The 115,343-nt window shown below is 49.4% G+C and carries 109 protein-coding genes (1 of these 109 running past the window's edge); 58 read left to right on the forward strand and 51 right to left on the reverse strand.

Features of this window, described 5'->3' with window-relative positions; genetic code table 11:
- Positions 1-287, forward strand: a 287-nt coding sequence (locus ACQ5ES_RS09420; protein WP_445016186.1) for a diguanylate cyclase domain-containing protein, incomplete at its 5' end; no start/stop codon positions are given.
- 275 nt (positions 288-562) lie between these two features.
- Here ACQ5ES_RS09420 and ACQ5ES_RS09425 read toward each other — a convergent pair.
- Both ACQ5ES_RS09425 and ACQ5ES_RS09430 read right to left on the reverse strand, forming a co-directional pair.
- Complete coding sequence (locus tag ACQ5ES_RS09425) at positions 563-1,648, reverse strand: DUF2891 domain-containing protein (protein ID WP_445016188.1); 1,086 nt, start codon at positions 1,646-1,648, stop codon at positions 563-565.
- A 125-nt stretch (positions 1,649-1,773) separates the two neighbouring features.
- Positions 1,774-1,986, reverse strand: coding sequence for a hypothetical protein (locus tag ACQ5ES_RS09430; RefSeq protein ID WP_445016190.1), 213 nt, complete (start codon positions 1,984-1,986; stop codon positions 1,774-1,776).
- 292 nt (positions 1,987-2,278) lie between these two features.
- On the opposite strand from ACQ5ES_RS09430, the gene ACQ5ES_RS09435 reads away from it, so the two are divergent.
- The 5 genes from ACQ5ES_RS09435 (at position 2,279) to ACQ5ES_RS09455 (ending at position 6,318) form a co-directional block, all read left to right on the forward strand.
- Entirely contained in the window at positions 2,279-4,024 is a 1,746-nt protein-coding gene (locus ACQ5ES_RS09435) for a copper resistance system multicopper oxidase (RefSeq protein ID WP_445016192.1), read from the forward strand.
- An 11-nt stretch (positions 4,025-4,035) separates the two neighbouring features.
- A complete protein-coding gene (locus ACQ5ES_RS09440) occupies positions 4,036-4,779 on the forward strand; it encodes a copper resistance protein B (protein ID WP_445016194.1) in 744 nt (247 codons plus the stop codon).
- A gap of 16 nt (positions 4,780-4,795) precedes the next feature.
- A complete protein-coding gene (locus ACQ5ES_RS09445; protein WP_445016196.1) occupies positions 4,796-5,149 on the forward strand; it encodes a copper resistance CopC family protein in 354 nt (117 codons plus the stop codon).
- Positions 5,146-5,994: a CopD family protein gene (locus tag ACQ5ES_RS09450; protein WP_445016198.1), complete on the forward strand. Its 849-nt coding sequence runs from the start codon at positions 5,146-5,148 to the stop codon at positions 5,992-5,994. The genes ACQ5ES_RS09445 and ACQ5ES_RS09450 overlap by 4 nt, the downstream gene beginning before the upstream one ends.
- Positions 5,995-6,096: 102 nt before the next feature.
- Positions 6,097-6,318 (forward strand): hypothetical protein, encoded by a 222-nt coding sequence (locus tag ACQ5ES_RS09455; RefSeq protein ID WP_445016200.1) that lies wholly within the window; start codon positions 6,097-6,099, stop codon positions 6,316-6,318.
- On the opposite strand, the gene ACQ5ES_RS09460 is transcribed toward ACQ5ES_RS09455, so the two are convergent.
- Together ACQ5ES_RS09460 and rluF are read right to left on the reverse strand one after the other, a co-directional pair.
- On the reverse strand, positions 6,315-7,907 hold the full coding sequence (locus tag ACQ5ES_RS09460; protein WP_445016202.1) for an ABC-F family ATPase: 1,593 nt from the start codon (positions 7,905-7,907) through the stop codon (positions 6,315-6,317). The genes ACQ5ES_RS09455 and ACQ5ES_RS09460 overlap by 4 nt on opposite strands.
- A gap of 98 nt (positions 7,908-8,005) precedes the next feature.
- Entirely contained in the window at positions 8,006-8,809 is an 804-nt protein-coding gene (gene rluF / locus ACQ5ES_RS09465) for a 23S rRNA pseudouridine(2604) synthase RluF (protein WP_445016204.1), read from the reverse strand.
- Positions 8,810-9,055: 246 nt separating this feature from the next.
- Between rluF and ACQ5ES_RS09470 the strand changes: the two genes are divergently transcribed.
- Positions 9,056-9,391 (forward strand): zinc ribbon domain-containing protein, encoded by a 336-nt coding sequence (locus tag ACQ5ES_RS09470; protein ID WP_445016206.1) that lies wholly within the window; start codon positions 9,056-9,058, stop codon positions 9,389-9,391.
- Between the two features lie 133 nt (positions 9,392-9,524).
- Here ACQ5ES_RS09470 and ACQ5ES_RS09475 read toward each other — a convergent pair whose 3' ends face one another.
- From ACQ5ES_RS09475 to ACQ5ES_RS09485, 3 genes are all read right to left on the reverse strand, one after another.
- Complete coding sequence (locus ACQ5ES_RS09475; protein ID WP_445016208.1) at positions 9,525-11,759, reverse strand: glycosyltransferase; 2,235 nt, start codon at positions 11,757-11,759, stop codon at positions 9,525-9,527.
- Positions 11,756-12,844 carry a lysylphosphatidylglycerol synthase transmembrane domain-containing protein gene (locus ACQ5ES_RS09480; protein WP_445016210.1) on the reverse strand — a complete coding sequence of 363 codons (1,089 nt, stop codon included), beginning with the start codon at positions 12,842-12,844 and terminating at the stop codon, positions 11,756-11,758. The genes ACQ5ES_RS09475 and ACQ5ES_RS09480 overlap by 4 nt, the downstream gene beginning before the upstream one ends.
- A 93-nt stretch (positions 12,845-12,937) precedes the next feature.
- On the reverse strand, positions 12,938-13,867 hold the full coding sequence (locus tag ACQ5ES_RS09485; protein WP_445016212.1) for a sodium-dependent bicarbonate transport family permease: 930 nt from the start codon (positions 13,865-13,867) through the stop codon (positions 12,938-12,940).
- A 120-nt stretch (positions 13,868-13,987) separates the two neighbouring features.
- Here ACQ5ES_RS09485 and ACQ5ES_RS09490 point away from each other — a divergent pair, with 120 nt between their 5' ends.
- Positions 13,988-14,887 (forward strand): LysR family transcriptional regulator, encoded by a 900-nt coding sequence (locus ACQ5ES_RS09490; protein ID WP_445016214.1) that lies wholly within the window; start codon positions 13,988-13,990, stop codon positions 14,885-14,887.
- Positions 14,888-15,027: 140 nt separating this feature from the next.
- Positions 15,028-17,184, forward strand: coding sequence for a catalase/peroxidase HPI (gene katG, locus ACQ5ES_RS09495; RefSeq protein ID WP_445016216.1), 2,157 nt, complete (start codon positions 15,028-15,030; stop codon positions 17,182-17,184).
- Between the two features lie 55 nt (positions 17,185-17,239).
- On the opposite strand, the gene ACQ5ES_RS09500 is transcribed toward katG, so the two are convergent.
- Positions 17,240-18,172 carry a threonine aldolase family protein gene (locus ACQ5ES_RS09500; RefSeq protein ID WP_445016545.1) on the reverse strand — a complete coding sequence of 311 codons (933 nt, stop codon included), beginning with the start codon at positions 18,170-18,172 and terminating at the stop codon, positions 17,240-17,242.
- 41 nt (positions 18,173-18,213) lie between these two features.
- Between ACQ5ES_RS09500 and ACQ5ES_RS09505 the strand changes: the two genes are divergently transcribed.
- Both ACQ5ES_RS09505 and ACQ5ES_RS09510 read left to right on the forward strand, forming a co-directional pair.
- Entirely contained in the window at positions 18,214-19,548 is a 1,335-nt protein-coding gene (locus ACQ5ES_RS09505; protein ID WP_445016218.1) for a mechanosensitive ion channel domain-containing protein, read from the forward strand.
- Between the two features lie 178 nt (positions 19,549-19,726).
- Complete coding sequence (locus tag ACQ5ES_RS09510) at positions 19,727-20,722, forward strand: branched-chain amino acid aminotransferase (protein ID WP_445016220.1); 996 nt, start codon at positions 19,727-19,729, stop codon at positions 20,720-20,722.
- A gap of 18 nt (positions 20,723-20,740) precedes the next feature.
- On the opposite strand, the gene ACQ5ES_RS09515 is transcribed toward ACQ5ES_RS09510, so the two are convergent.
- The 3 genes from ACQ5ES_RS09515 to ACQ5ES_RS09525 form a co-directional block, all read right to left on the reverse strand.
- A complete protein-coding gene (locus tag ACQ5ES_RS09515) occupies positions 20,741-21,925 on the reverse strand; it encodes an alginate export family protein (protein WP_445016222.1) in 1,185 nt (394 codons plus the stop codon).
- Between the two features lie 122 nt (positions 21,926-22,047).
- A complete protein-coding gene (locus ACQ5ES_RS09520) occupies positions 22,048-23,412 on the reverse strand; it encodes a permease prefix domain 1-containing protein (protein WP_445016224.1) in 1,365 nt (454 codons plus the stop codon).
- On the reverse strand, positions 23,393-23,770 hold the full coding sequence (locus tag ACQ5ES_RS09525) for a PadR family transcriptional regulator (protein WP_445016226.1): 378 nt from the start codon (positions 23,768-23,770) through the stop codon (positions 23,393-23,395). The genes ACQ5ES_RS09520 and ACQ5ES_RS09525 overlap by 20 nt, the downstream gene beginning before the upstream one ends.
- A 167-nt stretch (positions 23,771-23,937) precedes the next feature.
- On the opposite strand from ACQ5ES_RS09525, the gene ACQ5ES_RS09530 reads away from it, so the two are divergent.
- From ACQ5ES_RS09530 to ACQ5ES_RS09630, 21 genes are all read left to right on the forward strand, one after another.
- The gene (locus tag ACQ5ES_RS09530) at positions 23,938-24,591 is read left to right on the forward strand and encodes an START domain-containing protein (protein ID WP_445016228.1); all 654 of its coding nucleotides are present in this window, start codon (positions 23,938-23,940) and stop codon (positions 24,589-24,591) included.
- 103 nt (positions 24,592-24,694) lie between these two features.
- Complete coding sequence (locus ACQ5ES_RS09535) at positions 24,695-25,378, forward strand: beta-ketoacyl synthase chain length factor (protein WP_445016230.1); 684 nt, start codon at positions 24,695-24,697, stop codon at positions 25,376-25,378.
- Positions 25,371-26,177 (forward strand): lysophospholipid acyltransferase family protein, encoded by an 807-nt coding sequence (locus ACQ5ES_RS09540; protein ID WP_445016232.1) that lies wholly within the window; start codon positions 25,371-25,373, stop codon positions 26,175-26,177. Before ACQ5ES_RS09535 ends, ACQ5ES_RS09540 begins: the two co-directional genes overlap by 8 nt.
- Entirely contained in the window at positions 26,152-26,418 is a 267-nt protein-coding gene (locus tag ACQ5ES_RS09545; protein ID WP_445016234.1) for a phosphopantetheine-binding protein, read from the forward strand. The genes ACQ5ES_RS09540 and ACQ5ES_RS09545 overlap by 26 nt, the downstream gene beginning before the upstream one ends.
- 12 nt (positions 26,419-26,430) lie before the next feature.
- The gene (locus ACQ5ES_RS09550) at positions 26,431-26,679 is read left to right on the forward strand and encodes an acyl carrier protein (protein ID WP_445016236.1); all 249 of its coding nucleotides are present in this window, start codon (positions 26,431-26,433) and stop codon (positions 26,677-26,679) included.
- Between the two features lie 3 nt (positions 26,680-26,682).
- Positions 26,683-27,231 (forward strand): COG4648 family protein, encoded by a 549-nt coding sequence (locus ACQ5ES_RS09555; RefSeq protein ID WP_445016238.1) that lies wholly within the window; start codon positions 26,683-26,685, stop codon positions 27,229-27,231.
- Positions 27,209-28,552 carry an AMP-binding protein gene (locus ACQ5ES_RS09560; RefSeq protein WP_445016240.1) on the forward strand — a complete coding sequence of 448 codons (1,344 nt, stop codon included), beginning with the start codon at positions 27,209-27,211 and terminating at the stop codon, positions 28,550-28,552. The genes ACQ5ES_RS09555 and ACQ5ES_RS09560 overlap by 23 nt, the downstream gene beginning before the upstream one ends.
- On the forward strand, positions 28,549-28,935 hold the full coding sequence (locus tag ACQ5ES_RS09565; protein WP_445016242.1) for an ApeI family dehydratase: 387 nt from the start codon (positions 28,549-28,551) through the stop codon (positions 28,933-28,935). Before ACQ5ES_RS09560 ends, ACQ5ES_RS09565 begins: the two co-directional genes overlap by 4 nt.
- A complete protein-coding gene (locus tag ACQ5ES_RS09570; RefSeq protein ID WP_445016244.1) occupies positions 28,929-29,678 on the forward strand; it encodes a glycosyltransferase family 2 protein in 750 nt (249 codons plus the stop codon). Before ACQ5ES_RS09565 ends, ACQ5ES_RS09570 begins: the two co-directional genes overlap by 7 nt.
- The gene (locus ACQ5ES_RS09575) at positions 29,678-30,619 is read left to right on the forward strand and encodes a lysophospholipid acyltransferase family protein (protein WP_445016246.1); all 942 of its coding nucleotides are present in this window, start codon (positions 29,678-29,680) and stop codon (positions 30,617-30,619) included. Before ACQ5ES_RS09570 ends, ACQ5ES_RS09575 begins: the two co-directional genes overlap by 1 nt.
- A 3-nt stretch (positions 30,620-30,622) precedes the next feature.
- A complete protein-coding gene (locus tag ACQ5ES_RS09580) occupies positions 30,623-32,176 on the forward strand; it encodes an HAL/PAL/TAL family ammonia-lyase (protein ID WP_445016248.1) in 1,554 nt (517 codons plus the stop codon).
- A 1-nt stretch (position 32,177) separates the two neighbouring features.
- Positions 32,178-32,591, forward strand: a complete 414-nt coding sequence (locus tag ACQ5ES_RS09585) for an acyl-CoA thioesterase (RefSeq protein WP_445016250.1) — start codon at positions 32,178-32,180, stop codon at positions 32,589-32,591.
- Complete coding sequence (locus ACQ5ES_RS09590) at positions 32,588-33,142, forward strand: outer membrane lipoprotein carrier protein LolA (protein ID WP_445016252.1); 555 nt, start codon at positions 32,588-32,590, stop codon at positions 33,140-33,142. The genes ACQ5ES_RS09585 and ACQ5ES_RS09590 overlap by 4 nt, the downstream gene beginning before the upstream one ends.
- 1 nt (position 33,143) lies before the next feature.
- A complete protein-coding gene (locus ACQ5ES_RS09595) occupies positions 33,144-35,423 on the forward strand; it encodes an MMPL family transporter (protein ID WP_445016254.1) in 2,280 nt (759 codons plus the stop codon).
- A gap of 9 nt (positions 35,424-35,432) precedes the next feature.
- On the forward strand, positions 35,433-36,680 hold the full coding sequence (locus ACQ5ES_RS09600; RefSeq protein ID WP_445016256.1) for an NAD(P)/FAD-dependent oxidoreductase: 1,248 nt from the start codon (positions 35,433-35,435) through the stop codon (positions 36,678-36,680).
- Entirely contained in the window at positions 36,665-37,246 is a 582-nt protein-coding gene (locus tag ACQ5ES_RS09605; protein ID WP_445016258.1) for a DUF3261 domain-containing protein, read from the forward strand. The genes ACQ5ES_RS09600 and ACQ5ES_RS09605 overlap by 16 nt, the downstream gene beginning before the upstream one ends.
- Positions 37,233-38,438 (forward strand): beta-ketoacyl-ACP synthase, encoded by a 1,206-nt coding sequence (locus tag ACQ5ES_RS09610; protein WP_445016260.1) that lies wholly within the window; start codon positions 37,233-37,235, stop codon positions 38,436-38,438. Before ACQ5ES_RS09605 ends, ACQ5ES_RS09610 begins: the two co-directional genes overlap by 14 nt.
- Positions 38,439-38,444: 6 nt before the next feature.
- Complete coding sequence (locus tag ACQ5ES_RS09615) at positions 38,445-38,897, forward strand: hotdog family protein (protein ID WP_445016262.1); 453 nt, start codon at positions 38,445-38,447, stop codon at positions 38,895-38,897.
- Positions 38,890-39,618 carry a 3-ketoacyl-ACP reductase FabG2 gene (locus ACQ5ES_RS09620; RefSeq protein WP_445016264.1) on the forward strand — a complete coding sequence of 243 codons (729 nt, stop codon included), beginning with the start codon at positions 38,890-38,892 and terminating at the stop codon, positions 39,616-39,618. Before ACQ5ES_RS09615 ends, ACQ5ES_RS09620 begins: the two co-directional genes overlap by 8 nt.
- On the forward strand, positions 39,618-40,856 hold the full coding sequence (locus tag ACQ5ES_RS09625) for a beta-ketoacyl-ACP synthase (RefSeq protein WP_445016266.1): 1,239 nt from the start codon (positions 39,618-39,620) through the stop codon (positions 40,854-40,856). The genes ACQ5ES_RS09620 and ACQ5ES_RS09625 overlap by 1 nt, the downstream gene beginning before the upstream one ends.
- Before the next feature lie 10 nt (positions 40,857-40,866).
- Entirely contained in the window at positions 40,867-41,304 is a 438-nt protein-coding gene (locus tag ACQ5ES_RS09630) for an excinuclease ABC subunit A (RefSeq protein ID WP_445016268.1), read from the forward strand.
- Here the strand turns inward: ACQ5ES_RS09630 and ACQ5ES_RS09635 are convergent.
- From ACQ5ES_RS09635 to ACQ5ES_RS09645, 3 genes are all read right to left on the reverse strand, one after another.
- Complete coding sequence (locus ACQ5ES_RS09635) at positions 41,284-41,895, reverse strand: 4'-phosphopantetheinyl transferase family protein (RefSeq protein ID WP_445016270.1); 612 nt, start codon at positions 41,893-41,895, stop codon at positions 41,284-41,286. The genes ACQ5ES_RS09630 and ACQ5ES_RS09635 overlap by 21 nt on opposite strands.
- A gap of 17 nt (positions 41,896-41,912) precedes the next feature.
- Positions 41,913-43,274, reverse strand: coding sequence for a M23 family metallopeptidase (locus ACQ5ES_RS09640; RefSeq protein WP_445016272.1), 1,362 nt, complete (start codon positions 43,272-43,274; stop codon positions 41,913-41,915).
- Between the two features lie 160 nt (positions 43,275-43,434).
- Positions 43,435-44,166 carry an SGNH/GDSL hydrolase family protein gene (locus ACQ5ES_RS09645; RefSeq protein WP_445016274.1) on the reverse strand — a complete coding sequence of 244 codons (732 nt, stop codon included), beginning with the start codon at positions 44,164-44,166 and terminating at the stop codon, positions 43,435-43,437.
- Positions 44,167-44,250: 84 nt separating this feature from the next.
- Between ACQ5ES_RS09645 and ACQ5ES_RS09650 the strand changes: the two genes are divergently transcribed.
- Both ACQ5ES_RS09650 and ACQ5ES_RS09655 read left to right on the forward strand, forming a co-directional pair.
- Positions 44,251-44,694: a YaiI/YqxD family protein gene (locus tag ACQ5ES_RS09650; protein ID WP_445016276.1), complete on the forward strand. Its 444-nt coding sequence runs from the start codon at positions 44,251-44,253 to the stop codon at positions 44,692-44,694.
- 35 nt (positions 44,695-44,729) lie between these two features.
- The gene (locus tag ACQ5ES_RS09655; RefSeq protein WP_445016278.1) at positions 44,730-45,377 is read left to right on the forward strand and encodes a DUF3047 domain-containing protein; all 648 of its coding nucleotides are present in this window, start codon (positions 44,730-44,732) and stop codon (positions 45,375-45,377) included.
- Positions 45,378-45,419: 42 nt separating this feature from the next.
- Here ACQ5ES_RS09655 and ACQ5ES_RS09660 read toward each other — a convergent pair whose 3' ends face one another.
- Entirely contained in the window at positions 45,420-47,849 is a 2,430-nt protein-coding gene (locus ACQ5ES_RS09660; protein WP_445016280.1) for a S9 family peptidase, read from the reverse strand.
- Positions 47,850-48,023: 174 nt separating this feature from the next.
- Between ACQ5ES_RS09660 and ACQ5ES_RS09665 the strand changes: the two genes are divergently transcribed.
- The 3 genes from ACQ5ES_RS09665 to ACQ5ES_RS09675 are packed head-to-tail and all read left to right on the forward strand — an operon-like array spanning position 48,024 to position 50,875.
- Entirely contained in the window at positions 48,024-49,469 is a 1,446-nt protein-coding gene (locus tag ACQ5ES_RS09665; protein WP_445016282.1) for an amidase, read from the forward strand.
- Positions 49,469-50,185, forward strand: a complete 717-nt coding sequence (locus tag ACQ5ES_RS09670; RefSeq protein ID WP_445016284.1) for a thioredoxin family protein — start codon at positions 49,469-49,471, stop codon at positions 50,183-50,185. Before ACQ5ES_RS09665 ends, ACQ5ES_RS09670 begins: the two co-directional genes overlap by 1 nt.
- A 3-nt stretch (positions 50,186-50,188) precedes the next feature.
- Positions 50,189-50,875 carry an SDR family oxidoreductase gene (locus ACQ5ES_RS09675; protein ID WP_445016286.1) on the forward strand — a complete coding sequence of 229 codons (687 nt, stop codon included), beginning with the start codon at positions 50,189-50,191 and terminating at the stop codon, positions 50,873-50,875.
- Here the strand turns inward: ACQ5ES_RS09675 and ACQ5ES_RS09680 are convergent.
- The 3 genes from ACQ5ES_RS09680 to ACQ5ES_RS09690 form a co-directional block, all read right to left on the reverse strand.
- Entirely contained in the window at positions 50,872-51,552 is a 681-nt protein-coding gene (locus tag ACQ5ES_RS09680) for a dUTP diphosphatase (RefSeq protein ID WP_445016288.1), read from the reverse strand. The genes ACQ5ES_RS09675 and ACQ5ES_RS09680 overlap by 4 nt on opposite strands.
- A 69-nt stretch (positions 51,553-51,621) precedes the next feature.
- Positions 51,622-52,284: a cupin domain-containing protein gene (locus tag ACQ5ES_RS09685; RefSeq protein ID WP_445016290.1), complete on the reverse strand. Its 663-nt coding sequence runs from the start codon at positions 52,282-52,284 to the stop codon at positions 51,622-51,624.
- Between the two features lie 118 nt (positions 52,285-52,402).
- A complete protein-coding gene (locus tag ACQ5ES_RS09690) occupies positions 52,403-53,134 on the reverse strand; it encodes a thioredoxin domain-containing protein (protein WP_445016292.1) in 732 nt (243 codons plus the stop codon).
- A 140-nt stretch (positions 53,135-53,274) separates the two neighbouring features.
- Here ACQ5ES_RS09690 and ACQ5ES_RS09695 point away from each other — a divergent pair, with 140 nt between their 5' ends.
- Both ACQ5ES_RS09695 and ACQ5ES_RS09700 read left to right on the forward strand, forming a co-directional pair.
- The gene (locus ACQ5ES_RS09695; protein WP_445016294.1) at positions 53,275-54,225 is read left to right on the forward strand and encodes an META domain-containing protein; all 951 of its coding nucleotides are present in this window, start codon (positions 53,275-53,277) and stop codon (positions 54,223-54,225) included.
- Positions 54,226-54,234: 9 nt separating this feature from the next.
- Positions 54,235-54,852: a glutathione S-transferase family protein gene (locus ACQ5ES_RS09700; RefSeq protein WP_445016296.1), complete on the forward strand. Its 618-nt coding sequence runs from the start codon at positions 54,235-54,237 to the stop codon at positions 54,850-54,852.
- On the opposite strand, the gene ACQ5ES_RS09705 is transcribed toward ACQ5ES_RS09700, so the two are convergent.
- The 6 genes from ACQ5ES_RS09705 to ACQ5ES_RS09730 form a co-directional block, all read right to left on the reverse strand.
- Positions 54,849-55,721, reverse strand: coding sequence for a DUF4434 domain-containing protein (locus tag ACQ5ES_RS09705; protein WP_445016298.1), 873 nt, complete (start codon positions 55,719-55,721; stop codon positions 54,849-54,851). The two genes, ACQ5ES_RS09700 and ACQ5ES_RS09705, sit on opposite strands and share 4 nt — an antisense overlap.
- Positions 55,722-55,744: 23 nt before the next feature.
- The gene (locus tag ACQ5ES_RS09710; protein WP_445016300.1) at positions 55,745-58,765 is read right to left on the reverse strand and encodes an NfrA family protein; all 3,021 of its coding nucleotides are present in this window, start codon (positions 58,763-58,765) and stop codon (positions 55,745-55,747) included.
- A complete protein-coding gene (locus tag ACQ5ES_RS09715; protein WP_445016302.1) occupies positions 58,753-60,966 on the reverse strand; it encodes a glycosyl transferase family protein in 2,214 nt (737 codons plus the stop codon). The genes ACQ5ES_RS09710 and ACQ5ES_RS09715 overlap by 13 nt, the downstream gene beginning before the upstream one ends.
- A gap of 303 nt (positions 60,967-61,269) precedes the next feature.
- The gene (locus ACQ5ES_RS09720) at positions 61,270-62,025 is read right to left on the reverse strand and encodes an EAL domain-containing protein (protein ID WP_445016304.1); all 756 of its coding nucleotides are present in this window, start codon (positions 62,023-62,025) and stop codon (positions 61,270-61,272) included.
- Between the two features lie 17 nt (positions 62,026-62,042).
- Complete coding sequence (locus ACQ5ES_RS09725; protein ID WP_445016306.1) at positions 62,043-62,975, reverse strand: YeiH family protein; 933 nt, start codon at positions 62,973-62,975, stop codon at positions 62,043-62,045.
- Positions 62,976-62,983: 8 nt separating this feature from the next.
- Positions 62,984-63,859: an MBL fold metallo-hydrolase gene (locus ACQ5ES_RS09730; protein WP_445016308.1), complete on the reverse strand. Its 876-nt coding sequence runs from the start codon at positions 63,857-63,859 to the stop codon at positions 62,984-62,986.
- A gap of 127 nt (positions 63,860-63,986) precedes the next feature.
- On the opposite strand from ACQ5ES_RS09730, the gene ACQ5ES_RS09735 reads away from it, so the two are divergent.
- A complete protein-coding gene (locus ACQ5ES_RS09735; protein WP_445016310.1) occupies positions 63,987-64,703 on the forward strand; it encodes a YebC/PmpR family DNA-binding transcriptional regulator in 717 nt (238 codons plus the stop codon).
- Positions 64,704-64,724: 21 nt separating this feature from the next.
- On the opposite strand, the gene ACQ5ES_RS09740 is transcribed toward ACQ5ES_RS09735, so the two are convergent.
- On the reverse strand, positions 64,725-66,872 hold the full coding sequence (locus tag ACQ5ES_RS09740; protein WP_445016312.1) for a S9 family peptidase: 2,148 nt from the start codon (positions 66,870-66,872) through the stop codon (positions 64,725-64,727).
- Between the two features lie 197 nt (positions 66,873-67,069).
- Between ACQ5ES_RS09740 and ACQ5ES_RS09745 the strand changes: the two genes are divergently transcribed.
- Complete coding sequence (locus ACQ5ES_RS09745) at positions 67,070-69,151, forward strand: tetratricopeptide repeat-containing diguanylate cyclase (protein ID WP_445016314.1); 2,082 nt, start codon at positions 67,070-67,072, stop codon at positions 69,149-69,151.
- Positions 69,152-69,223: 72 nt separating this feature from the next.
- On the opposite strand, the gene ACQ5ES_RS09750 is transcribed toward ACQ5ES_RS09745, so the two are convergent.
- Together ACQ5ES_RS09750 and ACQ5ES_RS09755 are read right to left on the reverse strand one after the other, a co-directional pair.
- Positions 69,224-71,389 carry a prolyl oligopeptidase family serine peptidase gene (locus ACQ5ES_RS09750; RefSeq protein ID WP_445016316.1) on the reverse strand — a complete coding sequence of 722 codons (2,166 nt, stop codon included), beginning with the start codon at positions 71,387-71,389 and terminating at the stop codon, positions 69,224-69,226.
- Between the two features lie 24 nt (positions 71,390-71,413).
- A complete protein-coding gene (locus ACQ5ES_RS09755) occupies positions 71,414-71,974 on the reverse strand; it encodes a glutathione S-transferase (protein WP_445016318.1) in 561 nt (186 codons plus the stop codon).
- A 52-nt stretch (positions 71,975-72,026) separates the two neighbouring features.
- Between ACQ5ES_RS09755 and ACQ5ES_RS09760 the strand changes: the two genes are divergently transcribed.
- On the forward strand, positions 72,027-72,635 hold the full coding sequence (locus ACQ5ES_RS09760) for a DUF502 domain-containing protein (RefSeq protein WP_445016320.1): 609 nt from the start codon (positions 72,027-72,029) through the stop codon (positions 72,633-72,635).
- Entirely contained in the window at positions 72,636-73,295 is a 660-nt protein-coding gene (locus ACQ5ES_RS09765; RefSeq protein ID WP_445016322.1) for an alpha/beta hydrolase, read from the forward strand.
- Positions 73,296-73,298: 3 nt separating this feature from the next.
- Here ACQ5ES_RS09765 and ACQ5ES_RS09770 read toward each other — a convergent pair whose 3' ends face one another.
- The 4 genes from ACQ5ES_RS09770 to ACQ5ES_RS09785 are packed head-to-tail and all read right to left on the reverse strand — an operon-like array spanning position 73,299 to position 77,051.
- A complete protein-coding gene (locus ACQ5ES_RS09770; RefSeq protein ID WP_445016324.1) occupies positions 73,299-74,384 on the reverse strand; it encodes an ATP-grasp domain-containing protein in 1,086 nt (361 codons plus the stop codon).
- Positions 74,381-74,875, reverse strand: coding sequence for a 5-(carboxyamino)imidazole ribonucleotide mutase (gene purE, locus ACQ5ES_RS09775; RefSeq protein ID WP_445016326.1), 495 nt, complete (start codon positions 74,873-74,875; stop codon positions 74,381-74,383). Before purE ends, ACQ5ES_RS09770 begins: the two co-directional genes overlap by 4 nt.
- Positions 74,876-74,932: 57 nt before the next feature.
- Complete coding sequence (locus ACQ5ES_RS09780; RefSeq protein WP_445016328.1) at positions 74,933-75,946, reverse strand: GGDEF domain-containing protein; 1,014 nt, start codon at positions 75,944-75,946, stop codon at positions 74,933-74,935.
- A gap of 58 nt (positions 75,947-76,004) precedes the next feature.
- The gene (locus ACQ5ES_RS09785; protein WP_445016330.1) at positions 76,005-77,051 is read right to left on the reverse strand and encodes a GGDEF domain-containing protein; all 1,047 of its coding nucleotides are present in this window, start codon (positions 77,049-77,051) and stop codon (positions 76,005-76,007) included.
- A gap of 114 nt (positions 77,052-77,165) precedes the next feature.
- Between ACQ5ES_RS09785 and ACQ5ES_RS09790 the strand changes: the two genes are divergently transcribed.
- A complete protein-coding gene (locus tag ACQ5ES_RS09790) occupies positions 77,166-77,714 on the forward strand; it encodes a hydrolase (protein ID WP_445016332.1) in 549 nt (182 codons plus the stop codon).
- Positions 77,715-77,911: 197 nt separating this feature from the next.
- Positions 77,912-78,118, forward strand: coding sequence for a cold-shock protein (locus tag ACQ5ES_RS09795; RefSeq protein ID WP_034733468.1), 207 nt, complete (start codon positions 77,912-77,914; stop codon positions 78,116-78,118).
- Between the two features lie 216 nt (positions 78,119-78,334).
- Here ACQ5ES_RS09795 and cysE read toward each other — a convergent pair whose 3' ends face one another.
- A complete protein-coding gene (gene cysE, locus ACQ5ES_RS09800) occupies positions 78,335-79,156 on the reverse strand; it encodes a serine O-acetyltransferase (RefSeq protein ID WP_445016334.1) in 822 nt (273 codons plus the stop codon).
- Positions 79,157-79,332: 176 nt separating this feature from the next.
- On the opposite strand from cysE, the gene ACQ5ES_RS09805 reads away from it, so the two are divergent.
- Positions 79,333-80,631, forward strand: a complete 1,299-nt coding sequence (locus ACQ5ES_RS09805) for a metal-dependent hydrolase family protein (RefSeq protein ID WP_445016547.1) — start codon at positions 79,333-79,335, stop codon at positions 80,629-80,631.
- Here the strand turns inward: ACQ5ES_RS09805 and ACQ5ES_RS09810 are convergent.
- The 3 genes from ACQ5ES_RS09810 to ACQ5ES_RS09820 form a co-directional block, all read right to left on the reverse strand.
- A complete protein-coding gene (locus ACQ5ES_RS09810) occupies positions 80,624-81,082 on the reverse strand; it encodes a DUF2489 domain-containing protein (protein ID WP_445016336.1) in 459 nt (152 codons plus the stop codon). The genes ACQ5ES_RS09805 and ACQ5ES_RS09810 overlap by 8 nt on opposite strands.
- Positions 81,075-81,548 (reverse strand): Der GTPase-activating protein YihI, encoded by a 474-nt coding sequence (yihI, locus tag ACQ5ES_RS09815; protein WP_445016338.1) that lies wholly within the window; start codon positions 81,546-81,548, stop codon positions 81,075-81,077. Before yihI ends, ACQ5ES_RS09810 begins: the two co-directional genes overlap by 8 nt.
- A gap of 526 nt (positions 81,549-82,074) precedes the next feature.
- The gene (locus ACQ5ES_RS09820) at positions 82,075-82,701 is read right to left on the reverse strand and encodes a c-type cytochrome (RefSeq protein WP_445016340.1); all 627 of its coding nucleotides are present in this window, start codon (positions 82,699-82,701) and stop codon (positions 82,075-82,077) included.
- 113 nt (positions 82,702-82,814) lie between these two features.
- On the opposite strand from ACQ5ES_RS09820, the gene yihA reads away from it, so the two are divergent.
- Together yihA and ACQ5ES_RS09830 are read left to right on the forward strand one after the other, a co-directional pair.
- Entirely contained in the window at positions 82,815-83,429 is a 615-nt protein-coding gene (yihA, locus tag ACQ5ES_RS09825; protein WP_445016342.1) for a ribosome biogenesis GTP-binding protein YihA/YsxC, read from the forward strand.
- Complete coding sequence (locus ACQ5ES_RS09830) at positions 83,419-84,321, forward strand: DMT family transporter (RefSeq protein WP_445016344.1); 903 nt, start codon at positions 83,419-83,421, stop codon at positions 84,319-84,321. Before yihA ends, ACQ5ES_RS09830 begins: the two co-directional genes overlap by 11 nt.
- A gap of 194 nt (positions 84,322-84,515) precedes the next feature.
- Here the strand turns inward: ACQ5ES_RS09830 and polA are convergent, their stop codons facing one another.
- A complete protein-coding gene (polA, locus tag ACQ5ES_RS09835) occupies positions 84,516-87,296 on the reverse strand; it encodes a DNA polymerase I (protein WP_445016346.1) in 2,781 nt (926 codons plus the stop codon).
- Positions 87,297-87,836: 540 nt separating this feature from the next.
- Here polA and ACQ5ES_RS09840 point away from each other — a divergent pair.
- Positions 87,837-88,118 (forward strand): hypothetical protein, encoded by a 282-nt coding sequence (locus ACQ5ES_RS09840; RefSeq protein WP_445016348.1) that lies wholly within the window; start codon positions 87,837-87,839, stop codon positions 88,116-88,118.
- Positions 88,119-88,126: 8 nt separating this feature from the next.
- On the opposite strand, the gene aroE is transcribed toward ACQ5ES_RS09840, so the two are convergent.
- From aroE to ACQ5ES_RS09875, 7 genes are all read right to left on the reverse strand, one after another.
- Entirely contained in the window at positions 88,127-88,963 is an 837-nt protein-coding gene (gene aroE, locus ACQ5ES_RS09845; protein ID WP_445016350.1) for a shikimate dehydrogenase, read from the reverse strand.
- Between the two features lie 110 nt (positions 88,964-89,073).
- A complete protein-coding gene (gene hemF / locus ACQ5ES_RS09850) occupies positions 89,074-89,991 on the reverse strand; it encodes an oxygen-dependent coproporphyrinogen oxidase (RefSeq protein WP_445016352.1) in 918 nt (305 codons plus the stop codon).
- 1 nt (position 89,992) lies between these two features.
- On the reverse strand, positions 89,993-90,544 hold the full coding sequence (gene tsaC, locus ACQ5ES_RS09855) for an L-threonylcarbamoyladenylate synthase type 1 TsaC (protein WP_445016354.1): 552 nt from the start codon (positions 90,542-90,544) through the stop codon (positions 89,993-89,995).
- 18 nt (positions 90,545-90,562) lie between these two features.
- A complete protein-coding gene (locus ACQ5ES_RS09860; RefSeq protein ID WP_445016356.1) occupies positions 90,563-90,958 on the reverse strand; it encodes a DNA topoisomerase family protein in 396 nt (131 codons plus the stop codon).
- Positions 90,959-91,432 (reverse strand): DUF494 family protein, encoded by a 474-nt coding sequence (locus ACQ5ES_RS09865; RefSeq protein WP_445016358.1) that lies wholly within the window; start codon positions 91,430-91,432, stop codon positions 90,959-90,961.
- A gap of 2 nt (positions 91,433-91,434) precedes the next feature.
- Entirely contained in the window at positions 91,435-92,472 is a 1,038-nt protein-coding gene (gene dprA, locus ACQ5ES_RS09870) for a DNA-processing protein DprA (RefSeq protein ID WP_445016360.1), read from the reverse strand.
- A gap of 40 nt (positions 92,473-92,512) precedes the next feature.
- Positions 92,513-93,622 carry a LysM peptidoglycan-binding domain-containing protein gene (locus ACQ5ES_RS09875; RefSeq protein WP_445016362.1) on the reverse strand — a complete coding sequence of 370 codons (1,110 nt, stop codon included), beginning with the start codon at positions 93,620-93,622 and terminating at the stop codon, positions 92,513-92,515.
- Between the two features lie 81 nt (positions 93,623-93,703).
- Here ACQ5ES_RS09875 and def point away from each other — a divergent pair, with 81 nt between their 5' ends.
- From def to trkA, 4 genes are read left to right on the forward strand one after another with little or no spacing between them, the layout of a single operon-like run.
- Positions 93,704-94,210: a peptide deformylase gene (gene def, locus ACQ5ES_RS09880; RefSeq protein WP_445016364.1), complete on the forward strand. Its 507-nt coding sequence runs from the start codon at positions 93,704-93,706 to the stop codon at positions 94,208-94,210.
- Between the two features lie 3 nt (positions 94,211-94,213).
- Positions 94,214-95,167, forward strand: a complete 954-nt coding sequence (gene fmt, locus ACQ5ES_RS09885) for a methionyl-tRNA formyltransferase (RefSeq protein WP_445016366.1) — start codon at positions 94,214-94,216, stop codon at positions 95,165-95,167.
- Entirely contained in the window at positions 95,160-96,464 is a 1,305-nt protein-coding gene (gene rsmB / locus ACQ5ES_RS09890; protein WP_445016368.1) for a 16S rRNA (cytosine(967)-C(5))-methyltransferase RsmB, read from the forward strand. The genes fmt and rsmB overlap by 8 nt, the downstream gene beginning before the upstream one ends.
- Complete coding sequence (trkA, locus tag ACQ5ES_RS09895; protein WP_445016370.1) at positions 96,461-97,837, forward strand: Trk system potassium transporter TrkA; 1,377 nt, start codon at positions 96,461-96,463, stop codon at positions 97,835-97,837. Before rsmB ends, trkA begins: the two co-directional genes overlap by 4 nt.
- On the opposite strand, the gene ACQ5ES_RS09900 is transcribed toward trkA, so the two are convergent.
- Complete coding sequence (locus ACQ5ES_RS09900) at positions 97,834-99,285, reverse strand: TrkH family potassium uptake protein (RefSeq protein WP_445016372.1); 1,452 nt, start codon at positions 99,283-99,285, stop codon at positions 97,834-97,836. The two genes, trkA and ACQ5ES_RS09900, sit on opposite strands and share 4 nt — an antisense overlap.
- Before the next feature lie 226 nt (positions 99,286-99,511).
- Positions 99,512-101,512, reverse strand: coding sequence for a transglycosylase SLT domain-containing protein (locus ACQ5ES_RS09905; protein WP_445016374.1), 2,001 nt, complete (start codon positions 101,510-101,512; stop codon positions 99,512-99,514).
- A 138-nt stretch (positions 101,513-101,650) separates the two neighbouring features.
- Between ACQ5ES_RS09905 and fadB the strand changes: the two genes are divergently transcribed.
- The 3 genes from fadB (at position 101,651) to tusA (ending at position 105,323) form a co-directional block, all read left to right on the forward strand.
- Positions 101,651-103,801, forward strand: a complete 2,151-nt coding sequence (gene fadB / locus ACQ5ES_RS09910) for a fatty acid oxidation complex subunit alpha FadB (protein WP_445016376.1) — start codon at positions 101,651-101,653, stop codon at positions 103,799-103,801.
- Positions 103,802-103,812: 11 nt separating this feature from the next.
- Positions 103,813-104,979 carry an acetyl-CoA C-acyltransferase FadA gene (fadA, locus tag ACQ5ES_RS09915; protein WP_445016378.1) on the forward strand — a complete coding sequence of 389 codons (1,167 nt, stop codon included), beginning with the start codon at positions 103,813-103,815 and terminating at the stop codon, positions 104,977-104,979.
- Positions 104,980-105,086: 107 nt separating this feature from the next.
- Positions 105,087-105,323, forward strand: coding sequence for a sulfurtransferase TusA (tusA, locus tag ACQ5ES_RS09920; protein WP_445016380.1), 237 nt, complete (start codon positions 105,087-105,089; stop codon positions 105,321-105,323).
- 145 nt (positions 105,324-105,468) lie between these two features.
- On the opposite strand, the gene ACQ5ES_RS09925 is transcribed toward tusA, so the two are convergent.
- Positions 105,469-105,948, reverse strand: a complete 480-nt coding sequence (locus tag ACQ5ES_RS09925) for a GNAT family N-acetyltransferase (protein WP_445016382.1) — start codon at positions 105,946-105,948, stop codon at positions 105,469-105,471.
- Positions 105,949-105,955: 7 nt separating this feature from the next.
- Complete coding sequence (locus tag ACQ5ES_RS09930) at positions 105,956-106,555, reverse strand: DNA-3-methyladenine glycosylase I (protein ID WP_445016384.1); 600 nt, start codon at positions 106,553-106,555, stop codon at positions 105,956-105,958.
- A gap of 84 nt (positions 106,556-106,639) precedes the next feature.
- On the opposite strand from ACQ5ES_RS09930, the gene glyQ reads away from it, so the two are divergent.
- Together glyQ and glyS are read left to right on the forward strand one after the other, a co-directional pair.
- Positions 106,640-107,545 (forward strand): glycine--tRNA ligase subunit alpha, encoded by a 906-nt coding sequence (gene glyQ / locus ACQ5ES_RS09935; RefSeq protein WP_445016386.1) that lies wholly within the window; start codon positions 106,640-106,642, stop codon positions 107,543-107,545.
- Between the two features lie 3 nt (positions 107,546-107,548).
- The gene (gene glyS, locus ACQ5ES_RS09940) at positions 107,549-109,615 is read left to right on the forward strand and encodes a glycine--tRNA ligase subunit beta (RefSeq protein WP_445016388.1); all 2,067 of its coding nucleotides are present in this window, start codon (positions 107,549-107,551) and stop codon (positions 109,613-109,615) included.
- Positions 109,616-109,704: 89 nt separating this feature from the next.
- Here glyS and gyrB read toward each other — a convergent pair whose 3' ends face one another.
- The 4 genes in view from gyrB to dnaA are tightly spaced (at most 59 nt apart) and all read right to left on the reverse strand, a layout consistent with a single transcriptional unit that may run on beyond the window.
- Positions 109,705-112,125: a DNA topoisomerase (ATP-hydrolyzing) subunit B gene (gyrB, locus tag ACQ5ES_RS09945; RefSeq protein ID WP_445016390.1), complete on the reverse strand. Its 2,421-nt coding sequence runs from the start codon at positions 112,123-112,125 to the stop codon at positions 109,705-109,707.
- An 11-nt stretch (positions 112,126-112,136) separates the two neighbouring features.
- Entirely contained in the window at positions 112,137-113,219 is a 1,083-nt protein-coding gene (gene recF / locus ACQ5ES_RS09950; RefSeq protein ID WP_445016392.1) for a DNA replication/repair protein RecF, read from the reverse strand.
- 22 nt (positions 113,220-113,241) lie between these two features.
- Complete coding sequence (dnaN, locus tag ACQ5ES_RS09955) at positions 113,242-114,342, reverse strand: DNA polymerase III subunit beta (RefSeq protein WP_445016394.1); 1,101 nt, start codon at positions 114,340-114,342, stop codon at positions 113,242-113,244.
- 59 nt (positions 114,343-114,401) lie between these two features.
- Positions 114,402-115,343 carry the 3' portion of a chromosomal replication initiator protein DnaA gene (gene dnaA / locus ACQ5ES_RS09960; protein WP_445016396.1) on the reverse strand. It continues 447 nt past the right edge of the window, so the window shows 942 of its 1,389 coding nt (coding positions 448-1,389); the start codon falls outside the window, past its right edge; its stop codon occupies positions 114,402-114,404.

Consider the following 115,343-nt stretch of genomic DNA (forward strand, 5'->3'; position numbering starts at 1 on the left):
GGGCAGCTGATACTGTTGCTCGCTTGTCTGGGGACGAGTTTGTAATTGTTGCAGAGCAACTTAAAGACGCTAAAGCGGATTGTAAAATTATTACCAACACTGTGCTGAAAGACATTACAGCTCCTCTTGCTATTGCCGATGGCTTAGTGCTAACAACCAGTATTGGTGTGGCGTTACATCGCGGGAACTGTAATGCCAACAAGCTGTTAAAGCTTGCTGATGCGGCGATGTATAAAGCTAAAAAGGATAGTGTCAGCAAAGTTTGTGTAGATGACTCTTGTCTATGATGCCAACTCCAGTCCCTGTTCAATAAATCCGGTATATATTTTACTCTCTTAGCTCTCAACTGCCTGAGTTACTTACCACCCTATCCACAATTCTATACTGTTGATCCCTTTGCAGGTTGTGGACTTATTCAGTCACTTTACCGCTGTTGGCGTGCTATTCAGTTTGCTGTTGTAAGATAGGTTGACTGTCGTCAGAAAAGGACGAAGCCGTGTGTTCTCTAACCCCTGACCTTTACCTCCAAAATAAACTATAATCACCACATAACATACCTAGATTAATGCTTCGCTTGATTCAACGCCTGAATCGCAAAACTGCCCAGCCAGTGTCCGCCCTCGTAGCTGTCACCCACCAAATTAGGGTAGGAATAGGCAATATGCTTATCCGCTATAGCTCGCAAGTGAGCATACTGCGGGTATTCATTCGTCAGCGCATAAAGATTCCACGCGCGGCTGAAATTCAAGCCATCCAGGTGAACTAGCTTACCGTCGCTACGATCGCTTACCCGCCCTACTTCTAGGCTGTAGTTTTTATCCGCCAGCTGCGGCATGAACTCCACTAACCACGGTAAAAACTCGTCTTTTGGCAGTACCCGTTGCATTAAACCGATTTCTTCCAGACATGGCGAAATAAAGTCGTAGCCACTCGGCTCCCAGCTTATCGGGCAGTTGGTATCGTCGAGGAAGTAATCTTTGGCGCGCTCAGTGATCAGTTGCTGTAGCTCGGGCCGCTGGTGGTTCACCGCATAGTCGTAGGCAAAACTTAAGCCAAAGGCGGTATTGGTGTGCTCGCCCACCCGCACTGGATAAAGTAATTGCGGAAGAAAGTTAACATAGCGCTCAATGATTAAATCGGCCAGCGGTTGCAAGTTCGTCGCCAGCTCCTGACCCAAAGGTTCTTGCCAGGCATGTAGCTCATCCGACAGTTTTAATAACCAGGCCCAACCGTAGGTGCGCTCGAACGACTTATTGATATCTTTACTGAAGAACTCTACTTCGCGCGCCACGTTTTCGGCAGTTAAGTTGCGCTGCAAAATTTCCCGGGCTTGGTCAGCGTGTTCCATCTCCGGAAACTGCTGCAGCAAGGTCACCAACGACCAGTAGCCGTGCACTGCACTATGCCAATCGAAACAGCCGTAAAACACCGGATGATGCTCCGACGGCTCTTTCAGATCCGCAGCACTACCGAGCACAATACCTGTTTTGTAGGGGTAGGGTGTTTCGACACAATGCAGTGGCAGCGCCACCAGTTTATCGGCTTCTTCCAGAGTTAAGCTGTGCGCTGTGTCGCTGGCTGCCTGTGCTTGGCTAAACAGCCCGAAAGATAGAAATACTACACTGCTGATAATGGCGCGTTTGTTCATAAGGTTGCCTTTGCTGCTGAGAGTTCATATGTACACAATGACTACAGCTTAAAACAATTCACACCCAAACGCCTACCCTTGTTGCGCCCTGCTACCAGGGCTGCGTCTCAAGTTTATCTGTCGTGTTATTCCCGATTCTGTTCAGTCTTGGTTTTCCATGGAGCAAATGCGATGAAGTACAATAAGACAATGTTGGCAATAGGTACCAAAATTAATAGTCCTAAAGGTCCTGCATAACCGATGCGCTGACATAGTCTCCAAGTTGGTGCCACCAAAATAATACCAATCACCAGCATCCAGACGAAACCCATACCCGTAAACATTTCGTGACCCATCATACTTTCTCCTTGTTTGACATCTACTTGATCAAAGTTAGACTCTAATTTAGCAACTTGCAAACAATCAAAAGCTGTCGGTGCGTATTCGCGTTCTGTTGTTAATCCTAATCATATTGGTGTCACTGCTCCATACTAGATACGCAACACATCTTTTCCGACCCCCAATAGCTGCCGCTTAACAACGAATTCACCTGAGCCGCGATCGCATGCCGCGGTTTCAATGGTTCAGTTGGTGCTTACCAGCAAGTATTTAGCCAGAAGCCGCAACTACAGTGAAATGAGGAGAGCAGTAATGAATACCAAGTTTAACCCGGGGCGGCGAAAATTCGTAAAATCAGCCCTTACCGTCGCGTCAGCTTTGGCTATAGCAAAAGTAGCTCCAACATGGGCAAGTCCTCAGGGCCGCACCTTCAAAGACCAACTATTAAGCAGTGATGAAATTGATCTGACGATAGCGCGATCGCCCTTGTTGATTGGCAAAAAACTGGGCAACCCCATTACCATAAACGGTCAAATGCCCGGTCCACTGATTCGCTTAAAAGAGGGCCAACGAGCAAAACTCAACGTTACCAACAAACTAGGTGAGGACACGTCAATCCATTGGCACGGCATCATTTTGCCGGAAAATATGGATGGCGTACCTGGCGTATCATTCGAAGGTATAAAGCCAGGTCGTACATTCAACTACCGTTATGATGTTGAGCAAAATGGTACCTACTGGTATCACAGCCACTCAGGACTGCAGGAACAGCTGGGCCATTTGGGGCCATTAGTCATTGATCCCAAAGATGGCGACATCGGTGCGGACCGCGAGCATACAATCATTCTAAGCGACTGGACGTTCGAAGATCCGGACGAGGTATTTCGTAATCTCAAGGTTGCAGAGGGTTACTATAACTATCAGAAACGAACGATATTTGAGACCTTTAAAGACATACGGCAGCAGGGACTCGAAAAAACCTGGAACGAGCGTAAAATGTGGGGGCAAATGCGCATGAGCCCTCGTGATATTGCAGATGTAACAGGAACCACTTATACCTATTTAATGAACGGTCGCGATTCAGCGATGAATTGGTCTGCGTTGTTTAAGCCAGGAGAAAAAGTGCGACTTCGCATCATTAATGGCTCTGCAATGACCTTTTTTGATGTGCGCATTCCGGGGCTGGAAATGACCGTCGTCGCTGCAGATGGTCAACCTGTCAAACCCGTACCTGTGGATGAGTTTCGAATTGGTGTGGCCGAAACTTATGATGTAGTTGTGCAACCCAAACACGACAAGGCTTACACCATATTTGCTGAAAGCTTCGACCGTAGCGGCTATGTCAGAGGAACACTCACTCCCGAAATAGGACGTCAAGCAGCGGTTCCCGAGCTACGACCTGCTTCGGAACGCGGTATGGCCGCCATGGGTATGGCAGGCATGGGCATGGAAGGCATGAGCATGATGGACATGAGCAGCAAAGATGGTCAAATGGATCACGCGATGGCTCATAAAACGAAATTGCCAGTTGATAATATTAAGATCCAGCACAACGAAGGTGGCCATGGAGCCGGCGCGGCGATGATCGCAACTAACCCGACGAGTCGTCTGGATGAGCCGGGCATTGGATTAGAAAATGTTGACCACAGAGTGCTTGTTTATGCCGACCTGGTTGGTGCAAAGGAATGGCCTGACAAGCGAGAACCAGAACGCCAGATTGAGCTGCACTTAACTGGTAATATGGAACGTTACATGTGGTCTTTCGACGGTGAAACATTTACCGAAGTGGATGGCCCAGTTCAGTTTCACCATGGCGAGCGCCTAAGACTCGTAATGGTCAACGATACCATGATGGACCACCCAATCCATTTGCATGGCATGTGGATGGAGCTGGAAAACGGCCAGTACCCTAGACCTCGCAAGCACACCATCAGCCTAAAACCGAGTGAGAAAGTTTCTCTACTCATCTCCGCTGATGCGCTTGGCAGCTGGGCATTTCATTGCCACCTTTTATACCACATGAAAGCGGGAATGTTCCGCGTGGTCAATGTAGCGTAAGGAGGCAAACTATGTACGGTAAATCATTGTTACTGAGTGTTGTGTTACTACCTGGAATCGCATTGGCGGGCCATGCTGAAGACGACTGGCCTGAACCCGTCAAAGAGTATTATACCGGACAAGTGCTGTTTGACCGCTTGGAATTAACCCGAACCAGCGATGAGGAAAACCTAGCCGTTTGGGATATGATGGCATGGTATGGCGGCAATTATCACCGAGTCGTGTTTAAAAGTGAGGGTCAAAATATTCAGGATGACGGAGCCCCTACGGATCTCGAAAGCGCTGAACTTTTATATAGCTATCTGGTTTCTCCATTCTGGTCCTTTCAGGCAGGTGTAGGAACCCGAGGCGAGCTATCCTCAGACAGTTCCATGGAAAATTATGCCGTAGTTAGCATGATGGGGTTAGCCCCCTATTGGTTCGAAATGGATAATTCGTTAATGATAAACGAGGAAGGTGATATCCAGTTTGTGAGTGAAACTGAGTACGAGTGGCAGTTGACTCAGACATCATATTTACAACCTAGAGTTGAATTAACTGCAAACCTTACTGACTCTGATGAATATCAGCGACAAAGTGGACTCAGTAATATTCGCGTCGGTTTGCGTTATCGCCACGAGATAAGTCGAGAATTTGCACCTTATGTCGGCGTCTATTGGAGTTCCGCGCTAGGCAATACAGCAGATCACATAAAAAGTATCGGCCAGGACACGACTGAAACAGGATTTGTTCTAGGTGCCAGGATTTGGTTTTAATTGTTGAGGATAATCCATGAAAAATGTATTCAAAGTACTCTTAGTAATTTCTTTTTTTTATAGTGCGTGCGTTCAGGCGCATGTCGATTTGGTCTCCAGTATTCCAATGGAAGGAAGTGCGTTAACGAAAGCTCCTTCCCAAATCACGCTGAACTTCTCAGGAGAAGTTCGTTTAGCAAAAGTCATGCTGCATATGGACAACGGTAAAATGATTTCACTGGATTTTGCTATGAGTATGAAACCTGATGACAACTATACAATTGCCATTAAAGATGAGTTAGGCGCGGGTGACTATACTGTCAACTGGGTGGCGATGGGAGGCGATTCCCATAAAATTTCGGGAGACTTCAGTTTTAAGGTGAAGCAATGACAGTTTGGACTGTAGCCAGTACTTTGGTGCTGGCTACCATTTTTTATCTAAATGCGTTAATCACGGCGACGCCTTATATTCAGTACTTATCTGGGGTAGAAAAACCAGCCATTCGCAAAACAGATACGATCACTGCACTGTTACTCCTTCTCGCTGCCATTGCATATTTTTGTTTGAGGGTCGGAAGCTTTGCCGGTGAGGGAATTTCCGGAATGGCCGATTTAGACTTCATGAAGTTTATCTGGGTTAGTCCTGCCGGTGAGTTCGTTAAGCTGCAAATCTTAGCTTCTGCTCTTTGGCTTGTTTACTCCATGTTTTCATCGCTACACATAAAGCGGATTATCTATGTGCTCGTCGTTGTGGCGATTAGCTGGAGCTTTTTAAGTATGGGCCATGGCAAAGACGCCGTTTGGTGGGGAAAGATCGCTCTTCTGACACATCTATTAGTGGCATGGGTGTGGTTTGGAAGTCTCAACTCGCTGCGTAAGCTTGCAACTTCTGTTCCTGTGACCAAAGCGCAAGCCATAATGATGCGTTTCGGTGTGCATATGTTGATGGCCGTACCACTGTTGCTTATTGCCGGGGGAATTATGTACCGAAGTGCTACCGGGCAGTGGATACCGAAGTCTCCTCTGACGACTTATGACTTTGTGTTATTTACAAAATTAGGCTTCGTAATACTTATTCTTTTTATGGCCGCTCTCCACAAATTTAAGTTTGTACCTAAGCTGAATAATAAAAATTCTGCTAAGCGACTTAAAAAGTCGATAGCGATAGAGATGATCTTGGCTATCGTTATTTTAGTTTTGGCACTAGCATTAAGTAGCTCGTTTTCTCCTAACTAACTTAAGGAGTAATAGTGAGATCATTTATCTGATTAATGAAATTGGTTGGGAGGCTGTTCAAATTCGCTGGTCGAATTAAAACATAAAAACTGGGAGCCGATAATGACCGGGCAAGCTGCTCGTCCCGTTTATGGAAATACTGGCTTATGGATTACCGTCGCCTTCGCTATTGTTGCTCCCGCCTCTGGTCTCATCGTATTGGCAGCTTTCCTGTGGATGAAGTGGAATAGTGACCCACTGGTTATTTGGGCCTCACTCATTGGCATAACATTTATTTCGATCGGAGACGTCGTGTTTTTGCGCCGGAAGCGCATGATGCACTAAGACTCTGCCTGCTGCCGCAAGTAGTCGTCATAGGTTCCCGAGAAGTCACGCATACCTTTATCGGTTAATTCGATAATGCGCGACGCCAGCGACGACACAAACTCGCGGTCATGACTAACAAACAACAAGGTACCGTCGTAGTGCTCAAGCGCCAGGTTTAAAGCTTCGATGGATTCCATATCCAAGTGGTTGGTTGGTTCATCCATGATCAATACGTTTGGTCGCTGCATAATCAATTTGCCAAAGATCATGCGGCCTTTTTCGCCACCTGACAGAATTGAGACCGGCTTTTTAATGTCATCCTGGGAGAACAGCATACGTCCGAGTACGCCACGGATGGCTTGTTCGTCGTGGTGCGGCTGTTTCCATTGACTCATCCAGTCAAACACATTTATTTTGCCTTTAAACCAATCGGCATGATCCTGCGCGTAATAACCAATCGAGACGTTTTCTGACCACTTGATCAGGCCGTCATCCAGGTTGTGCTCGCCGACTAAGGATTTCAATAACGTGGTTTTACCAATACCGTTAGCGCCCAGAATCGCTACTTTTTCACCGACTTCGATCATAGCGTTGAGGTCTTTTAACACCTTCACGTCGTCAAAAGATTTCGTGACACCCTGCATTTCTAACGCCAGCCGATACAGCTTTTTCTCTTGCTCAAAGCGAATAAAAGGGCTTACCCGACTTGAAGCTTTCACCTCGGACAATTGAATTTTTTCAATTTGACGAGCGCGTGAGGTAGCCTGTTTTGCTTTTGATGCATTGGCAGAAAAGCGGCTGACAAACTGCTGCAGTTCAGCAATCTTTTCTTTCTTCTTCGTGTTTTCGTTCAGCAACTGCTCACGCGCCTGAGTTGCCGCAAACATATAGTTATCGTAATTGCCCGGATACACCCGCAATTCGCCGTAATCAATATCAGCCATGTGAGTACAGACGCTATTCAAGAAGTGGCGATCGTGCGAAATAATAATCATCGTCGCCTGACGCTCGTTAAGTACCGTCTCTAACCAGCGAATGGTGTTGATATCAAGGTTGTTGGTCGGCTCATCTAACAACATGATGTCAGGCTCAGAAAACAGCGCCTGCGCCAACAGCACACGCAACTTTAAACCTGGTGCAATATCACTCATCAAACCGTAGTGATTCTCGAGCGGAATGCCTACGCCCTGTAGCAACTCACCGGCCCGTGATTCCGCGGTGTACCCATCAAGCTCCGCAAACTCCACTTCCAGGTCAGCAACCCGCATACCATCTTCTTCACTCATCTCGGCCATACTGTAAATACGATCACGCTCAGCTTTCACCTGCCACAGTTCTTCGTGGCCCATGATCACCGTATCAATCACGCTGTATTGCTCGTAGGCAAACTGATCCTGGCGTAGTTTACCCACACGCATATTAGGCTCAATCGAGACATTCCCAGCCGATGGCTCTAGCTCACCGCTCAGAATTCGCATGAAAGTGGATTTGCCGCAGCCATTGGCGCCAATCAAACCGTACCGATTGCCGTCGCCGAATTTAACAGAGATATTTTCAAAAAGAGGTTTTGCACCAAATTGCATGGTGATATTTGCAGCAGAAATCACGTTTGAACACCCGAACAAAAAATAGGCGCGTAATCTACGTGTTTTAGCGGCAAATTACAAAGGAAGTTTGCGCTAATATCGCAAGCTCGACCGCTATTCTAGTTTTTTGTCCGCCGTTGTGCTCGCTGCCCTGCAACTTTCGGCTTAGGTCGGCGGCTGCGATGCCCTTCCGGTGCGAGTCCACTTGAGCCCTCGATAGATTTCATCAATTCCGCCAGCTCGACCTCGGTCAAGTTGCGCCACTGCCCAACTTGTAATCTCCCTAAGCGGATATTCATAATGCGAGTACGCTCAAGCTTACGTACTTCATAGCCAAAATATTCACACATGCGGCGGATTTGGCGGTTCATACCTTCAATTAGGGTAATGCGGAAGACAAAATTCGACACCTGCACCACTTTGCACTTTTTCGTGCGGGTACCGAGAATTGGCACGCCACTCGCCATGCGGGCGATAAAATCCGCAGTAATCGGTTTTTGCACCGTCACCACATACTCTTTTTCGTGTTTGTTACCTGCTCGAAGAATTTTATTAACCAAATCGCCATTACTGGTCAGAAAAATAAGTCCTTGCGAGTCTTTATCGAGTCGCCCGATCGGAAAAATACGGCTCTTGTGACCGACAAAGTTGGTAATATTGTTGCGTTCCGCTGAATCGGTGGTAGACACCACTCCAACGGGCTTGTTAAGTGCAATAAATACAAAAGGTTGCTTATCTTCAGCACGAATTGGCCGACCATTAACCTGCACCTGATCACCGTCCGCCACTTTGTCACCGACCACTGCCTTACGGCCATTGAGCGTAACTTTGCCTTGCTCAATAAATTTGTCGGCCTCACGGCGTGAACAAATTCCGCTTTCACTAATAAACTTATTTAAACGGACGGTCTCACGTTCTTGCATAAAGCCTCTTTATCGATGGATAAGTTTTGGGATTAGTCTGTATCTGAACCGATTAGGTTAAGGGGTTTTACCATATTAAAATATAAAAATAACCCATAAAAAATGGCGCCCAAGACTTAAATTAGCGCCAGCGCCCCCATCGTGAACCCATTGGTTGACGCTCTTCAGGGCTCTTACCTGTATAAAAGCTGAGCCTTCTTCTATACTTAATGGTGAACACTCATCAACAAGCAGACAGGTATTTTGATGGCTATTGAAAAATGTCCAAAATGTGAAGACCAAGTGTTGGATAACAGCTACAGTTGCCCTGCCTGCGGCTACCTGAAGCGTGATGAACCGGAACAACAGCAGCCCCCAGAGGAAAGCAAAATTACCACCGAGAACACCTCAAAAAGCCTACAAATACAAGGCGTGGTGTCGCTGATTCTTTTTATCGTCGGCATACTTTGGTTTTTCCTTACCGCTGACGGAGACCAGCAGCGCAGCCAACTAAGCGTTATCCCACTGATAATGTTCATTATTGGCTTCATCTGGTACATAACGACGCGCTTTCGCATCTGGCGGGCACATCGCTCCCGTTAAAGCGACGATGCAGTCGTTATCGACTGCGTTAAAATCTGCCCGCCAAGAGTTCAAATAATCACTAGGTTCGGTGTGCATGACCGTACGCACTCGGGCTATTTTAAAAGCCTTAGAAACCGGCTGGATATGAGCCTCAGCCCTTTCGCTTACGCCGTTTCTGGGCAAACCGCGCTAAGGTTTCAGCATAAATATAGCGAACTTCCTTGGTAAAGTTCTCGACCGAATGTGACGCCGCACAATCAATCGCTTGCTCAGCCATTTGCTGGCGTTTTTCAGGGTTTTCCAATAGCAAGCTAACTTTCTCCAGCCACAATGACTGCTGCGCCGGTGTTTTAAAGCCATTCACGTTGTCCTGAACGACATCGTCAATGCCGCTCGCACGCACCGCCACCACAGGTAAACCCGCCGCCATCGCTTCTAAAATGACCATTCCCTGGGTTTCCGATTGTGACGCAAACAGGAATACATCGCCAAGCTGATACCAATTTGCCATTGCTTCTGGCGGTACCGAGCCTACCAAAGTAATCTCATAACTTAAGCCTAAGCTATTAATTTTGTCCTGCAAACGCTGCCGTTCTGGGCCATCGCCAATCATCAGGAAACGAAAAGGTTGAGCTGACTTTTGTTTGAGCTCTGCCAACGCATCAATAATAAAATCGATGTTCTTTTCGTTCGATAGCCGCGCGACACTCACGAACACGATCTCGTCGGTGATCTGCTGTTGTTCTTTTAAGCTCGCAACAGCCTGTTCATCGACAGTCTGAAACCGTTCAAACTCGATGCCAGTGGGCTGAACATAAATACTTCTGCGCACACCAATCATACGCAAATACTCTTCCGTCGAGTGGGTCGGTACGATTATGCTGTCGCATTTATTGGCAAACCGACGCACCAGCACATGCACAATGATATTGTTGAATAAGTTGCCCGGAATAATCACGTTGTGCGCGTAATGCTCAAGCCGTGTGTGGTAAGTATAGACCACCGGCACCTTTAACCGGCGCGCCAGATACACGCCTAAAGAACCAATCCAAAACGGATGATGCGAATGAATAATATCTGGCTTAAATTCTTTAACCTTCTTACGCACGTACCCGGAAAAAATATTAGCGAAGCGAAATTCACTTTTCGCGCCAAACGAAAATAATGACGGTGTGCGTACAATATTCTCTTCATGCTTAGCTTTTTTTCGATACCGCGGAGCGACGATTAATACGGTATTTTTAAGCCCAGTCAACCCGCGGCGCAGGCGCTCAATAGAAATGGGTACACCACCAATAAAGGGCAAATAATTATTGGTAAACATTGCAACTTTTAAAGGCTTCTCAAGCCATGGCGTGGCGTCGATATCATAGTTCGGATAATAGGATCTACCGACAAATACCGCATTGTATAGTTTAATACTTATCGCTAAGAACAAGCTAACTAACAAAATAAAGTTTATGTAGCCAACATAAAACAGTGAGTGAATGAAAAACCAAAAACTTTCCAACTGTTTCAAAATAGGATGCTGACCAACCGGCATTTCAACAACCCGATGTTCAACACCATTATCTGCACTTACCGTAACTTCCACGTAGTGATAAAAACTTTCATCCTGATTCAATACCAGTCCGCCTGCTCCTCCAGTTGTGATAAATGGAGTGCCAGCATGCTCCTGCTCAAAATACATGGCGACATTCGCAGAAAACACCCGGTCAACTGGATGCTGTTTGAAGGTTGAAAGCAACGCCTGGCGGAATGCTTCAGGCTGCAAATAATCTTCAGACTCTGCTAACAAGAATTCTTCTTTAGGTTGAAATAGCGGATGTCCAATAAAAACAAATCGGTAAGTGGACTGATCAGCCTGTAATAAATCATTTAGCCAACGTAGTTGCCAGCGCCAAGGTGTTTTCCCAGTACTATCGAGGAAAATAAAGCGGCTTTCACCAGCACTGAAGGTGAAGAAATGAGGCCCGTAATGGTCATAAAAACGGAAACTTCCAAACTCGTCGTATTCATTCGGCCCAAAGGTTAACAGGTAAGGTTTTTGCAAATGCGACAAGGTACCGTTAAGTGCCCGGTATTTATCTTCACCCCCGCTGCTGACCGCATTTCCTGCGGAAATAACAAAGTCGATGGTACTTGCGTTTAAGCGCGGAATAATACGTCGTTCAAATATGCCAACAGAATTGTTGATATTACCTACCACGGCAAAACTGTAGACCTGTTGCGACGCGACCTGTTTGCTGATTGATGTCAACTGCGCATTGTGAACCGCGAAAAACTCAGGTGTTACCAGGTTCAGATAAACTTTATACGACACCAATGCCGTGACGATAACCACGTTCAGATAGAACAGGATTTTTAACCAACGTTTTTTATTCACGAAGCAACCTTTTCTGTTCGTTGACTTCGCGCTATAAGGTAACGCTGTAATATTAAAAGCCCCAAAATCATACCGAGGTAAATGGTTAACAAGCGCCAGCTAAACGTCACCAGCAATAAATGTTTATGCGCCAATATATCGTTAAAAAAGCTACCAAACACACTTTCTGAGATTCCAGATGCCCCGGGCGTCGGTGAAAAATACATTATAAAGGTCGTAACGACCAATAAACCTAGTGAGGTTAAATAAGGTACATCATAGCCAAGCCCCCACATTAACAACGCCGGAAAGCTAAATAAGCTCAGTAAAAAAATCATGGTGAAAAAGACCGACAAGCCGATCGCCAGTTTCGGTCCCTGGAGATAAATTGAAAAGCTTCGTGAGAATCTCAGCATTTCTCGCATCACTTTAAAATACCAACGTTTGGCTTTTATCTCAGAGATTAAACCCCAGCGCTGAAGCCGCCTAATGACCAACGTGATTGGTGTTATTAACCAATGTGAGCGCAGCAAAACCACTGCAAAAAAAGCTAAATACAGCACCACGACCAGCACTAATGCAGCACCAATATCGCCACCCATCGATGAGTCTTTAAGAGCTGGTAAAGCGAGCAGCAACACCGGCGTTAACACGAAGATAAATAAAATCGCCAACATCGTGCGGATCATAGTTGCAGCGGTGGCTTTGCCTACGGAAATACCATGGTCATGCAAAAACCATACTTGGGCAAAGCCACCACCGGTGGCCATTGGCGTGATGTTGGAGAAGAAAATATTGATAAATACTAACTTCGACATTGCTTTAACCGACAAACGAGCACCCAGAGCAACTAAGGTGTAATAAAGCCGTAAGCCATCAGCGGCGAAATAAACCAGCAACAGCACCAAACTCGCCAAGATAACTTTCGGTTGCAACAACTTGGCGTCGAAACTAAAACTTCGCTCAGAAAACTGATCGAATACCGCATAAAAACCAGCAAAGGTAAACGCGGTAAAAAGCGCTGCAAAAATCGCAAGTCGCTGCCATGAGAACCTGGGTTTGTGGTGATCTTGTTGGTGCTGTTCTGGTTCGCGATCTTGTTTCATTAGTCCTCATAGCAGACTTTTATCACTGGCCGAACCTGAGATTATGTGGTGGCGGCGACTGGATGTCAAAAGCCGCCACCACTCTTAAATGCCTTACAGCTGCCCTGCCAAAAACGGTATGTAGATAATGACATTCAGCGGAAACGTCACACCCAATGATGACAGCATGGCTTTACTGATATTGGCATCGGGGATTGCCGCCCGAATAGCTGCAGGTGCCGCAATGTAAGATGCACTTGCGGTGAGCGCGCCTAAGATCAATACACTTCCCGCCTGTAACTCAAGGTAGTTGCCCAAGAGCAAACCCGGCCAAACCAAAATTAGTGGTGCTATTGCCGCGAACAACACAAGCCGCCAATGAGCCAGCGGTAGGGGTCGACAAATGCGCGCCGTGGTCAGGCCCATTTCAAGTAAGAACAAGGCCAACAGAACCTTAAATCCATCCACTACCAAGCCAGAAATTGAAGTCAGTCCCGCAGGCCCGTACAGCCAACCGATCGCGACGCCGCCCATTAGCAAAATAACGCCGCGACTGGTAAAAGCTTCATGCCAAATAGCGGCCATGTTCGTTTGCTCGCCCTTTTCCCCCAGTTTCCAGTGGTAAACCGCCAGCATGAGTATGATGGCGGGTAATTCCAAGATAACGAGATATAAGGTTGCGTCCGCGGAAATGGGTAAGTTGAAACTTTCGGCCAAGGCCCATGCAACAGCGAAGGTACCGGCACTTACCGAGCCGTAGTGCGCAGCGATACTAATGGCATCAGCAGGCGCTAACCGCACCCACTTTCTTAATACCGGCAACAGAACTATAGGAATCACTATGCCTAACATCATAATCGCGATTAAATGCGTCCACACCACAGCCTGATGATCGCTGTGTAACGCCAAACCACCCTTGATACCGATACTAAGCATCAGCAGTATCGAAAGAATCTCGTAGATCTGACCTGGCATTTTTAAGTCAGACTTCACCACTCCTGCGATAATTCCTAAGATAAAAAACGCAATCACTATATCTGGCATAACACTCCCTTTCGCTGTAATTTTCGCTGCAATTTTGCGCGCTAGTATGCGTAATTCTGTGCATTATTAAAAACAAATAACTACACTGTTACCTATAGGGAATTATCTATAGGACATCCCATGGACTTACGCCACATTAATTTTCGTTTACTTGAAGTGTTTAGTCAGGTGGTCGAGCAGCAAAGTATTTCTGCCGCCGCTCGGCAACTGTATCTAACCCAACCTACGGTATCGGCGCAAATTCGTCGACTAGAGGAAATTTTTGCCAGCAAGCTGTTACAACAACAGGGACGGCGAATGTTTCCCACCGTCGCCGGCGAACAGCTTTACAAAGCTGCCGGCGATGCCATTCGGCGAATGCAAGACTGTAAGGAGAAACTCTCTGCGATTAACGCTGGCATTGCTGGCGAGCTCAAAATTGCCTTGGTCAATACCGCACAGTATGTTCTGCCACAGTTAGTAGCACAGTTTAATCAACACTACCCAGATATTCAGATTGAGCTAAGTATCGGTAATCGAGAATCCACCCTGCAGCGCTACTTTCAAAATAAAGACGACATCTATTTATTCAGTCACCCTCCAACGGACCCAAATGCTGACGCGCAGGCCTTTATGAAAAACCAGCTTGTTCTTATCGCTCCACCTGACCATTGGGCGGTAGATGAGCAACATATCGACTTTCATAAACTCAAAAATGAACGTTTCTTGATCCGCGAAAACGGTTCAGCAACGCGTATGGTGTTTGATTCCTGGCTGGCAGGTCACGGGATTCAGCTGAGTCACCGCACGCAGATTGAGAGTAATGAAGCGATTCGTCTGAGCGTAGCCTCGGGTAGCGGCTTAGCGGTACTTTCTCAACATATTGTTGCGCATGGCAGCGACCCCGTCGCTACGCTTAATGTCACCGGGTTTCCACTGCCTGGACAATGGTACATTGTGAGTCGCCGCGACAGTATGCAGCAGCAAATTATCACTCGATTTCGGGATATCGCCCAAGTACGTCCTCTGCCAGCCATGTAAGCGAAAACGACGCCGACCTCAGTCAGCCTCTGTATCGGAAAAAGCTATTGCAGCAGTCGTTTTTATCAGCTTTCATTAGGCGGGGTTATACCTGTAGAGTTGAGCTATAATTCGATAGAAATAACTTGAAGGAGCTTTTAATGAGCAATAGCAAAGGTAAATGTCCAGTTCTACATGGTGGTCATACCGCCACGGGGAAATCGAATATGGACTGGTGGCCAAATGCATTGAACCTCGATATTTTGCATCAGCACGATACCAAAACCAATCCTCTTGATCCTGATTTTAACTATGCCGAGGCCTTAAAAGATCTCGACGTAGAAGCCTTAAAAAATGATGTCAAAGCGCTAATGACCGACAGTCAGGAATGGTGGCCTGCGGACTGGGGCCATTACGGTGGCTTAATGATTCGTATGGCTTGGCACGCAGCCGGCTCCTATCGTATTGCTGATGGTCGCGGTGGTGGCGGTACAGGTAATCAACGTTTCGCACCGTTAAATTCCTGGCCCGATAACGTCAACTTGGACAAAGCGCGCCGTTTATTATGGCCGATCAAGAAAAAATACGGCAGCAAGATCAGCTGGGCGGATTTAATTATCCTCGCCGGTACCATGGCTTATGAGTCGATGGGACTACCCGCTTATGGCTTCGCCTTTGGCCGTGAAGATATCTGGCACCCAGAGAAAGATATTTATTGGGGTGCAGAAACCGAATGGCTCGGCAAAAAACGCTACGACGGCGAAGGTAGCGACAAGCTTGAGAATCCGCTAGCGGCAGTACAAATGGGCCTGATTTACGTTAACCCAGAAGGCGTCGACGGCAATCCAGATCCACTGCGGACCGCGCAAGATGTGCGTGAAACCTTTGCCCGCATGGCAATGGACGATGAAGAAACTGCAGCACTAACTGCTGGCGGCCACACCGTGGGTAAATGTCATGGTAACGGTAAAGAAGCGAACTTAGGTCCAGAACCAGAAGCAGCTGACGTGCACGAACAGGGTACAGGCTGGAACAACACCACTTCACGCGGTATTGGCCGGGACACCATGAGCAGTGGTATTGAAGGTGCCTGGACCACGAATCCGACCCAGTGGGATAATGGCTACTTCTATTTGTTGTTCACTTACGAGTGGGAATCGAAAAAGAGCCCTGCTGGTGCCTGGCAATGGGAACCTATTGACATAAAAGAAGAAGATAAACCGGTTGATGTTGAAGACCCATCGATCCGCCGTAACCCCATCATGACCGATGCGGATATGGCGATGAAAATGGACCCCGAGTACCGCAAAATTTGCGAGCGTTTTTATAGTGACCCCGAGTACTTCTCAGAAGTGTTCGCCCGCGCCTGGTACAAATTGACGCACCGCGATATGGGTCCGATTCAACGCTATTTAGGTCCCGATGTACCGGACGAAGAGTTGATTTGGCAAGATCCGATTCCAGCAGGTAACCGCGATTATGATGCGACTGCCGTTAAAGCGAAAATCGCTACTGCAGATTTATCTATTGCTGAGTTAGCTGCGACAGCCTGGGACAGTGCCCGAACCTTCCGCGGTTCAGATTTACGTGGCGGTGCCAACGGTGCGCGAATTCGCTTAGCGCCCCAAAAAGATTGGCAAGGTAACGAGCCGGAACGCCTGGCAAAAGTACTTGCGGCATTAGAGCCAATTGCTCAGGAAACCGGTGCGAGTCTTGCTGATGTAATCGTACTGGGCGGTAATTATGCCGTTGAACAAGCAGCAAAGAATGCCGGCGTTAACGTCGAGGTTCCGTTCACCCCAGGTCGTGGCGATGCCACCGAAGAGCAAACCGATGTGGAAGCTTTTGAACCGCTTGAGCCGATTCACGATGGTTTTCGCAACTGGTTGAAGAAAGACTATAACGTTGCCGCCGAAGAGCTGTTGCTCGACCGCGCACAGTTGTTAGGCTTAACCGCTCCGCAAATGACCGTTCTTATTGGCGGTATGCGGGTCTTAGGCACGAACTACGGTGACAGCAAACATGGCGTGTTTACCGACCATGTGGGCAGCTTGACCAACGACTTCTTTGTCACCTTGACCGACATGAAGTACAGCTGGAAGCCCACCGACGGTAACTCGTATGCAATTGTTGACCGCAACACTGGCGAAGCTAAATATACCGCATCGCGGGTAGACTTAGTGTTCGGCTCAAATTCGATACTGCGCTCCTATGCCGAGCTTTATGCCCAGGACGACTCACAAGAGAAGTTTGTGAACGATTTCGTCAAAGCATGGAGCAAGGTAATGAACGCTGATCGTTTCGATAAAGCGAGTTAACTAAACAACAGCAGTGTAAGACAGCGCCCACTCGTTATGAGTGCGGCGCTTTTTTTTATGCCCGGCGCGAGCAGTTATCTAAGCAAGTCCGCAAGTGCTCCAGCCAAAACTCCACGGAGTGTTCCATGGTGCTGCGGCCCACGCTGATTTCGCAGATACTCTTTCCGTGCTCGTCAATAGCACGTGGTTTTGACAATACCACGACCTCATGCTGCTCAGCATAAGCATCAATGGTCTCATTTAAGGCTTGTCTCTCAGCGTCAATGTGCAAGTGAAACAGCGCCGCCTGAGGCGTGGCAGGATTCACTGTAACCCCCGGAATACTGGCCAACAACGGACCGAGCTTTTGTGCATAAGTGACGGCCTCGGTAATGCTCTCCAGGTTGTCTTCTAGGCCTTGTTCTGCGGCCAGAATATAGGGATAAAATGAAATCAGATTGCCGCCAGCGCGACGACTCCAGATCTTTGCCTCAGCAATAAAATCTGCTTCGCCCGCCAACACTGCTCCGGCAATGCCGCCAATATCTTTGTACAAACTGACATAAACCGAATCGGCTAGCGCGCTTATCTCAGCCAGACTGCGCTGATAATAAGCCGGACAATGCCAAAGTCGCGCACCATCAATGTGCACAGCTATAGTGTGCTGCCGCGCCCAGTTTACTTGTGCCTCTAGGTCATCCCACGCCGGTAGTTGGCCGCCGATTTCACGCATGGGTAACTCCAGCACCAACGCCGCCAGATGGTCAGGATCCTGAACTTTAAGATCAGCGAAACTTAATACCTTTTGAGTATCGCCGAGTAACCGCGTGTTCAAGCCCCACAGTTTTTGGTAACCGCCCTGCTCATGCAGCACCAGATGCGAGGTCGGATGCAGACCAATGCTAGTGCGATTACGCTGATCGCAATGAATCTTCAGTGCTAGCGGCTGCGCCAAGGTGCCACTGGGTAAAAACAGTGCCGCTGGTTTACCCGCAACATGAAAAACCAGCTACACTGGTCATAACTTTAACCAATACAGAGGCTTCTGCTATGAAGAAATTGCTCTTCGGCCTTTTTGTCGTCATGGCTTTTTTCAGTATGCTCCCGCCAACGAGCGCCGCTCAAGAAACAGAAGTTGCCGAGTCTGCAATTAAGGTCGTTAATGCGCCACAGGATGAAGCAATTAAGACCCGCCTGAGCGAAATAATGCAGGCCATAGGTGGCCTTGAGGCGGTCACTATTACCGTCAATTCAGGCGTTGTGTCATTCAGTGGTGAGGTCGAAAGCACTACTGCAGCACGCTCGCTGGTTGCTATTGCCGAACGTACCGAAGGCGTGGTGTACGTTGAGAGTCAGCTGATGGAAAGTGTGCAAGTGAGTGCCCGTCTGCAACCTCTGGTCATGAAATTGGAAGAGCTGGGTACTACCACGTTACAGCTACTGCCAATACTCCTCATCTCCTTAGTGGTCGTGGTGTTGTTTTGGTTCATTGGCGGCTGGGTGAGTCATCGCAGTAACTGGTTAAAACGAGTAGGTATGTCAGAGCTGGGCGCGTTACTTGGTAAACGCGTGATTCGTCTGGTGATCACCGTTATCGGCTTAATCATTGCTTTGGAAATCCTCAACGCCACCGCCTTATTTAGCGCTGTTTTAGGAATTGCAGGGGTATTTGGTATCGCGGTCGGCTTTGCCTTTCGCAACATCGTCGAAAATTATCTGGCCGGTATTTTGCTCAGCGCCCGTAATCCGTTTCGTATTGGTGATCTTATTCAAATCAACGAATTCACTGGCAATGTCATGCGCCTTACCTCACGTGATACCGTACTAATGACCCTTGATGGCAATCATTTGCGAATTCCCAATAGCGTAATCATTACCTCGTCAATGACTAACTTTTCGCTGAATCCATTACGGCGTTTCGAATTTAACGTCGATGTTACTCCGAATGCAGAGTTGGCCGAGGTGCGTAAACTGGCCGTCACTATTTTGCAGCAGATGAAGGGAATTCTCGGCGAACCAGCGCCGCAATGCATTATTCATGAACTTGGAGCAAGCACCGTTATTTTACGGATTTTAGCTTGGGTCGACCAACGCGAAACCGACGTGTTAAAGGTGCGTAGTGAAGCGATAAGATTCGTGAAACAAGGTTTTGACGATGGCGCTATTGAAATGCCAGAACCTACGTATCGTTTGCGATTCGAATCCGACTTACCCGATTCAACACAAATTGCCGACTCGACGTCTACTCCGGCAGCGCAGCAACAAAAGCCTTCCCATCAACTAGCAGATCTTAACCAAATTGATGTTAGCGCCGACCACACCATAGATAAGCAAGTCAACGACGAGCTCCGCAATTCCGATGAGCAAAACTTGTTGAAAAACTAGTTAGTCGGTCTCCGCCAGAGCGTGACCATCCGTCGGAATGGCGAGTCATTTTTCGCTCGGGTCCGTCGCCGGGCCTTCGCTCTTTTTGCCTTGATAACGCGGTGCCATTTGCAGCGATTGGCTATGCCCAGTACACTCTGTTTCTCGTTAATTGAACTTAGACAACTTGGAAACCACCATGGCAGCTTTCGGTACTCTTTTTATGCCTGAAATGGCACTCAGCACCTTCGACGGGGAACGTTGGAGCGCGCCCAAGCAGGTCGCAGCGGACAAAATCAGCCTGCATCCCGGTGCCCACGTTCTGCATTACGCCAGTACCTGCTTCGAAGGGTTAAAAGCTTTCCGACATGAAGACGGTTCGGTGAACATTTTTCGGATGGATGCCAACATTACCCGACTCGTGCAAAGTAGTCGCTTGCTTTCCCTGCCTGAAGTAAACCCTCAGCAGCTAGAAAACATGATCATCAATAGTATCGAAAAATACCATGCTGACGTGCCAGAGCCGCCTGGTTCAATGTACATTCGCCCGACTCACATAGGCACCGAACCAAGTATCGGTAAGGCCGCGTCCCCAAGCCTCACCTCGATGTTGTACGTACTACTGTCGCCGGTTGGTGATTACTTCAGTGGCGGCATTCGACCGTTACGTTTGCTGCTCGAGGAAGAAGGCATGCGTTGCGCAGCCCACATGGGCATGGTGAAAAGTGGCGGTAACTATGCCAGCGCCCTGCAACCGATTATGCGAGCGCGTGAAACTGTGAATGCCGATCAAGTGCTATTTTGTCCGGGCGGGGACGTGCAGGAAACAGGTGCTGCTAACTTCTTGCTCATCGACGGCGACGAAATCATCACGAAAGCACTGGATACTTCGTTTCTCCACGGAATTACCCGCGATTCACTGTTAACCCTCGCCCGTGAGATGGGCATGAAAGTGAGCGAACGCGAGTTGAGCGTTGAAGAATTGCTCGAACGCGCAGCCAAACCAGACACCGAAGCGGCTTTGTCAGGAACCGCCGCCGTGCTCACGCCGGTCGGCACCCTGATCCACGAAGGCAAAGACTACCCAGTTGGCAACGGTGTCCAGGGTCCCACCACAGAGAAATTACGTACAGCGCTCAATGCTGTGCAATGGGGTAAAGCTCCTGATAAGCATGGCTGGTTAACCAAGGTCTAATTCTAAATCGATCGCCTGTTAAAGCTTGTATTGCAGCATGACCCATATTTTGGTGGTATCAACCGCATGCTGCTCGCCCTCGTAGCGAGCGGCTTTAATTAACCCTTTGATGCTTGAAGTTACTGTGTAAGTTCCTGCAATATTCCATTCATGACCGTAATCTATAGCACCTGCGTCGGACTTGAAGTCATGCCAGGTCACAGCCCATTTCCCACCAAGGACAGCCGTCGAAGCGCCAACCCAATGATCACGAAGACCGTGATTCGGCGTCGTCAAGAAAACGTCAGCAAAACCAGAAAAGGCATGAAGCGTAGCCAACGGAGTTTGAAATGCACTTACACCATCCCCAGCTAAACGTTCTTGCCCTGCGGTGAAAGTCACCATGCTTGGCGCCCAAGTCAACGCGAGGCGATGATAGTGATGGGTTTCAGTTGTCGGTGCATCATGGGCTCCGGTTTGGGTCGCAAATGCTGCATGCCAGCGCAAATTAGCTTGCTTTGCGAGCACCCCTTGGTAATCGATACCAAAGGTTTGGCTATTACGCAGTCGCCAATCGTCAAACTCGAAGTCATAGCCGAACAACCCGATCTGATGGTCAGGCTGAATTTGCCACGCCACCAACGCCGTCATAAAGCTACCTTTTTGATCGGCTGCGCTGCCAGCCGGTCCAAAAATTCGATTAACATTGTGGTAGTAACCCACGTCAAGAGAAACCGCTTTAGTCCCCTGATATTGAAGGCGATAGCCATCAAATGTTTGCTCATTTTGGCGCCAACCCACACCGCCAACAAAACGCTGATTAAGCTGGTTGACTCGCTGCCGACCAGCGGTAATTTGTGTTCCCGCTGAATTGCTGTAGCGAACCCATGCCTGATTCACATCCGTACCTGTGGGATCGGCCACCGTACTGTAATTTTCATGCCCATTTGTGGTGCTGTTGTAGGTTTGTCCTCCTAAGGCACTGACGTCATCGACTTCAACCAACGCAGTCCAACCTTGCAACGGCTTCGCCGTAATAGTGATTCGACTTCGTAGCGTCGATGCTAATCCATCCTTAAGCGCATTCTCTTGCGACACCGACTCAAGGCGATACCTTAGGTCGATGCTCGCATCAATTTCGTTAGCAGACGCAATAGCAACAGTAGTTAAATTCAAAACAGCAAGTGACATTAACGATACAAGATAACTTAGACGCGTAACCATGGCCGGCTCCAGTGTACGAAAGGACCCCGCTAGTTTACCCTCTAACACCCCAAAACATCATTACAACAGAGGGTTACCTAATAAGGGGCAGCCCTTACATTGTAAGGGCTGCCCCTTTTGGTTTAGAAGATGAGGGGGAAGGTGATGGCGACCACGATTGCCCAACCGACGTAAACGGGGATGTAGTTGGTCTGCCACCATTCGAGATTGGTGAACCCGGTAGTGCCGCTGGCAAAACGCCAGTAGTGCCAGGCATAGCCGCTCAGGCTGACCAGTAAAATAAGGTTTTCGCCGAGGGCGGCTACGCGGTTGGCGGTGAAGCCCATTTCGAAAATGCGACCCGCAATGGCAATAAGCGCCAAGACATCGACCAATAACGCAGCAACCACAAGTAATAGCTGCAGTTTATCGAACAACGAAACCGGCTTATTGGGATCGCGTGATGAGACGGCATAGAGCACCAGTCCAAGCACCACCACCAGCATTAAATCGAGGCCGATCAAGACTTCACGTTGCATATCAAACCCGCGCCCCGTCGCCAGCATGGTCACTAGAAACACACTCAGCATTAATGTGAACAAAGGGGTGAACACACGTGCCAGCACCGGTGCCATATTTTCAATAGCTCCTTGTTTGGCTTCAACCAGCCAGCCAGCAACCACCACAGCGCCCATCGCGCCGCAAGGGATGATCCAACTTTGTACGGCCCACTCAATATCAATGCCAATAAAGTTGAACATGCCTAGGGTGAAAACCGTAAGCACCCCGCCACCAATCGCCATCAGCACGTAATAGATAAGAAACTCACCAGAAAATCGAATAAAATCCATTCTTTTCGCGTGCGATCGCCACCAATCGCCGCTGTACGCGACACCGACCATGAACCATATCGCGATGGGTAAATGCATCATCGCTAACGTCATGGTGGTATCTGAGGCAAAGTTGGCGTAGCCATTGATAAACGCCGCAGCGACTGCGGTGGTGATACTAACAAACAGCAGACCGCTGGTTCCCAACTGCCGTTGCAAAACGAAATACAAAGCTAAAAATGGCAAACAGAATAACGTAATGTTCCGCGCGTAAAACCAATCGACACCTTCGGCATCGAAATGTAGACCAAACAGTGCCGGTAGTTTGATCGCTATGCCCGCACCAACCGCCAGCAACAATACGGTCACCAGATCACCACCGAAAAAATTCCCCGGAGCATTGCTAAGCACAAGGTTCTGCCACAAACGCCCAGAATGAACTTCAGCGTATTCCCGTGTTACATCATCGAGGTCACCCACCCGTTTTGCTGCGATGAGAAAAGCTTCGTCATCTTTTAGCCCTTGTTCCTGCAGAGCATCCATTTCATCACGCAGGTGCGATTCAAGTTCATCAATATCGTATTCATTCAATGCCGCATGACGGACTAAGTACGTGCGCCATTCGGCAACCTTCAGTTCAACATCAAATTCCTGTGAATTAAGCGGGTTGGCAACCATTAGTGTCACTCCGTTGTGGATTTAGCGTCATTTCATGCCAAATTCGGTTCAGGGCGTCGTTGATCACCTGCCATTGCTGCTGTTGTTCCAGTAACGTCTTCCGCCCAAGCTCAGTAATGCCGTAATATTTGCGCTTGCGCCCAGTATCGCTCGCCACCCGCCAGCGTGATTCCAATAGCCCTTGCTGCTCGAGCCGATGTAGCAATGGATAAAGCATACCGTCAGTCCAGTTCAATGCTCCTGCTGACAATTGCTCTACGCGCTTTACAATTTCATAGCCGTACGTGTCGCCCTCGGCAATGATACCCAACACCAAGGGCGTGGATGATGCCGCCATCAAGTCTTTTGAAAGGTTCATGTTACGTCTCACTCTCGGCATGTGATTTAATACCTAGAACTTCTAGGCATTAAATTTATACCTAGAACGACAATGTATGCAAGCATTTTTATCTGATCAGTGAATTGCAGCAATCTCCGACAAAGAATATAGTTAACTAGACAGTTAAATTTAACAGGACTCACGCTATGCGCGTCATAATCATCTATGCCGTGCTCGGTACGCTACTACTTTGGCCACACTCAGCAACGCCCAATGAACCTCAGGCATGGCGCAGTTACCAGAGCGCTCCCGAAACTATCCAGGTCGACTATCGCTATTTACCCGAAGGGCATATTCAAATTCGCGCGCAACGTGAAGTCGACACCGGATTAGGTGCCTTTCTTTATCTACTCGAAGATGTCGATCGTATCGGCGAATGGGTTGCTCGCGCGGAACGGGCAACGATTCTCGCCCAACCCGCCGCAAACTCTTATATTGTTCACACTAAATTTGCCGGCTCTTGGCCCATCGCTGATCGGTATATGGTGACGCGCAGTTACTGGCTGCAAGGCCCTGAGTCTCTGACACTAATACTAGATGTACAAGATGCCAGTGCCGACTATCACGTGCCTGTGGAGGGCGTTCGTATGACCAATATTCATGCTCAATGGACGCTGCAACCCATCGCTAACTGTAAGGTTGCTATAACGTACATCGGCGCGGCTCATCCGGGAGGCTATTTACCCCTATTTCTTGCTCGCACTACCACCCTTAGTTCAATCCTCGATACCTTCGCTCAGCTACCTGCTATGCTTAAAGACTACCAACGTAATTACAGCGGTGTGAAAGAGCCCTGTTAAAGCATGTGGTAGCTTGTTATATTTTTGAAAAGAAAGGATTGTTTGTGTATTATTCCGCTTCTTTTCGTGACTCTTTATTTTCGTCGACGTCGAAGCACACATCATGACCAGTTATGTTACCGCGAGCGCCCTACATCTGAGTGACTCAACGTCAGCTCCGAGCCCCGCTTTACAGTCCATTCCGGCGTCCACCAGACGGCGTTTGAGTAGCTATGCCAAACTGCTATTGAGTGCCATTTTTGAAGTTATTCAGCAGTGTCCGGAAGCGGCTCAAGTACCTGTTGTGCTGGCCAGTCGCCACGGCGACCTACAGCGCACGATTCACTTGCTCAACGAGCTGGTTGCCGGCGAACTGTTATCACCCACGCAATTTTGTCTTTCCGTGAACAATGCAGTGCTTGGACAATTCAGTCTGCTGGTCAATAACCAGCACGGAATGACCACGATCGGGGCTGGCCCAGATACCCTGCCTAGCGGTTGGCTTGAGGCGTCGTTGCAATTACAGGATCATCCTCAGGTGCTGATGGTCTATGCTGATGAGCCGCCGCCAGACCCTTACTACCAACAATGTGCAAGCCCAGCGCAAGGTATTGCGTTGGCGGTCTTACTTGGTCGGACTGCGCCTGAAACCGCAAGCAAAGTGCAATTTTCCCGCAAGTTACAGGCCCATGACAGCGAGGACGATGTTATAACGGTTGCCACACAGCTGCATCACGCGATTCAGAACCGCGGACCCAATGCTCAGCTGCGCACCAAGACTCTCCTCTGGGAGTGGTGTTTTGAATAACATTCTGCAATTCCTCAACCATACCTGGCGACGCTTAGCGACGGGTATTTGCTTCGCTATTTTTGGCTTAGGCGGTATTTTTATTTCACTCATCGTTTTGCCGCTTTCGCGGCTAACGGCGAAAGGTGACGTTGAACTTACCCAACGGAAAGCTCGCAAAGTCGTGCAACAAGCCTTTCAATTTTTTATTGGTCTTATGCGCTTTCTGGGAGTGTTCAATTTTGACTTCCCAGCAGTTGAGCAAGCGCGGAATATGCGTGGTAAAATTATCATTGCGAACCACCCCTGTTTGATCGATGTGGTCGCCCTGATGTCGTTCATACCTAATGGTGATTGTGTCGTGAAAGCTCACCTTTGGAAAAATCCATTCATGCGCGGTGTGATAAAATCGTCAGGTTATATTAGTAACGGCGACCCCGAAGAACTGATCGCCGATTGTAAGGCCTCGCTTGAACGTGGTAATAATCTTATTATCTTTCCGGAAGGAACCCGAACAACACCTGGACAGCAGCTTAGTTTCCAGCGCGGAGCAGCCAATCTGGCATTGCGTACACACACAACAATGTCCGCATTTAAGGTCACGTGCGAGCCGCCAACCCTGCTGAAAAATAAGCCTTGGTATGCTGCACCTACGCAGAAACCAACACTAAGCATCTGGTATTTAAGCGATTTTGAGATGCGCCCCTATTTGCAGTCGCAACAAAAAATTAGTATCGCAGCACGCCAGTTAACACGTGATCTGCAGAGATTTTACAACAAGGTAGTAGAGAGTCATGGAAAACCTGAAACAGGACATTAAGCAACTCATCATCGAGTCACTCGATTTGGAAGATGTCAGCCCTGCTGACATTCAAGCGGACGCACCGTTGTTCAGTGATGAAGACAACGGACTGGGTCTTGATTCCATCGATGCCTTGGAACTCGGTTTGGCTATCAAGAAGAAGTTTGATGTCAAACTTGATGCTAACTCAGCCGAAACCAAGGCTCATTTTTACAGCGTGAATAGTTTAGCTGAGTTCATTGTAAACCAACGTGGATAGGTAATTAGCGCAATGCAAACGAAAGAAGAAATTTACGCCCAGCTTGAAGAAATCCTGCAGGAGGATTTTGAAGTCGATGCTGGAGACATCAATTTAGACGCAAATCTTTATCAAGATCTTGATCTCGATAGCATCGATGCTGTTGATCTGGTTGTGAAACTTCGCGAAATCACTGGCAAAAAAATCAGTCCAGATGCCTTCAGAGCGGTACGCACCGTCAGCGATGTGGTCGACGAAGTTTATAAACTCATTCACGACTAATCTATGCCAACCTTGCTGCGTTATTCCACCACGATTTTACTTATAGGCTATCCATTTCTGGTGTGGTGGCTGGCACAGCAAGGCTACATGCGTGAGCTATTTGTTGCCTTAGCGGTCATTTTGCTGCTTCAGGCCATCAGTTTAGGTTTTAACAACCCCCGTAGTTACCTAGCGTTAGTCGCCTTAGCTATGGTATTGCTGGTTGCCTGGTTCACTGATCCCCTTACAGGCGTGCTGTATTATCCGGTATGGATGAATGCCTGCTTACTGGTGTTGTTCTGCTTCTCGCTGTTGCGCCCACCGGCCGTGATTACCCGCCTGGCAACGCTGATGGAAGGTTCATTGTCACCTGCTGCTGTACGTTATACCGAGCGTGTAACCCTGGTCTGGGCAATCTTTTTTGCGCTCAACGGCAGTATCGCCTGGTGGACCGTCTACCTTGGCGATATGCAGCTGTGGGCACTATATAATGGCCTGATCGCCTATCTGTTGATGGGTCTCTTGATGGCGGTTGAATGGAGTATTCGACGTGTGGTTAAAAAGCGACACTAAGCATTGGCAGCTTGAACTTGACGCCGCGCTTGCGCGGCGTGTCGCTGCTGCGCGGGCGATAATTGAACAGCAGTCCCAGCAGACCTGGTTATTGCATCACCACAACCGCAGCAGCTTTGTGATTTGGCTGCTGGCACTCATTACCGAAAATCGGACACCGCTGCTGCCCGGCAATGGACAACCGGAAACCTTACGCCTGGCTGGCGACGTTGCTGACACCGAATTAGTCGATACGCCAGTTCCCGATACTCCCTCATCCCAATCCAGCGGGGCCGCAAAGCACATCACCGGCAGTCTCGATGCCGAACTTGTGCTCTTTACTTCGGGGTCCAGCGGCACGCCAAAAGCCGTACACAAATCGTTACGGCAACTTTTTACCGAAGTAACCACGCTGGAAGCAACGTTCGGCGCTCAGCTCGGTGACTGCCTATTCGTTTCGGCGATTACTCATCAACATATTTATGGTTTGCTCTTTACCGTACTTTGGCCCTTGTGTACCGGTCGTACCGTTGTCGAGCAACGTATCGAATACCCTGAGCAATGGCTTGCCTTTCATCAGCAGTTGCAACAGCCTTATGTCTTGGTCAGCAGCCCAGCGCAATTAGAACGTTTCACCCAAGATCTCGATCTACGCCTATTCAGCAACAATCTTCGCGCGTTATTTTCTTCGGGTGGACCACTGCATGACGAGGTTCCCGCACGTTGCATTACTGCGCATATTGCCATTCCAATCGAAGTCTACGGTAGCACCGAAACCGGTGGTATCGCTTGGCGTCAGCGCCAGCAAGCCACTCAGCCCTTTCAACTGTTTGCCGGTATCGATGCACAAACTGACGCGCGAGGACGACTGCAACTACGTTCCCCATACATCAGTGCTACCGATGTCGACGCGAGCGGCTGGTATACGGCGGCCGATCTCGTGCACTTTACTGCGAGCGATGCCTTCACCGTCGTCGGCCGTGCCGACCGCATCATAAAACTCGCAGAAAAACGTATATCGCTAACCGAGGTTGAGCAATTCGCTAGTGAGCTTGATTGGCTGCAGCAGGCGCATTGCTGCCTGATGGATGGTGACAAACGGGTCGTTCTAGGTTTAGTTGTACTCCTTAACGACGCGGGACAACGACACCTTGCTGAGATCGGAAAATTTGGCTTACGGCAACTTCTGCGGCAACATTTAAGTCAACGATTCGAGAGCGTCGTTCTACCGCGTAAATTTCGCTACGTGACACGATTGCCGTACAATGAAGCAGGTAAACTTACGCAGACAGCACTGGTGCAACTGTTTCACTCCGACGCAACGACGGTAAGCAACTCATGAACGCTAACTTCCCAGAATTTTCCAAGCACGAATCCGCTGTCACGGCTGAGGGTCACGCCTTGCTAAAGGTCGAATTTGAACTGTCGCCTGACTGCATCTACTTGCAGGGCCATTTCCCTGAGGCACCAATTCTTCCCGGCGTTACTCAGCTTGATTGGGCCATTCAGGTGGCCGCCAAGCAGTGGGGAACCGCGCCCAGTGTGCGACAAATTGAAGTGCTCAAGTTCAACGACATGATTCTACCCAATGCTAAAGTAACCTTAACGTTGGAACGCAAACGCCAAGACTGCGTGCTGTTCCGATACAGTGCCGGCCACCGTGCTTTCTCGTCTGGCCGTTTAATTTACCCTGAAACTACGACCAAGGAAGGTATGTCATGCTGAACTGTTGTTTTTTAATCCCCATTTACAATCATCACGAAACTATTCGAGCAACCGTCGAACAACTATTGCCGTTTAATTTGCCAATTCTGATTGTTGACGATGGCTCTGATCAGGCCACCAAACAAGAACTTCGGCGCATGCTAGAACCCGATTATCTCGATCAGGTGTTAGTTGCGACACTAGTAGAAAACTGCGGCAAAGGCGCAGCAGTCATGCATGGTTTCCAGCTGGCTGCCGATGCTGGCTTGACCCATGCATTGCAAATCGATGCGGACGGTCAACACGACCCTAACGACATTCCGAAATTTCTCGCTGCAGCCAAAGCTCATCCCCAAGCACTCATCAGTGGGCTGCCTCAGTACGATGAATCGATACCGCTTTCACGTAAAATTGGGCGTCAAATCACGCATTTTTGGGTCCGCATTGAGACCTTGTCGCTGGAGGTTAAAGACACCATGTGCGGCTTCCGGGTGTACCCACTGGCGTCAACCTTAGCGACGATGAAAACTAAGCCGATTGGCGAGCGAATGGACTTCGACATAGAAATTATGGTGCGCATGTACTGGTTGGGTGTACCGGTACAGTTTATCAAAACTCCAGTAATTTACCCTGAAGGCGGGCAATCACATTTTCGTGGCTTCGCCGACAATTGGTGCATCACTAAAATGCACACCCGGCTGTTCTTCGGTATGTTGTGGCGGGCTCCTTTGCTGATCGTCCGCAAGTTTAAACGGAGGCAGTAATGCAGCACTGGGCGAAGACCGAAGAGCGCGGTAGTTACTGGGGTATTCTTTTCGTACTGCGGGCATACAAGTACGGCGGCCACGTGATCATGCGCGTGGTGCTAGCACCTGTTATTGTTTATTTTTTTATTACTGGCACCAAAGCACGTCGTGCGTCTCTGGGCTTCCTGCGTCAATTACACCGGTACGCCGGTAGCACATCGCCATTCCAGCACCAACCTAACTGGCGCCATAGTTTGCGACATTTTTGGCAGTTCGGGCTGGCGTCGTTGGCAAAAACCGATGCCTGGATTGGTAAAGTCACCAAGCGCCAGGTTAAAAATTGCGGTAATACCCACTTTCACGATCTTGAAGATCGCCCCCAAGGTGGCATTCTGATTGGTAGCCATTTAGGCAACCTCGAAGTCGCTCGTGCCGTGGCCAGTGCAACCTACAAGAAACGCATGAATGTGTTGGTGTTTACCGAACACGCGCAATCTTTTAATCGCGCACTGCGTGAACTCAATGCCAACGTTAGCGTCGACCTGATCCAAGTCACCGAAATCGACATGGCACTGGCAATAAAATTGAGCGAACGCGTCGATAACGGCGAGTTTGTAGTGATTGTCGGTGACCGTGTTTCGGTGACCCAACCCGACCATTGCGTAATGCACGATTTCCTGGGTAAACCAGCAGCGTTCGCGATCGGCCCCTGGATACTTGCCAGTATTTTGGAATGCCCGGTTTATTTTCTGTTTTGCTTGCGTAACCCTAAACAACCGAATTACCACTTGTACCTTGATTTAGTTGCGGAGCAATTAGTGTTGCCGCGCCGACAACGCCAGCAAGCGCTGCAAACAATACTTGGACAGTACGTCGCACATTTAGAAACCTTGTGCTTACGCTATCCTTACCAGTGGTTTAACTTTTTTGATTTTTGGCAACAGCACGAGGACAGCTAGTCGATGCCTACTTCTCCGATTCAATTTGGTGGCAAACCCATTGTCATCGAAGACATCATCGCTCTTACTCGCAAGGATGCCGGCAATAACGTCCGTGCCGAGTTGAGCAATGACCCCGCGCTGCGCACGAGAATCGACGCCGGTACCCGCTTTTTGGATACGCTCCTTAAAGAAGATGGGGTGATTTATGGGGTTACGACAGGTTACGGTGATAGCTGTACCGTCACGGTACCCGCCAACCTCGTGCATGAGCTCCCCATTCATCTCACCCGGTTTCACGGTTGTGGCTTAGGTGCTTATTTTGATGCTCCCGCCGCGCGGGCGATTTTAGCAACTCGCCTGTGTTCGTTAGCGCAAGGCTATTCTGGTGTGAGTTGGGAATTACTCGAACGGCTGGCGGTGATGCTTAATGAAGACCTGCTACCGATCATTCCAGAGGAAGGTAGCGTCGGTGCCAGTGGCGACTTAACACCGTTATCTTATGTGGCCGGCGCCATCATCGGCGAGCGCGATGTTTGGTTCAGGGGCGAGCAAATGAACAGTGCCGAAGCCTTTCAACAACTCGGCCTGCAACCGTTAAAACTGCGGCCCAAAGAAGGGCTTGCCATCATGAATGGGACTGCTGTCATGACCGCGCTCGCCTGTCAGGCATGGCAACGGGCGGAGTACTTAACGCGACTCTCGGCGCGGGTAACAGCCCTTGCCAGTATAGCCCTTGACGGCAACAGCAACCATTTCGACGAACTGCTGTTTGCAGTAAAACCCCACCAGGGGCAGCAGCAAATTGCCCGTTGGATCCAGCATGATATTAACCATGTTGAACATCCACGAAATTCCGATCGGCTGCAGGATCGCTACTCAATTCGTTGCGCGCCACACATCATCGGAGTGCTTCGTGACGCCCTGCCCTGGTTCCGCGAAACCATCGAAAATGAACTCAATAGCGCCAATGACAATCCAATCATTGATGGCATTGGTGAACATGTGCTGCATGGCGGTCATTTTTATGGTGGTCACATTGCCATGGTGATGGATTCGATGAAGACCGCGGTGGCCAATTTGGCCGATTTACATGACCGCCAGATGGCATTATTGATGGATACCAAGATGAATAATGGCTTGCCGGCCAACCTGTCTGCCGCATCCGCCGAACGCCGCTCAATTAACCATGGCTTTAAAGCGGTGCAGATTGGCTGTTCCGCCTGGACCGCAGAGGCACTGAAGCTCACCATGCCCGCCAGCGTGTTTTCCCGCTCGACCGAGTGTCACAATCAAGACAAGGTCAGCATGGGCACCATCGCCGCACGCGATTGTTTACGGGTACTGGAGTTGACTGAGCAAGTAGTGGTAGCAACCCTGCTCGCGACCTATCAGGGAGTGCAATTGCGGCGCCAGCAAAATCAACAACTACGGAAGCCGGCGGCGGCGTTGGAACAAATGCTAAGCGAGATCGCCGAAGAGTTCGAATTATTGATTGAAGATCGCCCGCTGGAGCATGAATTGCGCCATTGGCTTAAAAAAATCCGGCAGCAACCTTGGCCGTTGTACGAGGACTAGTATGCACCAAGCCAAACTGATGATTAATGTGCCCTTTTTTGACGTCGACGCCATGCATGTGGTGTGGCACGGGCACTATGTAAAGTACCTGGAAATGGCCCGTAGTGAACTGCTGCGCCAGTTTGATTATGACTACCCGGCCATGCAGGCCAACGGGCACATTTGGCCGATCGTTGACTTGCGGCTGAAATACGTCGCTTCAGCTCGTTATGGGCAGGATATTGAAGTCATCGCTAAGTTAGTTGAATGGGAGCATCGGCTACGCATTGACTATGTCATCCGCTGCTGCAATACCGCACAGGTACTCACTAAAGCCACCAGCATTCAGGTTGCGGTAGATACGGCGACACAAGAGATGTTGTTCGAGTCGCCCGGTATAATCTTCAAAAAACTCGGTCTGGAGCGCAGCGAATGAAGCAATGGTTAATGACAGGCGTCGTGCTGCCGGCATTACTGGCAAGTGGTTGCCTGAACGCCAAAGAAACTAAGTTGGAAGCCTTTATTACCGCACAAAAGCTCGAGCTTCCAGCACAATTCACCTTCGTTCAGGAACGTACACTGCGCGGCTTACCGCAACCATTGATCAGTTCCGGTCGGATTGAGATTTTTGCCGATCAGGTCATTTGGCACACCGAACGCCCTTTCGAGCAAAGCTTGATTATTAGTCAAGACGGTATCGTTGAACAGCTAGGCGCGACCCCATTGCGCGGTAGCGAAATGATGGCTCAGCTGCTATTGGCAGTGCTACAGGGCGATATCGAGGTTATTCGCGAGAACTTTCTTGACGCTCCGGCCGAAGCTAACTGCATCACCCTGGTACCACGCAACACCAACATCCGTGAGTTTGTCGACAGTATTGCCAGTTGTGGTTTACCAAAACTTGAGCGCATTGAACTGCAGGAAAACGCCGATAATAGCAGCATTATCCGCTTATCACCGATGACTGCAAACACAGGTCACAACTAAGATGTGGCGGCACTGGCTCACATACATGGTGATTGGCCTGGCTGCATTGCTCGGTTTATTCGCTTACCAAGTACAAACCAGTAGTTGGCAAAGCAGCTTGCTCGATACCTTGCCGGAAAGTGCCAATCCCTATCACCGTGCTTACCAAGCCAGTCAGCAGCCCAACGAACAGCAAATTTTAGTGTGGCTGCAAGTACCCGCGCATGACGCCGTGGCATTACGTAAAGCGGTCAAGTCAGGCTTACTGGAACTGGCTACTGGTCAGCCAGAAGTTACCACCAACTCGCAATTGGCGCTGGCTCCTATGCTCGATTTTTATCGTGCGCATTCAGGTAGCTTAGCCACCGCAACAGACAGGGAAAAGCTCGACGACCATCCGCAACAATTGATTACAGGCGCGCAGCTCCGGCTACAACAGCCGGCTCCTATTTTAGTCGATTTAACCACCGACCCTTTGTTGCTGACCCAGCGCTATGTTGAGCAATTACCCGATTTAATGCCAGGTTTTCGCTTTGACGAGCCATTTTACGTGCGTGAAAGCGAACACTATGAATTACTTGTGGCGTTGACCAGTGGTGCCGATGCCTTAAGTCAGAGCGAGTCACAGCAGGTAGTGCAAAAGATTGAGCAATTTACCAGTCAGCTACAACACTCCTTCGGCGCGCTTGAGCTGGCCCGCAGTGGTTTAGTTTTCCACGCCAGCGCCGCGGCCAATCAGGCTAAAGCAGAAATGACCTGGTTTGGCGGCTTGTCCTTGGTGATGGTGGTGCTGTTATTTATCTTGGTTTTCCGTTCACTGCGGCATTTGCTGTTTACCGTACTGGTTATATCGGTAGCGGGAGTGGTCGGGTTTACTGCGGTCATGCTGCTATTTGCCGAACCGCATGTGTTGATGTTGGTGTTCGCCACCACCCTCATCGGGCTTTGTATTGATTACGTTTTTCACGCCACTATTGCCGCCAGTCATGATGCCAGGAGTTGGCACGCGGTGGTACCAGCCCTATGGTTGGGTGGCCTGACGACGATCGTTGGTTACGCCTTGCTGGTCATTTTGCCGTTGCCGCTGTTACAGCAGCTTGGGGTCTTTATGGCGACCGCATTATTGTGCGTGTTAGTGATGGTTATTTATCTGACCCCGCGCTGGCGCGCCTGGAAAGCGCCAGTACCCGGCTGGCAACGCCTGCACCAGCGTACCGCACGGCTCTATAACTTCAATCAATTACCCGCTGTGCCCTGGCTGCTGGTGGTGTTCGCGGCGGTGCTGGCCAGTAGCGTGCTGTACCAGCAGCAAAGCAACGACTCAGTAAGACAACTTGCCAGCTCACCGGCAACGCTACTGGATCAGGAGCAACTGTTGCGGGAAAAGACCCAGGCGTATTTCGATGCGGATGTGCTTTTAATCAAAGCTGATAACGAAGCTGAGCTCATTGCCGCCTATGCTGAGGTGGCTGAACGCTTACCGCAATGGCAGCGGGACGGTCTGATTGGCCGCTGGCAAAGCCTGTTTGATTACGTTCTTGCACCATCCCAACAACGCGCTCTTATCACTGCTCAGCAGGCCCTTTGGCAACGTCCCGAGGGTACCGCTTATCTACAATGGTTAGGCCTCGATGCGCCAACGCCCGCCACTGCCAATTCGGCTGCACATCCACTCTACTCGCTATTTGTTTACCCCATGGCGAAACCGCAAACCGCTGCTAGCCCCGCAAGTGGTTATCTGGGTGTCGTCCGGCTGGCGGGCATCACCGACCGTGCCGCCCTAGCCAATGAATTACGCAACTATCCTGCGGTGGAACTTTATAATCCATTACTGCAAGCATCATCGGCGCTCGGCGATCACCGGCACCAGTTGCAGCTCTGGTTAATCGGTCTACTGGTGCTTGCAACCGCCCTGTTGAGCTGGCGTTTACGCCGCCGCCAACCGTGGCCGCAGCAAGTTTTCGTCAGCCTGCAGGTGATCGCTGTCATCACTATTGCGCTCAGTGCCGCCTTGTTGGTGGCCATGTTAAGTCAGGCGTTGAATGTCTTTCACTGGGTCGGCGCGATACTGGTGCTGGTGCTCGGTCTCGATTATGGTATTTTTTGTGCGAGTGACGTGCGCCGCGAACATGCGCTACAGGCAATCAGTTTATCAGCCCTGACCACTGCTATTGCGTTTGGGGCGCTAAGTTTTAGTGCAACGCCAGCGATTGCAGCCTTTGGTGGTGTGGTGCTGGTCGGCGTGCTGGTCAGCGCTTTGTTCGCACCCTGTATCAAGCAATTTCAACCACCGCCGAGCTAGGAATCTAACATGCCGTTTCAGCACGACGCTTACGACGTGATCATTATTGGCGCCGGCCCTGCTGGTGCCACCGCGGCCGCTATGCTTGCGCAAGCGGGCAAGTCTGTAGTGGTCATCGAACGTAGCTTCTTCCCGCGTTTTTCCATCGGCGAAAGCCTCTTACCACAGTGCATGACGTACCTCGCCGAAGCCGGATTACTTGATGCCGTTACAGCTCATGCGGATAAGCTGGGGTTTCAATTTAAAGATGGTGCGGCCTTTTATCGAAACGGCGAACATACCTTGTTCGACTTTCAGAACAAATCATCGGCAGGTCCTGGTACCACCTATCAGGTCAAACGCGAGCATTTCGATCAGTTGTTAGCCGAGCGCGCTGCCGCTTATGGTGCTGAAGTGCATTATGGTTATACGGTTACAGCGGTCGACTTTAATGCCGCGGAATACGTTCAGGTCACCATCGATAAAGCAGATGAACACCAGACGATAAAAGGTCGTTTTTTACTCGACGCGAGCGGTTTTGGCCGTGTTTTACCGCGGTTACTGGAACTTGAATACCCCTCTGACTTCCCCGTCCGTCAAGCGGCTTTTTGTCACCTTAAAACGACGCTTAGCGGCGGTCAGTTCGACCGTAATAAGATCCTTATCACGGTGCATCCTACCGCGCCCGAGCTATGGTTTTGGTTAATACCTTTTGCCGATGGCACCGCCAGTCTTGGTGTCGTTGGCGGCACCGAATACTTTGCCGATGTCGACACGCCGGAACAAGCATTATGGCAACGGGTGCATGAAGAGCCCTACCTGCTGGAAGTTTTGGGCGATTATCAGGTGATTCGCCCAGCCCAATTGATTACCGGCTATTCCGCCAACGTCAGCACGCTTTATGGTGACCGCTTCGCGCTGTTGGGTAATGCAGGTGAGTTTCTCGATCCGGTATTTTCCTCGGGCGTTACCATAGCATTGAAGTCCTCGTCACTGGCTGTACCCTTGGTTCTGCAACAACTTAATGGCGCTAAAGTGGACTGGGAACAGGATTACACTCTACCCTTGCGCAAAGGCATCAGTACCTTTCGAAGTTTTGTTAAAGGCTGGTACGATACGCGTTTTCAAGATGTCATTTTTTATCAACAGCAGCAGCCCGAGGTGAAAACCATGATTTGTTCCATTCTCGCTGGTTATGCGTGGGACACTGACAATCCTTATGTTCGCGAAAGTGAACGGCGCTTGCGCGTGTTGGTCGAATTATGCCAAGAGTCTTAAGCCTTATCGTCGGCGTGCTGCTACTCAGCGCATGTCAGCTACTGCCAACGGCAACTCAACAGCAGGTACAACTCGGTGCAAACGCGCGACTTTCGCTGCAGACGTCATGGCGCGGTGCCGCCACGCAAACACTACAACAGGTGATCTGGTCGCACCCGGAACATGAGCCACAGACTTTCCTGGTATCCAGTTGGCTGAGCGCCGAGCAGATCGTCATGGTGGGTTTGTCACCACTCGGTCAGGAACTATGGCGGGTTGAGCTTGGCCACCAGCAACCGTTAACCGTGACTGGCATAGCGCCCTTTGATCAACCGCAGTTGGCCCAAGCTATCGTCGCCGATATGCAACTCCAGCGCTGGCCTGTTGCCGAGCTGCAAACGCACTTGCAAGGCGCAACCCTAGAGCAAACCCCTGATGGTCGGCACGTGGTCAGCGACGCCGGCCAAGTTATTTGGTCTTCTAGCACGGCAAAGGGTACAACAACCCTACGTCACCATGTTGCAGGTTATTCATTGCAACTACGTACCCTTGACGAAACTGGAGTTCCCCCTGATGCAGCTAATTAATTTAGGTATCGTTTGCGCGCTGGGAGCCCATGCCGAGCAAGTTTGGGAGAATGCCGTGCGTGGTTCGCAAACGGGCATGCAGCCCTGTCCACTGGCGATCAATCAGGGTGAATCGCAAATCGCCGGACAGGTCCACGACGCTGACTTACCGCCGTTGAGTGATTTAGCACCAACCATGGCCACCCGTAACAATCAATTAGCGGCGGCTGCCTACGCACAAATCGCCGCTACCATCACTGAACTCAAACAGCATCATGGTGCCGAGCGAATTGCAGTTATTATCGGCTCCAGTACGTCAGGAATTCGCGAAGGTGAAGTCGCACTTACGCATTATCAAACCCACCACCAACTGCCCCAGGGGTTTATCTACGGCATGCAGGAAATGTATTCACCAGCGCAGTTTATCGCTGATTTAGCTGGCGTCTCAGGTCCGAGTTACAGCATTTCTACGGCCTGCTCGTCGAGCGCGCGGGCACTGATGAGTGCGCGTGCCCTACTCCGCGCTGACTTGGCCGACGTCGTCATCGTTGGCGGCGTGGACTCCTTGTGTCGGCTTACCCTAAATGGTTTTCGTGCGTTGGAATCCACCTCTTCAAGCTATTGCCAGCCATTTAGCCGCAATCGCGACGGCATTACTATCGGTGAAGGTGCGGCATTGTTTGTCGCAACGAAAGATTCCGCGTCAGCAACAGCTTTTAACATTGAGCTTGCCGGTGCCGGCCATAGTTCCGACGCCTACCACATGACCGCACCTGAGCCCCATGGTCGGGGCGCAATTGCCGCCATCACCGCAGCGCTAGAAGATGCCAACATCAGTGCGGCACAGCTTGGCTATATCAACTTGCACGGTACCGGCACGCGATTAAACGACGCCATGGAAAGCAATGCCATTACAACCGTCGGTGCTGCTCACGTGCCCGCTAGCTCGACCAAAGCGATGACCGGCCATACTCTGGGGGCCGCCGGTGCTATCGAAGCAGCGTTGTGTTGGCTTACATTACGTCATGACCAAGGGCAACGACCATTGCACGTTTGGGATGGCCAGGTTGACCCTGAATTAGCACCCATTTCACTGTATCATAGGCAAAATATGGCACCGACTAGCGACATTCAACATTGCTTGAGCAATTCGTTTGCCTTTGGCGGGAATAATGTTGCACTGGTGTTTAGTAAGATTCAAAACGGAGAGTAAGACGGCATGGTAGCGCTTGACGAGCTCATAAAACACCGCGCACCGATGCGCTTAATCGATACTGTTGTCACTGCCGACGACATAAGTGCCCACTGCCAGACTACCCTAAGCAAAGCTAATTTGTTTTTTCGCGAGCAGTTGAATGGCATTCCAGCACATGCGGGCATTGAATTGATGGCACAAACCGTTGCAGCTGTCGCAGGGAGTCGTCATCGGCAAGCAAACGAAGCTATCAAAATTGGTTTTTTGCTAGGTTCACGCAAGTACCACTGCCAACGGGATGCATTTCTTTGCGATGTTTGTTATGACATCTATGCGGAAGAAATTCACGCCGAATCGTCCGGCCTTAGTGTGTTTAATTGCCGTATTGAAGACCAGGGTGAAGTTATTGCTGAAGCCCGGTTAAACGTCTATCAGCCGCCCGACGAAGCAACTTTTATTAAGGAAAATTATGAGTAAGCGCGTTCTAGTTACTGGCTCTGGCAAGGGCATTGGCCGTGCTATCGCATTGACACTGGCTGCTGATGGCTTTGATATTGCCGTGCATTGCCGCAGTGATAAAGCTTCTGCCGCTACGGTGGTCGCCGAAATCGAGGCGCTTGGCCGCAACGCAAGCTTGCTCTGTTTTGATGTTAGTGACCGCGCCGCCGCAGCCACCGTCATCGAAGCCGATATCGCAGCCCATGGCCCGTATTATGGTGCGGTGTGTAATGCGGGCGTGACCCGCGACGGGGCTTTCCCTGCGCTCACAGGGGAAGACTGGGACAGTGTGATTCATACCAACCTCGATGGTTTCTACAATGTTCTGCATCCACTTATTATGCCGATGGTTCGTACCCGCAAAGGTGGTCGTATTGTCACTATTGCTTCGGTGTCTGGCATCGCTGGAAATCGCGGGCAGGTCAACTATAGTGCCTCTAAAGCCGGGGTTATTGGTGCCACCAAAGCCTTAGCGTTGGAATTAGCAAAACGTAGAATTACCGTGAACTGCGTCGCTCCTGGGTTAATTGAAACGGATATGAGCAACCAGCTTGAACACCAAGAGCATATTTTGTCGATGATCCCGATGCAGCGCGCAGGTAAACCTGAAGAAGTCGCCGGACTGGTCGGTTATTTATTCCAGGAGTCTGCGGCTTACATCACCCGACAAGTCTTTTCAGTAAACGGTGGGTTAGTGTAATGAAACGAGTTGTGGTAACCGGGGTTGGCTGTTTAACCGCATTCGGAACCCATTGGGACGAATTTAAAAAGCGCCTGGCGGCTGGGGAGAATGCTGTCACCACGATGCCTGAATGGGATCGTTTTGATGGTTTGAATACCCGTTTGGCTGCTCCTATCCTGCCCCCTTTTCAACGCCCGCAACACTATTCGCGTAAAGATGTTCGCTCGATGAGTAACGTGAGTATTATGTCAACACGCGCGACTGAGCTGGCGCTGGAACATGCGGGCTTACTGGATGACTCCAGCATTCGGGATGGTCGCTGCGGGGTGGCTTACGGATCCTCAACCGGCAGCACTGATGAAATGATAGTGTTCGGTAACATGCTTGCCAATGGCGACATGTCTGGGGTTAATGCCACCACCTACATAAAAAGCATGGGCCATACCACCGCCGTTAACGTCGGGGTGTTTTTCGGTCTTAAAGGTCGAATGCACACCACCAGCTCGGCCTGTACCTCGTCTTCGCAAGCGCTTGGTTATGCTTTTGAAGCCATAAAATACGGCAAGCAAAAAGTCATGGTCGCCGGTGGCGCCGAAGCCTTGTGCCCCTCAGAAGCCGTGGTTTTTGACACCTTGTATGCCACCAGTACGCGCAATGACAGTCCGGAAGCCACGCCACGACCCTTTGATCGCGACCGCGACGGACTGGTGATTGGCGAAGGTGCTGGTACGTTCATTTTGGAAGAACTGGAGCATGCGCAGGAGCGCGGCGCTACTATTTTGGCTGAATTGGTTGGTTTTGGTACCAATACCGACGGTGCTCACGTGACCCAGCCCACCGCGGCAACAATGGAAATAGCCATGCGGTTGGCATTAGAAGATGCGGAGCTTATTCCGGCTGACATTGGTTACGTCAACGCCCACGGTACGGCCACCGATCGCGGTGATATTGCCGAGAGTCAGGCCACCGCGGCAGTGTTTGGTCCACGTATGCCGATTAGCTCCATAAAAAGCTATTTAGGCCACACTCTCGGCGCTTGTGGTGCCATCGAAGCCTGGGTCAGCATCAACATGATGAACGATAACTGGTTTGCGCCGACAGTGAATCTGGAAAACATCGATCCTGAATGTGGGGTTCTCGATTACATTCAGGGTCAACCCAGAGAATTTGCAACTGATTATGTGATGTCTAATAATTTTGCTTTTGGTGGTATCAACACGTCGCTTATCTTTAAGCGCTGGAATGAACAACAATAAGGGAATTTATATGAACAACAAACTCTTGATTGCTACCTTGTTAGTATTGGTGTCCGCATTTACACCGGCACAGGCGCGAGAAGATATACTCACTTTGCCACTGAACGTTGTGCTGACATCAGCTGATGCTGAGGCCGAGCTGCTTGATGTACCCTATTATTTTGCCGGGCAGGATCATCCAGCGGTAGCGTCAAGCAGAGAAGTCACCACCAGCCGCAAAACCAACGCCTTTAATAAATCCGATGAGGAAGCTTGTCGCTGGGTCTTTTTATCGGCTTTGAAAGCATTGCAGGATGCCGCGCAAAAAGGCGGGTACGATGCTGTGGTTAATATAAAATCGAACTACGATCACAACGAATTCGCTAGTAGTGAAGAGTATCAATGCGGCGCTGGAACTTTCATTGCTGGAGTCGCATTTAAAGCTGATTTAATCCGTTTTGACGACTAACTCTGCCCCCGTAAGCAGTAACTGATGAATGTTGCTACGCGCATCTGGCGTGTAGCAACACAGCATATAATCGGCCGTTTGCCGGAAACACGCGTGCGCTTCATACGCGCACGGACTCCGCTTGAGTACGTCCAGTAGTAAGCCTTGCTCAGCTTTGGTCACCGCTTCGGCAAGCGTCCAACGCTGGTAGAACTGAACCAATTCTGCAGTTTCCACACCTGCCATAAAGCCGCTCTGTAGCAATCGCGCCAATTGCTTGCGCGGTTTTACACGCTCCACGTCAACACCAACCATCTGATCAGGGCTTAATGCCACCATCACGATGTCGTGACTGTGACTAATCGAACAGCACCATGGTTCACCGTTGACCTGCAGTTGGGGCGCTCCGTTTGGCTGGCGTTTGATTACGCTAGCAGCTGCTGGATAGTTCCAACAACTTTGCAAAAGCCAGCGCACCACACCGCGGGCCGCGAGAAATTGCAGCTGCCGGAGGGGTCGACGATACTGTTCAGCTTGTCGCTGTTCATCGTCACTAAGCCAGGGTGACAGATGTGAAACCAGCGCCGCAAGATCAGTTGCGAAAACGCTCACGGGTGTTTCCAGGGTTTTCATTTAGCTTCCGCGGTTAGGCCTTCGGCGTAGGTCGAGCTGTCACCACCGGCCAAATTAGCCAAGCGCGTGGTGCGTTCTTGTAAACTTGCCACATGCGCAATAAAATTTGCCAACGACTCACCCTGAAGGCGTTCACTTGAGAGTTTCTTTAAATTCAGCGGGTTCACGGTTCGCCCGTGTCGGTAAACTTCGTAATGCAGATGTCGTGCTTGCGACAACCCGGTGTTGCCCAAGTAGCCGATGACTTCGCCTTGCTTAACTTTACCACCCTTAGCTAGGGTCTCGGCGAAACCATTTAGATGCGCATACAGCGTCTCGTAGCCATCGGCATGCTCGATGATGACCGCGTTCCCGTAAGATCCATACCAGTCGGCACGTTTAATAGTACCGCGGCCGGCTGCCATAATCGGCGTACCCTCTGGGGCACCAAAGTCGATACCTTTATGCATGCGAGTGTAGCCAAGCACGGGATGTTTACGTTGGCCGTAATGAGACGATAGCCGCGCACCGTTCAAAGGTGTTTTGAGCAGGAAACTTTCGGCTAAGCGACCATCTTCAAGGTAAAACGACTCGTCGTAGCGGTACAAACGCAAATCGTCTTCTTCATTTTTAAAACGCAGGTAGGTCGGTTGCAAGGGGGTTTGTTGATGCGCAAACAGTTCTTCATCTTGGGTCACTAGCGTGCGCTCAAACACAACTTCAAAGCGATTGCCCTGATAAACCTGACGCTGGAAGTCAATAAAGTGCGAGAGAGCCAATAAAGCCGCGTTGATCACATCGCCCGGCACATCCGCCTCAGCGGCGTTGCCATATAAACTATGGTTGATCTGAACCGCGTGCTCGGAAACTTCAATACGCGTCGGAACACGATTCTTACTCACCTGCCAGACGCCATTTTCATAAAATGCATCGATACGTTCGGCATACTCTCCTGCCAGACTTATTTGTGCTGACCGGGGCTGTTTGTTCACCGCGATAGCCGCACCCGCTTGCAGTTTGTCTAAATTAATAAAGCCATCCAACGCTTCCGCTAACAGGTAAACTTCACGCGCTTTAAAACCAAATTTATTGAGCAGGCCAGTGACTGTTTGTCCGCGCTTTAGCACCACGTACTTAACGTCCGACAACGGCGACGCAAAGTCAGAATTGGTTAACTCCACCGGGCTACGCTTCAGTGGTTTTACAGCATCTGCCAGCGCAACAGAAACCGCCTTTTTACCACTTTCAAGATAAAGGGGTTGCAACTGGAGCGGTTGCGCAGGTATCTGTTCAGTAACTTGTTTTTGTTCCGTCTCTGAGCAGGCAGCAAGCAATGCAGTTAACGCTAACGCGTTGATTTTTAGAACTATCAATTTCACTAATGCACGTTCCTAACTTTGTGGTTCAAGGCCATTCTACCGCAATATCTTACGCAAACTAGCGGTTTTACCTAAAACTAGCCCACAGTCAAGGTGCGTATAGACCTAATGGCGTCGTTGCGTCGGCCTTAAAAGCATGCACTTCACCGTTTTTTATCACTCAGCTGTGCTTCTCAAGACCTACTTTCGCTGCTGTCTGCCCCCACAACTCAGCGGCATGAGCTGAAGGGTGGTAACCATCGGCGGCGATGAACTTACTTTCATAGGGTACCTCAAAAGCAAGGTAATAGGTGTTGCGCTGCTGCCGACAATGCAATTTAAGTAAAGTATTGAGTTGTTCCGCTTGCGCTCCAACCATCCAGCGCAAGGGCTGAGGTAGTACCGGAAACTTGTGCATTGGCGGAAGTGCAGTATACAAAATTCGTTTGGCGTGGAGCTGACGCGTTAAATAATCGGTCATTTCCGCCAGGTCAGCTTGCCATTTCTTGGCCGCAGTGCGCCGGGTTACGTCGTTAACCCCCACTGATACCAACACCAGATCAAATTCAGTTGTGATAAGATCGCTATCCCGCAATAAAGCCAACACCTGAGCACAAGTAAGACTGGACTTTGCAACCAACTGCCACTCAACCCGCGCGTACTCGCTCAAAGCCGCTACCCATTGCCCCATGACCGCCTGTTGCTGGGTAGTACAGCCAACTCCAGCCGCCGCCGAATCGCCCAGTACCAGCACCCGTAACAGGGGCAGCCCCTGTTTCTCAGGAGGGGCTGCCCCTGCTGTCGAGCCTGACCGTGCACCCTCAGCCTCAGGCAGGCGTGGGGTGCGCGCCCTGACGCGCTTGCTCTGAAGCAGCAACAGCGGCGCGAGAATTGCGAACAAAAGTTTATGCAATGTGACTATGCTCCTGTAAGACCCGTGTTAAGCTTACCACTGCTTAGTTGAACTAATGAATGTAACAGAAAATAGACACTACCCATGAAAATCTATGTCGATGCAGACGCTTGTCCTGCTGTAATAAAAGATATTCTGTTTCGCGCCGCCGAGCGTAAACAGCTGCAGCTGATTCTGATTGCTAATCAGCCACTGCGTGTACCTGCATCACGCTTTATTTCTGCACGCACTGTCGCAAGTGGCTTCGATGTCGCAGACGATGAAATTGTGCGGCTTTGCGAGTCTGGCGATTTGGTCATCACTGCTGACATCCCACTTGCCGCCGAGATCATCGAAAAAGGTGGCCAGGTGTTAAGCCCGCGGGGCGAACTTTTTACCCAGGAAAATATTCGCAGTCGGTTAAATATTCGCGATTTCATGGACACCATGCGCGCCAGCGGCGTACAAAGTGGTGGTCCACCGCCATTGAATCAACGCGACCGCATGGCATTTGCCAATCACCTGGATCGAATTCTCGCTCGCGCTTAACCGCCATAACTCTTATCCAGTGGCTCGGAGGTTTCATGATCAAACGTTTTATCAACAAGCAGTGCGCAGTAGCACTCGGCGTCATCGCCAGTGCCACAGTTTCGTCAACGCTTTTTGCTCAGGAGCTCAATTTCACTCCCGTCACCATTGTTGACTGGCCAGTACGTGAATTTGAACACCCCTCCAACTATCAACTACAGGATGGCGTGCTTAACGCTACCTGTACCGCGGGCCAAGCCTCAGCGTTGTACTTAGAACAAGAAGTAGCATTGTCGCAGCAGCCTTATTTGAATTGGCGCTGGCGCGTCATACGCTCACCCCTGGCGTTAACTAATGAACGTGTCAAAGGCGGTGATGATTTCTCTGCCCGCATTTATGCGGTAGCTGAACGCGGATTATTCGGCCTGACCTCAAAAGCCGTGAATTTTGTTTGGACCCACGACCAACCCGTTGGTGCGAGTTGGCCAAATCCCTTCACTGAGCAAGCGATGATGGTGGCCATGCGCAACCAATCAAGTCCAACCCATGAATGGGTGACCGAGAGAGTTCATTTGCCTAAGCAGTTTCAACGTCACTTCGGCCTGCAACTCGACGCCATTGATGCCCTCGCCCTGATGGTCGATTGCGATAATGCCGGTGGCAAACGCCATTTCCAGCTCGAGCGTATTTGGTTTAGCAATTAACTGCCAAAAAAAGCCCGCGTTACGCGGGCTCCCCTCATTTACCTAGTCCTGATCCTTCAGGTAAACATCTAGCCAACGAGTTTGTTCCCAAAGCATGTGTAATACCGATTCCCGGGCGCGGTAGCCATGGGATTCGTGTGGCAACATGACCAATCGCGCAGTACCACCGAGACCTTTAATTGCCTGATAAAGGCGTTCAGACTGCATCGGGAAGGTTCCTGAATTGTTGTCATTAGCGCCATGAATCATTAGCAACGGTTCGTTGATTTTATCGGCATGGAAAAACGGTGACATACCGATGTACAGATCGGTATCATCCCAAACCGTGCGCTCTTCCCGCTGAAAGCCAAATGGCGTCAAGCTGCGGTTATAGGCACCACTGCGGGCAATCCCCGTCTTGAACAAATCACTATGCGCCAGCATATTGGCGGTCATAAATGCACCGTACGAGTGGCCACCCAGTGCCACCCGCTCTGGATCCGTCACACCCAGATCAGTGCCGGCTTTAATTGCCGCTTTGCCATTCATCACCAACTGTTCAATAAACGAATCGTTAGGTCGGGCATCGCCTTCACCAACAATCGGCATGGTTGCGCTGTCGAGTACCGCATAACCTTGTGTGGCTAGGTACTGCGGAGCCCAATAACTGATCCGCACAAACTCATAGGGAGAACCTGAAATTTGTGCTGCCGCAGCAGAGCTCTTGTACTCGCGTGGATAAGCCCAAACAATAGTCGGTAACGGACCATCTATTGCTTTATCATACCCCGCTGGCAAATAGAGTTCGGCTGACATAGCTAAGCCATCTTCACGCGTGTAGGTAATGAGTTCACGACTAATTCCCACAGTGTGAGGCATTGGGTGTGGCGTTTCGGTCAACGCAGTAAGCTCGTTATCGTCAAGGTCGCGGACAAAGAAATCCGCCGGATCGCTCACCCCTTCACGTTGGGTCAGGAAGGTAAGTTCGGTGGCATCAATTAGACCTCGCGGACGCTCAAAATACGGCGCTTCGCTGCGCCACAGGCGCTCACTCTCTTTACTACTGAGGTCAAAACGGTCAATAAAAGGCCGGTCGCCTTCAGCTGAAGCGCCAGTACCTGTCAGTAAGATCTTGCCATCGTTTAGATATAACAGATCACGGCCATTTTTCTTTACCGTGAAAGGCTGGCCTGGGTCATTGTAGCGGTCTTCCCACGAACGTTCCCACACCAACTCAGGCTCGCGCTCGCCCGTGGCATCCACCAACCAAAGTTTCTCGTCACGATCAGCCCACCAACGCTCCCAAATCAAAACATGCTGAGCATCAGCTGCTAACACACGACCAAAGCGCTTGCTTAAATCGACCAACTTTTGTGGTGCATCTTTAAACGGCGCAGCTTGCTGAAACACCTGATCGCGAACTATTGCATCGACCGCCGGATCGCCCTGATCCGTTGCGGCAGCCCAAACCAAGGTCGCATCAGCGTCGTTGCGCCAGCTAATTGACCGCCGTCCTTGCACCACCGCATCAAAAGCAATCGGCAAGTTATCCGCCAGAGGTTGCTCAACTACCGTATAAACATTTTCACCCGCGGTGTTCCACACCCTGGTGGTTTCCGGGAAACGGTAATACGGCACTGCGTACGAATAGGGCCGTTGAATTTCGCTCACCAGCAGGTAGCTGTCATCAGGTGACGTAGTTAAGCCGCTATAAATTGCCTGAGGCCCAAGCTCTTGCTCACCACCATCAACGCCAAAAAAAGTAATTTGGCTAGTAAAGTAATAATCAAACAAGGCTTCGTCTTGTTTGTTCTGCAATAAGTCCTGATAGGTACGCCCCGGAGCTGTACGCCCCGCACTTTCAGTTATAACCGGGCCGGTTGGCACAGTGTGCAAAGCAGGCTTAATTAGACCCTCGGCAACCGTATAGGAGTACAAGCCACTACTGTCATGACGCCATTCTAAACGTGGTCCCCACACAGCATTCAAGGGCATACTCGACCAGACTTTTGCTTCGGCTTTAGCGATATCAACCAACCATAATTGCACTTCCGTTGGCGTTTGCTGCGCCAGCGCTATGTAGTCGCCGTTGGGTGCCCAGCTGGCGCCCAAGGCTTTTAGGTCGCTCGGTAACCCTTCTATCTTCAGTTTTTCGCCAGTGGTGACATCAACCAGCTCAATAGCACTGATGTAGCGGGCTTGGCTAACCGTATAATTTGCTGGGTTGATGCGCCGTCCTGCTAGCTTCAACTGCTCGGCAGAAACATCAGTAATGTCCGGCAGCGCCGGATAATTGGTGATTAGCAACACGTCACCATCCGGACTTAAACTGCCACCTGGCGACGAGGCAGCATCGACGATATCGATAATCTCTTGCGCCGGCTGTTGATAATTGACTTTCACCGGATTGGCCTGAACTGCGATGCCACTTGTTAATGCCGCACTCGCGGTGAGCGCCAACGCAACCGTACTGAGCTTTAAACTCTTAATCATGGTTGTTTACCTTTATTGTTTCGAGTAATTTGCTACTTTAATGCTAAGTTAAACGAGTTCTAAACTAACACAGATGGGCGCAAAATCAGTTAATTGTTAACCGGTGTAGGTCGCATCAGTGTGGGGATTCAACGCAAGCTGTCTAACTTTTCTGCGGATCATTTGGAAACAAAAATGAAGTATTTACCGGCGACGGAAATTGCGCGGCAAATTAACTCTGGTCAGCTTAGCTCAGCTGTCATAACTGAGCATTACCTGAGCCGGATTGAGCAGTACAACCCACAACTCAATGCCTTTGTTGACGTTTACGCCGACACCGCCCGAGCAGCAGCAACGCAGCGCGACCAGCAACCACGAGACCAGTTTGGCCCGCTGCACGGGGTGCCAATCTCCGTCAAAGAGTGTTACCAAGTGAAGGACACCCGAACGACGCTCAATTACCCGCCGCTGCGCAATTTTGTTGCCGACTCAACCTCGTTTCTGGTGCAACGCCTGGTTGATGCCGGGGCTATTTTGCTGGGCAAAACCAATGTACCAACGTTACTTGCGGATGCGCAAACCTTTGGCCCATTGTATCCGACCTGCAATAATCCCCACGACCTCAACCGCACACCAGGGGGCAGCACAGGTGGTGGAGCAGCCGCATTAGCAGCTGATATGTGCGCTCTTGAGTTAGGCAGCGATATCGGTGGGTCAATTCGTAACCCCTCGCATTTCTGTGGCTTGTACGGACTCAAACCCACTGAAAACGGACATCCGAACGATGGCCACACACCTCCATTTCCGAGCCAACAGCTGGGTTTTTCGATCATGAATTCTACGGGCCCGTTGGCGCGTTCAGCAGCAGATCTGAAACTTGCTTATGACGTGCTCTATGCCCCCGACTGGCAACAACGCCTCTATTTACCACTCGAGGGTACGCAAGCTATCAAATCCAATCTTGCGGAATACCGCTTTGGCTATCTCAATAACCTTATGGGACTGCAAGGGGGACAAGCCGTATCAAAGGCCATGCAAGCAACCAAAAACAAGCTCGAATTGGCTGGGGCTGAGGTTCGCGCGGTGGCCATCGACCACAAACTGGCCCGCGAACTACTCACCTTGTGGGTAGAGCTATTTGGCTTTTCTGTGGGTCAAACTCTCAGCTGGCCCATTCGGAAACTGTTTTATTGGCAATTCCGAGGCTTGTTAAAAAACTCAAGCTTACCTGCTACTACAGCATTGAAAACCGGTCTTAGCCTAGACTTCAAAGCTTACAGTCGAGCCCTGAAACGGCGCCAGGAACTCGTCACCGAAGTACAACGCTGTTATTCAGGCGTCGATGTCGTCATAAGCCCCACTTGTTTAGGCCCAGCGTTTCCGCATAACCCAAAACATAAGGCCATAGCATTAGACGGCGACCAGATACCCTATGTCGATTATTGCTTCCCTTATGTCGCACTCAACAATTTGACCGGTCAACCCGTGTTAACAGTGCCGACAGGTGCTGGCACGCAAGATCTGCCGATTGGATTATCGTTTGCTGCGGCACACCATCAGGATCAAACCTTACTGCATCTGGCAAAACTTCTCGAACATCACGGTTTTGTTTTTCATGCACCTAACTTTGGAAATGACTAATGTATCGGTATATTCTTTTTCTCCTGCTCAGCCTAAGTTTCTCTAGCATCAATGCCGCTGAAAACTCTGACTCCTTTTTTGGCGGTCTGTCACTCTCAGATGCGCAATTAGAACAACAACAACAGCTGGCAGCACAGCAGAACAAGCTTTTCATGCTCGTATTAGGGGCCGATTGGTGCCACGACAGTCGCGCCCTCGCCAAACAATTCCAACAACCAGAGTTTGGCCAAAAATTAGCGCAGCGCTTTGTCGTAAGTTATGTCGATGTTGGCTACCTGCAGCACGGCTTCAGCGTTACCAATTATTACGGTGAACCGACCTATTACGGCACCCCCACAGTAATGATCATTGAGCCTTCTAGTGGTCGGGTTTTAAACAAATCTGACTGGCAACACTGGACCAACGCAGCCTCGTACAACGAACAAGCTTTTCGCAGTTACTTTCTTGAAAAAGAATTTCAGCCGCTGGCGTTTTCGGCCGCAAATAGAGCCTTTGAGGACTATTATGCCGAACGCGTTCGCGTTGGTTTTGCGGTCGCTGGTGCATTACTTGAGGCGTATATGGAATCAAGTGCTAAGCAACCATCCGCTGAGTTTTCTGAGCTCTGGGCTGAGCTAGGGCGCTTCCGTAATCAGGTATTCAATGATGTGATAGACTATCACGACAGACGCGATGAATTCCCTAACTACCCACTGCAATCGTGGGAACAGGAGTAAAACATGGCAAAAGTTCTATTGATTACAGGCGCCTCCAGCGGCATTGGTAAAACGACTGCGCTAACTGCCGCGAAAGCTGGTTACAAGGTTATTTTAACCGCTCGACGCCAACAATTGCTCGATGAATTAGTTACCGAAATCGGCAACACGCAAGCCATTGGTGTTGCCGCTGATGCGAGTGATTATGACGCTTTGCAAGAAGTGGTTGAGAAAGGTGTTGAGAAGTTCGGACAGTTAGATGCGGTATTTGCTAACGCAGGTACCGGTGTCAGCACTGCCGGCACTGAAACTGGCGATCCGCAAGAGTGGAAGACAATGATAGATGTCAACATCAATGCGCTGCTCTACACGGCAAAATTGACGCTTCCCCATCTACACAAAAGTACAGGTCACTTCCTGATGACCGGTTCAGCTGCTGGGCGAAATACCATCAAAGGTTCCGTTTACGGTGCAACCAAGTGGTTTGTGCACGGCTTCGCCCAAAACTTAGCTGAAGAGATGAAAGAGTGGAATGGCCGCTGTACCACCATCGCCCCAGGTATTGTGAATACGCCGTTTTTTGATGAGCCCAAACCCGACAAGCTTGATCCGCAAGATGTTGCCGACGCGGTACTCTTCGCTATTGAAGCACACCCGCGCAACTGTGTCCGGGAAATTTATCTCATGCCTGGTTATAAAAACCTGGCTTAGGCTACTTGCTTGTCGTAATGGTCGAGCAGTAACGTTTGCGCTTGTAGCAGCGGTTGCTCGGCCGTAATAATGCTCTGTTGATGCTCTCCGAGTAAACGCATCATGACTTCGTTGTCCTCTTCACCGTTCCACATTTTGATATAGGTGCCTTGCTTGTAGCCACGTTGCTGGCGTAAGTTATTAAGTGCATTTTTACCGATATAAGTTAAATACACCGTATCGGCATCACCATAAGCCTCTACTAGCATAGTCAATAGTTTATCAAAAAATTGTTCACCGCAAACCAGCGGGCAATCTTTTGACCCGTCTGCGGCGAGCGCTGCGACAAGCTCTTTACCATCTTGCACACCGGCATTATTGGCGAAGCTCTTAAGCATTAACTGCGCCACATACTCTAACGCTGCCTCAGTAGTTTTACCCTTACGACAAGCATGTTCTACCGCATCAGAAATGGCAAAATGCAAAATGTCGATAAGCTCCATGTTTGCCTGGGCCCAGTCAGCGCTTTGCTTCTTCCACCACTTGTAGGCAGTATGCTCAAAGTACTCACCGAGCTCGACCAGAATGGCTTTTACATCATCGCGCTTAACCTTTGGAGCTTCTGGATAGTCAGCATCGATCACTTGATTGAAAGCAATTTGCATGGCCACCAATTGGCGGGCTTGAGCTGGCGTCATCTTGGATCCTTACTAAGGTTTGTGGTTGTTCACTAGTGTACTTGAACTGATAACGGCAAACTACCACAACTAGACGGGATTCAGCACCGGTAGATGTCCAGTTTTCACGTAAATAATAGTTTCTTGTTCGACGTAGGGACTATGTTTGCTGGCATGAGGGCTGCGCAACCAGGTTCCGGTAGGGTAGCGACCATATTCATCAATAAACTCACCGCTAAGTACCAGAATTTCTTCCCCAGCATAGTGTTTGTGCGGCTTAAAAACTTCACCTGCAGGCCATTTGACCAGTGCAGTATGTTCAGTCTCAAAACTATGGAGGGGCATCACTTGCAAGCCGCCCTGCCCCTGCAGCCACCGTGTGGTGGTTGTATCTAGTCGTACAACCTCTTGATCGGCTGGGGAAAATTGATGTAACTTGACGAACAAAGTGCAACCTTGCTTGCTAAACGGTGCATGGTTCGAACCGGGAGGATTACGCAAGTACGTTCCTGCCGGGTAATCCCCCGACTCATCAGAAAACACCCCATCGAGAACGACTATTTCTTCGCCTAACGGGTGTTGATGAGTAGCAAACTCCGAATTCGGCGCATAGCGCACAATACTAGTTGCGCGACCGCGTTCGGCCTCTTCCCGCTCCAGCAGCTTACGTTCTATACCTGCTGCTGGGCTGGGTTGCCAAGTTTCTTGAGCGGTGTGAACCACCGCTCGCTGCGAAAAATCCATATTTAACATGGAACAACTTTCTCCTTAATTAACTTAACTTGATGATTTCTGAATTTGAAGAGCACCTTAGCTATTGCCACCGCACCCAAAATCCATCACTAATTTTCAGCAATGGTTATCCCTGCAATTAGTATGAACTTTCAGCCATATTAAGCTTCAGTAGATGATCCAGCAGCGCAAAATAACGCTTCGACTCGCCCGGTGAGTGCGGTGCTGGTGCAGTCACTACGTATTTGCCGTTAACCACCAACGTCGGCACACTTGAGATATCAGCTTCCATCATATCTTGCAGTACGACGCGCAGCTTGTCCGTGATGCCACTGTCATCATAGGCTTGCTGGAAAGCCGCTAAGTCGACAGCATGCTCGGTTAAAAAGGCATTAATGTCTTCTTGTGTCGGCAAGCGATTGTGGTTTTCCCGTACCGTTTCATAGTAGCCAATAAGTTCATCATCGAGACGATGACCCATACCACGTAACGCATAAAATACACGCGCATCAAGTGCCCAACGCTCATTCGCCGGCGCAGCACGCTTGATTACTGTTACCGCTGAGTTTTCGAGTTCATAAGCAACAATCGTTGGGTTGAAGTGTTGGCAGTGCGGGCACCCCGGCCATAGAAATTCGATAATGAATCCGCCTACCGCCGGTACGGGTTCAAACGCCGCAACTTCAATTGCCTGGTCCAGCACACGGTAGTCTTTGCCTTCCACAAAAGTCGTTGGCGTATCTTGAGTTGGCGTGTTGCCGGCAAGTTCTGCCGCAACATCATTGCTTGCTTCAGTTGGCTGTGGCTCTTCGCTTGCCGGTTGGCAACCAACAATGAGCAACAACAGAAAAGTTAGAGCTAAATGGCGCATGAGGATTCCTTGTGATTGATCAGTCTGATTATTGTTAACTGAGTCCATTTCACCGCAGAATTAGACAAAAGTCACGCGACGCTGTAAATGCGATTCTAAACAAGCAATAATGGCGAACATTAACGAGCAAGGAGACCGGCATGTTTGCTTTATTTCTGCGCCGTGCGTTACTGCCCGGTTTCACCATCATCCTGCTCGCGGCCTGCGCGCCGCAAGAGCCAACCGAGACAACTGGACAAACGACACTGTATAACTGCGGGGCACTGCGTGTGACCACCGTACTTGATAGTAACACGCTCCAACTCAGCTTTGGCGACCAGAGTTTTAAACTAGAACCCATCAATAGTGCCTCTGGTGCGCGTTATGTAAGTGCTGACCATGGCGCAGAATTCTGGAGCAAAGGCAACGAAGCACAATTTTCTACAGATAAGCTGGCCTTGCCATTGTGCGTGCAGCAAGGCACCTTACCGCAACAATTTAGTGCGCGCGGTAACGAGCCTTTTTGGCTGCTTAACATTGACCCACAAACGGCTCGCTTACGAACTCCAGGTGACCAGAAACGTTTTACCAATGTAAGTCGTGCGACATTAAATGACGCACCACCCTACAGGTTTAAGCTCACGCTCGGCGCGGCACGTCACTTGCGCCTTGATGAAGACGTTTGCTATGACACCATGAGCGGGCAGAGCTTCCCTTATCAAGCTACCTTCTCTCAGCAAGAAGAAATATGGTCTGGCTGTGCTGGCGACCCGCAACGTTTGCTTACCGGAGTAAGCTGGAAAGATAGCCGTGCGACGGATTATGTCGCAACCCTGACGTTTTCACCAGATTCCAGAGTCAGTGGCTACGCCGGCTGTAACTTTTTCACCGGTAGTTATACCATCACCGGAGAAGGTATTAAATTCTCGCCGTTGGCCGTAACCAAGCGCATGTGCCAAGCGGACGCTATGGTCTACCAGAAACAATTGTTGCAACGCTTGACGCAAGTTTCTAACTTTAGAGTATTTGCCGATGGCACCTTGCACTTACAGTTGACCCATGGTGACTACTTACAGTTTTCAAACTATCCATTAGATTTACCAGCTAATTGAGGTTACCGAATGAAACTTTATGAAACTAAGACAGCGCCCAATCCACGTCGCGTACGCATGTTTCTCGCCGAGAAAGACCTGCTTGATCAGGTTGAGTACGTGGAGATTGACCTGCAGAAGGGCGAAAACCTAACCCCTGAATTCACAGCCAAGAATCCGATGAAAAAAGTGCCTGTGTTAGAGCTTGATGACGGCACCTGCATTGCCGAAACCATGGCGATTTGTCGCTATTTCGAACTTGCCCATCCAGATTCAGCGAAGTTGCTAGGTGATTCTCCATTAGAACAGGCTGAAATTGAACAATGGCTGCGCTGGCTCGATTACTACTTTTTCATTCCCTGTGGAATGGGCTTTCAACATACTAGTGGCTACTTCAAAGACCGTATGACGCCGGTTCCAGAATGGGGTGAACTCTGCATAACAGACGTGAAAAAATTTATGGCATTCCTAAATGACCATTTAGTGGGTAAAAGCTATATCTGCTGCGACCGGTTTACCGCAGCAGATATCACCGCTTTTGCCGTAGCTGCCTTCGCTCGGGTGGTAAAAATTCGCGTCGACGAAAGCTTGCCCCATTTATTCTCCTGGTATCAGCGCATTAGTGAACGGCCCTCAGCGGCAGTTTAATCGCTGCGGGTTGGCGCAGCATTAATATCCGTCAGGTACAGCAATCCGGCAGTTTCCGGAAGGTAGCGCAACGAAAATAAGATCCTTTGATGACAGGCTGGCTGGCGTGCAGCAACACGCGCCAGCTCGTCAGCACGGGCCGAGCGGGCGGCAAAGGGTTGTTTCGATGTCTGCACGAAAACTTCATTAATCAACACTACTTGGCAATTAATTCGCGCAAAGTAGGTCTCGCGTTGCTTATCGCTCAAAGCTTGTGTGCCCACACCATCTTGCAACCAGACCTGATAACCTAGCTGTTGCAGTTCGTTCAGCCAGACACCAAATTCATCGGCTGGCATGGTCGCGCTCATGAAAACACTAATCGCTAACGGCGTGCTACCCAGGCGCTGTTTCAGTTGGTGCAAGAACTCATGCAACTGTTGTCGTTCACTTGCTGCAGTAAAATAAGCATCACTTAACTCTAATGGCACATACCAGCCAAGGAAATTGTTCTGGTGCTGCGTGATCCAAGTCTGCCAAGGTGCTACGGCGCCATTGAGGGTGCGTAAGTAGGCGTCAAAGAATTGTTGCTGCGCCGCTTCGCCCGCCGCCATAGCGTTAAAGTAGTCCGGTTCAGTATGCAGGCCCAGCCATAACGGCATGTGCCGCTGCCAAATGGTGAGCGTCTCCGACAGCCAGGGGGTAGGTTGATTAAAGCGTTCATTGCCGTATTGCAGCCATTGCACCACACCAAACTCGATGTCGGTACGAGTAAGTTGCTGAAATAGATAGTTCCAGCCATAACCGCCTAGCTCAGCATCACGATTAAGTGGCTGATACATAACGCCGAGCGCAGGAGCGTTTTTATTTTCCTGCGCTTGCACGGTCATAAAACATGCGGTTAAGCATGCACCTAGAAGTAAAGTTCGAAGCGAACCAGTAGCGCGTTGTCGCCATCCTCGGCGTAATCGCTGGATACGACATGTTGCCATTCAACTCCAAGCTCCATTCGTAGATTGTAACTGTTGTAATCTGAACTCAGCCATTCCGACATCCACCCGACACCTAAACCCGCTCGGGAATCATCAGCATCGCCAAACGCCGCAAGGTCATGAGAAGTATCACCTTGTAAAAAGCCATACACCCGCATCGTTTGCAAGTGAGACTGGGTCAAAGCGAATACCGGTCCTGATTCAATTCTGCTGAAAAATGCCGATTGATCATCTTCTGGGAAATAAATGCCATCAACAAAAAAGGTACTGTACCAAACGCGTTCCAGCTGTGGCTCCCACCACTTACCTTCGCTCCAGGGACTAAGTAAATCAACGGAGCCGCGCAGGTAAGGTTTAATTTCATCATCACCGTCAAACTGTGCACGTAGTCCTACACCAAGCACGGCATTCAATTTTTTGGTCGGCTTCCAAGTTAGTCCAACATCAAGCTCTTGGGTCTCAAAAAAGTCACTCTCCCCACCCTGTAGTAAGCTGACTTGTGCACCCAGCCCCCCCATCGAAGCTTGCGCGTCGGAAAATTCATAGGCAGCCTGCAACTGCATGAAGTAATCTGCCTGCGCATCAACACTTTGCCCCGCACTCGCACGACTACTATCGCCAGCCCAACCCGCAATAGTGAATGCCCACTGACTGTCCACTTCACGGTGTAACCGCTGTGCCTTTAGCAACTGCAGCTCGTCAACCTCTGGATCTTCGAGCATTTTATCAATCGCAGCTTTCGCATAATGCGCGGTTTTCTCGTTGTTGCCGGCAAAGTTAAAGGCAAACGCGGCTTGATGCAGATGTTTAACCTGCGAGTTTTCTTCGTTGCCTTGCAATGCAATGTCAAAGTAACTTGCTGACTCTACGGGATCACGCTCATAGATAGTAAAAGCTAATTCAGCCTGAAAATGTCGGTTATCTGGATAGGAAGCGACGGCATCACGATAAAGTGCTTCCAGCGCTGCCAGATCATCTCGCTTACGATAAATGTGTGCCCGTTCCTCAACCAGTAATGGCGAATCAAACCGCTCATCAGCTCGCTCTAGCAGCAACAACGTCTTATCATCGTTTTCTTGTGCTTGCGCTATATCAACACCCAACAGCCACCAATCAAGCTCCTGCTCTTGTCTCGCTGCTTGCCAGGCAGTTTCCGCACCTTGAATATCTCCATCAGCAAAGGTTAAACGGGCGATCGCCAGTTCATCGGAAGAGACACGTTGAGCGGGCGGGATACGTTGTAAGTAAATCACTGCCGATTGATGATCTCCAACCCGCTGCGCCAGTGCCGCCAGAGAGCGCAAATCGCCCGCCGACGGCGCTTCACCAATCGCCATTTGCAAGGCTTGGTATGCCGCTTCTGGATCGCGATCAATGAGACATTCCGCACGCGTCCGAATACCTCGCTCTTGTTTAATCTCAGCCAAGGTTGCCAACGCCGCGTCGCAGTTGCCCTGTAAACGCCACAGTTCGGCAACATCAACGGGATCCGCATTGTTCTCAGCCAGCAGGCGAATGCGGTCAGCATCTATTTGGTCGGGCTTGCCATATAAAATATTAATGTAACGTGATAATAAAACTTTACCCGGCGCACTACCTAAATTGATTTGTTTAAATCCGTCTTGCAACAACGCTAAGGTCGCGTCGGTTTCACCACGTTCCCACATTAAGTAGGTAGCTTTTTCCAGCGCAGCGGGATCGCGATAATTGTCCCAAACACGTCGCCAAGTAGCTTCAGCATTTGTGACATCACCAAGATTTTCGTAAGCCATCGCCAGGTAAGTCAATGCGGCTTCATCTTGTGCTGTGGTCGCCAGCAGCTGAACTTGTTGCTGCCATGCTTGTTCCACATGGTAATAGTTCATTAGTAATCGTTGCCGTTGCCGCTGCAATCCGCTGTTGGCAAACTGCGCACGCTGCACTGCCTGATACTGACCTAAACGTTCGGCCAAGGTCAGCCAAACCACTGGATTCTCATTTACCGAACAGTTAACAAACAGTTGCTGTGCAGCGGCAGATTTGTCCATTTTAATCAGTAACTCAACCTGCTCCAAACAGCTGGTCTGGGCTGCATCAGCAAGTGCCATTGCGGCTTCCAACTGGCCGTCATTCTGTAGCAAAAAGTAGTATTGCTTTGCGTCGGCGCTTGAGAGTGCGTCTCGCGCCTGCAACCAAGCGAAATACTTCATCGCACTGGTCGCATCGTCACGCCCGAGTGCTTGATACGCTAATTCTCGAATCACACCGCCAGCAGCTTTTGGATAACGCTGTGCCAGCGCAAACGCGCCAGCTTCATCATTTGCCTCGACCAACACGTAACCAAATTCCGCTATTTCCCCAGGTGCGAGTTCAACCCGTTTACCATACTGTGCGAAATGATGCGCAGCGGCACTGAATTGGCCAACATCAGCGGCTGTGCGGGCGGCTATCAAGTGCAGTTGTTCGGTCCACAATGAGCTTGGCAAGGCATTGAGCCACGCCCAGGCGCTTGCTTTCGAGTCCCTCTGTTGTAACTGATACAGCCCCTGCTGAATCAACTCCAGCTGTTGTTCTGGGGTTAATCCTGTGAGGAATGTTTCCATATCTCCTGCGTTTGGCACGGCCGCTGCCATTTGTGTGCGTAATAAACGTTGATTCAGTGCAATCCGCCGCTCCATAGGAACTTCAGCAAGATAGACTTGCGCACGTACAATGTCATTGCTCAACATCGCCAACTCGAAAGCATATTCGTAGAAGGCTGTATGCTCCGGAGCAATTGCAATGGCACGGTCCAGTTCAGCAAGTGCCGCTTGGTAGTTTTCATCTTGTTGCAGTCGATACGCTTTATCAACGTAAGGATAGGTCCGAAACTCCTGATAATCAGACAAGCCAACAAAGATCGAGTCGCCTAACGCTTGCGGCGCCAATGCCGATAAAGCTGCCAGTAAGCCTAAAACACGCATGTGATTCCCGGTTGACCAGCAACCGCCTCAGCTAGTAGTTCTTTCATTTCGATTTGATGACGTTGTTGATACGCCAAAGCATCATCACGTTGATGTTCCGAGATAATTCCCTCTTGCACAAGGTAGTCCCCAAGTCGTATGTCACGTTGCCGTGCGTAGGCCATCATGACCTGTGTCATGACCGCGGAATCAATCGCTCGTGACTGCACCAGGGCACTGCCAAAGGGTAGCTGTCGGATAAAATAGGCGTCGCGTAATAAGCGGATATCTTTTGCAGACAAGGTACCTTTTGCTGTGGCTTGGTTTAAAAACTCCCGCGGGTCAGCTTCCTTATCGTTCATATACCAGTACCGTAGGCCCAGGGTGACTGCCCCCTGAGTCGTAACACAGCCACGTATGGGGCGTTTCAACTTACGACTGATTGCGGCTTCGGCGACAGGACTCAAGCCATACTCACGGCCGACAATTAGCGTTTTGCCTTCTTCCGCTAGCGGAATGATAGAATATCGAAAAGCAATTTCAGCGGGAAGCTGGTCGATCAATTGCTGCTCCAGTTCGAATGGGTCAGACGCCTGAAAAGCGCTATATTCCTGTGTTGCTATGGCCTCACTAAGGTCATCGAGACCGACAAAGCCGGCGGTAACAAGATAGACCCCAAGACGAATACCAGCAGGGCGCTCAAGTAACGCCCGCTCGAGTTCAGCTTCAGACAGTTTACCGTTACCAATAAGAATCGACCCAAGTGGTTGCTTGCGGGGCGGCGCAACCACAGGAAATACATGCGAGGTTTTATCCCACGCGACTTTGCGTGGGTCACCATGTTGCACAACTTGCTTGATAGCTCGCAAACTTGCAGTAAAGTTTATCAGCGTGCCCCAGAAGATTCGTGCAATAGACATGAAACCCTGGAACCATCCGTAATACTGCTTGGCAAAATAAAAACGCTGGAACAAGCGATTTATCAGGAAAAACAGGTTTGCATAAAGCAGAAAGATAATTGTTGGATGGTCTTCGAACAGTGATAACACCCGGTAGGTGCTGGGAACATATTGTTCGATCACCCAAATAATCAATAACTGAATAAACAGTGCCATTGCTAAGAAACTAACAATATTGGCTAAGGCACCGCGACGATCGCGCCATAAAAAATAATTAATACGCCAATTTTTTGTCCACTTCAGCTTTCGTGAGCCTTGGAAAATAATGCCAATGATCCAACGCGTTTTTTGCCGCACTGAGGTCCTGAACGTGGTTGGAAAATACTCCCTCACACAGACCACATTACCGTGTCGTTCACTTACGCCGGCTTGCTTCTCGCGCAGTTGCGCCTGTTCAAGCTTCACTGGATAACGTACAAAAATTTCTTCCATACCCCAGCTTTTCAGGCGAAACCCAATATCATAATCTTCAGTTAAGGACCGCACATCAAAGGGTAATCCGTCGCCCTCTTTCAATAACTGCAAGATAGCCCTGCGACTGAAACAAGTGCCCACTCCAGCGCTCGGGACTTGCCCAGCGAGCGACTCGCGCACTACAATATCTTTACCGTGTAGTTCAGCGAATTCATCTAAATAATGAGCCGCAGTAAAGTCATGCCATTTTTGCGGGAACGGATAGACCGGCAACTGAATCATGTCTTTCCGCGCGATCAGGTAATTGAATAAGCGTAACTCCATACTTGAAATCACATCTTCTGCGTCATGCAGGATATAGCCCGAAAATTCAATTTTGGTCTTTTTCTCAAATTCAATAATTGACGCAATAATGTTGTTCAAACAGTCGGCTTTGCTGGTGGGCCCAGGCTCTGCACAGATAACTTTGTGCACATTGGGATAGTGCTCAACTACATGATCGACTTCAGCTTGAGTTTCCGGATCATTGGGATAGGTACCAATGAAGATTTGGTAGTTCTCATAATCCAGTGATGCCGCGGCATTGGCAGCCATCTTATCCACCACACCGACCTCGTGCCAGGCGGGTACCATGATGGCAAGGGGTTTCTCCGGCTCGGCGAGTAGCTTGTCTGGATCGGAATAGTCATACTTACGATAAACAGTCAGTTTACGATAAAGGTTACGTATCCAATAATAGAAATCGATGAATAAGTCGTCTAAACCAAAGACGAACAAAATCACCATCACTGCTATAGCTAACCATTTGAGCCCATAGAGGTAAAACACAAAGATATCGAACCAAGACATAAGCAGTGCTCCCGAACACGACGGCAAAGGTCGTCACGAATCATGACAACAAATTCCAGCCTCACATTCGCCTTCAGAATTAACGATGTAAAGTTTTTGCAACCTAACTGTTCAACTAGTTGATTGTTCGAAATCTGTCAAATCGTCTGATTTATGGCTTGATTTTAGACCATAGTAAAAATTAAGCTATCTGCCAATTGAAATAGCCAACAGATAGCTCTATAACATTTCTATTATTTAGCGGTTTTTTTGAATAAGGTCGTTAACAAGCGTCGTCACTACCGTTGAATACAGTTGAGAGAACTAGAAGTTTACTTGAGGAAGTCTTTCAAAACCTGGTCTTGCGAAATAATAGCCCTGCATAAAGCGCACTCCTAGCTTAGCTAAAGTATCCAATTCCGCTTTCGTTTCAATTCCTTCGGCCAAAACCCGAGTGCCTTGCAGCTCACACTGTTCAATAACTTTTTTGATTTCTTGTTGCATTTGCGGCGACTGATCCACATCAGTGATCATACTACGATCAAGTTTAAGAATATGGGGGCGCAGCTCAACGAGCCAACTATGGCTTGCATAGCCAGCACCATAATCATCAATCGCGGTCTGAAAACCACGGGCGGCGTAACTGCTAAAAATTCGTTGTAAATGCGATTTACTAACGATTTCCTCACCTTCCGTCACCTCAAAAACCAGCTTGGTGAGATCAAAGCCATACATGTCAGCAGCCTCTATGGTCGCCTTTATACATGTTTCCGGGCTATAGACCGCATTGGGTAGGAAATTAATGTGCAACAAGGTGTCACAACCCAAGCGAGCTGCGGTTTCAATAGCTTTTACGCGACAGGCTTGGTCAAAATAATAGCGATTTTCATGGTTTATACGCTCAAAAACCCATCCCGCACCTTGATCTTCAGTACCTCGGACAAGGGCCTCGTAACCACATATTTGTTTTTTCTTCCAGTCGATAATCGGCTGAAAAGCCATCGTTATTTCAAAACCTAAATCTTTCCCTGAAAGGCAATCTTGACACGTTTGTTGACGTATGGATGCTGGTATTGTCATAAATCTCGCTTATTTTTTTAAAAATCGATCAGCAGCCAACCGAGACTTCCAACGGCTATTGTTAACCAAAGAATAATGGCTAACAGCAATGGCTTAAACCCCGCTGCTCGAATTCGCTTTAAGGTTAAGCTTAGCCCAATTAGGAACAAACAAAAAACTAAAATTTGCTTTCCGATCGCAAAGGCTACGGTAAATACCTCGTTCCCACTGGGGAGATAACTGGCTATCGCAGCGGTGGCAACAAAGCCTCCTATGAACCAAGGCAACGCCAATTTGGTGTGCCCTTGCTGTCGTTGGGAACGGGCGTACACCCAGGCCGAGAGCAGTGCGACCGGGATGATCCACAACGCACGGGCCAACTTTGCTGTCGTAGCGACAACTAAAGCTTCGTCGCCATAAGCTTCCGCGGCGCCCACCACGGATGAGGTGTCATGAATCGCAACGGCAGACCAGAGACCAAAAGTGACTTGATCAAGTTCTAACACGCGTCCAATCACTGGGAACAAAATTAAAGCTATAGAATTGAGAATAAACACCACCGCCAAGGCGAGTGCCATTTGATCGCTACGAGCTCGAATAGCTGGCCCCACGGCAGCTATCGCGCTGCCCCCGCAAATAGCGGTACCAGAGCCAATCAAGTGTGCTGTGGTGGTTTCAACTCCTAACCATTTACCCAGCAAGAGCCCCAGCCCCAGCGTTACTACTATGGATACGAAGATAAGCCCTATGGCATCGCCGGTAATCGCTAGTGCGGTTTCGAGCTGCACGCCAAAGCCTAATAACACAATGGCAACTGCCAGCAAACGCTTCGCCAGCTGGGCAGGGTTAACGTGCTGTGGCACTAAACCAAATCCAGCTAACACAAAGCCAAGAACCAGGGCTAACGGTGACGAAATAAATCCCGTTAAGGCTAAACCACCGACCACCGCAAAAGCTAAATAGGCAAGCATAATTAAAACTAAAGTTGGTTAATCGGCAACTTCAGATACACCTTACCCTGCTCGTCCGCCGGCGGCATTTCACCAGCACGGATATTCACTTGAATCGACGGCAGGATCAGGCGCGGCATTTCCAGCGTCGCATCACGCTCTTCACGCAGTTTTACAAACTCAGCTTCACTGACATCGTCATGTACATGTTTACTGCGCTTACGCTGGTCCGCCACAGTTGTGCGGCATTCATGTGAGCGCCCCTGAGGTGGGTAATCATGACAAATATAGATCTCGGTCGCATCAGGTAACGCTAATAGTTTTTTGATAGAGCGATAGAGAGTGCCGGCACTCCCGCCGGGGAAATCACAACGCGCAGTTCCCACGTCTGGCATAAATAAGGTATCGCCAACAAAAGCCATTTCTTCATTAATTATGTAAGCAATGTCGGCCGGCGTGTGTCCCGGCGTGTGCAGCACTCGAAATTGCATACTGCCAACAGTAAACGTTTCATTATCGGTAAATAACTTGTCGAACTGCGTACCGTTCGGTAAAAATTCTTTCTCTAAGTCAAAGACGTCCTTAAAAATCTTTTGTACGTCACGAATATGCTCGCCAATCGCAATTTTTCCGCCCACTGAATTTTTAATAAAAGGCGCTGCCGAAAGATGATCCGCATGAGCGTGAGTCTCTAAAATCCACTCGAGTTGCAGATCGTTAGCGCGCACATAGTCCACCAGGCGCTGTGCGCCTTTGGTGTGAGTTCGTCCAGATTTGTAATCAAAGTCGAGTACCGGGTCGATAATCACGGCTTTGTTACTGTCCGGGTCGCGAACCACGTAGCTATAGGTTTCACTATCATTATCTAAAAAGGCTTCAACATGCGGGCTCGGTGCTTGACTCATTACGACTTACTCCTTCTTGCATTAGCTCTAGCTAAAGTACTTCATTATGGCAAAGGTTTAAACTGGATTACCTGCCAAAGTGCGTATAATATTGCGCCTTTCGAACAAAAACTATTGAGAGTCTACTATGGGTCGCGCCTTTCAAAACCGCAAGGAGTCGATCGCGAAAACAGCGGCGGCTAAAAGTAAAGTTTACAGTAAGTACGGACGAGAAATTTACGTCGTTGCCAAGCAAGGTGGGGTTGAGCCTGACGCTAACCTGCAATTACGTGGTCTGATTGATCGGGCAAAAAAAGACCAAGTGCCGGCACACGTTATTGAGAAAGCCATTGAAAAAGCCAAAGGTGGCGCCGGTGAAGATTATGCACCCGCCGTTTACGAGGGCTTTGGCCCCGGCAACTGCATGATCATGGTAGAATGTTTAACCGATAACCCCGCCCGTACTTTCGGTGAAGTTCGCAACTGCTTTACCAAAACCAAATCCAAAATCGGTGCCCCAGGCAGTGTCTCGCATATGTTTGACCACTGCATGATTCTCGCGTTTACAGGCACCGACGAAGATGCCGTATTAGAAGCATTAATGATGGCCGACGTAGATGTAACGGATATCGAAGCAGAACACGGCAAGATCACGGTTTTTGCACCTCACACTGAATGGCACAAGGCGAAAGCCGCGCTCCAGCAAAGCTTCCCCGAAATTGAGTTCGATGTCGATGAAGTTCAATACCTTCCGCAAGTGATGACCTCCATCGATGGCGACGACGTCGCCATGATGGAGAAATTTCTAGAAATGCTCGACGATTGCGACGATGTTCAAAACGTTTATCATAACTGTAGCCCGTAATTCTACTACGGGTTAAACCAGTCAATTGTCGCCCAAGAGATTTAGAATAAACGCATATTCTTCGGCGGTTTCTTTAAGGCGTGCAAAACGCCCTGAAGCGCCGCCATGCCCAGCTTCCATATTGGTTTTAAACATCAGCGGATTATCATCGAGTTTAAGATATCGCAATTTAGCGACCCATTTCGCCGGTTCAAAATACTGTACTTGTGAATCATGCAGCCCAGTCGTTACCAACATCGCTGGGTAGGCTTGTTTCGTCACCTGATCGTAAGGTGAATACGAAAGCATATAGTCGTAGTACCGTTCCTCTTGCGGATTACCCCACTCGTCAAACTCGTTGGTGGTGAGTGGAATCGTCTCATCCAGCATAGTGGTCACCACATCAACGAACGGCACATGAGCAACCAGTCCGCGATACTTCGCTGGTGCCAAATTGGCAACGACGCCCATCAGCAAGCCACCAGCACTACCACCCATACCGAAAACTTTACCCGGATGCGCATACTCAGCCGCAACTAAATATTCGGTTACGTCGATGTAGTCAGTGAAGGTGTTTTTTTTGTTTTCGAGCTTACCGTCCTCGTACCATTCCCGCCCCATTTCCTGGCCTCCTCGAATGTGCGCGATGGCATATACAAAACCGCGGTCAAGCAACGAAAATACCGCTTGTCGGAACCATGGCTCAGATGTTGAGCCGTAAGAGCCATAAGCATACTGATAGAGTGGTGCACTACCGTCTTGCTTAAAATCTTTGGCGTAAACCAATGACACCGGGATTTTAGTACCGTCATCAGCAGTTGCCCAAGTGCGTTCAGTGGCATACTTTGAACCATCATAGTTGGGCACTTCTGTGGCCTTGAGAACCTCGCGTTCACGCGTTTCCATGTTGTAAGCGTAAGTTACTGTTGGCGTCACTAGCGAGGTGTAGTTATACCGCACAATAGCGGTATCTTGCTCGACATTAGTTTCAAAGGTCATCACATAAGTCGGTTCGTCGGCACCAATCACATGACTCTCGCTGGGCTCATTCCATGGCACGATACGAACCTGACGCAAACCATTGTGGCGCTCGTTCAAGGCCAGATGATCAGTGAAGACACTCATGCCATGAATGAATACCTGCTCGTCATGTGCAACCAGTGGCTGCCAGTTGGCCTTATCACCCAATCTCTCAGTCGATACCTGCATCACCTGGAAGTTCGGTGCGTTGTAGTCGGTGAGAATGATCCAACGCCCATTAATGTGGTCAGCCGAGTACTGCAAATGCCGTTCACGCGGCGCTATGACCTGAAATTCGCCATTAGGAGTTTCTGCGTCGAGTACATGAACTTCGTTAGCAACTGTCGACCGCAGACTGATAACTACATACTCGTTGTCTTTGCTGTTCTCGACCCACATGTAAAAACTTTTGTCTTGTTCTTCATAGACAACTTGCGCGGTTGCCGCCGGCTCACTCAAGCGGTATTTCAATACCCGCTTCGACAGTAGTGTTTGCGGATCATTTTCAACCAGGAACAGCGTTTCATTGTCTTGCGCCCATGCAATTGCTGACGATATGCCCTTCAGCCCAGTAGCCTTTGCCGTGCCCGTGGTAAGATCTTTGATGTACAACTCATATTGCCGACGACCCTTGTCATCCACAACGTAAGCTAATTTAGTTTGATCGGGACTAATTTGCAGATTAGAAACCTGCATGAAAGGTTTACCTTCAGCCAGTACGTTGACGTCTAACAGTACCTGTTCTTGCTCGCTGTCGACGTGCCTCCGGGTGTAGATGGGATATTCTTTACCTGCTTCATATTCAGTTTGGTACAGGTAATCTCCGCGTTGGTAGGGCACACTTTCATCATCTTGTTTCACACGAGCCAAAATCTCAGCTTCAAGCTCGTCAGTAAGTTGTTGATAATCATCGCGGTAGCGATCGTAGTAGGTGTTTTCTGCGTTTAAATACGCTATAACTTCAGTGTCCTTGCGTTCGTCATCACGTAACCAGTAGTAGTAATCGACGCGCTCACCGTGAGGCGAAACCACAGTGTAAGGTTCTCGCTTGGCAGCTGGAGCTTGGCGTTCTTTGGTTTCCGATGGTGTCGACTGCGGCTGACACGCCGTCAGCATAAACAAAGCGGCTACGGAGAGGACGCTTTTGAAGTGTAAGCGATTTATTAACATGAGCTATCCTTTTATAAGTAGGTTAATACGACTTTTAGGCATTTTTACTACCCAGTCAAGCGTATACAGATTGAATTAACAATTTAGTAACCTACAGACTAGTCAACTTATATGGCTGCATTTCGTCGCTTATTATTTGCCCTCATCTGACCAGCGGGATAAATTAAGCGCCTATTTTATCACCACTAGGAGGTCTCGTGCAGACGAGTCAAGCCAGTACAACACGATTTCAGCGACTGTTATACGCTTTTATCGCGTGTTTCTTTATGTTGACTGTTGTCGCTGCACAAGCCCAGTCCAGTGATGGGCAGCCCCCTATGGATGCTGCTATTGAACAACAGCTTGATACGATGCTCAATAGCAATCTAAGTGAAGCGGAAATGGGTGCGCGATTGCTTGGCATTATGGCTGAGATGCCTGCTGACACGCCGGTGATGACGCAGATCCGGGTGCAGTCCTATTTAGCGACGTCTTATGCCTATGAAGGCGATATCGAACAAGCTTATCGCTTATTAAAAGAGATAGAAGCACAAGCACAGAACAGCGGGTATGCCGACGCCCTGACCGAAGTTGCCGCAACCCGAATCTTAATCAAAATCATTGAGGGTAAGCTCACTGAAGCCTACACCTTAATAAATTCAGCGGTTGTGCCCGCCGCCAACGCGACTCTACCGCGTGTGCGCTACTTCGTGCACAACCTGATTGCCAGCGTCTACACGCAAAAGAGTCAAACTGAGCGCGCGTTAGAGCACCTTATCAAAGCATCTGATGCGGTCAATGAGACAGACTCAGCGCGCACGCCCGTGCGCCGCATCTATCTAAAGCTGCGTATTGCCGAAATCTATACCCAACAAACCCAGTATGAGCAAGCCCTGCAACAGCTCGATGAAACTGAAGAAATCATGATCGCAGAAGATCTTGAAGCAAGCTACGCCCCCGAAATTCAGTTCCAACGTGCCTACATTGCGACCGAGCAAGGAAATTTTGATCAGGCTTTTGATCTCTACCAAGAGTTAGAGTCGTTAATTAAAGATGATCCAATCCGGACAGCCATGCAGTCAACGGTACTGAACAACCTTGGCGATCTAGCCATACGCACCAGACGTTTTGAGTCCGGCATTGCCACCCTGGAGCAAGCACTTGCCATTGCGGAACAGCAGAAAGACGTGATTACTGAACAAACTGTTCGGTTCAACTTGGGTTTTATCCAAGTTCATTTGGGGAATTATGATGTCGGTCTTGAAGCGATGCAGAACGTCGTCGAACAGGCTCGTGGCGATTGGGTTAATCGTGAAGTTGAGGCGCTTTTAGGTGAATATGCTGAAGCGCTTACCATGGCCGGTCGCTATCAAGCTGCCAATGATGCATTGCTCGAACAACGTGAGTTACGGGAAACGGTATTTAATACCGAAATGCAAAAGAACGTCACCGAACTTCAGAACCTTTATGAATCAAAAGACAAAGCGCAACAAATTAAGCTTCTCGAACAGCAGAATGATTTAAATACACAAATGCTGCAGAATGAGCGCCAGCATCAACTCATTTTAGTCCTCGGAATTATTGTCGCCTTATTGTTCTCGATCTTGGCGTTTTATTTATACCGTGCCGCACGACGCTCAAACCTGGCACTTAAAGATGCTAACCGACGGCTGGCTGATCAATCGGTGCGTGACCCACTAACCGGATTATTAAACCGTCGGGCAATGCAGCAGGAACTGCAGCGCCAAGAAAAAGAAGGTGCCGCACATTCCGATGCGATGGTTCTTATTGATATTGACCACTTCAAGCGCATCAATGATAAGTTTGGCCATGCCGCCGGTGATGATGTCATCGTTGAAGTCGCCAGACGTTTGCAAGCAATATGCCGTGACAACGATAAAGTCATACGCTGGGGTGGTGAAGAGTTTCTTATTTACCTCACCAATGCTGACCACCAGGCACTACCACGCTTCGTCACGCGGCTACTCAATACTATTGGCGAAGAAGCGATCAGCACTAAAAACGCCGGTGACATTTCCATTACTGCGACGGCGGGTTTCATTAGTTACCCCTTTGCCAATTTAAGCGAAAAAGAAATGGACTGGGAAGCGACGCTCATGCTTGTCGATAAAGCACTTTATGCAGGCAAGGTTCATGGCCGCAATCAGGCTTGGGGCATCATGCAATTGAACGCCTCGAACCAACAAGCGCAAGCCATACTCGATAACGATCTTGCTGAAGCGATCGCGCAGAACATCGTCACCACTGTTACCCTGCATGGACCCAACATGAAACCTTGAGCATAAAAAACGCCGAGAAACATGTGTTTCTCGGCGCCTTAGTTTTATGCTCAATCTCAATAAGTAGAACTGCTACTGGATATCACTTAGCTGCTTAATGCCCATATTGTACAGCGTGAAGCCATAAATATCGGAATACTGCTCAATCGTCTTAGAGACTGGCGTTCCTGCACCGTGACCGGCATTGGTTTCGATGCGAATCAGCTGTGGATTCGGTCCAGTGTTCTTCGCTTGCAGCTCCGCAGCAAACTTAAACGAATGGGCCGGAACCACTCGGTCATCATGATCGCCGGTTGTAATTAGGGTCGCCGGATAACTTTCGCCCTGCTTCACGTTGTGCACCGGAGAATAACCATACAGGTACTCGAACATCGCTTTGCTATCTTCCGCGGTACCGTAGTCGTAAGCCCAGCCAGCACCGGCGGTGAAAGTATGATAACGCAACATATCGAGGACACCTACTGCCGGCAGCGCCACCTGCATTAGATCGGGCCGTTGGGTCATGACTGCACCCACCAACAAGCCACCGTTTGAACCACCCCGGAGCGCCAGGCGCTCACTTGAGGTATAGCCTTGATCGATTAAGTACTCGCCTGCGGCAATGAAGTCATCAAACACATTTTGCTTGTTCATTTGCGTGCCCGCATCGTGCCATTCTTTACCGTATTCACCGCCGCCACGTATGTTAGGAACCGCATAAACACCACCCAACTCGAGCCATAATGCATTGGTGATACTAAACGACGGCGTCCGACTAACGTTAAAACCACCGTAACCATAAAGCATGGTCGGATTGTTGCCATCCAGTTCCATACCCTTCTTGTAGGTAATGATCATCGGTACTTTGGTGCCATCTTTCGAGGTGTAAAATACCTGCTTGGACTCGTAGTTATCGCTATTAAAGTCGGCTTTCGACTTTTCATAGACTGTTGACTCACCGCTTTGCGGATCATAAGCGTAGATCGTACCTGGGGTGTAGTAATTGGTGAAGGTGTAATAAAGTGTCTCGGCATCATCTTTACCGTCGAACCCACTAACACTGCCAACACCCGGCAGGGCTACATCACGAACTTTGTTGCCGTCGTAATCGTATTGCTCGACTTTAGCAATGGCATCCACCATATATTCGGCAAGAATTGCGCCAGCACCGGTGCCAACACTCAACACATGCTCGGTTTCAGCAATAAAGTTCTGCCAGTTTTCTGTTTGCGGGGCTGACGCATCAACTGTTACTACACGCTTGTTTGGCGCACCAAGATCGGTAACCAAATAAAGCTTCGAACCCTTGTTATCTAATACCGAGGTATCAGCATCTGTATTGCCCTGAACCGTAACCAGCTGGCTGTTCGGGTCACTCAAATCCTTCAAAAACAACTTATTACCTGAGGTTGAGACCGCAGCGCTGATAAACAGGTAATTATCATCTTCAGTTACTTGCCCGCCTACGTATCGATGTTTCTGCTCTTCGGTGCCGCCAAATATCACTTGGTCATCCGTTTGGGCTGTACCCAACTCATGATAATAGAGTTTATGTTGGTCAGTTTTCGCTGATAACTCGCTACCGTCGGGCTTGTCATAGCTGGAATAGTAGAAACCTTCGTTGCCGTACCAAGAAATACCACTGAATTTGACGTCTACCAATTCGGGTTCGAGCTGCTCTTTGGTTTCGGCATCAATGACCACGATTTTGCGCCAGTCACTGCCTCCTTCGGAAATCGCATAGGCAGCAATTGAACCATCTTTGGAAAAGCTCAAGCTTGCAAGTGACGTGGTGCCGTCTTCGCTAAAGGTATTTGGATCAAGAAATACCTCGGTATTGCCTTGCGCATCGGTGCGGTAAACCACGTATTGATTCTGTAAGCCATCATTTTTGTAGAAGTAGGTGTAATCTCCCTCTTTGAACGGTGCGCTCACTTTTTCGTAGTTCCACATGGTACTTAAACGATCTTCAATTTTTTCGCGATATGGGATCTGTTCCAAGTAGTCAAAAGTAACTTCGTTTTGTCTTTTCACCCAAGCTTCAGTATCTTCACTGCGGTCATCTTCCAGCCAACGATACGGATCAGCGACCACAGTACCGAAATACTCCTCAGTAACATTGCCGCGAAAGGTCAATGGATAGGTAATTTGGGTGTTAACGGTTGTTGTTTTTTCTGCCACTTCGTTAGTGCTCGACTTTTGTTGCGGTGAGCAGGCAGCTAACACTGCCACGCTCAACAAAGTAATCCACTGCTTCATAAAATTGCTCCGTAAGGCTGATCGTTAACTCAAAGCTGGATGGGTATTGGCGAACCAGGCCTGCTGATTCATTGTAGTTAAGAAGCTTTGTAACTCGGGCCACTGATGAATATCGAGACGTTCGCGAAATTGTGCCCAACTTAGAAAACATGCTAATCGCAGGTGTGCATCATTGGTCGCATCGCCCACAGGCCAGTCGCGTTGATTTAACTCATCAAGAATACTGGTCACGCGCGACTGCTGGCGTTGTAGATACGACACCTGATCAACGGTTATACCGTCGCGCTCTAATAAAAATAAATTCACCGTGGTATCTAATGCGGTATTCACTAAACAATACAAGTCAAATTGCTCAGGATCTTGGCAAAATGGTTGTTCCGCTAAACTGCGAAGATAGCGTAAAATAGACGAGGAATCGTGCAGTTGTAGGCCATTATGACTAAAAAAAGGTACCCGCTGAGCCGGAGAGTGCTGCGCACTTTGGGCGTAATCGGTGGGTACAAATTCGAATTGCTGTTGATGTTGCGCCAGCACAATACGGCAATGACGTACAAAGGGTGAGGTATAGCTGCCAAATAGTTTCATCTTGGTTCCTGAAAAAAGCTAAGCTAGGACAAACTCACAAGAGAGTAGCATAATGAAAAACGCCATACAGTATTTACTTAAAGGTCTGGCAATCTTGTTGCCGATCATTGTTACCATTGCACTCGTCCGCTGGTTACTGGTTACCATTGAAACCTGGCTAAGTCCCATTTGGCTTGCGGTTTTGGGCGAGACCTATTATTTCCCTGGCCTGGCATTTATGAGCTTTTTGGGTATCGCTGCCCTCGTTGGTTTCAGCTCGCGCTGGCGATTCGTTAATAGACTCTGGCTATTGCCCGGCGATCTGATGAACAAAATGCCACTGCTCAATAGCTTGTACGGCACCATCAACGATGTTTTCGATATGATGTCAGGCAAAAACTTTGCCCAAGAGTCGGTGGTGATGGTAACAATGCCTGGCGGGGATTTAAAACTTATCGGCATCATCACCAAAAAGAGTGGTGAAAAAGGTGACCGTCTGTCGGAATGTCTGGATGAGGACCAGGTCGCAGTGTTTTTGCCGATGAGTTACAATGTCGGCGGCTATATGGTGATGGTGCCGCGTAGCTGTATTGAACACCTCGACATGAGCCCGGCTGACGCCTTGCAATTGACAATAAGCGGCGGGCTGGGAAAGAAAAGTTCTAACGCCAAGGAAGAATAAATGGCCTACCTACCCTGTGTTGAAATCGAACCTGATCAAACAGCTAATCGCAGTGTCATCTGGTTGCATGGCCTTGGTGCCGATGGTAATGATTTCACGCCTATTGTGCCTCTTCTAAAAGCACCAGCAGGCGCGCATGTGCGCTTTGTCTTTCCGCATGCGCCGCAACTACCCGTAACCATCAATGGCGGCATGCGTATGCCAGCCTGGTACGATATTTTATCGATGTCTATTGAACGGCAAGTGGATAGCGAGCAACTGCGCGCGTCTGCTCGCGCGGTCGGCGATTTGATTCGGCGTGAGATTGAGCGCGGCGTGAAGGAGGAACACATTATCGTTGCCGGCTTTTCTCAGGGCGGCGCGGTAGCTTATGAAGCCGCACTCTCCCACCCACAACGGTTGGCGGGGCTACTCGCGCTGTCTACCTATCTCGCAACACATGACAGTATTCAGTTGAGCACCGCAAACCGTCAGCTACCGATATTGATTCAACACGGTAGCCAGGATCCAGTAGTGCCTGAAGCTTTAGGCCAACTTGCTTACAATTGGTTATCCGATGCAGGGTACCAAGCTGAGTATCAGAGCTTTCCGATGCAGCACCAAGTATGCCAGGAACAACTCGTAGCCATTAATAAGTGGTTACAAGAAGTCTTGGCATAGTCGCTAGTCTAACAGCTGAAGCTTATCGGCCCACTGCTTAACCCAAGTCAAAGCCGTGCTGCTATTCGCTGTGCGAATGTTCACATGGCCAACTTTGCGCCCCGGCCGCGGCTCTTTATTGTACCAGTGGCATTGTGCGTCTTGATGATGCCAGAGCCCCGCCGGGATCTGTTTCGCGCCGATAACATTGAGCATCAGCGTAGGTTCAATGCGTAACTCTGGAAATGGCATGCCAGTAAGCGCGCGCAGGTGCAGATCGAATTGACTGCAATTAGCGCCACTCATGGTCCAATGGCCAGAATTGTGAACCCGTGGCGCAACTTCATTGATCAGCAATTGAGTATGCTCACCTTCGCCAACCACAAAAAACTCAATCGCAAACACACCAACATAAGAAAGTGCATCGGTTAGCCGGTGGAAGGCATCCTCAGCTTGTTTCTGTAACGCTTCTGGCACCTGCTCAATACCACCAAGACTGTAACTTAATATGCCTTGTGTATGCACATTGGTGATCAACGGATAACAACGAACACTACCGTCTTTACCTCGTGCTCCTACCAATGAAACTTCTTTTCCGAACGGGATCAAATGCTCTGCGATTCCGGGTTCGTTGCCGGCCTCTGCGACACAATTCGCAATGTCATCTCCTGGACGGAAACGCCACTGCCCTTTACCGTCGTAGCCACCACGCGCAGCTTTAAGCACTAAGGGTTGTTTCGCCTGGCGCAACAGTTTCTCAAGTTCAGTTGCCGTACCGTAACTTTGCCAAGGTGACGTCGCAACACGGCAATCATCAAAAAGCTTCTTTTCGGCTCTGCGATCGGTAAGGCTTTTGATTCGTGACGGGTCCATCAGGAACTTATCATGGGCAGCGGCGATGACGTCCGCTGGAATAGCTTCATGTTCCCAGCTCACTACATCTGCCCAGGCAATTGCCTCGCTTAAAGACCATGGTAAACTGACGTGCGCCGATAACGGCTTCACGTCATGGCTACGAGTGCTGTAAAGCAAACATTCGTGGCCGTAACCAATACCACTAGCACCAAGCATTTGCCCTAACTGGCCATCACCGACAAACAACACCTTCATGCGTCTGGTAGCTCCAATTTTGGACCATTCATCACTTTATTGCGTTGTGCGGTACGGAACGCATTCACGCTTTCACGTACCTCGGCATTTGTGGTACCGACGATTTGCGCCGCTAACAATCCAGCATTTGCGGCGCCAGCCTGACCTATCGCCAAAGTACCAACGGCGACGCCTTTGGGCATTTGCACAATCGATAACAAGCTATCAAGGCCTTTAAGTTGTTTACTTGGGACCGGTACGCCAAGCACTGGAATAGCGGTATAAGCAGCTAACATCCCTGGTAAATGCGCAGCGCCACCGGCGCCAGCAATAACCACAGGAACACCATCTTGCTCGGCTTGTTCCATGGATGATTTAAGAAGATCAGGGGTGCGATGGGCTGACACAACCTCGGCGCGCCACTCGACACCAAGATCTTTTAACATCTTCGCGGCGTGTTGCATGACGGGCCAGTCTGATTGCGAGCCCATTAGAATGAGTACGGGTGCCATGAGCTGCTCCTTTTTGAAAGGAGCGAATTGTAGCTAGCTGAATCGCTAGGTGCAAATTTATTGTGCGACTTTTAGCCGGTTACGCCCTTGGCTTTTCGCCTGATAGATTGCCGAATCTGCGGCACCGAGCCACTCTCCCCACTGTTGACCGGCTTTGAACTCAGCTAAGCCACCGCTTGCAGTGACCGTCACAGTAAGAGATTTCACGGCAAACGGGTCGTGACGAATTCGGTCCAGCATGTCGGTAGCGAGACCAGCCGCTTCCTTACGCCCAGTGTTCGGAAAGATAACCACAAACTCAGCGCCATTAGAACGAATAACAGTATCGCTCGCACGCGCGACACTGCGAATGCGCAACGCAGCTTCCTCTAATACTTTATCGCCAAATAGATAACCATAGCGATCATTAACAGTTTGAAATGAGTCCATGTCAATCTGCACCAGCGAAACTGGTTGTTTTGCGCGTTCCGCTTTATTAATTGCCTGCTGTACCATTTCACTTAAATACTCACGCTTGATACAACCGGTAAGTGAGTCCGTTGCAGCCGCTGAAAAGAGCTTACGCTGCATGCTCGTCATCATAATAAGGAATGCAGCACCTACACCGATCAGGACCAGCATAGAAACAGCCACGCGCCACGCATAATCAAACGGCAACACTTGGTAAATAACCGCCGCAAATAATGCGTAAATCAACATGATTACTAGTACAAAAATGGTCTTATCGAACATAAAGAAGACCATTGCCAAAATTGGATACATCCAATACACGCCAAGTATTCCGGCCGATTTCATGGAAACACTAACAAGCGTACCTAGACAACAAATCACTAAAAAATTAATCCATTGAGGTGCTAACTCATTGCGATATAAATAGCCAATTAAAACGAAGCCCATCGCCACACAGAAGAGTGCTGCGCCGGCCGCCCAGTTGGATTGCAACGCCGAATAAACCGCGGTACCAGCTATCACTATTCCGGAGCCGAAATAAATAGCGCGCATGGCTAATAATCGAAAGTGCTGCCACAAATCGAAGGTGCCTGAAGTCTGTGTCGCTGATAATTGATTCATAGTCGTACCTAATTAAGCTGTTAGTGCCACTTTACTCTTATCTGTTCTGAGTGACTAGTCATGTTGTTGCAGAGTCGGCTATGTCTGGGATGACTGCAACCCGAGCCTGATCACGACCCTTGCGTTTTGCCTCTAGTAAAGCTGAGTCAGCGGTATTTAGCCACTCTACCCAAGTTTGGCTTGCGTGTAACTCCGCCACACCTAATGACAGAGTGACATCAGCACTGGCGTTTTTACCGTTGAAACCGTGTTCAGCAACTAATGTTCGGATTTTTTCCGCAACCATTTGCGCTTCCTCTACTTTGGTTTCTGGCAAAACGATAAGAAACTCCTCTCCACCGACGCGAAAAATTTGATCGTTTTGTCGCAGAACGCTCTGTAAGCGTTCTGCAACTTGCTTCAAAACCTGATCACCAAATAGATGACCATGCTGGTCGTTGAGCTTTTTAAAATGATCGAGGTCGGCCATAATCAAGGTTGCCGGCCGCCCATAACGACGAAAACGATAGATAGCATCTTCCAATATCCCGGTTACCAAATGGCGATTTTGTAACCCGGTAAGCGTATCTGTGATAACCAGATTCCGGAGCAGTTTTTGCAGTTCACCTAGTAACACAACAAATACGGAACCCAACACGCAAATGATGACTAAGGTGGCAGCAATACGCCAACCATCGTCGCTCGGCATCACGTACATTGAAGTGGCACCAAAAATAATGGTCAGTGTCAGGGCAGCAATTATCCCCATAACACCGCTGAATAAGAAAAAGCAGGAAACCAGTAACGGATAGGTCCAATAAACGCCAATAGTACCGTTTTGGTAAATCGATATAACGGTAATTACCGTCAACAACCCAATAAAGATGATGCGCACTAGAATAGGAATGCGGTGCCCTTGGTAATACCAAGCCATGGCGGTAAAGAACACACCAGCAACCAAAATAATGAAAGCTTGCCCGATGTTACCCAGCAGAAACTGGGCAACAGATAAGCATAGCTCGGTAAGCCCGCCTGCCCACATAATATTGCCGGTGACTTTTATTTTAAAGGCTCGCAATAACTCATCGGCCGAACCACTTGTAATTATTTTTTGCGTCTGCGGCATGCTCAAAAATCCAAGTCCTTTGCAAGCAAAGCTATAGACAAGCTATAGGAATAGCAAGTGCTTTACGGCACAATAATATCCTCAACACTGTTAAAAATGTTTTGAGGATCCCCTATGCTGCTAAATGCTGCCGAATCTGTTGCTATTATAGTTGACGTGCAAGAAAAACTTGCGCCTGTTGTTCACCAACGCGACCAACTTATCGCACGCATGCGCTGGCTAGGCGAAATCGCCAACGAGTTGAACGTATCCATTGTTGTAACTGAACAATACCCCAAAGGCTTGGGTATAAGTGTAGACGATTTATCCGCAGTCATCGAAAATGCTCACGTTATTGAGAAAACGCACTTCAGTGCCTGGCAAGAACCCAATTTTATCGAGGTCATTAAACAACAGGAAAAGCGCCAGGTCGTGCTTATGGGGATGGAAGCTCATGTCTGTATATTGCAGACGGCGGTTGACCTGAAGCAAGCTGGCTACGAGGTTTTTGTAGTGGCAGATGCGGTTGGTTCGCGCCGCGATTCAGATAAGCAAACCGCATTGGAGCGACTACGCCAACTTGATATACAGATCGTTACCAGCGAAATGGTGGCTTATGAATGGATGCATCGTAGTGGCACAGATACATTTCGTCACATCACCAAAAACTGGATCCGCGGCTAAGTTTCAGTGATTACTGGGAAAGTTAATTTGACATGGCTTTAAATAAGCGTATACTCAACGCCGCTAGAAAAATTCGGCTGTCTAATTGTGGCCTGTTACGAAGTCTATTGTTGTACCTCGTTTTGTAAGTCCCAAGTATTACACGTATTTTTATTAGCAAGACCCTAGAATTCACATGCACTACGAGGAATATCAGCATGTCAACAGTAACTGGTAAAGTAAAATTCTTTAACGAAGCTAAAGGCTTCGGTTTCATTGAGCAAGAACAAGGCGCAGACGTATTCGTACATTTCAGCGCAATCCAATCAGACGGTTTCAAAACCTTAGCTGAAGGACAAACTGTTCAGTTCACTATCGCTCAAGGTCCTAAAGGCCCACAAGCTGAAAACGTTGTTCCTATGTAATTAGTTGCTCAGGCAACGTTTACTAGCAAAACAAATTTTAAAAAGCCGCACCTAGTGCGGCTTTTTTTGTCTCTGCATACTTTCAAAACTGTGCGGATTCAAAACTGTACCGTCGTGCGCAGCCTGGGCCTGTGACGCGGCCACACCGCCGCTAAGTAGCAAAGGCTACGACAACAGAACTTAACTTCTGCACGAACATAAACTGTTATCTCTACGTCACTCCGTAGAATTCGTTTTATCTTTTGCTGTTGCCTCCTGCTGACGTCGCTCAACCGCATCCTGTTCTGCGCTAAGGAAATCCATATCATCGAGTTCAACTTCCGGTAGTTCTTCACACACGTTACCGCCAAGCTGATTTACCGCGCAACACAGATCACTTACCTTTTTATCCAGAATGTGGACATGATCGAGCATACGACCAATAGCTGTTGCAACGGGATCTGGATTATCCGCCGAAATTGCATAGGCATCAAAACCATACTGTTTCGCCATGGCCTCACGGCGTTTGCTCTCTTCGGCGTTTTCCGGCGAACGTGCGACGCGGGCTGGAATACCGACCACCGTCGCTTCTGTGGGAACATCTCTGACTACAACAGCGTTTGAACCGATTCGAGCACTCTTACCAACATCAACAGGTCCAAGAACTTTGGCCCCGGCACCTATAACCACACCGTCGCGCAAGGTTGGGTGTCGTTTCCCTTGACTCCAACTAGTACCACCTAAGGTTACCCCATGATAGATGGTGACATCGTCGCCAATTTCGGCTGTTTCACCAATCACCACACCCATCCCGTGATCAATGAAAAAGCGGCGACCAATTTTCGCGCCTGGATGAATCTCTATCCCAGTAAACCACCGCGCTAAGGTCGACAAAAATCGTGCTAGCCAATAGCACCGCCACGTCCACAGTCGGTGGTTCAACCGATGCCACCATATCGCATGGAGACCCGGATACGTGGTCAGTACTTCAAACCAGTTACGTGCCGCTGGGTCGCGGGCATAGACGCTATTAATGTCTTCGCGAAGGCGTTTAAACATGAATCTGCAATCCAAATTGATGGGTGTCTCTTGGCTAGTATATCAATTTCCAGCCACTTGCGTTAATCGTGCTGGTTTCTGCGGTGCCTGCGCAAGCCCTAGCTTGATTTAGCAGCAAGGCAAGGCGTAAGGTGGAGGACTACGCAGACAACCAAGCAGAGGATCTTATGGCTCGAATTAAAAAACCGATGACATTGGCGGCATTAAGCACCAGTGTTTTACTTGCAATGGGTGTAGCACAGGCTGAAACCTTGATTTACGCTGGTCAACTGATTGACGGTACCGGTGCTGATGCACAACCCAATAAAACGGTGATTATCGATAACGGCCGCATTACTGGTATTGTCGACGGCTTTCAAAAAGCCGACGCTGACGATACGGTAATTGATCGCCGCAAGGGAACCGTAATGCCCGGCTTTATCGACATGCATACCCACTTGACCTCGCAGCTCGCGCAAGGCAGTTACATGCACAAATTCACTAAAAGTGGACCCGATGTGACACTTGATGCGGTTAATTACGCACACAAAACTTTAATGGCTGGTTTTACCACAGTCCGCGATCTTGGTGATTCGTACAACGCAAGTATCGCCTTGCGCGATGCCATTGCCGCCGGAAAAGTTGCCGGCCCCCGTATATTTACTTCGGGCAAGTCGATTGCAACAACGGGCGGACATGCCGACCCAACTAATGGCGCTAAAGAAGATCTTTATCCAAGCCCGACACCGGCGGACGGCGTTATTAACGGACCTTACGAAGCTCGTAAAGCGGTCCGCGCACGCTATCAGGATGGTTCCGACCTCATTAAGTTAACCGTGACCGGCGGCGTTCTAAGTGTTGCGAAAAGTGGTCAAAATCCCCAATTCATGATGGATGAAATTGAAGGCATCGTAAAAACCGCACGCGATTATGAAATGAAGGTTGCCGTCCATGCGCACGGTAAAGAAGGCATGTTGCGCGCCATCGCAGCGGGCGTCGACTCAATCGAGCATGGCACCTACATGGATCAGGAAGTCATGGACGCGATGAAAGCCAAAGGCGTTTACTATGTGCCGACCATCACCGCCGGTAAATCCGTTGCTGAACGCGCTGATATACCAGGCTTCTTCCCTGCAATCGTGCAACCGAAAGCGAAAGCAATTGGGCCGAAAATTCAAAGCACATTTGCCAAAGCATACAAGCAAGGCGTGAAAATAGCGTTTGGTACTGATGCAGGTGTATTCGATCACGGCGAAAATTATCGTGAGTTCGGTTACATGGTTGAGGCCGGTATGCCACCGCTAGAAGCCATTAAAGCTGCTACGCACGAAGCCGCCACGTTACTTGGCGTAATTGATGATTTTGGCACGATCACCGTAGGCAAACGTGCTGATATCGTTGCCGTCGCGGCCGACCCCCTGAAGAACATCGATGCTCTCGCTGACATCAACCTCGTCATCAAAGATGGGGAAGTAGTGAAGAACAGCGCTAACTAAAGTCCTTCAATAACTGGCGGACGTCGGCCAAAATGACGTCTGCCAGCTCTTTTTCATGACCTTCGCGCTCGTCATCATATTTCCGAATTTCGGCCTTAGGATACTGTTTACGCGCCTCGTGGGTCGGCATATGCTTTATGCGTTCGTACATGGTATGAAGCCCTGTGTAGCGCTGTGCATATTGAGGCTTACCTGGCTCAACTCTTAGGTCAAGTAACACCACCAAGCGCAACGCGCCTTCTGACAATGGACATTGCCCCTGGTCCATAGACTTCGCAATAGTGACAATACTCTCGTGCAGGCGCTCATTACGTTTTTCGATAGCTTTATCGCGGCGCTCATTCTGGGCGCGCAATTTGCTCAGCAAACGGCCGGCGATAAACGCCAACACTGCAACAATGATGACGGCACCAGCAAACACCAGCCACGCCCACCAAGGTAGATCACTCATCGTCGTCCTCCCAGTCATCATCTTCGTCGTCGACAGCAATGCCGAGCTGCTCCGCTAGCTGCTCAAAGCGTTCTGTACGCTCATCGACATAAGCCTCTTCGGCAGCGGTCAAGCTCTCCCCCGTTTCCATACGCTCTAGTAAAGCTTGCAGCTTCGTATCATTTTCCAAGGCCTGCAGTTCAGCTTGCGCTGCTGCGTGATTAAAGCTTGATGTTGTAGTTACGGCTTGGTCAGCATTCGGGTTCACCAGTTGCACTGGCTTTTTACTACCAAAACGAGGATCGTTTTGCTCAATCTGAGCTGAGCCCGTTTTATTCTTCACTGTCGTAACATTAAAGCGCGACCCTGGCTTCTGGCCTTTACCTTTGTGCTTGCTTGGTTCTGCAGCATTACGTTTAAGGTCAGCCTTTGGCCTGTTCGATAATGCCAGCGGCCCAGTTTTACGAGTCTTTTTTTTACGCGTCATAAATGAGGTCAGTTTCCAATAAGAAAGATAACGCGTAGTTTACCTGAGTATGGCGGGAAATAAAAAGGCGATGCCGAAGCATCGCCTAGTGTATTCTCTCATTGTCACACAGCGCACGTGCGATTTACGAGAACGGTTGTCAATTCATCCATGTTATCAATTATAACGTCCGTGACTATTTTTATTATTATTGTTATTTTTTCGCGCTTTAACCGAGCATTGCTTTTGCTTTTATCGCTTGGTTAAAAAGGCCTCCTGGCCTGTTCTTATTCCCTGGATTAAATCTGTAAGTTGACGAATCAACCGTCGGAATCGCTTTCGCAGCGGGTTCCGTTAATCTCGAATGGCATTCAGACTACTGAATCGAGATTTTTTATCAATGATTTTTATGATCTAAGGAAACCGTTTTTTATTACTTATAGGTTTATAGCTTGCTTTCTAAAGGCTTTCTTTGAGTTCTATATAACATAAAAATCGAAAAAGCAGCGTCAACCGCTGCTTTTTTAGCCTTTAACCCATTCTTCTTTTAATACAAACCTGACATGTACTGCGACAAAAGTTCAATATCTTTGTCGGTCAATTTCGCCGCTACATCGCGCATCATGCCATTCATATCATTCGCACGTTCACCGCTACGAAACTTTTCAAGTTGGGTTTTCAGATAGGCTGGGTATTGTCCGGAAATATCTGGGAACACTGCCAATGCCATACCATCGCCGCGAGGCCCATGACAAGCAACACACGCTGTTATACCACGCTCTGTATCACCACCCAGGTAAAACTTTTGTCCGGCAGCAACCACATCTTCTGGCGCTGTACCTTGCATCGGATCCTGACTGGCAAAGTACGCCGCCAAATCCGCGATATCCTGGTCGCTTAATGAAGCGACTTGGCCTTGCATAATGGCGTTTGCGCGTCCTTCTTTACCACCCGTTTCGGCAGCAAGTTTATAGTCGTGCAATTGCTTAGTTAGATAAGAAGCATGCTGACCGTTGATTTTCGGGTACATATCAGATGGCGAGCTACCAGTTGGACCGTGGCACGCGGCACAGACTTGCGATTTTTCTTTACCAGCTACGGCATCGCCGCTAGCTGCGAAGGTTGCGCCAGTTAAACCAAGGTACAGCCCAACGAACAATACGAGTTTTTTCATGGTCGATTTCTCTACTCTGGATGTAGTAACAGACGCTATTTTACACAAAACTACTAAGGATTAAACGCCTAATCGTGATAGCATACGCTTTCCTTCGAAGCATCAAAGACATCATGGAATCTACAACGCTTAACTTTCAGCCGACGGTGTTCATCACCAGTGCCGCAGATATTCGCCAACTTCCCGACGATACAGGTGCTGAAATCGCCTTCGCTGGGCGCTCAAATGCAGGTAAATCCAGCGCGTTAAACACTTTAACGCGGCAGCGTAACCTTGCCCGCACCAGTAAGACACCTGGCCGAACTCAGCTGATAAACGTCTTCGAGGTCTTGCCTGGTAAGCGGCTGATTGATTTACCCGGATACGGTTATGCCAAAGTACCCTTGCCGGTGAAAGAAAAATGGCAACTGGCCTTGAGTGAATACCTGCAGCAACGCGAATCACTGCGCGGATTGGTGTTATTAATGGATATCCGTCACCCTTACCGTGAAGTCGACCAAGACTTGTTGCATTGGGCAACTGACTGTGAGATTCCAGTATTGGTACTGCTGACCAAAGCCGATAAACTAAAACCTGGTCCGCGCAAGTCGACACTACTTAAAGCCCGTGAGGCTGCGCTAGTGTTCGGCGGTGATATCACCGTCGAAATGTTTTCCTCGCTGACGAAGCTTGGTCTGCGAGAAGCTGAAAATAAATTGTCGGAGTGGTTAACGCACGATGCAGACTGAAGTTCCCCCGCTTAAAGCTTGGCTTTTGTTAGGTTTACTAGCACTCATTTGGGGGAGCTCGTTTTTATTGATTAAAAAAGGCTTGCTGGGTTTTAGCCCTGACCAACTTGCCGCGATCCGCATCGCCGCAGCAGGTTTTTTCCTCTTACCCTTTATTCTGCATCGTTTTAAAACCGTACGTCCGCATCATTGGCTGAAACTCATTTGCGTCGGTTTAGTCGGTAGTTTTATACCCGCATTTTTATTTGCTTTCGCACAAACTGAATTACCTTCGGGCGTAACGGGAGTACTGAATACTTTTACCCCTCTTGCGACCCTAATCATCGGTGTGCTCTTATTCCGTCAACCATCGCGTTTGCAACAGTGGATAGGTGTTTTTATCGGTCTGGTTGGTACTATTTTGCTAGTGACCGCCACTGCCTCCGGCAACTTTGAACTGAACCGCTATGGCTTACTGATTATCGCCGCAACCATTTGCTACGGCTTAAATCTCAACCTTATTAAACATCATATTCCGGATCTTGGCGCTTTAACCATTACTGGCGTTTCATTATTTCTGGTCGCGCCACCAGCACTAGCTTACTTGCTGTTAGCCACTCCCTTTACCAGTCAGGTAAGCCAACCACAACTGTGGTTTCCACTATCAGCGATACTGATTTTAGGTGTTGTTGGTACCGCAATGGCATTAATCATTTTCAATACCGTGGTAAAACTCACAGATACCACCTTTACTAGCTCGGTCACGTATCTCATTCCGATCGTGGCATTGATTCTTGGAATCATTGATGGAGAGGCCTTCTTTATTCAACAAGGTATAGGTCTCGCAGCGATTCTAGCTGGTGTATGGATCGCCAACCGCCGCAAGCGCCAGCCTGTCAATATACAACGCTAGTTATAAAAACAAGCTTTTAGAAAAGAAAAAGCCCGGCAACTAGGCCGGGCAAAAAACTTACAATCCAGGGAGAGAACATCTCTGAAAGGACTTCGCAAACGGAGCCATAATCTCTCGTATAATGCGCCTTTCAATAAATCAGACTTAGCCTTTTTCAAATAGTTCAAAAATTTTTTAATTGTTTGAATTATTTTTTAATGAGCTTCATCCCAGTTATCACCAACCCCCGCCTCTGCGATTAATGGCACGTCAAGTTTAACCGCATTCTCCATGATTCTGACTAACTCTTTTTGCCAACGTTCCACGTGATCTTTATGCACCTCAAAAACCAGTTCATCGTGCACCTGCATGATCATCCAGGCTTGCTCCTGCGGAACTTCTCGCTGCATAAAGTCGGCCACTTTAATCATTGCATACTTAATGATATCTGCTGCAGAGCCCTGCATGGGCGCGTTGATCGCCGCACGCTCGGCGCCTTTGCGGCGAGCGCCGTTCTGCGCACGGATTTCCGGCAGGTGCAGACGTCGACCAAACAACGTCTCGACGTAGCCGTCACGCTTGGCCTGCTCTCGGGTTGCTTCCATATAACGCAGTACCCCTGGAAAGCGCTCAAAGTACTTATCCATATAGTCTTGTGCTTCATGACGTGGAATATCCAATTGGCGGGCTAAGCCAAACGCCGACATGCCATAAATAAGACCGAAGTTAACCGCTTTCGCGCGGCGACGTTGTTCATTAGTGACATCTTCTAGTGCGACAGAAAATACCTCTGACGCCGTCGCCTTATGGATATCTCGACCTTTGGAAAACGCTTCAAGAAGATTTTTGTCCTGCGACAGGTGCGCCATAATACGCAGTTCAATTTGACTGTAGTCGATGGCCATAATGCGATAACTTTCCGGCGCCGTAAAAGCCTTGCGTACGCGCCGACCAGCCTCAGTACGGATTGGAATATTCTGTAAGTTTGGATCGCTTGACGACAATCGCCCAGTCGCCGTCACCGCTTGGTGATAAGAGGTATGAATGCGCTGGGTGCGAGGGTTCACCATCTTCGGCAGTTTGTCAGTATAGGTTGACTTCAATTTGCTTAGTCCACGATGGCGCATAATGACATCGGGCAATGGGTAATCCAGTGCGAGCTCCTGCAACACCTCTTCAGCAGTCGATGGCGCCCCTTTTGGGGTCTTCTTGCGGATCGGCAGCTGTAACTTTTCAAACAAAATTGTTTGCAGTTGCTTAGGTGAACCTAAATTAAATTCTTCGCCGGCGATGATGTACGCCTGCTCCTCAAGTTTCGCCAGTTCGAGAGCTATTTCGTTACTCTGTTTTGCTAATAGCTGCGCATCGATTTGTACCCCGCGCTGTTCCATATCAACCAAGATCGGCACCAGCGGCAACTCAATATCCTGTAGCACCTGCATTAGTGACGGCACGTTATTAACAGCAGCCCAAAGTTTTTCGTGCAACCGCAAAGTAACGTCCGCATCTTCAGCGGCGTAAGGTGCTGCTTGCTCCAATCCAATCTGATTAAAGGTTAACTGCTTTGCGCCCTTGCCGGCGACATCCTGGAACGCTATCGGCCGATGCCCAAGATATTGTAGACTCAAACTGTCCATGTCATGCCGTGAGGCAACGCTGTTAAATACGTAAGAAGCCAGCATGGTATCGTTTTTAATACCCGCAAGGCGGATGCCATAACGGCGTAGAATATGGCTATCGTATTTAAGGTTTTGCCCTATCTTTCCGATTTTCTCATTTTCTAACACTGGTTTGAGCAAATCCAGCACCTGCTTACGATCAAGTTGGTCGGGCGCACCTGGATAGTCGTGCGCCACCGGAATATAGGCAGCTTCGCCCGCTTTTAAAGCAACAGAAACGCCGACCAACTCAGCTTCCATGTAATTGAGGCTGGTGGTTTCGGTATCAAACGCAAAAGCATCGGCTTGTTCTAGTCGCGTTATCCATTTCTGCAACTCACCGTCTGTAGTTATGACCTGATAATCATCGTGAGAAATAGCTGTCGGCTCGGATTCAGCGGTTGGGGCTTTACCCGTCGTTTGTTCAGTAACTGCACCTTCGCGTAATACCTCATCGAGCCAGCGACGGAATTCGCACTCTTTATAAAGACGAATCAGTTCGTCACGGTCCACGTCGGTAATTCGTAAGCCCTCTGGTTTTACCCCATCTAACTCAACATCAAGCTTGATGGTCGCTAATTCGCGCGACAGCATCAGGATAGCTTCGTGCTCACGAAGCTTGTCTGGCATCGACTTAGCGCCACGGAACTCGAGTTTTGCTAGCGCATTGGGATCTTTGTACATTGCATCGATCGAACCCATTTCCTGCAGCATAGCCAACGCGGTTTTTTCACCGACCTTGGGTAACCCGGGAATGTTGTCTGAGCTATCGCCCATCAAAGCAAGGTAATCGATAATCTGTTGCGGCTGTACACCGTACTTATTCACCACACCCTGTTCGTTAAGCAGAGAATCGGTCATGGTATTGATTAGCATCACATGCTCATTGACCAGTTGCGCCATATCTTTGTCGCCCGTGCTAATCAGCGTGAAGCGACCCTGATCGCCAGCCTGTCGAGCCAAGGTACCAATTACATCATCTGCTTCGACGTTATCAATACAAAGCAGCGGCAGCCCCAACGCCTTTACGATGGCATGCAACGGGGCAATTTGTGAGCGCAAATCGTCAGGCATTGGTGGGCGATTTGCCTTGTATGCTTCATACATATCATTACGAAAGGTTTTCCCCTTCGCGTCAAACACAACAGCCATATGCGACGGCTGATATTTCTTAATTAAACTACGCAGCATATTGACTACGCCATAGATGGCACCGGTCGGCTCACCCGCTGAATTTGTCAGGTGTGGAGGAGCATAAAATGCTCTAAATAGATAGGATGAACCATCAACTAAAATGAACGGATTCTCGGGCACTTGCGGTGTGTTATTTGTAGCCATACTAAGGGTCACGCCGTCGTTCTGAATGATGCCGCTAAGCATGCCACAGGCGGCCGTTTCAAGCTAGCATTCAAGGATAGAGGTATTGTGCGTATGCTGTGGATAAGTCTGTTGACAGAAATCATCCTACCACGGAAAGATCAGCTGACCTTGTAGTAAGATTTAATTTAACTATTTGAATAACTAGGAACTTTACTGCTTTATAGTCCCTGACAGCTTTATTTTTTTATTTTGTGTCAGTTGTGGAAACTGATCTGCGTCTCTGATCTAAAATAGCGGGAACACTGTAGATAATTTCCGCACTACCCCAATCGACCAAGACTGGATTCGGTTCAAAAAACAACCGAGAAATAAGACTACCACAACGTGGGTGGAATACCAGCTCGCCGGTAAGATTTTTTAGAATGTTTTTCGCATATGCCCGAACTTCATTAGATGAAATAGTAATCAAAAATAGTTGTTGAATTTTTCTATAATGATCGTCATATTAGCTTTTGCATAATCGATGAAATATACAAACCAATTGGAAATTTAGTCGTTATGGAAACACCAACAATGAGTCCTTCAGACATCAGTACTAGCAAGGTACCAAAGCATGAGCGTCGGCGCGGCAAATTTGGGTCTGCTCAGTGGTGGGAATGCTTATCTATGGATCAGAAGTTTGGTGTTTACCAACTTAGTAAGTTCGGTTTTGAGCTAGCCTTCATTCGCAATTTACCCGACGCTGGGCCTCTCGCGGTCGTGCGACGAGACCGCGATTACGCAACAGTAAACCAATCTGGCGAAGTCAATCTTACCCCTGAGCTCATCATTCGCGACTAGTTTGCCCACTAGCTTTGGCTGCTAGTTCGTAACGCTTCAAGAACTGTAGCCGTGTTGGGCAGCAAGCCTTCATGCCATAATGCAAACGACAACGCGGCTTGCTCCACTAACATTCCCAAACCATCGGCAGTCATCCTTGCACCACCCCGTTTAGCCTGAGCTAAAAATGTTTGGGCATGTGCGCCATACATCATGTCATACACCAATTCAGCCCCAGCAAACCATTCTGAGTGAATTTCAAGTTCGGCCCCTTGCAGCGATGCTGAAGTAGCGTTGATCAGAATAAAGCCCGCGCTGTCGCGAATGGCTTGCGGCGGCAACGCCAGTTGCGTCAGATCCATCACCTGCAGGCCCGCGAATAGGTCGCGTAGCGGCTCGACGCGAGCTCGAGTGCGATTGACGATAACCACCTCACTACCCACTGCTTGCAATGGCTCGATGATACTGCGTGCGGCACCGCCACCGCCAATCACAATCACCGTTGGTGCCGGAAGCTGCTCGCCAGTTAACCGTTGTAAGTCGCGACATAGTCCGAAGCCATCGGTAGTATCACCGGCAAGCTGGCCCAACCCCAACGGGATCAATGTATTCACCGCGCCCGCCCGCTTCGCGCGCGGCGTTAGATGGGTCACTAACGAGGCAGCATGTTCCTTAAAAGGTACAGTGACATTTGCGCCAGCACCGCCATCACGGAAAAATTTTGCCACCTGCCCCGAAAAGTTGGCGACCGATGATAGACTGCGCGAATAACTTAGCTGCAGGCCAAATTGCTCAGCGAAAAGCTGATGAATTTTTGGCGACACACTGTGTGCTATCGGATTTCCAAATACCGTAAATTGAGTCATCTTGTCTTTTCTTAAATCTAAACAAACCAGAGAATCGCCGCGCTCGCTGTATCAACAGTTCGGCGGAGAAGCTGCCATTCGCGCCTTGGCTCACCACATGACCAGTATGACTAGAGTTCAGTTAGCCAATCGCGGGGGCGCAAGTAGTCCGTGTACAATCGGGCTTCCGGTGAGCCGGGCTCGGGTTGATAGCCATATTCCCAGCGCACCAAGGGCGGCATCGACATTAGAATAGACTCTGTGCGACCACCAGTTTGCAGGCCAAATAATGTGCCCCGATCCCACACCAGATTGAACTCCACGTACCGGCCGCGACGGTACAACTGAAATTCACGCTCACGCTCGCCAAAGGGCATCGCTTTGCGCCGCTCGACGATCGGCAGGTAGGCGTGAAGATACGCATCGCCTACGGCTCGCATAATCGCAAAGCTCTCATCAAAGCCACGCTCGTTAAGATCATCAAAGAATAGCCCACCCACACCACGCGTTTCATCACGGTGCTTCAGCCAAAAGTAATCATCACACCAAGCTTTAAACTTTGGATACAACTCCGCACCAAAAGGATCCAACGCAGCTTTTGCTACTTGATGCCAGTGCTTAATATCTTCGTCAAGGGGATAAAATGGCGTAAGGTCAAATCCACCACCAAACCACCACACCGGCTCGCTACCTTCTTTTTCTGCAATAAAAAATCGCACATTGGCATGACTGGTAGGCACATAGGGATTCTTCGGGTGCATCACTAACGATACCCCGCAAGCATTAAAGTTACGTCCCGCCAATTCCGCTCGATGAGCGGTTGCGGAAGCCGGCATTTGCGCACCAAACACATGTGAAAAGCCTACTCCGCCCTGCTCCAGCACCTGACCATTACGCAATACCCGCGAGCGTCCACCACCACCGCCCTTACGTTGCCATTGCTCTTCGGCGAAGCTGGCACCGCCGTCTGCTACTTCCAACGCCTGACAAATGCGATCTTGCAGCTGCTGAAGGTAATCGATTACTTGATCTAGTGCTTGTTGACTCATTTTAAGCTCGTACCACTTCCTGAGTGAATGGATCAATAATTTTTGACGGGCTACTTGCGCCGCCAACTTCGGCGTCCATGATCCAGCCAAGCTGGTCCGCAAAAGCATTGCGGACCTCGGTCGCAGTGGTTAGTGATGGCTCACCAGAAAGATTTGCACTGGTCGACACAATTGCGCTACCTAAAGCTTTACAAAGTTGACGCGTAGGTTCATGGGCGGTCACGCGCACCGCTATCTGGCGCCGCCCTCCGGTCAACCAATCCGGCGTATCCGCTGCGGCGGGTAGCAGCAATGTAATTGCACCCGGCCAATGGGAGAACACGCTAAAGCGTTTGTCCTGAGGGATTTCCAAGTCAGCAACGAATCGCACCAGCTGGCTGTAATCAGCTGCCACAAGAATTAAGCCTTTCTCTACTGGCCGTTGCTTCAAGGTAAGTAATTTCATCACAGCGGCTTCGTTGCGCGGATCACAACCAAGGCCAAAAACCGCTTCGGTCGGGTACGCCAATAACTCACCGTTGGTGAATGCTGCTTTTGCAGGCTGCCAATTCATGCCGGAATCCTCTGTTCACTACCGAATTTTAGACTTATAGTCACAATCAGTATTGCCACATACAAGACGCTCTCCCGCTGTCGTCTTTTTCCGCAGCAACAGCGGATAAGAACATGTCGGGCATGATTCTGCCACAGGCGGCAACGGAACGGAAAACTTACACTCAGGATAATGATCACAAGCGTAGAAGGAATGCCCGAAACGACTGGTTTTTTGCACAAGTTTGCCAACATTACAGTCTGGGCAACTGACATCAGTACCCGGATCGAAGTCAGCTGCAGTCATGTAGTCGCAATCAGGGTAGCCGCTACAACCAACAAAGAGTCCGAACCGCCCTTTTTTCAATTGCAGATCTTTCTCACACCGGGGGCAAGGCACACCCAGCGACTGAGGTTCTAGAAAGTTGTCGGTCATTTAATGCAAGAGACCTTCTGCTTCCTCGAACAACAAGCCTTCCATCTGATTATAGGCATCTTCGCACCCTGGTACGTTAAAGAGCACCATGAGGACCACCCATTTCAGATCATCCAGCGTCACTTCTGCCATGTCGAGTTCCATCACGCGGTCCATTACCATTTCGCGGGTTGCGAAATCGAGCACGCCAAGATTCTCGAGATAGATCAGGAAGCCACGACTCGCGCAATCTAAGCGCGCCGTTTCTTCCGCGGTGAACACTCGTGTTGTACTGCCTTGAGAGCGGTTTAGGTAAGGTTTAACTTGGTTGTCCTGGAGTTCAGCCAAGCGTTCCAACCACGCTAGCGCTTTATGAATTTCTTGCTGGCGGAAACCCGCCCGCGTGAGTTCATCAGTGAGCTCATCATGGTTAACCACCACCTCAACATCCGAGTGGATGAAGTTCTCGAACAGATACATGAGGATATCAAACATCTTTAGCGCCTCCCCACTTTTATATAACCACCGGCGACTGAAGCCACTCGCCCCTCTAATTCTAATAACACCAACTGCTCGGACACCACAGCGACCGGTAGTCCGCTGCGCGCTACGATAGTGTCTATCGATGTAGCCTCATTGCCCACATTAGCCAACAATCTGGGGTTTGCCAAGCTCCGCTCTGATTTATTTTCACACTCATTTCTAACGACTGGGGTTTGTCGTTTAAAATTCAACTCGTTACAGACGTCTTCAACATTGGTAACAAGCGCAGCTCCTTGCTGCAGCAGCTTTAAATTGCCGGTCATGCCGTTGTCCCAGATGGACCCTGGAATCGCCATCAGCGACCGGTTTTGCTCAAGCGCCAGACGCGCTGTCGATAGGCTTCCACTTTTCAGTTGCGCTTCGACCACAAGCACACCCAAAGCCAGAGCACTTAGGATACGATTGCGTCTGGGAAAATGATCACGCCGCGCTAATGTTCCCGGCATAAATTCTGACACCAGCACCCCTCCTTGCTCGATGCGTTGTTGAAGCTGTCGATGGTGTTTGGGAAAGAACTGGTCCGGACCGGTGCCAAGTACCGCTAACGTGGCTCCAGCGCTAAGCGCGGCTTCATGTGCAGCGCGATCCACGCCCTGCGCTAAACCACTACTGACGAGTAGCCCTGCACGGGTTAAATGTTCGGCAAAAAAGCGAGCGGTGTTTTGCGCTGGAGGACTGGCTTTGCGACTTCCGACGATGGCAACCTGAGGTGCATGTAGTAGCGCACTGTTACCCGCTACGAAAAGGATCAGTGGAGGTTGCGAAATGGTTCGTAGCGCTTCTGGATAGTCTGCTTCAAACCAATGAATAATACGGCGTTGGCCACGACTTAGCCACAGCTCGGTTAGTTTTAGATCGCGAGCCGCTACCGCATCTTCAGGCTTAGTTAAAACCGCTTGGGCTGCAGCGAAACTGCTAAGTTTGCGAATTTTACGTCGGTCTTGCGCTGTCAGCCGTGTCAGCGCCAAAACATCTAAAAGTGAGGGTTTCATCGCACATCCTTGTGCAGCTAAAAGTGTTAAATGTTAAATGTTAATCGGAGGCTAATTGCTTAGGAATATAATAAGCCCCAACTTCAAACCAATCATGAGCACTTACTACTATTGCCATGCTTATTTCAGGATAAGTTTTTATAACCAATAGTTCCGACGTCGCGCGTGGCGGCAACCTAAGAGTATCTCTCCACTTGCGCGAAATGTCGTCGTATGGCTTGTACAGATTTGCTGCTGCTGGCGGTTCCTCGTCGACAAATACATCAATGCCGGGCCGTAACGCCTGAAACATTTGACCAACTTCTACGCCGTGCATACTGCCTTTATCCAGCACTACGACATCGTATTTACCATGTTTATCTGCGTCGTTTAGAGTGCCCACGACGTAACCGTCAACAGGCGCGCCCGTGGTCGCTTTGATAATTTCCGGTAGCACCGTTTGCTGGCGCGGAAGAATTACGTCGCCACGCCGAATTTCACGCTGCGGTTTGATTAATTCGCCTTCGGTCGTTTGCGCATGCTGATAGGTGATACGCACTCCGGAAACATCGCGTAACAGGGTAAAATTGCCGATGTTTTGCACATCGGTAAATACCCGATATTTTTCATCCAACTCAACCGCACCATCAATGTATACCGGTGCCATGCCATTGATCCTCGGTGCGCCGCGATTATCGCCAAGAATGCGCGGCATACTGGCAAACTCAGCAGCACTGACGATGTGATGGTCATCAATAAACGGCGCTAAGGCCGCTCGATCGAACGTCGGTATTGGATTACCTTTGCGCTCAAGCACGCCCTCTGGCGTCATAGCGCGGAATTCCTTGCGACTAAGTTGCGGCCGCCCATTTACCCAAGATAAATAAAGCCGATCGCCGGGATAAATTAAATGCGGGTTCGCGATATCATCATTCAGTCGCCAAAGTTCTGGCCAGTGCCATGGATCATTTAAGTACAGTTCTGAAATATCCCACAGCGTATCACCTTTTTTGACCACATATTCTCGCGGTGCATCTTCGCGTAAACGAACCACATCACCGCTGGTCGTTGAAGCCGCAGAGGTCTCATTTTGTTGGGTCGCGAACGCCGTCGCTGAAGGTATTAGCAATAAACCGATGACCGCAATCGCTTGGAATCGCCAGGTAGCCATATTGAGCTCCATTGTAAACTCGTGTTTTCATCCCCAAATTACGTTAAAATTGGCAAAGATGAAACTAACGAAAGACGAGTTATGACTAATTTAATTATTTTAAAGTATCCAGACGAGCGTTTACGCACCGTCGCAGAACCCATTACTAGTGTAGATGATAGTTTGCGTGAAACCATCGACGCAATGTTTGAAACTATGTACGACTCTAATGGTGTAGGCCTTGCAGCAACACAAGTCAATGTACATAAACGACTTTTCATCGCTGATTGTAGCGAAGATCAGAACCAGCCGTTAGTTTTTATCAATCCAGAGATTACAGAAAAAGACGGTTTGTTCGCAAATGAAGAAGGTTGTCTGTCGTTTCCTGGGGTGTACGCCAAGGTGGAGCGCGCCGAAAAAATTACTGTTTCAGCACTTGATCGCCATGGCGAAACTTTTTCTATGAATGCTGAAGGTTTACTTGCAGTTTGCATTCAACACGAGATTGATCACCTGAACGGTAAGCTTTTCGTTGATTACTTATCACCATTAAAGCGCAATCGGATTCGTAAAAAACTAGAGAAAGAAGCTCGTTTGGATGCGGTTTAGACCATGCGAATTGTTTTTGCAGGCACCCCCGATTTTGCAGCTGGCCATTTAGCTGCACTTCTTGCGAGCAAAGCGCACCAGATCGTTGCGGTTTACACGCAACCCGATCGTCCCGCAGGTCGCGGCAAGAAGCTTCAGGCGAGTGCTGTCAAACAGCTCGCTCTCAAACACGATTTACCGGTAGAACAACCAGCGTCACTTAAAGACCCCGACACCCAGGCGCAGCTCGCTACTTACCATGCCGATGTTATGGTGGTGGTCGCCTACGGTTTACTTTTACCTAGCGCAATATTAGCCCTGCCACAGCTTGGCTGTATCAACGTACACGGCTCATTACTCCCGCGCTGGCGGGGCGCAGCGCCAATCCAGCGCGCGATTTGGGCAGGTGATAGCCACTCCGGCGTTACCATTATGCAAATGGAAGCAGGCTTAGATACGGGTCCGGTATTGTTAAGCAAAGAGGTTCCCATTGCTGCTGCTGAAACTTCATCGTCACTTTATGGCAAGCTCGCTGAGCTTGGTCCTGAGGCGTTACTGGAGACTCTGCAAGATCTACCTAATTATCTTAAGCACGCACAAACGCAAGACGAAACGCTGGTGTCGTACGCACAAAAATTGGCCAAAGAAGAGGCCGAGCTGGAGTGGCAGCAACCTGCTGCCGTCTTGGAGCGCTGGATACGCGCATTTAATCCGTGGCCGGTGGCGTGGCTGGAAAGTCTTGGTGGTACGGTAAAAGTTTGGCACGCGAAAGTTGTTGAAGGTGATTCGGGCAGCGCCCCAGGCACCGTCTTAGCTGCTACCAAACATGGCATTGTTGTGCAAACAACCGAACTAGCACTATGTATTACCGAATTACAGCCCCCGGGTAAGAAAGTAATGCCTGTTAGTGACTTTTTGAACGGACGCGCAGACTGGTTTACGGTTGGTAGCCAATTGCAAGGAACGTCTCATGAGTAAAGGTGCTGATTCCAGAGCCGCTGCTGCACAAGCGCTCGCTCAGGTGCTTGAGCACGGCCGTTCGCTGTCGCAAGCGCTACCCGATTACACCTCGAAACTCGAGTCCCGCGATCGTGCAATGGTGCAGTCATTATGTTTCGGTGTCTTGCGCAACTTACCCTTACTGAATGCCTCTCTTGCTAAGTTTCTTGACAAGCCCCTCAAAAAAGATCTGGTAATACTGCATTATTTGTTGCTAGTGGGCGCTTACCAACTGATGTTTATGGGAACCTCCGATCATGCGGCAGTTTCGGCCACAGTAGAGGCAACAGAATTGCTCAAAAAGCGCCGGCAAAAAGGCTTAATCAACGCCGTGTTACGCAACTTGCAGCGGCAACGCCAAGCGGTTCTAGCAGAGTTGGCTAGCAACTCCGAATTGCAGTACGGTCACCCGCGCTGGCTTGCTGACGCGATCAAACACGCTTACCCGCACCAAGCTGATGCTATTTTCGAAGCTAATAATCTACAGGCACCGATGTGGCTGCGCGTCAACACGCAACAGATCACTGTGGCGGACTATCGCCAAGCACTGAACACCTATGATGGGGAACTGTTGCTAGCTGACAGTATTACTGCACTGCCGACCGCACTGAAACTACAAAAAGCCGTTGATGTGCGGCAGCTGCCCGGCTTCGCGGAAGGCTGGTTTTCAGTGCAAGATTGCTCCGCCCAGTACGCCGCGACTTTGTTGCAAACACAAACTGAACAACGCGTACTTGATTGTTGTGCGGCACCAGGTGGTAAAACCGCGCATATTCTTGAACAAACCCCGACCGCCCATGTGCATGCGCTTGATGTTGACGCACGACGATTGGAGCGTGTCGAAGAAAATCTGACACGCCTGCAACTTGATGCCAATGTTCTCTGTGGTGACGCATCGCAACCCGAACAATGGTGGGACGGCTTACCTTACGATCGTATTTTGCTGGATGCACCCTGCTCCGCCACTGGTGTTATCCGCCGCCATCCAGATATTAAGTGGTTGCGCCGCGCGAGTGACATTGGTGCACTGGTAAAAATCCAAGCGACACTGCTTGATGCCCTCTGGCCATTACTAAGTGCTGGTGGTAGGTTAGTTTATGCAACTTGCTCACTACTTCCAGACGAAAATCAGCAGCAAATAGCGGCATTTTGTCAGCGTCATCCAGATGCTCGGCCCATGCCCACAGCACCCGATGGTGCAAGCTGCTGGCAACGACTTCCCGGTGAGCAAGACGGTGATGGCTTCTTTTACGCAATTGTGGAAAAGCAACAATGAAAATAGTGATTCTTGGCGGTGGACAGGTCGGTGGCACGCTAGCCGAAAACTTAGTCGGCGAAGATAATGATATTACTGTTGTCGATATCGATCCGGGACGTTTAGGCGAGCTTTCCGATCGGCACGACATTCGCACTGTGCAAGGACACGGCTCACATCCTCGAGTTTTACGTAATGCCGGCTGCGAAGACGCCGACATGCTTATCGCTGTTACACCAAGCGATGAAACCAACATGATGGCGTGCCAAATTGCTTACACCCTATTCCGCACACCTAAGCGGATTGCCCGAGTGCGCTCACAAGAATACATCGACTTTAAAGACCAGTTGTTCCATAAGGACGATGTTCCGGTGGATCACACCATTTCGCCAGAACAACAAGTCACGCACTACATTAAGCGGCTCGTCGATTACCCCGGCGCTTTGCAGGTGATGGAATTTGCTGGCGGTCGCGCCAGTCTGGTCGCGGTGCGAGCTTATTATGGCGGCAAGTTAGTCGGTCATGCCATCTCATCACTCAAAGAGCACATGCCTAATGTCGAAACACGGGTTGCCGCAGTTTTCCGTCAAGGCCGGGCAATTCGCCCGATGGGCACTACCATCATCGAAGCCGGAGACGAAGTGTTTTTCATTACCGATACGCGCTATGTCCGTATGGTAATGGAAGAAATGCAAAAGCTCGAGCACCAATACCGGCGCATAATGATTGCGGGTGGTGGCAACATCGGCGCAGGCCTGGCTGCCTTACTGGAAGAGAATCACCACGTTAAACTCATTGAACGTAATGTCGCCCGTGGCGAAGAACTTAATGAAAAGTTGCGTCATACCACCATCCTGGAAGGTGATGCCTCAGAAAGTCGCTTGCTGAGTGACGAGCACATTGAAGACGTCGATGTATTTATTGCGGTCACCAACGACGATGAAGCCAACATCATGTCCGCCATGCTGGCAAAGAAAATGGGCGCTAAGAAAACCATGGTGCTCATTCAACGCCAGGCCTACGTTGATTTAGTGCAAGATAACGTGATTGATATTGCCATTTCTCCACAGCGCGCCACTGTGTCTGCACTGTTATCATTGATCCGTAAGGGTGACATCGTTAATGCCTACTCCTTGCGTAAAGGCGCTGCCGAGGCCATCGAAGCTATCGCCCACGGCGATGAAAAAACATCGAAAGTAGTCGGCAAATCAATCAGTGAAATTAAGTTGCCACCCGGCACCACCATTGGTGCAATTGTTCGAGGTCACGAGGTTATGATTGCGCACGACGATACGGTGCTGCATGCGGATGATCACGTTATCTTGTTCTTGGTCGATAAGAAATATGTACGGGAAGTTGAGCGCCTGTTCCAGCCAAGCGCTCTATTCTTTTAAGAGCGCCAGAATGTTGGCGTTAACAAGACCAAAATAGTAAAGACCTCAAGCCGGCCGAATAGCATGGCGACGACTAGCAGCCATTTTGCGGCATCAGGGATGGTCGCGTAATTAGCCGCGACGTCGCCAAGACCAGGGCCTAGATTGTTTAAACAAGCAGCCGTAGCCGAGAAGGCCGTAATATCGTCAAGCCCGGTAGCAAGCAAGCCCAACATTACCACCACAAACACTAACGCATAAGCTGCAAAGAAGCCCCAAACCGCCTCAACCACGCGTTGCGGCAAGATCCGATTGCCTAATTTCACCGTGTAAACTCCTGCCGGATGAACCAACCGGTTAAGTTCACGCACGCCTTGGCGAAATAACAGCACCACGCGCACGACTTTTAGGCCACCCGCGGTCGAGCTGGCACAGCCGCCGATGAAACTGGCAAAAATGAGTAATATTGGCAAAAACAGTGGCCATGAGGCAAAATCCGTAGTCGCGAAGCCCGCTGTGGTGCTAATTGAAACAGCCTGGAACATGGCCTGGTTAAAAGCTGTCCCCGTATCCACAAACTGGTCGTGAACGAGTACCGCAGCAAACACAATGAAAACCAACGTTGCCTGAATCCCCAGGAAGGCCCTAACCTCCGGATCACGGAAGTAGCTCATCAGCGTACGCCCTGTTATGGCCGTGTAGTGAATTGCGAAATTGATGGCTGAGAGCAACAAAAACACCACGCAAATGGTGTTAATAGCGCTACTGTTAAAGTGCCCCATGCTGGCGTCGTAAGTACTGAATCCACCGACCGCGATGGTCGAGAAGGAGTGACTGATGGCATCGAACCAGCCCATACCAGCCAGGCGATAAGCCACCGCGCAAGCTGCTGTGAGCGCGACATAGATATACCAGAGGTGTTTGGCTGTATCCGCAATTCGCGGTGTCATTTTGGTATCTTTTTGCGGACCAGGAATCTCGGTGCGGTACAGCTGCATGCCGCCGATGCCAAGCATAGGTAGTATCGCCACCGCCAACACGATAATACCCATACCGCCCAACCACTGCAGTTGCTGCCGATAAAACAAGATACTATGCGGTAGTGTTTCAATACCTTGAATCACCGTTGCCCCGGTCGTGGTTAAGCCCGAAAACGACTCAAACACTGCATCGGTGAAAGACAAAGGCAGTTCTTCGGCGAACCACAAAGGCATAACACCGACCATTCCCAATACGGTCCAGAACAGCACGGTCAGCAAAAATCCATCGCGGATTTTCAGCTCGGTACTCTGCTTCCGGTTGGGGTACCAAACAAAAAAACCAATAATCAAACTGATAGCAAAGGCTAACGTGAAAGCAGTACCGCCGCCATCACCATAAATTAAGGCAACGGCCCCAGGTGGCAGCAGCGTAACGCTGAATAAGCATATCAACAGCCCTAATATGCGAAGAATACTTCTTAGGCGCACGGATTATCCCCAGTTTGACGTTTCAATGTGACACGCCCTTGTGTCGCGTTTTGTAATGCCGGCGGCAAGTTCTTGTTGTTCTGCATGGCATCGTACTGTGCCAAACAATGCGTGACAACTTTTTGATTGGCATAATCGTAGTGTAACTAGGCAGATTCGCGAACTACCACCACAGATACCTCGTCAACACGCGGCGCTGCTGGCGTCTAATACTGTGTCATAGCCTTTAAAGTCCCAGCGACGATTTACTTATTGTCATTTCCGTCAATTCGGTAAAACGGTTTATCGGCTGTTCCGGTTTTTCTAACATCAAATAAATCTGTTGATAAGCCAATACATTTTTCACGTAATCCCGAGTCTCACGATAAGGAATGGTCTCGATCCAGCGATCAATCGCCATAGGCTGTTGCGGAATCCAGTCAATAACACGATAAATACCGCCATTGTACGCTGCTGTAGCTACTACCCAGTTATCGCCCAGACGACGCTTTAAATCCGCCAAATAACGGGTGCCCAGCCGAATGTTGACACCGACGTTTTGCAGATCATGTCGGGCATAATCACGTCGACCTATATAGCGTGCGGTGCTCGGTAACAGTTGCATCAACCCATGTGCGCCGGCATGAGAGTATGCATCAAAACGAAATGCACTTTCCCGACGCGAAATCGCAAATACCCAATCCGACGTGATTCCCGCAGTCTCTGCATGAGCCCGATGCTCGTCGGCATAAGCAAACGGAAAACGCTGTTCGATAGCACCAAACTCGCCTAACTGCCCCAGGGTGTAAATCGCTTGATCATGCCAGCCCCACTGCGATGCCAGTACCGCCAGCAATTCCTGCTGCCGCGGCTCGGCACCTTGTAGCAACTGATACCATTCCCGCCGCGCTTCGATATAGCGTTCCAGCTGTAAAAACTCGTAGGCGCGTTGCACAGCACCAAGCGAGCGAATAGTGGTGAGTTCATCTGCGCTGTACTTAATACTTTCTCGTGCCAACTGCAAGGGTAGCTGCAATTTGCTTGCCGCGAGGAAGCCATAGTAGCTACGTTGCCCCGCGATATGTCGAAAATCACTGTCAGCTTGTGCCGATTGCCCTAATTCTTCGTAGGCCCGCCCCCGCCAATAGAACCATTGATCTTGCTCGTTCTTAATGCCGATGGCCGCCGCCGGATGGCTTACCAAAGCTTGCCAGTCTCCCTCGCGCACCCAGTCGGCCAGCTGCCATTGCAACGTCGCTGCAGTGTGTTCATCAGCTTGCAATAGAGCAAGCCACTCGTGCGCCGCAGGGTGATCTTTTGCGCTTAAGGCCACCGCAAATTTTTGTTCTAACTCAGTACGTTGGTTCTCAGAAAGAGGTATCTCACCGGGCAGTTCTGCCAAGGTTCGGACCGCCAGATCCGGATCGCGCCAAATCAACCGCCCTAAACCGTAGGTCACGATGCTTGCCGCTCGCTGCGCTGCTTTGCCGCTATGCTGTGCTAAGGCATCAAGCTCACGCACTAAGTTAGCCGGATTACGGCGAACGCGATGATAACTATCAATTAGATCGGTGGTAGGTGCTTCCAGCAAGCTTGCCAGATAAGGTAGTAAGGTATGTTTACCATCTTCCGCTGCCAGTTTTGCCCGCTGCCAGACCATATCTTCCGTGCGATGACCGGCTTTTGTCCACGTTGCGAGCAAAGGATCACAAGCTTTCGGCAACGACTCTCCCGTCAGCCATAACTGGTCTACCGCGCGCATCACCGCCGCCTCAGGTTGAGTTTTTTGCTGCAAACTAAAACGCCAGAAATAACAACGGTGTTCTAACCGTCCAGGGTAAATAAAATCGCGTAAAAAGCGTTTTTGCTCGTTCTTTCGCGCCAGATAGTCAAGCCATGGATAGCGAAGTTGCCAATCAAGAGGGGTATTCCCCAGCACTTCAAAAAATTCCAGTACCCGATCTTCGTTGGCGACGTATCCCACTTGCAGCAGCCGCTCGAGTTCCAGGTAAGGCAGCAATGGATAGCCACGAAGCTCTTCCAACAGCTGGTTGTACTCGTTTAGCCGACCACGCTTTGCTGCGTATTCGGCTTTCACAAACAACTGACGTTGCAATTCACGCTGATCGCCCCCATTTAATAGGGGATCATGGATTTTGGACTCAGCTAGAGTGTCGGTTGGAATTACCGCTGTAAAGAGAACCGATGTAAACAGAAGCGCACATGCTGTAGTTCGATTTAACCACATATTTTCAAACGCTCGTTTAAAAAATCATTGAAAAATTGGCCTAATCGGGCCAAACTCTTGTCACTACTTGTATCACGACAAAGTGTGATTACGAATCATACGCTAACCGAACGCAATCTGAAAATCAGGAGACCATATATGATTTATCAGGGTGATAGCATTCGGGTCGAGTTTGTTTCTGACGGTATTGCCGAACTGCAATTTGCAGCCGCCGGCTCAGTCAACAAATTCGACCAGAAAACCTTGGAAGAATTCAGTCAGGCTTTAGCGCAACTTGCCGAAACCAAAGACCTGCGTGGCGTTATCGTCACCAGCAGCAAACCTACTTTCATTGTAGGCGCAGACATCACTGAATTCCAAACTCTCTTTGCTGACGTGGAGCACACCAAAAAGTGGGTGCATAAAGCCTCCCGCGTTTTTGATCAGCTGGAAGACCTGCCAGTTCCAACTGTCGCGGCCGTAGCCGGTTTCGCCCTTGGTGGTGGTTGTGAAGCAACACTTGCTTGTGACTACCGTGTCGCCGATACCACCGCAACCATTGGCCTACCAGAAGTTAAATTGGGGCTTATCCCAGGCTTTGGTGGCACCATGCGGCTGCCGCGCATTATCGGCCCAGACAATGCCTTAGAGTGGATTACCACAGGTAAAAACAACTCTGCGGCGGATGCCCAGAAGATCGGTCTGGTCGATGCTGTGGTAGCACCAGAGAAGCTGCGTGACGCTGCATTATCTATGGTTAAGCAAGCCATCGATGGTGATCTCGATTGGCAAGCAAAACGTCAACCGAAGTTGGATCCGCTGCAAGCCAATGATACTGAATTAACCATGACCTTCGTTACTGCCAAAGGCATGGTCGCCGCTAAAGCAGGCAAACACTATCCTGCACCTCATGCTGCCATCAAAGCAATTGAAGACGGCGCGCGCGCGCACCGTGAAGAAGCTTTGAACGCCGAAAACGAAGCTTTCGTGGGCCTTACCCAAACCGATGCTTGTCATGCACAGGTTGGCATTTTCATGGCTGATCAGTTAGTTAAAAGCAAAGCTAAGAAAGCTGGCAAGCAAGCGACTAAAGAGATCAAAACAGCCGCCGTATTGGGCGCTGGTATCATGGGCGGTGGTATTGCTTACCAATCTGCCTATAAAGGTGTACCTGTCGTCATGAAGGACATCCGTCAGGAAGCTCTCGATCAAGGCATGGATGAAGCCAGCAAGATCCTTAGTAAACAACTCGAGCGCGGCAAACTCGACCATAAGAAAATGGCTAAAGTATTGTCGTCCATTACGCCAACTTTACTCGACGAGGCAGTAAAAGGTGTCGATATTGTCGTTGAAGCTGTTGTTGAAAATCCCGACGTAAAAGGCAAAGTTCTTGCGCAAATGGAAGATGTGGTTGCTGACGATGCGATTATCGTCTCGAACACCTCAACTATTTCTATTGACCGTCTGGCGAAGAACCTCAAAGATCCGTCACGCTTCTGCGGCATGCATTTCTTTAATCCAGTGCATAAAATGCCCTTGGTTGAAGTTATTCGCGGCAAGAAAACCTCTGATGAAACCGTTGCCGCCGTGGTCGCTTATGCGTCACGTATGGGCAAAACCGCGATTGTCGTCAACGATTGCCCAGGCTTCTTAGTGAATCGCGTGTTATTCCCTTACCTTGCAGGCTTTGCCGGCATGGTCGATGAAGGCGCCGATTTCGCCGCTATCGACAAAGTCATGGAGCGTCAGTTTGGCTGGCCGATGGGCCCAGCCTACTTGTCTGATGTGGTGGGTATCGATACCGCCGACCATTGCACCGAGGTTATGGCGGACGGCTTCCCGTCGCGCATGCCGCGTGACACCGACAGCGCTATCGCCAAGCTTGCTGCCGCCGAACGCTATGGCCAGAAGAACGGCAAAGGCTTCTACAACTATGGTGTCGACAAGAAAGGCCGGCCCAGCAAAGAAAAAGCCCCTGAGGTTTATGACATGCTTGGCATCGAAAAAGATGGTGGCAAAGAGTTCAGCGCCGATGAAATCATCGCGCGCACCATGGTGCCAATGGTCAACGAATGCGTTCGCTGCCTTGAAGAAGGCATCGTTAACTCAGCCGCAGAATGCGACATCGCATTCCTCTATGGCTTAGGTTTCCCACCCTTCCGTGGTGGACCATTCCGTTACTTAGAAACCGTGGGCTTAGCTAAGTTCGTCGAACTTGCTGACAAATACGCGCATCTGGGTGAAATGTATCAAGTCACCGATGGCCTGCGCGAAATGGCAAAAGCCAATAAATCGTACTTTGCAGGCTAACGGAGGAAATTATGAAAGACGTAGTTATAGTCGACTGTATTCGCACCCCTATGGGGCGCTCAAAAAACGGTGTATTCCGCAACGTTCGTGCTGAAGACCTCTCGGCACACCTGATGAAAGGTCTGCTGGAACGCAACCCACAGGTTGACGTGAACGAACTGGAAGACATCTATTGGGGCTGTGTTCAGCAAACCCTTGAACAAGGCTTCAACATCGCACGCAACTCCGCGCTTATCGCGGGTATTCCGCATCACGTTGCCGGCGTAACCGTGAATCGCCTGTGTGGCTCGTCCATGCAAGCCATTCACGACGCCACCCGGGCCATCATGGCCGGCGATGGCGAAATCTTTATTGCCGGAGGTGTTGAGCACATGGGTCACGTACCTATGACCCACGGTATTGATTTTCATCCGGGCATGAACAAATCCGTAGCACGGGCATCAGGCTCAATGGGCATGACCGCTGAGCTGCTGGCGCGCAAATTCGAAATCGACCGCGCCGCTCAGGATGCGTTTGGTGCACGCTCGCACCAACGCGCGCACGCAGCCACCGTTGAAGGCCGCTTTGCAAAAGAAATCTTACCGATCCAGGGTCACGATGCGGACGGTGTGTTACGTCTTATCCGCGAAGACGAAACCATTCGCCCGGAAACCACGGTAGAAGGTTTGCAGCAATTACGCCCAGTATTCGACCCAGCCAATGGTACGGTCACAGCCGGCACCTCCTCTGCATTATCAGATGGCGCTGCCGCTACCTTAATCATGTCCGCCGAAAAAGCCAAAGCACTTGGCCTGACCCCACGCGTAAAAATTCGTGCCATGGCCGTAGCCGGTTGTGATCCGTCGATTATGGGTTTCGGACCAGTACCAGCAACCAAGAAAGCACTGCAACGTGCAGGTTTGAGCATCGACGACATCGATCTGTTCGAATTGAACGAAGCCTTCGCAGCTCAGTCACTTCCAGTACTGAAAAGCCTCGGTCTGCTCGATAAAATGGACCAGAAAGTTAACCTTAACGGCGGCGCAATCGCCCTTGGACACCCGCTAGGCTGTTCAGGTGCGCGCATCTCCACCACCTTGATCAACCTCATGGAAGAAAAAGATGCCACATTCGGCGTCGCCACCATGTGTATCGGTCTTGGCCAAGGAATTGCTACCGTCTACGAGCGCATGAGTTAACCTAAGCTTTTGCCTCACACGGTTTTACCGTAAAATAACAAGCCGTAGCAACTTGGTGCTACGGCTTTTTTAATTCATAACCACTGGCTTGGTAAAAAGGAACGCGTGTGTCAGAAGCGATAACAGAATCTCTTGATACCCTTGGGCTACGCTGCCCCGAGCCCGTGATGCTGATCCGCGCCACCATCCGCAAGCTGGAAAATGGCGACTTGCTCGAGGTCATCGCCGACGACCCCGCCACCACCCGTGACATCCCAAGCTTTTGCCGCTTTATGGATCATCAGCTGGTAGTTGCTGAAACCGCTTCAGCACCTTATCGGTATGTGATTCGCAAAGGGATCTAAAGGCAAAAGCGTTGTTCGTTATTCGTTAAAACACAAAAACAAAGGGTGTCGGCCGCATGGATGCGGCCGCCAAGCCCCCAAGGGAAGGGTTCACGGCGTCCCTTGGAAATAGCCTGTCACCCTTGCATTGAAGGCCGAAGCCGAGCTAAATGTACTTCTGCCAGAATTCGGCTTTGCCGGTGGCTTCGTCGAGTTGGTAAGGTTTGAAACCGAATTTGTCATACGCCAGCTTGGCCGGCTCGTTGCCCTCCAGGACCTCGAGCGTTAGCTTCACGCAGCCACGGAATTGTGCCAAGGTTTCCACCTCTTGCAGCAAGCGCTTGGCAATACCCTGCCCACGGAACACTTTAATCACCGCGATATCGTGAATATTCATCACCGGTTTCGCCGCGAAAGTCGAGAATCCCTCAACACAGTTGGCTAAACCCACCGGTTCATCATCGACAAACGCCAGCAACGAGAATACATGCTCGCGCTTTGCCATTTCCTCCACCAGATTTTCTTTAGTTTCACTCGGCAAGGGCTCACCACCGCCCATCGGATCACGCGCATAATCGTCCAGCATAGCTACAACCGCTTGACGGTGCTTAGGATTTTGATAATCGGCTAAAGTTATCTCGACCATGTTTATCTCATGTTGTTAAGGAAAAACGACGCATTTCGTCACAAACCTCATTATAGCAATGACACTGCACCACATGATCATTCACCATACCTACCGCTTGCATAAACGCGTAACAAATCGTCGTGCCTACAAAGCTAAAGCCAGCTTTTTTCAAGGCTTTCGCCATAGTATCAGAAACTTCATCAGAGGTGGGCACGTCACCACCCTGTCGAGCGAAGATCCGCGGCTTTCCATCGCTAAATTGCCACAAGAACTGTTCAAATGACTGCCCTTGGTCGCGAATTTCCAGATACGCACGGGCATTTTTAAATACCGATTCAATTTTAAGACGGTTGCGAACGATGCCTGTGTTTTGCATTAGCTCAGCTTTATAACTTTCAGGCAGAGCGACAATTTTTTCCGGGTCGAAGTTACAGAAGGCTGCTTCGTAATTTTGCTGCTTGCGCAGAATAGTAAGCCAACTTAAACCGGCTTGCTGCCCGTCCAGACACAGCTTCGCAAATAGCTCCTGGCCATCCGCCACAGGGCGGCCCCATACCCTGTCATGGTAACGCACGTAGTCTGGATCCGTGCCGCACCAACTGCATCTTGCAACAGATGTCTGCATTTTTAACTCCGCTCCTGTAACCCTAGGCCAACAAAGGGTATAATTTACGCCACTTTTGATCAAAAATCAGCACGAGTACAACGCATGGCTAGCTATGATGTAAAAACCTTTCAAGGTCTCATCCTCGCGCTCCAAGATTACTGGGCGCAACAGGGGTGTGCCATAGTGCAGCCCCTCGATATGGAAGTGGGCGCCGGTACCTTTCATCCAATGACGTTTTTACGCGCCGTTGGACCTGAACCTGCGAACTTCGCTTATGTGCAACCTTGCCGTCGGCCAACCGACGGCCGGTACGGTGAAAACCCAAACCGCCTGCAACATTATTATCAATTTCAGGTCATTTTGAAGCCTTCACCGAAAAACATCCAACAACTCTATCTTGGTTCCTTAGAACTTTTAGGGTTTGACCCTCTGGTGCACGATATTCGCTTTGTCGAAGACAACTGGGAGTCGCCAACACTCGGCGCCTGGGGGCTTGGTTGGGAAGTTTGGCTAAACGGTATGGAAGTCACCCAGTTTACCTACTTCCAACAAGTTGGCGGACTTGAGTGTCGTCCTGTAGCGGGCGAAATTACCTACGGTCTCGAGCGGCTTGCCATGTATATTCAAGGCGTCGACAGCATTTATGACCTGGTCTGGACCGACGGTCCGCGTGGGAAGATTCGCTACCGCGATGTGTTTCATCAAAACGAAGTTGAGCAATCGACTTACAACTTTGAGCACGCCGCCGTCGATGTGTTATTCGATAGGTTTGACGCGTGTGAGCGCGAGTGTGAGCACTTACTTGAGCATAATTTACCGTTGCCAGCTTATGAGCAGGTTATGCGCGCTTCTCACGCGTTTAACCTGCTCGATGCACGCCACGCTATTTCCGTTACTGAACGTCAACGCTATATTTTGCGGGTTCGTACCATGGCAAAAGGTTGTGCTGCAGCCTACTACGCAGCGCGCGAGGCGCTTGGTTTCCCATTGGCAGAGCAAGGAGCTTAAGTCGTGCAACAAGCTACCCTTTTAGTAGAGATTGGTACTGAAGAGTTACCTCCTAAAACACTTAAGAGCCTGAGCGAAGCCTTTGCGCAAAACCTTGCTCAACAGCTCGACGAACACAACCTAGAGCATGCTGAGGTGCGCTGTTTTGCGACCCCTCGTCGGCTCGCTGTGCAAATGACCGGGGTTGCAAGTCAACAAGCCGATCAAGTGGTCGAAAAACGTGGCCCTTCTGTAGACGTCGCATTCGACGCCGAAGGCGCGCCGACCAAGGCTGCTGAAGGCTGGGCACGTTCAAACGGCATCACCGTTGCACAAGCCGAGCGTCTAAAAACGGATAAGGGCGAATGGTTACTTTACCAAGCAGAGGTTAAAGGGCAGCCCCTTTCAGACCTGTTACCCGCATTTGTACAGCGCGCCCTTGAGCAGCTACCGATTGCTAAACCTATGCGCTGGGGTAACGGTACGGTCCATTTTATTCGGCCAGTACACACCGTAACCCTGATGCATGGCGATCAGCTGATTCCTGGCGAAGTTCTTGGCATCGCTTCAAACAACCACTTGCTTGGACACCGGTTCCATTGTCCTCAAGGCGCGCAATTAAAGCATGCTAACGACTATGAGCAGGAGCTCGAGAAGGCATGGGTGGTCGCTGACTTTGCTAAACGTCGAGCACGAATCGAAGCGGGCATTATTGAACAGGCGAAACAATCCGGTGGCAAGGTTCGTAAAGATAACGAGTTACTCGACGAAGTCACAGCTTTGGTCGAATGGCCCGTTGTTCTGACTGCAAGCTTTGATAAATCATTTCTGGATGTGCCAAAAGAGCCGCTTATTGTCACCATGAAAGATGACCAGCGCTATTTTCCACTTGAGAATGATAAAGGCCAATTAATCCCTCATTTTGTCTTCGTTACCAACATCGAAAGCAAAGATGCGTCACAAATTGTTTTAGGTAACGAACGCGTAGTTCGTCCACGACTTGCCGACGCGCAGTTTTTCTATGAGTCAGACCAGAAAACGCCTTTAGCTGACCGCGTTGCAGCGCTAGATAACGTCCTGTTCCAGAAGAAACTTGGCAGTATTAAAGATAAGTCTGATCGCATTGCACAAGTTGCCGCAGGCATCGCTAAGATGCTTGGTAGCGATCAGGACACCGCGCAGCGCGCGGGTTATCTATGCAAAGCTGACTTGGTGTCACAGATGGTACAGGAATTCCCTGAAACTCAGGGAGTCATGGGTATGCATTACGCTCGCAATGATAACGAGCCTAAGGGCGTTCCAGAGGCGATTTACGAGCATTACTTGCCTCGTTTTAGCGGTGATGCGCTGCCGCAATCGATTCCCGGTTGTGCAGTGGCACTAGCAGATAAGCTTGATTCTTTAGTAGGTATTTTCGGCATTGGCCAGGTACCAAAAGGTGATCGTGACCCATTCGCACTACGCCGTGCCGCTATCGGCCTGCTGCGTATTATCGTAGAAAAAGACTTACCTTTGGACCTGCCTGACTTGGTTAAGCTTTCCCGGGAAAGCTTTGGCGACCAGCTCTCCAGTGCAAGTGTTAGTGATGACGTGGTCGAATTCCTCCTGGGTCGCTTCCGGCCCTGGTATCAAGAACAAGGCGTGAGTGTTGATGTGATTCAAGCCGTCTTAGCGCGCCGACCAACAGCGCCCGTTGATTTCGATAAACGGATTCATGCCGTTGCGAGTTTCCGTCAGTTACCTGAAGCACAAGCTTTAGCTGCAGCCAACAAACGCGTAGCCAACATTCTCGCCAAACTGGACGCTCCGGTTACGGCGAAGATCGATAGTGGTTTGCTATCTGCCAACGAGGAAATCACCCTCGTTAAAGCGCTAGAAGAGGCGGAGTTGCGTGCAGACGAGGCATTGAAGGCAAGCAACTACACTGGTGCTTTAAAGGCGCTAGCAGCGTTACAGAAGCCTGTTGATAGCTTTTTTGACAACGTTATGGTGAATGCTGAGGATGCCGCAGTAAGAACCAATCGTCAGGCTATTTTACAGCGCCTACGTAACTTGTTCCTACAAATCGCTGATATATCAGTTCTTAATTAGCTAGATAACACATTGATCTTAAAGTAAAAAAAGGAGCCGAATGGCTCCTTTTTTGTGTCTTCCAACGAAACTTTCATCGGGGTAGCCGACTAAACATCAAGGTTCGCTACTTTCAGCGCGTTGGTTTCAATAAAGTCACGACGAGGCTCAACATCATCACCCATAAGCGTGGTAAAGAGCTGATCCGCAGCAATCGCGTCTTCAATGGTCACGCGTAGCATCCGTCGCGTATCTGGGTCCATAGTTGTTTCCCATAATTGGTCAGGATTCATCTCACCAAGACCTTTGTAACGCTGAACGTAGATGCCACGTTTAGATTCACTAATCAACCACTCCACCGCTTCTACGAAGTCGTCCACTGGTTTCTCTTTATCACCACGACGGACGTAACCACCAGGCTCGACAATTCCGTTAATCTTCTCGCCGATACTTACCAATTGGTCGTAATCGCGTGACATCAGAAATTCGAAATTAAGCGGGTAGTTGGTGTCGATGCCGTGACGACGGACCGTAATCACCGGTAGATAAAGCTTACGTTCTTCATCAAACTGAATCGACATAGTGTAAGTTGCTGAATTGGTCTCACGGGTCGTCAAATCGTTTTGCAATGTCTCAACCCAATTTTGCATCGCAGCTTCGTCTTTTAACAGTACCTCGTTCAAACGAGGTGCATAAAGTAAGCGTTGTAAAAACGCTTCCGGCATACGGCGCGATAAGCGGACCTTAATGGCGTTTTGAGCAAGTTGGTAGTCATTCACCAAAGTTTCCAGATGCGTACCGGAAATACCAGGCGCTTCCGCATTAACGTGTAGAGAAGCATTTTCTAACGCCAAACTCGTCAAGTACGCAATCAGACCTGGTTCGTCTTTGATGTAGGTCTCCTGCTTACCTTTTTTAACTTTGTAAAGCGGTGGTTGGGCAATATACATATAACCACGTTCGATCAGCTCTGGCATTTGGCGATAGAAAAAGGTCAACAGCAAGGTTCGAATATGCGAGCCGTCGACGTCAGCATCCGTCATGATAATAATGCGGTGATACCGCGTTTTATCGGGATTGTACTCATCACGACCGATGCCGCAACCAAGCGCAGTAATAAGAGTGGCGACTTCTTGCGAAGCCAGCATTTTGTCAAAACGAGCCTTCTCGACGTTTAAGATTTTACCTTTTAACGGCAGAATGGCTTGGAACTTACGGTTGCGCCCCTGCTTCGCAGAACCACCTGCAGAGTCACCCTCCACTATGTACAGTTCTGAAAGTGCAGGATCTTTTTCCTGACAGTCGGCAAGCTTACCTGGCAAACCAGCTAAATCGAGTGCCCCCTTACGACGCGTCATATCACGCGCTTTGCGCGCAGCTTCACGTGCGCGGGCCGCATCAATAATTTTTCCAACGATGATTTTTGCATCGTTAGGTTGCTCAAGTAGGAAATCGCCAAATTTCTCGTTCATTGCCTGTTCGACTGCAGTTTTAACTTCAGAGGAAACAAGTTTTTCTTTTGTCTGTGATGAGAATTTCGGATCCGGAACTTTTACCGAGACAACAGCCGTCAAACCTTCGCGGGCATCATCACCCGTTGCGCTGGTTTTGAATTTCTTATTAAGCCCCTCTTTATCCATGTAAGAGTTCAGCGTGCGGGTCAGTGCAGCACGAAATCCTGCTAAGTGTGTGCCGCCATCGCGTTGTGGAATGTTATTGGTATAACAATAAATATTCTCTTGGAACGAATCGTTCCACTGCATCGAAACCTCAACGGTAGTTCCATCCTCACGCGGCAATATAAAATGGAAAACAGTTTGATGAATGGGTGTCTTCTTATCATTCAGATACCTAACAAAGGCCGATATACCACCTTCATATTTGAAATGGTCATGGCGATCACTGCGCTCATCACGCAAAATGATGGATACACCTGAGTTCAAAAACGATAGTTCACGCAAACGTTTGGCAAGGATGTCATAATGGAACTCAACATCCGCAAACACCTTGGAGCTTGGCCAGAAACGTAATTCAGTACCCGTTTTTTCCGTATCGCCAATCTGCTTGAGCGGCTCAACAGGATCACCCATTTTATAAAATTGCTCGTATACATGGCCTGAGCGACGAATCGTCAGCTGCAAAGTGTCTGACAATGCGTTGACCACGGAGATACCTACACCGTGCAAACCGCCAGAGACCTTATATGAGTTATCGTCAAATTTACCGCCAGCATGTAATACGGTCATGATGACCTGTGCAGCTGATACGCCCTCCTCTTCGTGCATATCTACCGGAATACCACGGCCATCATCTTTAACCGAGACAGAGCCGTCGGAGTGAATCGTGACGACAATATCCTTACAATGTCCCGCGAGAGCTTCGTCAATCGAGTTATCGACGACTTCAAACACCATGTGGTGCAAACCCGTACCGTCATCGGTGTCACCGATGTACATTCCGGGGCGTTTACGAACGGCATCCAATCCTTTGAGGACTTTAATACTGGTCGAATCGTAATTGTTTTCTGCCATAACGAGTTTCTCTATAGTTCCTTGACGGTTCCATGTTCCACGTGGAACATTTTGGTATCAGCGCTTGTAATTATATCAGGCAACTCGCCCTTATTGATCGCTGAAACGAATAACTGTGCTTTAGTGGCAATGAGCGCCTCACAGAACTTTTGCTGACTATCAGCATCGAGCTCTGCGGTAATATCGTCCACCAGATAAATACATTGTACTCCTGTTTGCGCAAAGAGGTACTCGCCTTGCACTACTTTTATTGCCGCAACAAAGAGTTTTAATTGGCCCCTGGACAGAATTGTCTTCACATCCTCCCCGTTTGCTGTCATTTTCAATTCAGCTTTATGAGGCCCTACAATAGCATGCCCGTAACGCTCTTCGGCGGATTTGTTTCTCGCCATTGCTTCACGAAGACTCAGCTCAGCATCCCAGCCTTGTTTTAATTGAATCTTAAACTGGTACTGAGGCAGAAAGTGCTTGAGTCGTTCCTGTAAGACAGGCTCAAAACCCTCCCAGTAGGTTTTCCTCTCCTTCGTAACCTGTTCACCGAGTTCCGCAAATTTAGCTTCCCAGTACGTGCTCTCGGAACTCTTTACGCGCTGCTTTAGTAAACTATTACGTTGCTTAAGGACATGGTTGAATCCTGTAATCGCATCGATATAGCGATGTTCCACGTGGAACACTCCCCAATCGAGAAACTGCCGCCGTAGCTTTGGACCACCTAAAACTAGCTCTACTGTCTCAGGTGTCATTAATTGCACCGGAACTAATTTTGCCATTTGCCCGAATCGGCGGACAAGATCGCCGTCTACTCGTATCTTTACCAAACCCTCGCGATCGCGTTGAAAACCCAATGTATGTTTATCGCCACGCTCACCAGCACCACGGGCAAATATTGTAAAGCTAGAAGTTTCGTGACGGATAATTTGCTTATGGGTCCCTGGTCGAAATGAACGACCAGAGCCCAAACAGTAGATTGATTCCAACAGGCTTGTTTTACCACTACCATTGTCGCCGATAATCAGATTGATTTGACGCTCCGGCGACAGCTTTGCTTCTTTGAAATTACGAAAATCCGTTAACGTTAGCGCGTCAATATGCATAACTAGCTACAGCGCACACCAACTAAAGCCGCATTGGCATAACAACATACAACGACGAGTCATCTTCGTTATCTTCGATGAGACCGCTAGCATCGGGACCGGATAAGGTCATCTTTATCTTATCGCCATCAATGGTATTGAGAACGTCAATTAAGTAGCTGACATTAAATCCAATCTCTAAGCTATCACCTTGATAATCGACCTCTATAACCTCTTCTGCGGTTTCTTGCTCCGGGTTGTTCGCCGTCAAGCACATTTCGCCATTGCTTAGCGTAACGCGGACGCCACGATATTTTTCATTCGATAGGATTGCTGCACGAGAACATGCCTGCTTCAACACATCACGCTCTGCTATTACAAATTTGTCACCGCCTTGTGGAAGTACCCGGCGGTAGTCTGGGAAGCGGCCATCCACTAATTTACTGGTAAACGACATGCCGTTAGTTTCGACGCGAATGTGGTTCGCGCCAATGGCAACCTTTACTTCATTGTCAGCGTCATCAAGCAACCGCATTAATTCAGTAATACCTTTGCGCGGCACAATAACTTGGCGACCGGCTAAATTCGGCTGCGGAATCTCTACCGAGCTCATCGCCAGCCGGTGACCGTCGGTCGCTACCGTACGCAAAGTATTGGTATCGGTTTCAAACAACATGCCGTTGAGATAATAGCGAACATCTTGGTTCGCCATTGAGAAATGAGTGCGCTCCATCAGCTCGCGCAATACACCTTGGGAGGTAACCAACTGAATATCACTGTCCCAGTCGTCAATATTTGGGAAGTCTTCAGCTGGCAGTGTTGCCAGGGTAAACTTACTCCGGCCCGAACGAATCGTGGCTTTTTCACCACTGGCACTAACTTCGACCTGCGCGCCATCGGGCAGACTACGCACGATATCGACCAGTTTCTTAGCCGGTACTGTAAGCTCACCTTCCTCGCCGCCCTCTATAGTGCAAAGGGATACCAGCTCAACTTCCAGGTCGGTACCGGTAAGACGAACATGATCCGGCGCGACCTGAATTAAGACATTAGATAAAATTGGAATCGTGTGACGGCGCTCAACAGCACCACTGACCACTTGAAGCGGCTTTAAAAACGCATCGCGATTGATGGTAAATTTCATCCCGTTGTTCCCCTGTATTCGAGTCCTTGCAGCACCGGCCTTAACTACCACCTATGTTCTTAGGCTGATAACGTGCGGATTAAGTTTCTATAGTCTTCTTTTATATCATGCTGTGCGTCTTTTAATTCTTTAATTTTACGACACGCATGTAAAACCGTAGTGTGGTCACGCCCGCCGAAGGCATCACCAATTTCAGGAAGGCTATGGTTAGTCAGCTCTTTTGCCAACGCCATCGCCAATTGCCGTGGCCGTGCAACAGAACGGCTGCGACGTTTTGATAACAAATCGGCCACCTTAATGTTGTAATATTCGGCGACAGTTTTCTGAATGTTTTCTATTGTCACCAATTTTTCTTGGGCAGCAATTAGATCACGCAATGCTTCACGCACAAAATCGATCGTAATTTGTCGACCAGTGAGATTAACGTTGGCCGCCAAGCGATTAAGCGCTCCTTCAAGTTCGCGTACGTTTGAGCGCAAACGTTTGGCAATAAAGAAAGCCACTTCGTGCGGTAATGTAATTCTGCGTTCTTGTGCCTTGCGAATCAAAATCGCAACCCGGGTCTCAAGTTCCGGCGGCTCGATGGCTATGGTTAATCCCCAACCAAAGCGTGATCGCAAGCGATCCTCGACCCCTTCGATCTCTTTCGGATACAAGTCACTAGTCATTATAATCTGTTGATTACCTTCAAGTAAGGCATTGAAGGTATGAAAGAACTCTTCTTGCGAGCCTTTTTTGTCCGCAAAGAAATGAATGTCGTCAATAAGCAAGGCATCAACCGAGCGATAGTAACGCTTAAATTCGTTAATTGAGTTATTTCTCAATGCGTTAACCATGTCCTGAACGAAACGCTCAGCGCGCATGTAGAAAACCTTCGCACCTTTCTTATTCGCCATGATTGCATTGCCTACAGCGTGTAACAAGTGGGTTTTACCCAAACCTGTACCACCATAAACGAATAGTGGGTTATAAACTCCACCAGGATTTTCAGCTACCTGTGC

This window comes from Pseudidiomarina xizangensis (assembly GCF_052541995.1).

What these genes read in the sequence shown, in the direction of transcription:
- ACQ5ES_RS09425 (WP_445016188.1), bottom strand. Translation starts at nt 1,648, where the DNA reads ATGAACAAACGCGCCATTATCAGCAGTGTAGTATTTCTATCTTTCGGG.
- ACQ5ES_RS09430 (WP_445016190.1), bottom strand. Translation starts at nt 1,986, where the DNA reads ATGATGGGTCACGAAATGTTTACGGGTATGGGTTTCGTCTGGATGCTG.
- ACQ5ES_RS09435 (WP_445016192.1), top strand. Translation starts at nt 2,279, where the DNA reads ATGAATACCAAGTTTAACCCGGGGCGGCGAAAATTCGTAAAATCAGCC.
- ACQ5ES_RS09440 (WP_445016194.1), top strand. Translation starts at nt 4,036, where the DNA reads ATGTACGGTAAATCATTGTTACTGAGTGTTGTGTTACTACCTGGAATC.
- ACQ5ES_RS09445 (WP_445016196.1), top strand. Translation starts at nt 4,796, where the DNA reads ATGAAAAATGTATTCAAAGTACTCTTAGTAATTTCTTTTTTTTATAGT.
- ACQ5ES_RS09450 (WP_445016198.1), top strand. Translation starts at nt 5,146, where the DNA reads ATGACAGTTTGGACTGTAGCCAGTACTTTGGTGCTGGCTACCATTTTT.
- ACQ5ES_RS09455 (WP_445016200.1), top strand. Translation starts at nt 6,097, where the DNA reads ATGACCGGGCAAGCTGCTCGTCCCGTTTATGGAAATACTGGCTTATGG.
- rluF (WP_445016204.1), bottom strand. Translation starts at nt 8,809, where the DNA reads ATGCAAGAACGTGAGACCGTCCGTTTAAATAAGTTTATTAGTGAAAGC.
- ACQ5ES_RS09470 (WP_445016206.1), top strand. Translation starts at nt 9,056, where the DNA reads ATGGCTATTGAAAAATGTCCAAAATGTGAAGACCAAGTGTTGGATAAC.
- ACQ5ES_RS09480 (WP_445016210.1), bottom strand. Translation starts at nt 12,844, where the DNA reads ATGAAACAAGATCGCGAACCAGAACAGCACCAACAAGATCACCACAAA.
- ACQ5ES_RS09485 (WP_445016212.1), bottom strand. Translation starts at nt 13,867, where the DNA reads ATGCCAGATATAGTGATTGCGTTTTTTATCTTAGGAATTATCGCAGGA.
- ACQ5ES_RS09490 (WP_445016214.1), top strand. Translation starts at nt 13,988, where the DNA reads ATGGACTTACGCCACATTAATTTTCGTTTACTTGAAGTGTTTAGTCAG.
- katG (WP_445016216.1), top strand. Translation starts at nt 15,028, where the DNA reads ATGAGCAATAGCAAAGGTAAATGTCCAGTTCTACATGGTGGTCATACC.
- ACQ5ES_RS09505 (WP_445016218.1), top strand. Translation starts at nt 18,214, where the DNA reads ATGAAGAAATTGCTCTTCGGCCTTTTTGTCGTCATGGCTTTTTTCAGT.
- ACQ5ES_RS09510 (WP_445016220.1), top strand. Translation starts at nt 19,727, where the DNA reads ATGGCAGCTTTCGGTACTCTTTTTATGCCTGAAATGGCACTCAGCACC.
- ACQ5ES_RS09515 (WP_445016222.1), bottom strand. Translation starts at nt 21,925, where the DNA reads ATGGTTACGCGTCTAAGTTATCTTGTATCGTTAATGTCACTTGCTGTT.
- ACQ5ES_RS09520 (WP_445016224.1), bottom strand. Translation starts at nt 23,412, where the DNA reads ATGGTTGCCAACCCGCTTAATTCACAGGAATTTGATGTTGAACTGAAG.
- ACQ5ES_RS09525 (WP_445016226.1), bottom strand. Translation starts at nt 23,770, where the DNA reads ATGAACCTTTCAAAAGACTTGATGGCGGCATCATCCACGCCCTTGGTG.
- ACQ5ES_RS09530 (WP_445016228.1), top strand. Translation starts at nt 23,938, where the DNA reads ATGCGCGTCATAATCATCTATGCCGTGCTCGGTACGCTACTACTTTGG.
- ACQ5ES_RS09535 (WP_445016230.1), top strand. Translation starts at nt 24,695, where the DNA reads ATGACCAGTTATGTTACCGCGAGCGCCCTACATCTGAGTGACTCAACG.
- ACQ5ES_RS09545 (WP_445016234.1), top strand. Translation starts at nt 26,152, where the DNA reads ATGGAAAACCTGAAACAGGACATTAAGCAACTCATCATCGAGTCACTC.
- ACQ5ES_RS09550 (WP_445016236.1), top strand. Translation starts at nt 26,431, where the DNA reads ATGCAAACGAAAGAAGAAATTTACGCCCAGCTTGAAGAAATCCTGCAG.
- ACQ5ES_RS09555 (WP_445016238.1), top strand. Translation starts at nt 26,683, where the DNA reads ATGCCAACCTTGCTGCGTTATTCCACCACGATTTTACTTATAGGCTAT.
- ACQ5ES_RS09565 (WP_445016242.1), top strand. Translation starts at nt 28,549, where the DNA reads ATGAACGCTAACTTCCCAGAATTTTCCAAGCACGAATCCGCTGTCACG.
- ACQ5ES_RS09570 (WP_445016244.1), top strand. Translation starts at nt 28,929, where the DNA reads ATGCTGAACTGTTGTTTTTTAATCCCCATTTACAATCATCACGAAACT.
- ACQ5ES_RS09575 (WP_445016246.1), top strand. Translation starts at nt 29,678, where the DNA reads ATGCAGCACTGGGCGAAGACCGAAGAGCGCGGTAGTTACTGGGGTATT.
- ACQ5ES_RS09580 (WP_445016248.1), top strand. Translation starts at nt 30,623, where the DNA reads ATGCCTACTTCTCCGATTCAATTTGGTGGCAAACCCATTGTCATCGAA.
- ACQ5ES_RS09585 (WP_445016250.1), top strand. Translation starts at nt 32,178, where the DNA reads ATGCACCAAGCCAAACTGATGATTAATGTGCCCTTTTTTGACGTCGAC.
- ACQ5ES_RS09590 (WP_445016252.1), top strand. Translation starts at nt 32,588, where the DNA reads ATGAAGCAATGGTTAATGACAGGCGTCGTGCTGCCGGCATTACTGGCA.
- ACQ5ES_RS09595 (WP_445016254.1), top strand. Translation starts at nt 33,144, where the DNA reads ATGTGGCGGCACTGGCTCACATACATGGTGATTGGCCTGGCTGCATTG.
- ACQ5ES_RS09600 (WP_445016256.1), top strand. Translation starts at nt 35,433, where the DNA reads ATGCCGTTTCAGCACGACGCTTACGACGTGATCATTATTGGCGCCGGC.
- ACQ5ES_RS09605 (WP_445016258.1), top strand. Translation starts at nt 36,665, where the DNA reads ATGCCAAGAGTCTTAAGCCTTATCGTCGGCGTGCTGCTACTCAGCGCA.
- ACQ5ES_RS09610 (WP_445016260.1), top strand. Translation starts at nt 37,233, where the DNA reads ATGCAGCTAATTAATTTAGGTATCGTTTGCGCGCTGGGAGCCCATGCC.
- ACQ5ES_RS09615 (WP_445016262.1), top strand. Translation starts at nt 38,445, where the DNA reads ATGGTAGCGCTTGACGAGCTCATAAAACACCGCGCACCGATGCGCTTA.
- ACQ5ES_RS09620 (WP_445016264.1), top strand. Translation starts at nt 38,890, where the DNA reads ATGAGTAAGCGCGTTCTAGTTACTGGCTCTGGCAAGGGCATTGGCCGT.
- ACQ5ES_RS09625 (WP_445016266.1), top strand. Translation starts at nt 39,618, where the DNA reads ATGAAACGAGTTGTGGTAACCGGGGTTGGCTGTTTAACCGCATTCGGA.
- ACQ5ES_RS09630 (WP_445016268.1), top strand. Translation starts at nt 40,867, where the DNA reads ATGAACAACAAACTCTTGATTGCTACCTTGTTAGTATTGGTGTCCGCA.
- ACQ5ES_RS09650 (WP_445016276.1), top strand. Translation starts at nt 44,251, where the DNA reads ATGAAAATCTATGTCGATGCAGACGCTTGTCCTGCTGTAATAAAAGAT.
- ACQ5ES_RS09655 (WP_445016278.1), top strand. Translation starts at nt 44,730, where the DNA reads ATGATCAAACGTTTTATCAACAAGCAGTGCGCAGTAGCACTCGGCGTC.
- ACQ5ES_RS09660 (WP_445016280.1), bottom strand. Translation starts at nt 47,849, where the DNA reads ATGATTAAGAGTTTAAAGCTCAGTACGGTTGCGTTGGCGCTCACCGCG.
- ACQ5ES_RS09665 (WP_445016282.1), top strand. Translation starts at nt 48,024, where the DNA reads ATGAAGTATTTACCGGCGACGGAAATTGCGCGGCAAATTAACTCTGGT.
- ACQ5ES_RS09670 (WP_445016284.1), top strand. Translation starts at nt 49,469, where the DNA reads ATGTATCGGTATATTCTTTTTCTCCTGCTCAGCCTAAGTTTCTCTAGC.
- ACQ5ES_RS09675 (WP_445016286.1), top strand. Translation starts at nt 50,189, where the DNA reads ATGGCAAAAGTTCTATTGATTACAGGCGCCTCCAGCGGCATTGGTAAA.
- ACQ5ES_RS09680 (WP_445016288.1), bottom strand. Translation starts at nt 51,552, where the DNA reads ATGACGCCAGCTCAAGCCCGCCAATTGGTGGCCATGCAAATTGCTTTC.
- ACQ5ES_RS09685 (WP_445016290.1), bottom strand. Translation starts at nt 52,284, where the DNA reads ATGTTAAATATGGATTTTTCGCAGCGAGCGGTGGTTCACACCGCTCAA.
- ACQ5ES_RS09690 (WP_445016292.1), bottom strand. Translation starts at nt 53,134, where the DNA reads ATGCGCCATTTAGCTCTAACTTTTCTGTTGTTGCTCATTGTTGGTTGC.
- ACQ5ES_RS09695 (WP_445016294.1), top strand. Translation starts at nt 53,275, where the DNA reads ATGTTTGCTTTATTTCTGCGCCGTGCGTTACTGCCCGGTTTCACCATC.
- ACQ5ES_RS09700 (WP_445016296.1), top strand. Translation starts at nt 54,235, where the DNA reads ATGAAACTTTATGAAACTAAGACAGCGCCCAATCCACGTCGCGTACGC.
- ACQ5ES_RS09705 (WP_445016298.1), bottom strand. Translation starts at nt 55,721, where the DNA reads ATGACCGTGCAAGCGCAGGAAAATAAAAACGCTCCTGCGCTCGGCGTT.
- ACQ5ES_RS09710 (WP_445016300.1), bottom strand. Translation starts at nt 58,765, where the DNA reads ATGCGTGTTTTAGGCTTACTGGCAGCTTTATCGGCATTGGCGCCGCAA.
- ACQ5ES_RS09715 (WP_445016302.1), bottom strand. Translation starts at nt 60,966, where the DNA reads ATGTCTTGGTTCGATATCTTTGTGTTTTACCTCTATGGGCTCAAATGG.
- ACQ5ES_RS09720 (WP_445016304.1), bottom strand. Translation starts at nt 62,025, where the DNA reads ATGACAATACCAGCATCCATACGTCAACAAACGTGTCAAGATTGCCTT.
- ACQ5ES_RS09725 (WP_445016306.1), bottom strand. Translation starts at nt 62,975, where the DNA reads ATGCTTGCCTATTTAGCTTTTGCGGTGGTCGGTGGTTTAGCCTTAACG.
- ACQ5ES_RS09730 (WP_445016308.1), bottom strand. Translation starts at nt 63,859, where the DNA reads ATGAGTCAAGCACCGAGCCCGCATGTTGAAGCCTTTTTAGATAATGAT.
- ACQ5ES_RS09735 (WP_445016310.1), top strand. Translation starts at nt 63,987, where the DNA reads ATGGGTCGCGCCTTTCAAAACCGCAAGGAGTCGATCGCGAAAACAGCG.
- ACQ5ES_RS09740 (WP_445016312.1), bottom strand. Translation starts at nt 66,872, where the DNA reads ATGTTAATAAATCGCTTACACTTCAAAAGCGTCCTCTCCGTAGCCGCT.
- ACQ5ES_RS09750 (WP_445016316.1), bottom strand. Translation starts at nt 71,389, where the DNA reads ATGAAGCAGTGGATTACTTTGTTGAGCGTGGCAGTGTTAGCTGCCTGC.
- ACQ5ES_RS09755 (WP_445016318.1), bottom strand. Translation starts at nt 71,974, where the DNA reads ATGAAACTATTTGGCAGCTATACCTCACCCTTTGTACGTCATTGCCGT.
- ACQ5ES_RS09760 (WP_445016320.1), top strand. Translation starts at nt 72,027, where the DNA reads ATGAAAAACGCCATACAGTATTTACTTAAAGGTCTGGCAATCTTGTTG.
- ACQ5ES_RS09765 (WP_445016322.1), top strand. Translation starts at nt 72,636, where the DNA reads ATGGCCTACCTACCCTGTGTTGAAATCGAACCTGATCAAACAGCTAAT.
- ACQ5ES_RS09770 (WP_445016324.1), bottom strand. Translation starts at nt 74,384, where the DNA reads ATGAAGGTGTTGTTTGTCGGTGATGGCCAGTTAGGGCAAATGCTTGGT.
- purE (WP_445016326.1), bottom strand. Translation starts at nt 74,875, where the DNA reads ATGGCACCCGTACTCATTCTAATGGGCTCGCAATCAGACTGGCCCGTC.
- ACQ5ES_RS09780 (WP_445016328.1), bottom strand. Translation starts at nt 75,946, where the DNA reads ATGAATCAATTATCAGCGACACAGACTTCAGGCACCTTCGATTTGTGG.
- ACQ5ES_RS09785 (WP_445016330.1), bottom strand. Translation starts at nt 77,051, where the DNA reads ATGCCGCAGACGCAAAAAATAATTACAAGTGGTTCGGCCGATGAGTTA.
- ACQ5ES_RS09790 (WP_445016332.1), top strand. Translation starts at nt 77,166, where the DNA reads ATGCTGCTAAATGCTGCCGAATCTGTTGCTATTATAGTTGACGTGCAA.
- ACQ5ES_RS09795 (WP_034733468.1), top strand. Translation starts at nt 77,912, where the DNA reads ATGTCAACAGTAACTGGTAAAGTAAAATTCTTTAACGAAGCTAAAGGC.
- cysE (WP_445016334.1), bottom strand. Translation starts at nt 79,156, where the DNA reads ATGTTTAAACGCCTTCGCGAAGACATTAATAGCGTCTATGCCCGCGAC.
- ACQ5ES_RS09810 (WP_445016336.1), bottom strand. Translation starts at nt 81,082, where the DNA reads ATGAGTGATCTACCTTGGTGGGCGTGGCTGGTGTTTGCTGGTGCCGTC.
- yihI (WP_445016338.1), bottom strand. Translation starts at nt 81,548, where the DNA reads ATGACGCGTAAAAAAAAGACTCGTAAAACTGGGCCGCTGGCATTATCG.
- ACQ5ES_RS09820 (WP_445016340.1), bottom strand. Translation starts at nt 82,701, where the DNA reads ATGAAAAAACTCGTATTGTTCGTTGGGCTGTACCTTGGTTTAACTGGC.
- yihA (WP_445016342.1), top strand. Translation starts at nt 82,815, where the DNA reads ATGGAATCTACAACGCTTAACTTTCAGCCGACGGTGTTCATCACCAGT.
- ACQ5ES_RS09830 (WP_445016344.1), top strand. Translation starts at nt 83,419, where the DNA reads ATGCAGACTGAAGTTCCCCCGCTTAAAGCTTGGCTTTTGTTAGGTTTA.
- polA (WP_445016346.1), bottom strand. Translation starts at nt 87,296, where the DNA reads ATGGCTACAAATAACACACCGCAAGTGCCCGAGAATCCGTTCATTTTA.
- ACQ5ES_RS09840 (WP_445016348.1), top strand. Translation starts at nt 87,837, where the DNA reads ATGGAAACACCAACAATGAGTCCTTCAGACATCAGTACTAGCAAGGTA.
- aroE (WP_445016350.1), bottom strand. Translation starts at nt 88,963, where the DNA reads ATGACTCAATTTACGGTATTTGGAAATCCGATAGCACACAGTGTGTCG.
- hemF (WP_445016352.1), bottom strand. Translation starts at nt 89,991, where the DNA reads ATGAGTCAACAAGCACTAGATCAAGTAATCGATTACCTTCAGCAGCTG.
- tsaC (WP_445016354.1), bottom strand. Translation starts at nt 90,544, where the DNA reads ATGAATTGGCAGCCTGCAAAAGCAGCATTCACCAACGGTGAGTTATTG.
- ACQ5ES_RS09860 (WP_445016356.1), bottom strand. Translation starts at nt 90,958, where the DNA reads ATGACCGACAACTTTCTAGAACCTCAGTCGCTGGGTGTGCCTTGCCCC.
- ACQ5ES_RS09865 (WP_445016358.1), bottom strand. Translation starts at nt 91,432, where the DNA reads ATGTTTGATATCCTCATGTATCTGTTCGAGAACTTCATCCACTCGGAT.
- dprA (WP_445016360.1), bottom strand. Translation starts at nt 92,472, where the DNA reads ATGAAACCCTCACTTTTAGATGTTTTGGCGCTGACACGGCTGACAGCG.
- ACQ5ES_RS09875 (WP_445016362.1), bottom strand. Translation starts at nt 93,622, where the DNA reads ATGGCTACCTGGCGATTCCAAGCGATTGCGGTCATCGGTTTATTGCTA.
- def (WP_445016364.1), top strand. Translation starts at nt 93,704, where the DNA reads ATGACTAATTTAATTATTTTAAAGTATCCAGACGAGCGTTTACGCACC.
- fmt (WP_445016366.1), top strand. Translation starts at nt 94,214, where the DNA reads ATGCGAATTGTTTTTGCAGGCACCCCCGATTTTGCAGCTGGCCATTTA.
- rsmB (WP_445016368.1), top strand. Translation starts at nt 95,160, where the DNA reads ATGAGTAAAGGTGCTGATTCCAGAGCCGCTGCTGCACAAGCGCTCGCT.
- trkA (WP_445016370.1), top strand. Translation starts at nt 96,461, where the DNA reads ATGAAAATAGTGATTCTTGGCGGTGGACAGGTCGGTGGCACGCTAGCC.
- ACQ5ES_RS09905 (WP_445016374.1), bottom strand. Translation starts at nt 101,512, where the DNA reads ATGTGGTTAAATCGAACTACAGCATGTGCGCTTCTGTTTACATCGGTT.
- fadB (WP_445016376.1), top strand. Translation starts at nt 101,651, where the DNA reads ATGATTTATCAGGGTGATAGCATTCGGGTCGAGTTTGTTTCTGACGGT.
- fadA (WP_445016378.1), top strand. Translation starts at nt 103,813, where the DNA reads ATGAAAGACGTAGTTATAGTCGACTGTATTCGCACCCCTATGGGGCGC.
- ACQ5ES_RS09925 (WP_445016382.1), bottom strand. Translation starts at nt 105,948, where the DNA reads ATGGTCGAGATAACTTTAGCCGATTATCAAAATCCTAAGCACCGTCAA.
- ACQ5ES_RS09930 (WP_445016384.1), bottom strand. Translation starts at nt 106,555, where the DNA reads ATGCAGACATCTGTTGCAAGATGCAGTTGGTGCGGCACGGATCCAGAC.
- glyQ (WP_445016386.1), top strand. Translation starts at nt 106,640, where the DNA reads ATGGCTAGCTATGATGTAAAAACCTTTCAAGGTCTCATCCTCGCGCTC.
- gyrB (WP_445016390.1), bottom strand. Translation starts at nt 112,125, where the DNA reads ATGGCAGAAAACAATTACGATTCGACCAGTATTAAAGTCCTCAAAGGA.
- recF (WP_445016392.1), bottom strand. Translation starts at nt 113,219, where the DNA reads ATGCATATTGACGCGCTAACGTTAACGGATTTTCGTAATTTCAAAGAA.
- dnaN (WP_445016394.1), bottom strand. Translation starts at nt 114,342, where the DNA reads ATGAAATTTACCATCAATCGCGATGCGTTTTTAAAGCCGCTTCAAGTG.